Source organism: Novosphingobium sp. BW1 (assembly GCF_008107685.1).
Lineage (GTDB): Bacteria > Pseudomonadota > Alphaproteobacteria > Sphingomonadales > Sphingomonadaceae > Novosphingobium.
In genome coordinates this window covers 115,344-227,277 of record NZ_VIRF01000058.1, presented here as the reverse complement: position 1 = coordinate 227,277, position 111,934 = coordinate 115,344, and the positions used below count along the sequence as shown (strand labels likewise).

At 63.3% G+C, this 111,934-nt stretch carries 108 protein-coding genes, 3 tRNA genes, 2 pseudogenes and 1 riboswitch (1 of these 114 running past the window's edge); of the genes and pseudogenes, 66 read left to right on the top strand and 47 right to left on the bottom strand.

Annotation, left to right across the window (positions count from 1 at the left end; all coding sequences use genetic code 11):
* Positions 1-20 precede the first annotated feature (20 nt).
* The 10 genes from rnr to radA form a co-directional block, all read right to left on the bottom strand.
* Positions 21-2,291: a ribonuclease R gene (gene rnr, locus FMM79_RS06120; protein ID WP_148626632.1), complete on the bottom strand. Its 2,271-nt coding sequence runs from the start codon at positions 2,289-2,291 to the stop codon at positions 21-23.
* A 60-nt stretch (positions 2,292-2,351) separates the two neighbouring features.
* On the bottom strand, positions 2,352-3,683 hold the full coding sequence (locus tag FMM79_RS06115; RefSeq protein ID WP_148626631.1) for a M20/M25/M40 family metallo-hydrolase: 1,332 nt from the start codon (positions 3,681-3,683) through the stop codon (positions 2,352-2,354).
* A gap of 61 nt (positions 3,684-3,744) precedes the next feature.
* On the bottom strand, positions 3,745-4,350 hold the full coding sequence (locus tag FMM79_RS06110) for a DUF805 domain-containing protein (protein ID WP_148626630.1): 606 nt from the start codon (positions 4,348-4,350) through the stop codon (positions 3,745-3,747).
* Between the two features lie 25 nt (positions 4,351-4,375).
* Positions 4,376-5,914: a proline--tRNA ligase gene (proS, locus tag FMM79_RS06105; protein ID WP_148626629.1), complete on the bottom strand. Its 1,539-nt coding sequence runs from the start codon at positions 5,912-5,914 to the stop codon at positions 4,376-4,378.
* Positions 5,915-6,015: 101 nt separating this feature from the next.
* Complete coding sequence (phaR, locus tag FMM79_RS06100) at positions 6,016-6,576, bottom strand: polyhydroxyalkanoate synthesis repressor PhaR (protein ID WP_148626628.1); 561 nt, start codon at positions 6,574-6,576, stop codon at positions 6,016-6,018.
* 96 nt (positions 6,577-6,672) lie between these two features.
* Entirely contained in the window at positions 6,673-7,719 is a 1,047-nt protein-coding gene (locus tag FMM79_RS06095; protein WP_148626627.1) for an alanine racemase, read from the bottom strand.
* A complete protein-coding gene (locus FMM79_RS06090; protein WP_148626626.1) occupies positions 7,709-9,340 on the bottom strand; it encodes an MFS transporter in 1,632 nt (543 codons plus the stop codon). Before FMM79_RS06090 ends, FMM79_RS06095 begins: the two co-directional genes overlap by 11 nt.
* Before the next feature lie 59 nt (positions 9,341-9,399).
* Entirely contained in the window at positions 9,400-9,825 is a 426-nt protein-coding gene (locus FMM79_RS06085) for an iron-sulfur cluster assembly scaffold protein (protein WP_148626625.1), read from the bottom strand.
* On the bottom strand, positions 9,825-10,343 hold the full coding sequence (locus FMM79_RS06080) for a CvpA family protein (protein ID WP_148626624.1): 519 nt from the start codon (positions 10,341-10,343) through the stop codon (positions 9,825-9,827). The genes FMM79_RS06085 and FMM79_RS06080 overlap by 1 nt, the downstream gene beginning before the upstream one ends.
* A 12-nt stretch (positions 10,344-10,355) precedes the next feature.
* Positions 10,356-11,741: a DNA repair protein RadA gene (gene radA, locus FMM79_RS06075; RefSeq protein ID WP_148626623.1), complete on the bottom strand. Its 1,386-nt coding sequence runs from the start codon at positions 11,739-11,741 to the stop codon at positions 10,356-10,358.
* Between the two features lie 71 nt (positions 11,742-11,812).
* Here radA and FMM79_RS06070 point away from each other — a divergent pair, with 71 nt between their 5' ends.
* Complete coding sequence (locus FMM79_RS06070) at positions 11,813-14,131, top strand: patatin-like protein (RefSeq protein WP_148626622.1); 2,319 nt, start codon at positions 11,813-11,815, stop codon at positions 14,129-14,131.
* A gap of 15 nt (positions 14,132-14,146) precedes the next feature.
* On the opposite strand, the gene dnaJ is transcribed toward FMM79_RS06070, so the two are convergent.
* Together dnaJ and dnaK are read right to left on the bottom strand one after the other, a co-directional pair.
* Entirely contained in the window at positions 14,147-15,304 is a 1,158-nt protein-coding gene (gene dnaJ, locus FMM79_RS06065) for a molecular chaperone DnaJ (protein ID WP_148626621.1), read from the bottom strand.
* Positions 15,305-15,386: 82 nt separating this feature from the next.
* Positions 15,387-17,300, bottom strand: coding sequence for a molecular chaperone DnaK (gene dnaK, locus FMM79_RS06060; RefSeq protein ID WP_148626620.1), 1,914 nt, complete (start codon positions 17,298-17,300; stop codon positions 15,387-15,389).
* Positions 17,301-17,493: 193 nt separating this feature from the next.
* Between dnaK and FMM79_RS06055 the strand changes: the two genes are divergently transcribed.
* Positions 17,494-18,057, top strand: a complete 564-nt coding sequence (locus tag FMM79_RS06055; protein WP_240339014.1) for a copper chaperone PCu(A)C — start codon at positions 17,494-17,496, stop codon at positions 18,055-18,057.
* Between the two features lie 26 nt (positions 18,058-18,083).
* Positions 18,084-18,551, top strand: coding sequence for a vgr related protein (locus FMM79_RS06050; RefSeq protein WP_240339013.1), 468 nt, complete (start codon positions 18,084-18,086; stop codon positions 18,549-18,551).
* Between the two features lie 67 nt (positions 18,552-18,618).
* On the opposite strand, the gene FMM79_RS06045 is transcribed toward FMM79_RS06050, so the two are convergent.
* From FMM79_RS06045 to hrcA, 3 genes are all read right to left on the bottom strand, one after another.
* Complete coding sequence (locus FMM79_RS06045; protein ID WP_205466512.1) at positions 18,619-18,885, bottom strand: YMGG-like glycine zipper-containing protein; 267 nt, start codon at positions 18,883-18,885, stop codon at positions 18,619-18,621.
* 176 nt (positions 18,886-19,061) lie between these two features.
* A complete protein-coding gene (gene grpE / locus FMM79_RS06040; RefSeq protein WP_148626618.1) occupies positions 19,062-19,640 on the bottom strand; it encodes a nucleotide exchange factor GrpE in 579 nt (192 codons plus the stop codon).
* Positions 19,641-19,657: 17 nt separating this feature from the next.
* Positions 19,658-20,701: a heat-inducible transcriptional repressor HrcA gene (gene hrcA / locus FMM79_RS06035; RefSeq protein ID WP_148626617.1), complete on the bottom strand. Its 1,044-nt coding sequence runs from the start codon at positions 20,699-20,701 to the stop codon at positions 19,658-19,660.
* A gap of 84 nt (positions 20,702-20,785) precedes the next feature.
* Here hrcA and rph point away from each other — a divergent pair, with 84 nt between their 5' ends.
* The 4 genes from rph to FMM79_RS06015 are packed head-to-tail and all read left to right on the top strand — an operon-like array spanning position 20,786 to position 24,231.
* Positions 20,786-21,502, top strand: a complete 717-nt coding sequence (gene rph, locus FMM79_RS06030; RefSeq protein ID WP_148626616.1) for a ribonuclease PH — start codon at positions 20,786-20,788, stop codon at positions 21,500-21,502.
* 24 nt (positions 21,503-21,526) lie between these two features.
* On the top strand, positions 21,527-22,156 hold the full coding sequence (rdgB, locus tag FMM79_RS06025; protein WP_148626615.1) for an RdgB/HAM1 family non-canonical purine NTP pyrophosphatase: 630 nt from the start codon (positions 21,527-21,529) through the stop codon (positions 22,154-22,156).
* Positions 22,157-22,168: 12 nt separating this feature from the next.
* The gene (gene hemW / locus FMM79_RS06020) at positions 22,169-23,320 is read left to right on the top strand and encodes a radical SAM family heme chaperone HemW (RefSeq protein WP_148626614.1); all 1,152 of its coding nucleotides are present in this window, start codon (positions 22,169-22,171) and stop codon (positions 23,318-23,320) included.
* Positions 23,317-24,231: a tyrosine recombinase XerC gene (locus tag FMM79_RS06015; protein WP_148626613.1), complete on the top strand. Its 915-nt coding sequence runs from the start codon at positions 23,317-23,319 to the stop codon at positions 24,229-24,231. Before hemW ends, FMM79_RS06015 begins: the two co-directional genes overlap by 4 nt.
* On the opposite strand, the gene FMM79_RS06010 is transcribed toward FMM79_RS06015, so the two are convergent.
* Positions 24,228-24,539, bottom strand: coding sequence for a DedA family protein (locus tag FMM79_RS06010; protein WP_240339031.1), 312 nt, complete (start codon positions 24,537-24,539; stop codon positions 24,228-24,230). The two genes, FMM79_RS06015 and FMM79_RS06010, sit on opposite strands and share 4 nt — an antisense overlap.
* A 176-nt stretch (positions 24,540-24,715) precedes the next feature.
* The gene (gene gshB / locus FMM79_RS06005; protein ID WP_148626612.1) at positions 24,716-25,702 is read right to left on the bottom strand and encodes a glutathione synthase; all 987 of its coding nucleotides are present in this window, start codon (positions 25,700-25,702) and stop codon (positions 24,716-24,718) included.
* 109 nt (positions 25,703-25,811) lie between these two features.
* Between gshB and FMM79_RS06000 the strand changes: the two genes are divergently transcribed.
* On the top strand, positions 25,812-26,021 hold the full coding sequence (locus FMM79_RS06000; protein ID WP_148626611.1) for a hypothetical protein: 210 nt from the start codon (positions 25,812-25,814) through the stop codon (positions 26,019-26,021).
* A gap of 37 nt (positions 26,022-26,058) precedes the next feature.
* On the opposite strand, the gene FMM79_RS05995 is transcribed toward FMM79_RS06000, so the two are convergent.
* Both FMM79_RS05995 and rsmI read right to left on the bottom strand, forming a co-directional pair.
* Positions 26,059-26,421 carry a YraN family protein gene (locus FMM79_RS05995; protein WP_148626610.1) on the bottom strand — a complete coding sequence of 121 codons (363 nt, stop codon included), beginning with the start codon at positions 26,419-26,421 and terminating at the stop codon, positions 26,059-26,061.
* Positions 26,418-27,245 carry a 16S rRNA (cytidine(1402)-2'-O)-methyltransferase gene (gene rsmI / locus FMM79_RS05990; protein WP_148626609.1) on the bottom strand — a complete coding sequence of 276 codons (828 nt, stop codon included), beginning with the start codon at positions 27,243-27,245 and terminating at the stop codon, positions 26,418-26,420. The genes FMM79_RS05995 and rsmI overlap by 4 nt, the downstream gene beginning before the upstream one ends.
* A 39-nt stretch (positions 27,246-27,284) precedes the next feature.
* Here rsmI and FMM79_RS05985 point away from each other — a divergent pair, with 39 nt between their 5' ends.
* The 4 genes from FMM79_RS05985 (at position 27,285) to FMM79_RS05970 (ending at position 31,679) form a co-directional block, all read left to right on the top strand.
* On the top strand, positions 27,285-28,454 hold the full coding sequence (locus FMM79_RS05985; RefSeq protein WP_148626608.1) for a penicillin-binding protein activator: 1,170 nt from the start codon (positions 27,285-27,287) through the stop codon (positions 28,452-28,454).
* A gap of 91 nt (positions 28,455-28,545) precedes the next feature.
* Positions 28,546-30,558, top strand: coding sequence for a DNA topoisomerase IV subunit B (parE, locus tag FMM79_RS05980; RefSeq protein ID WP_148626607.1), 2,013 nt, complete (start codon positions 28,546-28,548; stop codon positions 30,556-30,558).
* 248 nt (positions 30,559-30,806) lie between these two features.
* Positions 30,807-31,139 carry a hypothetical protein gene (locus FMM79_RS05975; RefSeq protein ID WP_148626606.1) on the top strand — a complete coding sequence of 111 codons (333 nt, stop codon included), beginning with the start codon at positions 30,807-30,809 and terminating at the stop codon, positions 31,137-31,139.
* A gap of 258 nt (positions 31,140-31,397) precedes the next feature.
* Positions 31,398-31,679: a hypothetical protein gene (locus tag FMM79_RS05970; protein ID WP_148626605.1), complete on the top strand. Its 282-nt coding sequence runs from the start codon at positions 31,398-31,400 to the stop codon at positions 31,677-31,679.
* A 9-nt stretch (positions 31,680-31,688) separates the two neighbouring features.
* Here the strand turns inward: FMM79_RS05970 and FMM79_RS05965 are convergent, their stop codons facing one another.
* Positions 31,689-32,414, bottom strand: coding sequence for an NYN domain-containing protein (locus FMM79_RS05965; protein ID WP_205466509.1), 726 nt, complete (start codon positions 32,412-32,414; stop codon positions 31,689-31,691).
* Between the two features lie 174 nt (positions 32,415-32,588).
* Here FMM79_RS05965 and FMM79_RS05960 point away from each other — a divergent pair, with 174 nt between their 5' ends.
* The 5 genes from FMM79_RS05960 (at position 32,589) to FMM79_RS05940 (ending at position 36,809) form a co-directional block, all read left to right on the top strand.
* Positions 32,589-33,434 carry a MoxR family ATPase gene (locus FMM79_RS05960; protein WP_148626603.1) on the top strand — a complete coding sequence of 282 codons (846 nt, stop codon included), beginning with the start codon at positions 32,589-32,591 and terminating at the stop codon, positions 33,432-33,434.
* Entirely contained in the window at positions 33,431-33,862 is a 432-nt protein-coding gene (locus FMM79_RS05955) for a GFA family protein (RefSeq protein WP_148626602.1), read from the top strand. Before FMM79_RS05960 ends, FMM79_RS05955 begins: the two co-directional genes overlap by 4 nt.
* Positions 33,863-33,866: 4 nt before the next feature.
* Positions 33,867-34,748, top strand: a complete 882-nt coding sequence (locus FMM79_RS05950; protein ID WP_148626601.1) for a DUF817 domain-containing protein — start codon at positions 33,867-33,869, stop codon at positions 34,746-34,748.
* The gene (locus FMM79_RS05945; protein WP_148626600.1) at positions 34,739-35,917 is read left to right on the top strand and encodes a VWA domain-containing protein; all 1,179 of its coding nucleotides are present in this window, start codon (positions 34,739-34,741) and stop codon (positions 35,915-35,917) included. Before FMM79_RS05950 ends, FMM79_RS05945 begins: the two co-directional genes overlap by 10 nt.
* 76 nt (positions 35,918-35,993) lie before the next feature.
* Positions 35,994-36,809, top strand: a complete 816-nt coding sequence (locus tag FMM79_RS05940) for a dioxygenase (protein WP_148626599.1) — start codon at positions 35,994-35,996, stop codon at positions 36,807-36,809.
* Between the two features lie 34 nt (positions 36,810-36,843).
* Here FMM79_RS05940 and FMM79_RS05935 read toward each other — a convergent pair whose 3' ends face one another.
* Both FMM79_RS05935 and FMM79_RS05930 read right to left on the bottom strand, forming a co-directional pair.
* Complete coding sequence (locus FMM79_RS05935) at positions 36,844-38,049, bottom strand: exo-beta-N-acetylmuramidase NamZ domain-containing protein (protein WP_148626598.1); 1,206 nt, start codon at positions 38,047-38,049, stop codon at positions 36,844-36,846.
* Complete coding sequence (locus FMM79_RS05930) at positions 38,046-38,591, bottom strand: DOMON-like domain-containing protein (RefSeq protein ID WP_240339012.1); 546 nt, start codon at positions 38,589-38,591, stop codon at positions 38,046-38,048. Before FMM79_RS05930 ends, FMM79_RS05935 begins: the two co-directional genes overlap by 4 nt.
* Before the next feature lie 139 nt (positions 38,592-38,730).
* Here FMM79_RS05930 and tyrS point away from each other — a divergent pair, with 139 nt between their 5' ends.
* The 6 genes from tyrS (at position 38,731) to FMM79_RS05900 (ending at position 45,726) form a co-directional block, all read left to right on the top strand.
* The gene (gene tyrS / locus FMM79_RS05925) at positions 38,731-39,963 is read left to right on the top strand and encodes a tyrosine--tRNA ligase (RefSeq protein ID WP_148626597.1); all 1,233 of its coding nucleotides are present in this window, start codon (positions 38,731-38,733) and stop codon (positions 39,961-39,963) included.
* 109 nt (positions 39,964-40,072) lie between these two features.
* On the top strand, positions 40,073-40,411 hold the full coding sequence (locus FMM79_RS05920; protein ID WP_148626596.1) for a PilZ domain-containing protein: 339 nt from the start codon (positions 40,073-40,075) through the stop codon (positions 40,409-40,411).
* A gap of 122 nt (positions 40,412-40,533) precedes the next feature.
* The gene (locus tag FMM79_RS05915; protein WP_148626595.1) at positions 40,534-42,750 is read left to right on the top strand and encodes a TonB-dependent receptor; all 2,217 of its coding nucleotides are present in this window, start codon (positions 40,534-40,536) and stop codon (positions 42,748-42,750) included.
* A gap of 43 nt (positions 42,751-42,793) precedes the next feature.
* Complete coding sequence (locus tag FMM79_RS05910; protein WP_148626594.1) at positions 42,794-44,074, top strand: MFS transporter; 1,281 nt, start codon at positions 42,794-42,796, stop codon at positions 44,072-44,074.
* A 15-nt stretch (positions 44,075-44,089) separates the two neighbouring features.
* Positions 44,090-45,007: a cysteine synthase A gene (gene cysK / locus FMM79_RS05905; protein ID WP_148626593.1), complete on the top strand. Its 918-nt coding sequence runs from the start codon at positions 44,090-44,092 to the stop codon at positions 45,005-45,007.
* Positions 45,004-45,726: a dienelactone hydrolase family protein gene (locus FMM79_RS05900; protein ID WP_148626592.1), complete on the top strand. Its 723-nt coding sequence runs from the start codon at positions 45,004-45,006 to the stop codon at positions 45,724-45,726. The genes cysK and FMM79_RS05900 overlap by 4 nt, the downstream gene beginning before the upstream one ends.
* A 27-nt stretch (positions 45,727-45,753) precedes the next feature.
* On the opposite strand, the gene hisI is transcribed toward FMM79_RS05900, so the two are convergent.
* Positions 45,754-46,131, bottom strand: a complete 378-nt coding sequence (gene hisI / locus FMM79_RS05895; protein WP_148626591.1) for a phosphoribosyl-AMP cyclohydrolase — start codon at positions 46,129-46,131, stop codon at positions 45,754-45,756.
* Positions 46,132-46,548: 417 nt separating this feature from the next.
* Positions 46,549-47,289, bottom strand: coding sequence for a ComF family protein (locus tag FMM79_RS05890; protein ID WP_148626590.1), 741 nt, complete (start codon positions 47,287-47,289; stop codon positions 46,549-46,551).
* A gap of 73 nt (positions 47,290-47,362) precedes the next feature.
* Here FMM79_RS05890 and FMM79_RS05885 point away from each other — a divergent pair, with 73 nt between their 5' ends.
* Entirely contained in the window at positions 47,363-48,130 is a 768-nt protein-coding gene (locus tag FMM79_RS05885; RefSeq protein ID WP_148626589.1) for a class I SAM-dependent methyltransferase, read from the top strand.
* Between the two features lie 45 nt (positions 48,131-48,175).
* Here FMM79_RS05885 and ppdK read toward each other — a convergent pair whose 3' ends face one another.
* Genes ppdK through FMM79_RS05870 form a run of 3 tightly spaced genes read right to left on the bottom strand, consistent with a single transcriptional unit; the run spans position 48,176 to position 53,886 of the window.
* On the bottom strand, positions 48,176-50,839 hold the full coding sequence (gene ppdK, locus FMM79_RS05880; protein ID WP_148626588.1) for a pyruvate, phosphate dikinase: 2,664 nt from the start codon (positions 50,837-50,839) through the stop codon (positions 48,176-48,178).
* Between the two features lie 52 nt (positions 50,840-50,891).
* Positions 50,892-52,979, bottom strand: coding sequence for a glycine--tRNA ligase subunit beta (gene glyS, locus FMM79_RS05875; RefSeq protein WP_148626587.1), 2,088 nt, complete (start codon positions 52,977-52,979; stop codon positions 50,892-50,894).
* 1 nt (position 52,980) lies between these two features.
* On the bottom strand, positions 52,981-53,886 hold the full coding sequence (locus FMM79_RS05870) for a glycine--tRNA ligase subunit alpha (protein WP_148626586.1): 906 nt from the start codon (positions 53,884-53,886) through the stop codon (positions 52,981-52,983).
* 263 nt (positions 53,887-54,149) lie between these two features.
* Between FMM79_RS05870 and FMM79_RS05865 the strand changes: the two genes are divergently transcribed.
* From FMM79_RS05865 to FMM79_RS22120, 5 genes are all read left to right on the top strand, one after another.
* Complete coding sequence (locus FMM79_RS05865) at positions 54,150-55,064, top strand: TraB/GumN family protein (RefSeq protein ID WP_148626585.1); 915 nt, start codon at positions 54,150-54,152, stop codon at positions 55,062-55,064.
* Positions 55,065-55,075: 11 nt separating this feature from the next.
* On the top strand, positions 55,076-55,942 hold the full coding sequence (locus tag FMM79_RS05860) for a TraB/GumN family protein (protein WP_240339011.1): 867 nt from the start codon (positions 55,076-55,078) through the stop codon (positions 55,940-55,942).
* A gap of 134 nt (positions 55,943-56,076) precedes the next feature.
* Positions 56,077-56,703, top strand: a complete 627-nt coding sequence (locus FMM79_RS05855) for a 50S ribosomal protein L25/general stress protein Ctc (RefSeq protein ID WP_148626584.1) — start codon at positions 56,077-56,079, stop codon at positions 56,701-56,703.
* A 120-nt stretch (positions 56,704-56,823) separates the two neighbouring features.
* Complete coding sequence (pth, locus tag FMM79_RS05850; RefSeq protein ID WP_148626583.1) at positions 56,824-57,399, top strand: aminoacyl-tRNA hydrolase; 576 nt, start codon at positions 56,824-56,826, stop codon at positions 57,397-57,399.
* Between the two features lie 132 nt (positions 57,400-57,531).
* Complete coding sequence (locus FMM79_RS22120; RefSeq protein WP_148626582.1) at positions 57,532-57,924, top strand: PEP-CTERM sorting domain-containing protein; 393 nt, start codon at positions 57,532-57,534, stop codon at positions 57,922-57,924.
* A gap of 122 nt (positions 57,925-58,046) precedes the next feature.
* On the opposite strand, the gene FMM79_RS05840 is transcribed toward FMM79_RS22120, so the two are convergent.
* A complete protein-coding gene (locus FMM79_RS05840) occupies positions 58,047-59,570 on the bottom strand; it encodes a tetratricopeptide repeat protein (protein WP_148626581.1) in 1,524 nt (507 codons plus the stop codon).
* Between the two features lie 153 nt (positions 59,571-59,723).
* Between FMM79_RS05840 and ychF the strand changes: the two genes are divergently transcribed.
* The 3 genes from ychF to FMM79_RS05825 all read left to right on the top strand — a co-directional run bounded on the left by ychF (position 59,724) and on the right by FMM79_RS05825 (position 62,518).
* Positions 59,724-60,824: a redox-regulated ATPase YchF gene (gene ychF, locus FMM79_RS05835; RefSeq protein ID WP_148626580.1), complete on the top strand. Its 1,101-nt coding sequence runs from the start codon at positions 59,724-59,726 to the stop codon at positions 60,822-60,824.
* Between the two features lie 128 nt (positions 60,825-60,952).
* Positions 60,953-61,759: a DUF1206 domain-containing protein gene (locus tag FMM79_RS05830; RefSeq protein ID WP_148626579.1), complete on the top strand. Its 807-nt coding sequence runs from the start codon at positions 60,953-60,955 to the stop codon at positions 61,757-61,759.
* A gap of 6 nt (positions 61,760-61,765) precedes the next feature.
* Positions 61,766-62,518, top strand: a complete 753-nt coding sequence (locus tag FMM79_RS05825) for a MauE/DoxX family redox-associated membrane protein (RefSeq protein ID WP_148626578.1) — start codon at positions 61,766-61,768, stop codon at positions 62,516-62,518.
* A 7-nt stretch (positions 62,519-62,525) separates the two neighbouring features.
* On the opposite strand, the gene FMM79_RS05820 is transcribed toward FMM79_RS05825, so the two are convergent.
* Together FMM79_RS05820 and mutL are read right to left on the bottom strand one after the other, a co-directional pair.
* Positions 62,526-63,032 carry a hypothetical protein gene (locus tag FMM79_RS05820; RefSeq protein ID WP_240339010.1) on the bottom strand — a complete coding sequence of 169 codons (507 nt, stop codon included), beginning with the start codon at positions 63,030-63,032 and terminating at the stop codon, positions 62,526-62,528.
* On the bottom strand, positions 63,032-64,882 hold the full coding sequence (gene mutL / locus FMM79_RS05815; protein WP_148626577.1) for a DNA mismatch repair endonuclease MutL: 1,851 nt from the start codon (positions 64,880-64,882) through the stop codon (positions 63,032-63,034). The genes FMM79_RS05820 and mutL overlap by 1 nt, the downstream gene beginning before the upstream one ends.
* A gap of 263 nt (positions 64,883-65,145) precedes the next feature.
* On the opposite strand from mutL, the gene FMM79_RS05810 reads away from it, so the two are divergent.
* From FMM79_RS05810 to FMM79_RS05775, 8 genes are all read left to right on the top strand, one after another.
* A complete protein-coding gene (locus FMM79_RS05810; protein WP_039393837.1) occupies positions 65,146-66,192 on the top strand; it encodes a rod shape-determining protein in 1,047 nt (348 codons plus the stop codon).
* A 196-nt stretch (positions 66,193-66,388) separates the two neighbouring features.
* Positions 66,389-67,180 (top strand): rod shape-determining protein MreC, encoded by a 792-nt coding sequence (gene mreC / locus FMM79_RS05805; RefSeq protein WP_226635567.1) that lies wholly within the window; start codon positions 66,389-66,391, stop codon positions 67,178-67,180.
* Complete coding sequence (gene mreD, locus FMM79_RS05800; protein WP_240339009.1) at positions 67,180-67,734, top strand: rod shape-determining protein MreD; 555 nt, start codon at positions 67,180-67,182, stop codon at positions 67,732-67,734. Before mreC ends, mreD begins: the two co-directional genes overlap by 1 nt.
* Positions 67,731-69,836: a penicillin-binding protein 2 gene (mrdA, locus tag FMM79_RS05795; protein WP_148626575.1), complete on the top strand. Its 2,106-nt coding sequence runs from the start codon at positions 67,731-67,733 to the stop codon at positions 69,834-69,836. Before mreD ends, mrdA begins: the two co-directional genes overlap by 4 nt.
* A gap of 5 nt (positions 69,837-69,841) precedes the next feature.
* On the top strand, positions 69,842-70,957 hold the full coding sequence (gene rodA / locus FMM79_RS05790) for a rod shape-determining protein RodA (RefSeq protein WP_148626796.1): 1,116 nt from the start codon (positions 69,842-69,844) through the stop codon (positions 70,955-70,957).
* Positions 70,958-71,072: 115 nt separating this feature from the next.
* Positions 71,073-71,148, top strand: a tRNA-Lys gene (locus FMM79_RS05785).
* 41 nt (positions 71,149-71,189) lie between these two features.
* Positions 71,190-71,265: transfer RNA gene (locus FMM79_RS05780), tRNA-Lys, on the top strand.
* A 41-nt stretch (positions 71,266-71,306) separates the two neighbouring features.
* Positions 71,307-71,382 (top strand) — tRNA-Lys (locus tag FMM79_RS05775).
* 35 nt (positions 71,383-71,417) lie between these two features.
* Here FMM79_RS05775 and FMM79_RS05770 read toward each other — a convergent pair.
* The 4 genes from FMM79_RS05770 to FMM79_RS05755 form a co-directional block, all read right to left on the bottom strand.
* Positions 71,418-71,738 carry a PilZ domain-containing protein gene (locus FMM79_RS05770; protein WP_148626574.1) on the bottom strand — a complete coding sequence of 107 codons (321 nt, stop codon included), beginning with the start codon at positions 71,736-71,738 and terminating at the stop codon, positions 71,418-71,420.
* Between the two features lie 77 nt (positions 71,739-71,815).
* Positions 71,816-72,034, bottom strand: a complete 219-nt coding sequence (locus FMM79_RS05765) for a hypothetical protein (protein ID WP_148626573.1) — start codon at positions 72,032-72,034, stop codon at positions 71,816-71,818.
* Positions 72,034-76,284 (bottom strand): translocation/assembly module TamB domain-containing protein, encoded by a 4,251-nt coding sequence (locus FMM79_RS05760; RefSeq protein WP_148626572.1) that lies wholly within the window; start codon positions 76,282-76,284, stop codon positions 72,034-72,036. The genes FMM79_RS05765 and FMM79_RS05760 overlap by 1 nt, the downstream gene beginning before the upstream one ends.
* On the bottom strand, positions 76,284-78,596 hold the full coding sequence (locus tag FMM79_RS05755; protein WP_148626571.1) for an autotransporter assembly complex family protein: 2,313 nt from the start codon (positions 78,594-78,596) through the stop codon (positions 76,284-76,286). The genes FMM79_RS05760 and FMM79_RS05755 overlap by 1 nt, the downstream gene beginning before the upstream one ends.
* Positions 78,597-78,808: 212 nt before the next feature.
* Here FMM79_RS05755 and FMM79_RS05750 point away from each other — a divergent pair, with 212 nt between their 5' ends.
* From FMM79_RS05750 to FMM79_RS05735, 5 genes are all read left to right on the top strand, one after another.
* A complete protein-coding gene (locus FMM79_RS05750) occupies positions 78,809-79,744 on the top strand; it encodes a YihY/virulence factor BrkB family protein (RefSeq protein WP_148626795.1) in 936 nt (311 codons plus the stop codon).
* Positions 79,745-79,819: 75 nt separating this feature from the next.
* Positions 79,820-81,121, top strand: a complete 1,302-nt coding sequence (gene ribB, locus FMM79_RS05745) for a 3,4-dihydroxy-2-butanone-4-phosphate synthase (protein ID WP_148626570.1) — start codon at positions 79,820-79,822, stop codon at positions 81,119-81,121.
* Positions 81,122-81,134: 13 nt separating this feature from the next.
* Positions 81,135-81,557, top strand: coding sequence for a 6,7-dimethyl-8-ribityllumazine synthase (ribH, locus tag FMM79_RS05740; protein WP_039393850.1), 423 nt, complete (start codon positions 81,135-81,137; stop codon positions 81,555-81,557).
* 305 nt (positions 81,558-81,862) lie between these two features.
* Complete coding sequence (locus FMM79_RS21180; RefSeq protein ID WP_153269314.1) at positions 81,863-82,027, top strand: hypothetical protein; 165 nt, start codon at positions 81,863-81,865, stop codon at positions 82,025-82,027.
* 226 nt (positions 82,028-82,253) lie between these two features.
* Complete coding sequence (locus FMM79_RS05735; protein WP_148626569.1) at positions 82,254-82,859, top strand: MarR family transcriptional regulator; 606 nt, start codon at positions 82,254-82,256, stop codon at positions 82,857-82,859.
* Between the two features lie 94 nt (positions 82,860-82,953).
* Here FMM79_RS05735 and eno read toward each other — a convergent pair whose 3' ends face one another.
* A complete protein-coding gene (gene eno / locus FMM79_RS05730; protein ID WP_148626568.1) occupies positions 82,954-84,240 on the bottom strand; it encodes a phosphopyruvate hydratase in 1,287 nt (428 codons plus the stop codon).
* A gap of 197 nt (positions 84,241-84,437) precedes the next feature.
* Between eno and FMM79_RS05725 the strand changes: the two genes are divergently transcribed.
* From FMM79_RS05725 to FMM79_RS05705, 5 genes are all read left to right on the top strand, one after another.
* The gene (locus FMM79_RS05725) at positions 84,438-84,959 is read left to right on the top strand and encodes a hypothetical protein (RefSeq protein WP_148626567.1); all 522 of its coding nucleotides are present in this window, start codon (positions 84,438-84,440) and stop codon (positions 84,957-84,959) included.
* A 26-nt stretch (positions 84,960-84,985) separates the two neighbouring features.
* Positions 84,986-85,381, top strand: a complete 396-nt coding sequence (locus tag FMM79_RS05720) for a phage holin family protein (protein ID WP_148626566.1) — start codon at positions 84,986-84,988, stop codon at positions 85,379-85,381.
* On the top strand, positions 85,378-85,695 hold the full coding sequence (locus tag FMM79_RS05715; RefSeq protein WP_148626565.1) for a hypothetical protein: 318 nt from the start codon (positions 85,378-85,380) through the stop codon (positions 85,693-85,695). The genes FMM79_RS05720 and FMM79_RS05715 overlap by 4 nt, the downstream gene beginning before the upstream one ends.
* Positions 85,688-86,227, top strand: a complete 540-nt coding sequence (locus FMM79_RS05710) for a hypothetical protein (RefSeq protein ID WP_148626564.1) — start codon at positions 85,688-85,690, stop codon at positions 86,225-86,227. The genes FMM79_RS05715 and FMM79_RS05710 overlap by 8 nt, the downstream gene beginning before the upstream one ends.
* A 126-nt stretch (positions 86,228-86,353) precedes the next feature.
* Complete coding sequence (locus tag FMM79_RS05705) at positions 86,354-86,578, top strand: DUF4170 domain-containing protein (protein WP_148626563.1); 225 nt, start codon at positions 86,354-86,356, stop codon at positions 86,576-86,578.
* Between the two features lie 109 nt (positions 86,579-86,687).
* Here the strand turns inward: FMM79_RS05705 and greA are convergent, their stop codons facing one another.
* The 4 genes from greA to carA all read right to left on the bottom strand — a co-directional run bounded on the left by greA (position 86,688) and on the right by carA (position 92,119).
* The gene (gene greA / locus FMM79_RS05700; protein ID WP_148626562.1) at positions 86,688-87,164 is read right to left on the bottom strand and encodes a transcription elongation factor GreA; all 477 of its coding nucleotides are present in this window, start codon (positions 87,162-87,164) and stop codon (positions 86,688-86,690) included.
* A 139-nt stretch (positions 87,165-87,303) separates the two neighbouring features.
* Entirely contained in the window at positions 87,304-90,627 is a 3,324-nt protein-coding gene (gene carB, locus FMM79_RS05695) for a carbamoyl-phosphate synthase large subunit (RefSeq protein WP_148626561.1), read from the bottom strand.
* A gap of 29 nt (positions 90,628-90,656) precedes the next feature.
* Positions 90,657-90,956 carry a hypothetical protein gene (locus FMM79_RS05690; protein ID WP_148626560.1) on the bottom strand — a complete coding sequence of 100 codons (300 nt, stop codon included), beginning with the start codon at positions 90,954-90,956 and terminating at the stop codon, positions 90,657-90,659.
* Entirely contained in the window at positions 90,953-92,119 is a 1,167-nt protein-coding gene (gene carA / locus FMM79_RS05685) for a glutamine-hydrolyzing carbamoyl-phosphate synthase small subunit (protein ID WP_148626559.1), read from the bottom strand. Before carA ends, FMM79_RS05690 begins: the two co-directional genes overlap by 4 nt.
* Before the next feature lie 160 nt (positions 92,120-92,279).
* Between carA and FMM79_RS05680 the strand changes: the two genes are divergently transcribed.
* From FMM79_RS05680 to FMM79_RS05665, 4 genes are all read left to right on the top strand, one after another.
* Positions 92,280-92,732, top strand: coding sequence for a GatB/YqeY domain-containing protein (locus FMM79_RS05680; protein WP_148626558.1), 453 nt, complete (start codon positions 92,280-92,282; stop codon positions 92,730-92,732).
* Positions 92,733-92,769: 37 nt separating this feature from the next.
* Entirely contained in the window at positions 92,770-94,656 is a 1,887-nt protein-coding gene (gene dnaG, locus FMM79_RS05675; RefSeq protein ID WP_148626557.1) for a DNA primase, read from the top strand.
* Between the two features lie 54 nt (positions 94,657-94,710).
* Positions 94,711-96,720, top strand: coding sequence for an RNA polymerase sigma factor RpoD (gene rpoD, locus FMM79_RS05670; protein WP_148626556.1), 2,010 nt, complete (start codon positions 94,711-94,713; stop codon positions 96,718-96,720).
* 142 nt (positions 96,721-96,862) lie between these two features.
* Complete coding sequence (locus FMM79_RS05665; protein ID WP_148626555.1) at positions 96,863-97,450, top strand: hypothetical protein; 588 nt, start codon at positions 96,863-96,865, stop codon at positions 97,448-97,450.
* 25 nt (positions 97,451-97,475) lie between these two features.
* Here FMM79_RS05665 and FMM79_RS05660 read toward each other — a convergent pair whose 3' ends face one another.
* The gene (locus FMM79_RS05660) at positions 97,476-97,931 is read right to left on the bottom strand and encodes a DUF3237 domain-containing protein (protein WP_148626554.1); all 456 of its coding nucleotides are present in this window, start codon (positions 97,929-97,931) and stop codon (positions 97,476-97,478) included.
* 214 nt (positions 97,932-98,145) lie between these two features.
* Between FMM79_RS05660 and FMM79_RS05655 the strand changes: the two genes are divergently transcribed.
* The 9 genes from FMM79_RS05655 to FMM79_RS05615 all read left to right on the top strand — a co-directional run bounded on the left by FMM79_RS05655 (position 98,146) and on the right by FMM79_RS05615 (position 104,542).
* Positions 98,146-98,517: a hypothetical protein gene (locus FMM79_RS05655; protein ID WP_148626553.1), complete on the top strand. Its 372-nt coding sequence runs from the start codon at positions 98,146-98,148 to the stop codon at positions 98,515-98,517.
* A gap of 369 nt (positions 98,518-98,886) precedes the next feature.
* Complete coding sequence (gene rpiB / locus FMM79_RS05650) at positions 98,887-99,324, top strand: ribose 5-phosphate isomerase B (protein ID WP_148626552.1); 438 nt, start codon at positions 98,887-98,889, stop codon at positions 99,322-99,324.
* Positions 99,325-99,344: 20 nt separating this feature from the next.
* Positions 99,345-100,643, top strand: a complete 1,299-nt coding sequence (glyA, locus tag FMM79_RS05645) for a serine hydroxymethyltransferase (protein WP_148626551.1) — start codon at positions 99,345-99,347, stop codon at positions 100,641-100,643.
* A gap of 3 nt (positions 100,644-100,646) precedes the next feature.
* Positions 100,647-100,874, top strand: coding sequence for a hypothetical protein (locus FMM79_RS05640; protein WP_039393887.1), 228 nt, complete (start codon positions 100,647-100,649; stop codon positions 100,872-100,874).
* A 39-nt stretch (positions 100,875-100,913) separates the two neighbouring features.
* A complete protein-coding gene (gene nrdR / locus FMM79_RS05635) occupies positions 100,914-101,402 on the top strand; it encodes a transcriptional regulator NrdR (RefSeq protein WP_039393889.1) in 489 nt (162 codons plus the stop codon).
* Positions 101,395-102,171, top strand: a complete 777-nt coding sequence (locus FMM79_RS05630) for an RNA methyltransferase (protein WP_148626550.1) — start codon at positions 101,395-101,397, stop codon at positions 102,169-102,171. The genes nrdR and FMM79_RS05630 overlap by 8 nt, the downstream gene beginning before the upstream one ends.
* 108 nt (positions 102,172-102,279) lie before the next feature.
* Positions 102,280-102,385, top strand: a riboswitch (SAM-I-IV-variant riboswitch).
* Between the two features lie 40 nt (positions 102,386-102,425).
* Positions 102,426-103,352 (top strand): homoserine O-succinyltransferase, encoded by a 927-nt coding sequence (gene metA / locus FMM79_RS05625; RefSeq protein WP_148626549.1) that lies wholly within the window; start codon positions 102,426-102,428, stop codon positions 103,350-103,352.
* A 243-nt stretch (positions 103,353-103,595) separates the two neighbouring features.
* A complete protein-coding gene (gene rpsD / locus FMM79_RS05620; RefSeq protein ID WP_148626548.1) occupies positions 103,596-104,207 on the top strand; it encodes a 30S ribosomal protein S4 in 612 nt (203 codons plus the stop codon).
* A gap of 146 nt (positions 104,208-104,353) precedes the next feature.
* Entirely contained in the window at positions 104,354-104,542 is a 189-nt protein-coding gene (locus FMM79_RS05615; RefSeq protein WP_148626547.1) for a hypothetical protein, read from the top strand.
* A 13-nt stretch (positions 104,543-104,555) separates the two neighbouring features.
* Here FMM79_RS05615 and FMM79_RS21845 read toward each other — a convergent pair.
* From FMM79_RS21845 to FMM79_RS05600, 4 genes and pseudogenes are all read right to left on the bottom strand, one after another.
* Positions 104,556-105,218 (bottom strand): annotated as a pseudogene (locus FMM79_RS21845) (alpha/beta hydrolase family protein).
* Positions 105,219-105,878: 660 nt separating this feature from the next.
* Positions 105,879-106,568 (bottom strand): hypothetical protein, encoded by a 690-nt coding sequence (locus FMM79_RS21840; RefSeq protein ID WP_240339006.1) that lies wholly within the window; start codon positions 106,566-106,568, stop codon positions 105,879-105,881.
* A 123-nt stretch (positions 106,569-106,691) separates the two neighbouring features.
* Positions 106,692-107,327: a ParA family protein gene (locus FMM79_RS05605; protein WP_148626546.1), complete on the bottom strand. Its 636-nt coding sequence runs from the start codon at positions 107,325-107,327 to the stop codon at positions 106,692-106,694.
* Positions 107,328-107,436: 109 nt separating this feature from the next.
* The gene (locus tag FMM79_RS05600; RefSeq protein ID WP_148626545.1) at positions 107,437-107,628 is read right to left on the bottom strand and encodes a hypothetical protein; all 192 of its coding nucleotides are present in this window, start codon (positions 107,626-107,628) and stop codon (positions 107,437-107,439) included.
* A gap of 381 nt (positions 107,629-108,009) precedes the next feature.
* Here FMM79_RS05600 and FMM79_RS21835 point away from each other — a divergent pair, with 381 nt between their 5' ends.
* The 3 genes and pseudogenes from FMM79_RS21835 to FMM79_RS21825 all read left to right on the top strand — a co-directional run bounded on the left by FMM79_RS21835 (position 108,010) and on the right by FMM79_RS21825 (position 108,903).
* Positions 108,010-108,222, top strand: a complete 213-nt coding sequence (locus FMM79_RS21835; protein WP_240339005.1) for a murein L,D-transpeptidase catalytic domain-containing protein — start codon at positions 108,010-108,012, stop codon at positions 108,220-108,222.
* Positions 108,165-108,368, top strand: a pseudogene (locus tag FMM79_RS21830) (murein L,D-transpeptidase catalytic domain-containing protein); the annotation flags it as partial. The gene FMM79_RS21835 and the pseudogene FMM79_RS21830, both read left to right, overlap by 58 nt.
* Before the next feature lie 370 nt (positions 108,369-108,738).
* Positions 108,739-108,903, top strand: a complete 165-nt coding sequence (locus FMM79_RS21825) for an SMR family transporter (protein ID WP_240339004.1) — start codon at positions 108,739-108,741, stop codon at positions 108,901-108,903.
* Positions 108,904-108,907: 4 nt separating this feature from the next.
* Here FMM79_RS21825 and tgt read toward each other — a convergent pair whose 3' ends face one another.
* The 3 genes from tgt to FMM79_RS05575 form a co-directional block, all read right to left on the bottom strand.
* Positions 108,908-110,041, bottom strand: coding sequence for a tRNA guanosine(34) transglycosylase Tgt (tgt, locus tag FMM79_RS05585; protein WP_148626544.1), 1,134 nt, complete (start codon positions 110,039-110,041; stop codon positions 108,908-108,910).
* Positions 110,042-110,126: 85 nt separating this feature from the next.
* The gene (locus tag FMM79_RS05580; protein ID WP_240339003.1) at positions 110,127-111,089 is read right to left on the bottom strand and encodes a YdiY family protein; all 963 of its coding nucleotides are present in this window, start codon (positions 111,087-111,089) and stop codon (positions 110,127-110,129) included.
* Positions 111,090-111,199: 110 nt separating this feature from the next.
* Positions 111,200-111,934 carry the 3' portion of an ABC transporter permease gene (locus FMM79_RS05575; RefSeq protein ID WP_148626542.1) on the bottom strand. Its footprint extends 39 nt past the window's final position, so 735 of the gene's 774 nt are visible here — the last part of the coding sequence; its start codon lies off the right edge, out of view — the gene reads right to left on this strand; it ends in the stop codon at positions 111,200-111,202.

Here is a 111,934-nt window from a genome sequence, read left to right as displayed (position 1 = left end):
GATGCCAGTTCGTCTTGGGGTCAGCGTTTCTTGCCGCGCCCTTGATGGCGGATATTGGCGGGACGCCCGCGCTTTCCGACAAGGTGCTTGCCACGGTGCTTAAGCGGCGCGGGCTTTCCGCGCGGTTCGATCCGGCCACCGCCCTCTTCCAGCTCGAACTTGAGCGCGCCGGTCAGCGGGTTCGCCTCGGCGAGGCGCAGCGGCAGGATCTGGCCGATGGCGTAAGTCGTGCCGGTCCGCTCGCCTTCAAGGACCTGCTTCTTCTCGTCGTAATCGAAGCGCTCGTCTCCCAGGGTCGAGACCGGGACCAGCCCATCGCCGCCGAGCGAAATGATCGTCGCGAAGAATCCGAACTTCTGGACCCCGGTGATGCGGGTCTGGAATACCTCGCCCACGCGCGAGGCGAGCCAGGCCGCGACATAGCGGTCTACGGTTTCACGCTCGGCTTCCATCGCGCGGCGCTCGGCCTTGCTGATGGCATCGGTCACACGGCCCAGGTCTTCGCGGTCACGCTCAGACAGGCCACTGGTTGCCGGGATATCGCCTTTTGGAACCGGCTGCTCCAGCCCATAGGCGTCCACGAGCGCGCGGTGGACCAAAAGGTCGGCATAACGGCGGATTGGCGAAGTGAAGTGCGCGTAGGATCCCAGCGCAAGACCGAAGTGCCCGGCGTTGCGCGGCCCATAGTAGGCCTGCGTCTGACTGCGCAGGACCGCTTCCATGATAAGCGCCTTCTCGGCCTCGTCGGCAATGTCCTTGAGCATCCGGTTGAACAGGCCCGGCGTGATGACCTGCCCCATCGCCAGCTTCATATCGAAGGTGGCCAGGTAGTCCTTCAGGGCTACCAGCTTCTCACGGCTCGGCGCTTCGTGAACACGATAGACGACGGGCGCGACTTTGGCTTCCAGCGCCTTGGCCGCCGCGACGTTTGCCGCGATCATGAAGTCCTCGACCACGCGGTGCGCATCGAGACGTTCGCGCGTGGCAATCTCGGTGATACGCCCTTCCGAGTCGAGCTGGACGCGTCGTTCGGGCAGTTCCAATTCGAGTGGGTCGCGTGCCTTGCGGGCTGCGGCAAGCGCCTTCCAGCAGGCCCACAGCCCCTGAAGGTTGGCTCCGTCGCGGTCTTCATCGATGCGAGCCTGAGCTTCCTCATAAGCGATCACTTCGTCGATGCGAACAATCGCGCGGGTAAAGCGCCAGTCGGTCACCTTGCCCTGCGCGTTGATGGTCATATGGCAGGCCATGGCCGCGCGATCCTCGCCCGAACGCAGCGAACAGACGTCGGCGCTCAGGATCTCAGGCAGCATGGGCACGACGCGGTCGGGGAAGTAGACCGAGTTCCCGCGCTTGCGCGCTTCTCTGTCGATACTGCCGCCCGGGCGTACGTAAAACGAGACGTCGGCAATCGCCACGAGCGCGTCGAAGCCCCCGTCCTTGCGCGGCTGCGCCCAGATCGCGTCGTCGTGGTCGCGCGCGTCCGAGGGGTCGATCGCCACGATGGGGAGGTGGCGCAGGTCCTCGCGGTCCTCGTGACTGAGCGGCAACATCGCAGCGACCTCAGCTTCGCCCAACGTCTCTTCCTCGAAATGGTTGGGAATGCCGTGCTTGTGGATCGCGATCAGGCTGAACGCCTTGGGCGCGAGCGGTTCGCCAAGAACCTCAGTGACCTTGACCGCCGCACGCACCGACTTGCCGATGGGTTCGGCCAGCACGAGTTCGCCCGCTTCGGCGCCGCCCAGATCGCTGATCTTCGAGGACTGGCGGATGCGCTTGTCCACTGGCTGCAGCCAGCCCTGCCCTGACTTGTCGATCTCCACCACCCCCAGCATCTGTTCGGAGCGCAGGGCGAGCTTTTTCATCGGATAGCCGCGCCAGCCAGATCCCGTTTCTTCGGTCCGGGAAAGTACGCGGTCACCTTTCTTGAGCGCGCCCATAGGGTTGCGCTTGCCCTTCGCTTCGACGAGGCGAATACGCGGCGGAGGGCTCGCATCCTCGGGGTGCCAGGTATCGGGCACCGCAATCGCCTCGCCCTCATCGATGTCGACCACGCGCAGCACGGTTACCTTAGGTAATCCGCCCATGCGGTGGTACGCGGTGCGCTTGCCGTCGATCAGTCCTTCTTCGGCCATGTCCTTCAGCAGCGCCTTGAGCTGGATCTTCTCCTGCCCTTTCAGCGCGAACGCATGCGCAATCTCCCGCTTTCCGGCAGGGCCGTCCGCGTTCTGGATGAATTCTAGGATCTGCTTGCGCGTCGGCAGCCCCGGTTCGGGCCGTTTCTTGAATGCCATAGCCTTGCCATGGGACACACAGGGCCCGAATGCAATGGGCAGCGACGCCTTGAGGCCGCGTCAGTCCTGCTGGAGCGGGTGGAAGGCGCCGCCCGGCACCGCAGCCGCTATCGGACTTTGAGCACCGCTGGCCGAACTGGCGCTGACGCCCAGGATCCAGTCGTCGCCGCGAAGGCCGTCGAGTTTCACGGCGGTCTCAGAGGTGGCCTTGGTTACGGGCTCGACCTCCCAGTCCGCTGCGTTGGTCGCACGCTTCCAGACTGAATAGGTCGCAGCGCCCGCGACCGGCTCCCAGGTCACGTCGGTCCAGGTCTTCACCGCCGCATCGGCACGGGGCGCGGGCGGCATCGGCGCATTCGCCAGAGCACCGAGCACTGCGATGTTAAGATCGGTGACCTTGGCGAGATAGGGAAAATTCATGTACTCGGCCGTGTCCCCGTAAAAGGTGCCGTCCTCGGTGCGCAGGTCCTGGTGCTGGTGATCGTAGTTCTCCACCGCAGCTGTGAAGCGCACAGCCGGATAACCCAGCTCCAGGAAGGGCGTCTGGTCGCCGCCACGCCCCATGCGGTCCGCTCGCCAGATCTCGCGCACGTCGAAGGCGGCGTCGAGATCCGGTGCAAGTCCGGTAATGAAACGCGAAAGATTGCGGCCCGGACTGTCATTCTCACCGCCAAAACGCCGTGCGGCGCTGCGTGTCTCATCGGTCGCATCGGCACGGGGGCCCTCGGAGAAAAGCCGCACATGGGCATCATCGCAATAGCCGTCCGAGCCACATGAGCCGCCAACGATATCGTTGTTGAGGACCGCCTTCACGGTCCAGCCTTGCGCCCTGGCGTAGTCGGCCAAGACCTTCCCGCCCAGGAGCCCCTGCTCCTCGCCGGAGAGCGCAGCGTAGACGATCGTTGTCGGGAACGTCCTTTGCGAGAGCGCGCGCGCGGCTTCGAGGACAAGCGCCACGCCCGAGGCATCGTCGTTGGCGCCGGGAGCATCGCTGGTTGCGTCCATGACATCGCTTACCCGGCTGTCGATGTGCCCCTGCACGATCACGACTTCATCGGGGCGCTCGGTCCCTCGTTGGATCGCGACCACATCGACGATGCGCGTGGGCTCGGGGACCCGGCGCCCGGTGACAGTCTGTTCTGGCTGAACGATGTCGAGACAGCTCCCGCAGGCAGACCCTATCTTCGCGAACTCACGTGCGGCCCAGGCCCGGGCGGCACCGATCCCGCGCTCCGGATCGCTCGCCGAAGACAGCGTGTGGCGTGTTCCGAAGGAAACGAGGGTCTCCACATCGGCTCGCAGGCGGGCCTCCGACGACGGGTCCGCGCGGGCGGTCATTGGGGATAGGACAGCGCCAAGCGCGAATGCGGGTAGGAAAATTCGAGCGTTCATGACGCGCACTGTTCCGTGCGCCAACGCAGAAAGCAAGCCTTGCTCGCAGTCCCTGCTCCGGTCAGTAGTCGGCGGGTTCCGGGCCGTATCGGTTATGGCCGTCGCTCGATCCCATGATGCCAAAGACCACGACAAGCAGCAGGGACACCATGCCCATAAGCACCGCTGGCGAACTGTTCAGGCTCTGAAGGTCAGCCTGCATGGTTTCCGGATGCGCAAAGTCAAGCTTTTCGAACGCCGCCGTAACAAAGGGGATGCTGGCAATACCGCCCCCGATGCCGACGAGCTTGAGAGCGACGGCAAGGCCTGCAATCCAGCCCGGCTTGCCCGAATCGTGCAGGCGGCGCACGAACGCGGTCACCAGCAATCCGGTTGCTATAAGAGACGCAATCGCGTTCACCCAGATCGTGCCAACTAGCGTAGATGCCATGCGGGTCTTAATCGCGTCGGCCAATGCGGCGTCGTTTGTGCTGCCGGGGTTGGACGAAATGGCGTTGATCCCGTCCAGCACCATCGCACCGCCCACGATCAGGCCGTAAATCCAAGATACGGCGAAATAGAGCACCACGAGAAACGCCGTGTAGATCCAGAAGGTCGTACGCGAATCCCGGCCGGTGAACGTGACGAGGTTCGAAAGGCAATGCCGGATCGGCTCTATCACGTTCATGGCTCTAGTCCTGTTTATGCAGGCTTCAGTACGAGCGCGCGACGTAAATGCGTTCGGCGGCGGGCTCGCCGGTAAAGATGCACGCACCGCTGACGGGCTCTGCGTCCATGGGCGTGTTACGCATGGTAAGCTTGAGCGCCTTCAGGCGCAGCACGATCTCTTCCAGCTGTACGCCGGTGGGGCGCGACCACTGGACTTCGGCCCAGCCCGGGTACTTCTTGCTCGGAGCGAAGAAGGCTTCGAGCTCCTCGAAGGTCGAAACGCGCGAAATATTCGCGTCGCGCTTAGCCTTGGCTTCGGCGAAGAGCGAGGCCTGGAGGTCTTCCAGTTCACCCGCGGCGACACCCAGGAAAGCCTCGCGCGCCATGGCATTGAAATTGACCTTGCCCGCCTCGTTCCAGAGGTTGTCGCGGCGAACCACGGTGATCTGGCCGTTCTCGGCATCGCGCCCGCCGATCTCCAGGATCAGCGGCACGCCCTTCTTGACCCAGCCCCAACGCTTGAGCGCGGCCTTGCCCGGGCGCTTGTCGAGCAGGACGCGGATCTTCTCACCCATGGCCTGGCGTGCACCAAGAGCCTTGCGCAGATCCTCGCAGTAGGCGAGCAGCGCGGCGTCTTCCGGCTTGTCGCGCAGCATCGGCAGAATAACGATCTGGTGCGGTGCGACGGCGGGCGGCACGCGCAGACCATCATCATCACCGTGCGTCATGATCAGGCCGCCGACCATGCGGGTCGAGGTGCCCCACGACGTCGTGTGGCATAGCTGCTGCTGGCCTTCGCGATCCTGGTAGCTGATGCCCGCCGCCTTGGCGAAACCGGTGCCCAGGTAATGCGAGGTGCCCGCTTGGAGCGCCTTGCCGTCCTGCATCATGGCCTCGATCGAATAAGTCGCATCTGCGCCCGGGAAACGCTCATTCTCGGGCTTCTCGCCAGCGATCACAGGCATGGCAAGAACGCCTTCGGCGAACTCACGGTACATCTCGAGTGCGCGCAGCGTCTCTTCCATCGCGCCGACACGGTCGGCGTGGGCGGTGTGCCCTTCCTGCCAAAGGAACTCGCTGGTCCGCAGGAACATGCGGGTGCGCATTTCCCAGCGAACGACGTTGGCCCACTGGTTGGTCATCAACGGCAGGTCGCGCCAGGACTGGATCCAGCGCCCCATGGCCTGCCCGATCACGGTTTCCGAGGTCGGACGCACGATCAGCGGCTCTTCGAGCTTGGCCTCGGGATCGGGAACCAGTCCGCCCTTCCCATCTGATACCAGACGGTGGTGGGTCACGACCGCCATTTCCTTGGCGAAGCCATCCACGTGCTCCGCTTCCTTGGAGAAGTAGGACAGCGGAATGAAAAGCGGGAAATAGCAATTGTCAACGCCGGCATCCTTGATGCGGTCGTCCATCAGGCGCTGCATGCGCTCCCAGATGCCATAGCCCCAGGGTTTAATCACCATGCAACCACGGACACCGGATTCTTCGGCCAGTTCGGCCTCGGCGATCACTTCCTGGTACCACTGCGCGAAGTCTTTTTCACGCTTGGTGTTCAGGGCATGGCGGATAGCGGACACGGGCAATCTTTCTGTATCTGCATTAAAGGCGGCCGAACGGCCGCCCTTGGGTGAAAAATCAGCGTGCCGGAATCACCGGCACCATGCCCATGCGCAGATACTTATTTGCCGAGCGCGTCAAGCCTCTTCTGCATTTCGGCCATCTGATCTCGCAGCGCAGCGAGGTCCTTGTCCCCATCTTCCGATTTGGAAGCGGGCATTTCGGGCTTCTCGGCACCGGGCATGAAGGCGGCCGATGCGGCCCGGAACATGGCCATGTTCTGCTCGGCAAGTTTGGCCAGAGGGTTGTTGCCGAGGCTGTCCTCGAACGTCTTGGCGAGCTTGGACTGGTTGGCCCGGAAGTTTTCCATCGAGGCTTCCAGGTAGTGCGGGATCAGCGACTGCATCGAGTTGCCGTACATTCCGATCAGCTCACGCAGGAAGTTGACCGGAAGCATCTGCTCTCCGTTCGATTCCTCTTCCATGATGATCTGCGTCAGAATGGTGTGGGTGATGTCAGTGCCCGATTTCGCATCGAGTACTTTGTAGTCCACGCCTTCGCGCGTCATCTTCGCAAGATGGTCGAGCGTGATGTAGCTCGATGAGCGGGTGTTGTAGAGACGCCGGTTCGCGTACTTCTTGATGATGACCGTGCCGTCGTCCTTGGATGCCTTGTCAGCCATGCGCAATCCTCAGTTATCTATGAATGAACCGTAACACCCGGATATGTCGCGTTGCAACAGGATTTGCTGCGCAGCAATAGACGGTATTAATCGCTTTTAACGTCCGAAGCGACGGCCCAGCGAGGTCAGCAATTCGTATTGGCTCAGGCCGGAGGCTTCGGCCGCCTCAGGCAAGAAATAGTCGAGCGTCAGCCAGTCGCCCTCACGAACATGGGGTGCCGCGCCCAGATCAACGACGGTCAGGTCCATGCTGACCCGCCCGAGGACCGGCAAAGCAGCGCCTTCGCCATCCCGAAACATGCCCTTGCCCGACCAGCAGCGCAGGAAGCCATCGGCGTAGCCCAGAGCCAGCGTGCCCACCCGCATGGCGCGCGGCGCAGCAAAGGTCGCGTTGTAACCCACGCTCTGCCCGGCTTCGAGGTCCCGCACCTGCAGCACGGCCACCTGCGGGCGCACAACCTGGCGCAAATGCGGTGCCATTTCCGCGCGCGGCAGGCCTCCATAGAGCCCCAGCCCCGGCCGGGTCAGGTCGCCATGATAGGCTTCGCCAAGACCGATCCCGGCGCTGTTGGCAAGGCTGGCACGGCGATACGTGAGGGCGCCTCGTGCCTCCATCCAGCGCATGCGCTGCGTTTCGTTGAGCGGGGTCTCCTCTTCCGAGGCGACAAGGTGGGAAAAGAGGACATCGACATCGAGCCGGGCCAGAGCGGGGTCGCCCAATTCGTCCATGGCAACGCCGAGACGGTTCATGCCCGTGTCGACCATGAGATCGCAGCGACCGCCGCCCGCAGCAAGCCAGCGCCGCGCCTGGGCCAAGGAGTTGATTACCGGCTTCACACCGCACGCCTGCGCAAAGGCCGCGTCAGCTTCTGTCAGGGGGCCATGCAGGACCGAGACCATGCCCGGATCGGCCGCCGGAACCGCGTCGGCCACCTCGCCCCAGTGCGCCACGAAGAAATCGCGGCACCCTGCTTCCAGCAGAAGCGGTACGGCATGGCGCGCGCCGGTACCGTACGCGTTCGCCTTTACGGCTGCGCCCGCCCGCGCAGCGCCGGAGAGCCGGTCAAGAGCCTTCCAGTTTGCAATCAAGGCATCGTCGTCGAAATCGAGGCGCAAGGGCGCCTGGGGCCGTTCAGGGTGCATCGTGTCCAAAGTCGCGCGGAGGCCCGCTAGGCAGGCCCCAAAGGGAAATCAGCAGCGCAAACGCGACCACGGTCCAAGTATACCAGAGACCCTGATACGGATTCCCGCTGCTCGCGACCATGTAGCTGGAAATGAGCGGCAGGAAACCTCCGAAATAGCCTGTCCCGATATGATAGGGAATCGACATCGAGCTGTAGCGGATCTGGGGCGGAAACATCTCAGCCAAGAGTGCTGCGACAGGCCCGTAGGTCGCCCCGGAGAGCGCCATGAGGAGAAGCAGCATGGCGCCCATACGGATGGCATCCCAGGCGCCCGGTCGGACCGTCTCGAAGCTGTAGCCTGCCTCTTCGAGCCAGCCCTTGAGGCGCGTCTTCCGATCGGCAGCCGTGGCCGACGGATGTGCATTCAGGGTGATGGCGCGCTCTCCGATGCGAACTTTCAGCGCGTCACCAGGGACGACCGAATAGGCTACGCCCAGCCCGGTAAGATCACCCAGAAGGCTCGCGCAGAGCGTTGCCTGCTCCTTGGCAAACGGGCTGTAGCGGCATCCCGAGCCTTCGACGTGCACGGGGACCGCCGCGTTGATCTCGACAAGATCGGGGTTGGCACTCTGGCCCATGATCCAGAAGGCCGGAAACAGCAGCACGAGCGTCAGCGCATACCCCCAGACAATCGGCTTCTTGCGCCCGATCCGGTCGGACAGCGCGCCGAAGATGACAAAGAAGGCCATGCCCAGGGCCGCACTTGTACCGATGATGATCTCGGCCATGGTGCTCTCGACCCGCATGGCGCCTTTGAGAAAGCCAAGCGCGGAGAACATCGCGGTGTACCAGATCACCGTCAGCCCGGCTGCGATCCCGAACAGCGCGATGAAGATGCGCTTGCGGTTGCCAGGATACCTAAAACTCTCCTTGAAGGGGTTGCCAGCTATCTCCCCCTCGGCGCGCATGGCCTGGAAGACAGGGCTCTCCGAAAGCTTCAGGCGCATCCACAAGGAAATGCCCAGCAGCACGAGCGAGAGCAGGAAGGGCACGCGCCAGCCCCACTCCAGCCACAGCGCCTCGGGCATGAGCGCCTTGCAACCCAGCACTACGACGAGGCTGAGGACGAAGCCTCCCACCACGCTCGCCTGGATGTAGCCCGTGAAGTACCCACGGCGCTCCGGGGGCGAATGCTCCGAAACGTAGATCGCCGCCCCTCCATACTCACCACCAAGCGCGAGTCCCTGCATCACGCGCAGGCACAGCACGATGGCAGGCGCGGCAAGTCCGATCGAGGCGGCCGAAGGAATCAGGCCCACACCGGCGGTCGCGATGCCCATCAGGGTGACCGTAACGAGAAACGTGTACTTGCGACCGAGCCTGTCGCCAAGGAATCCGAACAGGATGGCGCCCAGCGGCCGAAACCCAAAACCGACCGCAAAACCGGCCCAGACGAGCAGGGTCTCCAGCGTTTCGTTGCCTGAAGGAAAGAACGTCTGCCCGATGATCGCGGCAAGCGTGCCGTAGATAAAGAAATCATACCATTCGAACACCGTCCCCATCGACGATGCGGCAATCACGAGCCGAATATCAGAAGCGCTTGGCTGTGTGTCTGCTGCGCGCAGATGCGTCCCTGCCATGAACCGGACCTCTCCCCCCAGAGCCTGTTCTCAGGCCTCTCTCCGGGCAAAGAGTAGCGTTACTCGGCGAGAGAGGAAAGGGCCTCTTGCGCCGCATCCCAGGGGAGCAGCACCGCGCCATGCCGTCCCGGGTAGTCGGGAACGGCCACGAGCGTATCGAAACCAGGCCAGCTGGGCATCGGACCCTCGCCCGATAGCCAGTTTCGGATCTCGCTGCGGGCCTTGGCCAGTTCGGCCGCGCTCTGTCCTAAGGCTGCCTTAGCAAAAATCGCGGCCGCAGCCTGGCCGATCGCGCAGGCCTGCGCGGATATGCCGACACGGGCAATGCGGTCATCCGGGCCACTGTCGAGGCCTAGTCTGAGCTGGCTGCCGCAGGTTGGGGAACGCGCTTCAGCCACGTGCGACAGGTCGCTTACCAGCGGATAGGCGGCGAGGTCCATGGCAAGTGCGAGCACATCAGGTGTGTAGAGGACCGTTACGGACATCAGGTGCCCTCCCCTTCGTTCAGCATGGCCGTTCGGCGCTCCGAAATCATCTGAACCATCGCTTCGCTGCTGGCGTTGATGAAGGGGTAGGTGCGCGACTGGGTGACCCAATCGGGTCTGCCGGCAACGCCCCAGACAGTGTCGTAGCCCAGCATCAGAACCGAGAAGGCCAGGACAATGATGATGATGCCCTTCATCGCCCCGAAGCCGAATCCGAGCACCCGGTCGATGGGACCCAGCACCGACTTGCGGCTCTGAGATCCGGCCCATTTCGCCACCATCTTGACCACGATGTAGGGCACCAAAAGCAGTAGGGCGAAGGCTAGGATGCTCACGCTCGAGCTGTCGCCAAGGTAGCCCTCGAGCTGGTAGGTAAGCGGCGTGTGCAGAATGCGGATCGCGAAGATCGCAAAGATCCACGCCGAGAGGGCCAGGACTTCCTGGACAAAGCCGCGCACGAATCCCGTCGCCGCGCCAAGACCAACGAAAAGCAGGGCGGCCATGTCGAAACCAGTCATGGGATTATTGTCCTAGGCATCGCTCAGGATGCGGTCAACGAGATTGGGCAACATGCCAAGCCCGGTAAAGGCCAGCCCCTTGCCGCCCTCTCCGCCGGGATCCTGCTCGGCCGCCGAAGACGGGCCGAAGGCCTTGGCAAACCCGAGCTTCGCCGACTCGCGCTGTCGGATCGCTGAATGAGCCACGGGCCGGATTTCGCCAGCGAGCGAGACCTCGCCAAACCACACTGCGTTGCTTGACAGCGGCTTGTCGCCCAGCGCGGAGACCAGCGCGGCGGCCACTGCAAGGTCGGCCGCCGGATCAGAAAGACGATAGCCCCCCGCGACGTTGAGATAGACTTCGGCGCTGGAGAAATTGAGCCCGCAGCGCGCTTCCAGCACCGCCAGCAACATCGCCATGCGTCCGTTGTCCCAACCCACGACGGCGCGGCGCGGCGTTGCCCCGCTCTGAAGCCGCACGATGAGCGCCTGGATCTCGATCAGGACCGGCCGCGTGCCCTCCATCGCCGGGAATACCGCGCTGCCCGCCATCGGCTCTTCCCGGCCTGACAGGAAGAGCATGGAAGGGTTGCCGACCTCGGCAAGCCCTGCACCTTCCATTGCGAAAACACCGATCTCGTCGACCGGACCAAAGCGGTTTTTCAGGCTGCGCAGGATGCGGTACTGGTGACTGCGTTCACCCTCGAAGCTCATCACCACGTCGACCATGTGCTCGAGCACGCGCGGGCCAGCGATGTTGCCGTCCTTGGTGACGTGCCCGACCAGGATCAGCGTCACCCCGTTTTCCTTGGCGTAGCGGATCAACTCGAACGCGCAGCCACGGACCTGGCTGACAGTCCCCGGCGCTCCCTCGATCTGGTCGGAATGCATGGTCTGGATCGAATCGATGACGAGCAGCGAGGGCGTGTCCATGTTACCCAGCGTCGTCAGGATATCGCGCACGGACGTCGCGGAGGCCATCAGGATCGGCGCCTTGGAGAGCCCCAGACGCTCGGCACGAAGGCGCACCTGTCCGGCCGCTTCCTCGCCGCTGACATAGACCGCAGTGCCACCCGAACTCGCGATGTGGGCTGAAACCTGGAGTAGCAAGGTCGACTTGCCGATGCCCGGATCGCCGCCCATCAGGATCGCGGAGCCGGGGACAAGCCCTCCGCCCAGCGCACGGTCGAACTCGGCAAGGCCACTGGCGCGGCGCACGGGCAGTTCGCCCGGAGCATCAAGCGGGGTGAACACGATTGGCCGCCCCCCCGAAGACAGGTCATGCTTGGAGGAAAATACCGTCTGGGGCGCCTCCTCGACCAAGGTGTTCCATTCGCCGCAGTCGGCGCATTGTCCCTGCCAGCGTGTCGCCACGGCCCCACAGGCCTGACAGGCATATCTACGTTTGGGCTTTGCCATGGCTTCGGGCGTAACCGGAACGGAGAGAGAACGCAATTGCCTTTCCAGCGCATCGGGTCCAACCTAAGTCCATGCGCCAGAAAGAACTGCGAATTGCGCTCGTTTGCTATGGAGGGGTCAGCCTCGCCGTCTACATGCACGGGGTCACCAAGGAACTTTGGCATGCCCTGCGTGCAAGCCGTTCATTCTGGTCGGACGATCCGGCCGATCTGGGCACAGGCGACGTCTACCGTCAGATGCTCCAACGGATCGAGGATGCCAGCGGGCTGAAGCTCCGGGTCATGGCGGACGTGATCGCCGGGGCCAGTGCGGGCGGCATCAACAGCGTGTTCCTCGCCCAGGCGATCCATTCAGGCCAGTCGCTCGAACCGCTGACCAACCTGTGGCTGGAATGCGCGGACATCGACCGCCTGCTTCACCCCGATGCCCGCCCACTTACGGCCGCCACCAAGTTCTGGGCACAGCCGCTCGTTGCCTTTCTCCTTAAGCGTCCGGACGGCGCCATCGCTTCCAGCGTCGCGCCGGAAACCCGCGCCGAAGTGCGGGAAAAGCTCTCGCGCCTGATCCGCTCGCGATGGTTCGAGGCACCGTTCTCGGGCGAAGGGCTCTCCAACACGCTTGCAACGGCACTGGAAGCCATGGCCCGCGCACCGGGCGCCCCCCCGCTTCTGCCTAACGGACATCCGCTCGACTTGTTCGTGACGGCAACCGATTTCAAGGGCCACCTTGAAGCACTGAAGCTGCATTCGCCCCCGCTCGTCCTGGAGAGCGAGCATCGCCTCACCATCGACTTTCACGCCCGTACACCCGTGCATCGCGGCATGCCCTTGGCGCCCATTCCCGAACTCGTTTTCGCGGCTAGGGCGACCTCCAGCTTTCCGGGCGCCTTTCCACCTCTTCAGCTCGCCGAAATCGATGAGCTCGCCCGCGAGCGCGAGATCGAATGGGAAGAGCGCGAAACTTTCCTGGCCCGGATCATGCCCGAGCACACACGGCGCGGCGATCTCGCCAATGTCGCGCTGATCGATGGCTCGGTACTCGTCAATGCACCTTTCCGCGACGCCATGAGCGTCCTGCGCACGCGCCCTGCTGCGCGCGAAGTGGACCGCCGCGTTGTCTATATCGAGCCCACCCCCGATGCCTTCGGCGAAGCGGCACGGCGCGAGAACAAACCGCCCGGCTTCTTCCCCGTCATCTTCGGCTCGCTGTCCTCAATCCCGCGCGAGCAGCCGATCCGGGATAACCTCGAAGCTATCCAGCTCGATTCGCGCGAGACGGCAATGCTGCGTGAAATCATCGAGGCCCTGCGCCCCGAGATCGAAGAGACGGTCGAGCACCTGTTCGGACACACCCTCTTTCTTGACCGCCCCACCCCGGCGCGCCTCGCGAGCTGGCGCAGCAAAGCGCACAAGGCCGCGCAGGAGCAATCGGGATTTGCCTACCACAGCTATGCGCAGGTCAAGCTGACAGGTGTCCTTGAAAAGATGGCTGAGCGCATCGTCGAAAGCTCGCCCGGCGCCGAACACGTCACGCTCCGGCGCGTGGCGAAGCACCTTGCGCGCTATCTTGCCGAAACCGGGCTCGACCGGAGCGAGGCGCTGCGCGATGGCAATTCGCCGCGCCTGATCGCTTTCTTCCGCAAATTCGACGTCCCCTACCGCACCCGCCGACTGCGTTTTCTGGCGCGGCGCGTCACGCAGGAACGCGAGCAGGACGAAGGGGTGCGTGAAGTCGACCGCGACCAGGCCCGTGAGGCCATCTACACCGCACTCAATCTCTATCAGGAGGCAAGCACCAGCACCGCACAGGACGGCGACTTTGCGCAGAAGGCGCCGCAGGTCCTCGCCGATCCCGAGGCGGTGCTGGCCGACCTTGAACGCTGCTGGTCGCTCCACGACATCGATAGGAAGGTGGACACGATCCTCGCGCAGGCCCTTTCGCAAATGCCGCGTGTGCTGCGTCGGCGCATGCTTCTCGCGTACCTGGGCTTTCCATTCTACGACGCAGCGACCCTGCCCATGCTGCGCGGGGAAGGTCTGAACGAGTTCGATCCGGTGCAGGTTGATCGCATATCGCCCGAGGACTGCACCGCGATCCGCCCCGAAGGTGCGCCCTCACCCTTGCGCGGGACCGAGTTCTACACCTTCGGCGCCTTCTTCAGCCGCGCTTATCGCGAGAACGACTATCTGTGGGGAAGGCTCCATGGCGCGGAGCGCATGATCGACCTCATCGCCTCCGCCGTGCCCAGAGACCACGCCCTCGCGCGGAGCGAGATCGACGCGATCCGGCGTGACGCGTTTCTGGCCATCCTCGACGAAGAAAGGGACCGGCTTCAAGCCGATCCCTCCCTTGTCGATCAGATCCGCAACGAGGTCCTCGCGCGGCTGTAATGCCTTGCGCCCACCTTAGTCGGTGAGGTCGCTCCAGGCATCCTTTATGCGGTCGAAGAAGCCCTTGGACTGGGGGCATTCGTCACCCGTCTCGGTATCCTGCAATTCGCGCAAGATTTCCTTCTGGCGTGCACTCAGCCGGGTCGGGGTCTCGACAGTGATCTCGATGACGAGATCGCCGCGGCCACGGCCCTGCAGCACGGGCATGCCTGCACCGCGCTTTCGCAACTGCTTGCCCGACTGGATCCCGGCGGGAATGTCGAGCGCGATCATCTCGCCGTCGATGCCCGGGATCTCGATCGAGCCGCCCAGCGCCGCCGTCGTAAAGGTGATTGGCACACGCGTGAGGAGCGTCGTGCCCTCGCGCTCGAACACCTTGTGGCGCTTGACGTGCAGGAAGATATAGAGGTCGCCCGGAGGCGCCCCGAACGGCCCGGCTTCACCCTTGCGGGCAAGGCGGATGCGCGTGCCGTTGTCCACGCCGGGGGGGATATCCACCTCGATCGTCTGGGGCTTGTCGACGCGGCCTTCGCCGCCACACGCCCTGCACGGTTTCTCGATGACTTCGCCGCGGCCATGGCACGTCGGGCAAGTTCGTTCGACGATGAAGAAGCCCTGCTGCGCACGGACCTTGCCGTGCCCGTTGCACATAGAACAGCCACGCTTGCCGGTACCCGGCTCCGCGCCCGAACCTTCGCAGGGCTCGCACGGCTGCGAAACCTCGATGGTGATCTCGGTCTTGCGGCCATTGAAAGCGTCCTCGAGCGAGATCTCCATGTCGAAGGGAAGATCCGCGCCCCGGCGCGCCTGCTGACGGCCGCCTCCGGCGCCGCCGCCAAAGGCGCTGCCGAAAATGGATTCGAAGATATCGCCGATGTCGCCGAATTCAGCGCCCATGCCGCCGCCGCCGTGGCCGCCGCCACCGCCACCGCCCATGCCCTGCTGGAACGCAGCATGGCCGACGCGGTCGTAGGCCGCGCGCTTTTGCGGATCCTTCAGGACATCGTACGCTTCGCTGCACTGCTTGAAGCGCGCCTCGGCCTCGGCATCGCCCGGATTCTTGTCCGGGTGAAAGCGCATCGCCATGCGGCGGTAGGCCGACTTGATCGTCTTGTCGTCGGCATCGCGCGAAACTTCGAGAAGTTCGTAATAGTCGATTTCGGTTGCTGACACTGTGGTCTCACCTCCTTCGATGCTGAAAGGCGCCACCGGTGTGAATCACACCGATGACGCCTTCACAGTTTCATCCGGACTGTCAGCCCTTGTTGTTTTCGTCGACTTCCGAGAATTCGGCATCGACCACGTCATCGTCCGCCTGGGGGGCTTCACCACCCTCGGCGCCGCCGGCGGCCTGCTCCTTCTCGTAGATCGCCTGGCCCATCTTCATGGCGACCTGTGTCAGCGCTTCGGTCTTGGCCGTAATCTCGGCAGCGTCGTCGCTTTCCAGAGCGCTCTTGGCAGCGGCAATCGCGGCTTCGACCTCTTCCTTCAGACCGGCGTCGATCTTGTCACCATTCTCGGAAAGCTGCTGCTCGGTCGCGTGAACGAGACTTTCGCCATTGTTCTTGGCTTCGGCCGATTCACGACGCTTCTTGTCCTCATCCGCGAACTTTTCGGCATCCTTGACCATCTGGTCGATGTCGGCGTCCGAAAGACCGCCCGAAGCCTGAATGCGGATCTGCTGTTCCTTGCCCGTGCCCTTGTCCTTGGCAGACACGTTCACGATGCCGTTAGCGTCGATGTCGAAGGTCACCTCGATCTGCGGGACGCCGCGACGTGCCGGCGGAATGCCGACGAGGTCGAACTGGCCCAGCAGCTTATTGTCCTGCGCCATCTCGCGCTCGCCCTGGAACACACGGATCGTCACAGCCTGCTGGTTGTCCTCGGCGGTCGAGTAGACCTGGCTCTTCTTGGTCGGGATCGTCGTGTTGCGGTCGATCATCTTGGTCATGATGCCGCCCAGCGTTTCGATGCCCAGAGACAGCGGGGTTACGTCGAGCAGGAGTACGTCCTTGACGTCGCCCTGGAGCACGCCCGCCTGGATCGCGGCGCCCATGGCGACCACTTCGTCCGGGTTCACGCCGGTGTGGGGATCCTTGCCGAAGAAGTCCTTTACGACTTCACGGACCTTGGGCATGCGGGTCATACCGCCCACAAGAACGACGTCATCGATTTCCGAAGCCGAGACGCCAGCATCGGCGAGCGCCTTCTTGCAAGGCTCGAGTGTGCGCTTGATGAGGTCGGCGACCATCTTTTCCAGATCCGAACGCGTAACCGTCTCAACCAGGTGGAGCGGGGTCGTCGCGCCGCCCTCCATGCGCGCGGTGATGAAGGGCAGGTTGACTTCGGTCGAGGCAGTCGAGGACAGCTCGATCTTGGCCTTCTCGGCCGCTTCCTTCAGACGCTGCAGGGCCAGCTTGTCGGTGCGGAGATCCATGTTCTCCTTGGCCTTGAACTTGTCGGCCAGCCATTCGACGAGCTTGGTGTCGAAATCTTCACCGCCCAGGAACGTATCGCCGTTGGTCGACTTCACCTCGAATACGCCATCGCCGATTTCGAGGATCGAGACGTCGAAGGTGCCGCCGCCAAGGTCGTACACGGCAATGGTCTTGCCGTCGTTCTTGTCGAGGCCATAGGCGAGCGCAGCTGCGGTCGGCTCGTTGATGATGCGCAGCACTTCAAGGCCAGCGATCTGACCGGCGTCCTTGGTCGCCTGACGCTGCGCGTCATTGAAGTAGGCGGGCACGGTGATCACGGCCTGCGTCACGGTTTCGCCAAGATAGCTCTCGGCGGTTTCCTTCATCTTCTGCAGCGTGAAGGCGGAAACCTGCGACGGGCTGTAGTCTTCGCCGCCAGCCTGAACCCAGGCGTCGCCGTTCTTGCCCTTGACGATGGTGTACGGGACGAGCTCGGTGTCCTTCTTGGTCACCGGATCGTCGAAGCGGCGGCCGATGAGGCGCTTCACCGCGAAAATTGTGTTGTCGCCGTTCGTGACGGCCTGGCGCTTGGCTGGCTGTCCGATCAGGCGTTCGCCGTCCTTGGTGAAGGCGACGATGGACGGCGTCGTGCGCGCGCCCTCGGAGTTTTCAATTACCTTCGGCTTGCCACCGTCCATGACCGCAACGCAGCTGTTGGTGGTGCCAAGGTCGATACCAATTACTTTACCCATTATCCCCATTCCTCACGTCAGTGGTTGACACCGCACGGATCGCCTCCCTGACTTGAGGCAAGGCGGCTTGTGCGGCTCGGTGACGTTCAATCGTCGAAGCGGGATATAGGTGCGGTTTTTCTTGGAACAAGACCAATGCGATGGCATTAGCGCAATCCACGCTATCAGAGCTTTCCGCAAGGACCGGTTTCGCATGTTGACCCGCAAAAACGCCGCCTTTTCCGCCCTGTCGCTGGGCCTGCTCGCACTTGCGGCATGCCAGCAGTCGGCAGAGCCCGACGCGCAAGGCTCGGCCTCTGCGCCCGCCGAGGCACTTGGGCCTGACGCCAAGCCAGGGACCCGCGCCGAGGCGGGACGGATGATCCTGCCCGTCGTCGCGGGCCGTCCCGCGGCGGTCTATTTCACCTTCACCAACGCAAGCGATGCGCCGGTCGAACTGGCCGCGATCCATATTGCGGGGGCCGACAGCGCCGAGATGCACAAGACCGAAGGCGGGCAGATGCGCGCAGTTGAGCGCCTGGCAGTTGATGCGGGCAAGAGCGTCGAGTTCGCGCCCGGCGGCCTGCACGTCATGGCCTTCGATCTCGACGGCAGCCTCAAGAGCGGCGCGACGACCGAAATGACCATCACGTTCGAGGGCGGCGACAAGCTTTCCATGCCTCTTGCCATCGAGAAGATGGGGGCAGGCATGCACGCCGATGCGACCATGGATTACGGCGCGATGGACCATGACGCCATGGACGGGATGGAGCACTGAGCCCAGCCTCGCTCCCGATCTGTCCTGTGGGCGGCGCGCGCGCCCTGACCCGCGGCGAAGTCGCGCTTGCCCGGAGCATCTTCGGCAAGGCGATTTCCTACGACGAAGTGCGGATCAAACGTGCAAAGTGGTTTCCGCTGCAACCCCGCTCAACAGTCATGGCCCCCTGTGGGCATATCCATTTCCATCCGGCATGTGAGATATACCGCGATGATTTCGCCTGCGGAGATCTCAATCTCGAAGGCCTGTTCATCCACGAGATGACCCATGTCTGGCAGGCGCAGACGCATGGGCGTTTTTTCTTACCGACCCGGCGCCACCCTTTTTGTCGCTATCACTATGCCCTGAAACCAGGCTGGACGCTCGAACGGTATGGCCTTGAACAGCAGGCCGAAATCGTGCGGCACGCGTACCTTCTTCAACGCGGTGTGGTGCTGGCCGGGACTCCACCTCTCGCCTCCTACCGGGCTATCCTTCCGTTCGAGCCAGGCTAATACGAAAAGGGCGCGGTGACCGCCTTGTCACCACACCCTTTTCATCCCCCTGCTCAAATAGGATCGATCAGCAGTCGTCGTCCCAGTAGCGGTCGCCCGAACGATCACGGCGGTAGCAACCACGATCCTTGTCGACCTGCGAACCTGCCGCTGCGCCCGCAGCCGCACCAATGGCCGCGCCCGTGCCGACATCGCCGCCCGCAAGAGCGCCAATGCCCGCGCCCACCGCGCCACCCGCAGCAGCCCCTTCACCGGTGTAGTTACTAGCGCAGCCCGCCATCGTGAATGCGCCCGCTGCCATTACCGGCAGAATGAGCTTGCTGTACGCCTGCATACTGAGATCTCCTTGAAATTGCCTGTTTACATTTTCAACGGGACCTACGCACAAGAGTTCCTGAATTTTTATCGGGGCCCCCGCCACCCGCAAACAGCAAAGGCGCAGATGAGCCCTGGCTCGCCTGCGCCTTTGCGTGTTTCAGACCGCAAAAGCGGCCTCGAGGATGATCTCTATCAGTCCGGCTTCTTGGCAACGGCCACCATGGCCGGACGCAGGAGACGGTCCTTGATCATGTACCCGGCCTGGAGTTCCTGCACGACCGTGCCCGGCTCGGCGTCGGCCGAGGGGACCTCGATCATCGCCTGGTGCTGGTTGGGGTCGAGCGGAAGGCCCATTGCCGCGATGCGGGTGATACCGTGGTTGGTGAACACCTTGTCGATCTCGCGGTTAGTCGCCTCGATACCGGTGACGATGTTCTTCATCTTCTCGTCCTCGCGCTGGTCGGCGGGAATCGCCGAAAGCGCACGGGCGAGATTGTCCGAGACCGAGAGGATCTCACGCGCGAAGCTCGTGGCGGAGTAGTTGCGGGCGTCCGTAATGTCCTTCTCGAGACGGCGGCGCACGTTCTGCGTCTCGGCACGCGCGTAGAGCGCTTCCTGCTTGGCTGTCTCCAGCTCTTCACGCAGCTTGGCAAGTTCGTCTTCCACGCCGTCACCGTCCGCTTCGCTGTTGTCGAGCATCTCTTCGGGCACGCCGTCCAGTTCCTTGGCCACTTCCTGGTCAACCGGCGGCTGAGTCTTGTCGTCAGTCATGTCTTCTATGGTTCCAGCTATCCGATAAGCTTGCCCAGACTTCGGGCAGTGAAGTCCACCATGGGGACGACCCGCGCGTAATTCAACCGCGTCGGACCGATAACCCCCACCACGCCGACCACCTTGCCATCGCGATCGCGATAGGGCGAGGCGATTACCGAGGACCCGGAGAGCGCAAAGAGGCGGTTTTCCGAGCCGATGAAGATTCGGGTCGAGCGCGCTTCACGCGCGCTTTCTAGAAGTTCGGCAACCGACTGCTTGTTTTCAAGGTCATCGAGGAGGGAGCGGACACGCTCCAGGTCCAAAAGCGTGCTTTCGTCGAGCAGGTTTGCCTGCCCTCGCACGATCAGGACCGGGCGTTCCAGTGCGTCCTCGCTCCACACCGCGATCCCGCGCTCGACCAGTTCACGGCTGGCCGCATCGAGCTCTGCTTTGCCCGAGGTGATCTCGGCCTGCATAAGCCGGGTTGCCTCTCCGATGGTGCGCCCCTTGAGGTGCGCGCTGATGAAGTTGGAAGCCTGCTCCAGGCTCCCCTGCGTCAGGTCATAGGGAAGGTCGACCACGCGGTTCTCGACCGCACCATCATCTCCCACGACGACCGCCAGCGCCCGGCCCGGCGCCAGCGGCACAAGCTGAAGATGGCTGAGGCGCGGCTCACGGCGCGGAACCATGACCAGCCCAGCACTCGACGTCAGGTTGGAGAGGAGCGAGCTTGTCGCCTCCAGCGCCGCCTCGATGGGACCGGGAGCCGAAAGCCCACGCTCGATCGCCTGGCGTTCTTCGATACTGGGCTCGGCCATCTGCATGATGCCATCGACGAACAGGCGCAGCCCCGCTTCGGTCGGCAGGCGACCGGCACTCGTGTGTGGAGCAGCCAGAAGGCCCAGCGATTCAAGGTCTGCAAGAACCGATCGGATAGAGGCGGGCGAGAGGTTGACGCCCCCTGCCCCGGCCAGAGCCTTGGAGCCCACAGGGGTGCCAGTATCGAGATAGCCCTCCACGACAAGGCGGAAGATTTCGCGGGCGCGGGCGGTCAGTTCGGTGATGGGCGGTGTGGGCATGATGCGTGACAATTTAGGCTCTGCTCTTGCAGCCTCAAGCCCAATGCGCTTAGGGGCGGCTCGAAAATAGAGAAAGGCAAATCCATGCGTCCTTCCGGCCGTGCATCCGACGAGATGCGCACTATCGACATCCAGACCGGTTTCACCAAGCACGCCGAGGGCTCCGTGCTGATTTCGTTCGGCGACACGCGCGTGCTGGTTACCGCCTCGGTCGAGGAAAAGGTCCCGCCGTTTCTGCGCGGCAAGGGTGAAGGCTGGGTCACGGGCGAATACTCGATGCTTCCGCGCGCCACGCACACGCGCGGAAGCCGCGAAGCCGCAAAGGGCAAGCAGTCGGGTCGCACGCAGGAAATCCAGCGCCTGATCGGCCGTTCCTTGCGCGCTGTCGTCGACATGAAGAAGCTGGGCGAGCGTCAGATCGTCCTCGACTGCGACGTGCTCCAGGCCGATGGCGGCACCCGCACCGCCTCGATCTCGGGCGCCTGGGTGGCGCTGCGCCTAGCCGTCGACAAACTGATGGAAGAGGGCAAGATCAAGGAAGATCCCATCGAGGGCCGCGTCGCCGCGATCTCCTGCGGTATCTGCGAGGGCTCCCCGGTACTCGACCTCGACTACATCGAGGACAGCTCGGCCGATGCCGACGCAAACTTCGTGCTAATCGAAGGCGGCAAGATCGCCGAAGTCCAGGCCACGGCCGAAGGGGCTACGTATGACGAGGAAGGCCTCTTGCGCCTTCTGCGCCTCGCCAAGATCGGTTGTGACCAGATCTTTGCCGCGCAAGCCAAGGCCGTCGGCAAGTAAGCTAGAGACACGAGGAGGGACCCCATGACCCGCAAGCTCCAGGGCGGAAAGCTCGTCATTGCCACGCACAATGCGGGCAAGCTGAAGGAAATCAGCGCCCTCCTCGCGCCTTACGGCCTCGAATGCATCTCGGCGGGCCAACTCGGCCTGGACGAGCCGGAAGAGACCGGCTCCACCTTTGCCGAGAACGCGCTCATCAAGGCGCACGCGGCGGCCAAGGCCGCGCAGCTGCCTGCACTTTCGGATGACAGCGGCCTCTCGGTCGCCGCGCTTGATGGTCGCCCCGGCGTCTACACCGCCGACTGGGCCGAACGGCAGTGGTTCGAAGGGGAACCGGGCCGCGACTGGTTCATGGCGATGGGCAAGGTCGAGGGCCTGCTCGCCGAAAAGGGCCCCGATGCCGACCGCTCCTGCTGGTTCTCCTGTACCCTCGCGATCGCCTGGCCCGATGGCGAGGAAGTGGTCTACGAGGGCCGCGTCAACGGCACCTTCTCCTGGCCCCCTCGCGGCCGCGTCGGCTTCGGCTACGATCCTGTTTTCGTGCCCGAGGGCAAGACAATGACTTTCGCCGAGATGGACACCGCCGACAAACAGGCGATGAGCCACCGCGCCGATGCCTTCGCCAAGCTGGTCGCAGAGCAGTTCAGCAGCTAAGCTGAGCAGAGCATGGCGCGCGCACTCTACATCCACTGGCCGTACTGCCTCGCAAAGTGCCCCTATTGCGACTTCAATAGCCATGTCCGCGACCGCGTGGACAATGGTGCGATGGAAGCCGCAATGCTGGCCGACATGCGCCATGAACACGCCCTTGCAGGGAGCGAGCCGCTCCATTCGATCTTCTTTGGCGGCGGCACGCCCTCGCTCATGCCCCCTGCCCTTGTCGAGCGGCTGCTGCGCGAGGCGCAGGACCTGTGGGGCTTTGCACCGGACATCGAGATCACGCTGGAAGGCAATCCCTCCTCAATCGAGGCGGCGAACTACGCCGCGCTGGCCAGTTCCGGGATCAACCGGGTCTCTCTCGGTCTCCAGGCGCTCGACAACGAAACCTTGCGCTTCCTGGGGCGCCTTCACGACGTTTCAGAGGGCCTGAGGGCGCTCGAAGTCGCGCAAGCCAAGTTCGCGCGTGTGAGTTTCGATCTCATTTATGCACGTCCCGGCCAGACACTGAAGCAGTGGGACGCCGAACTGGAGCGTGCTCTTGGCTTCGGGACCGGACACCTCTCGCTCTACCAGCTCACCATCGAGCCAGGCACGAAGTTCGAGACGATGGTCCGAAAGGGCGATTTCACGCCACTGGACGAAGACGCCTGCGCCGACATGTTCGCCCTCACCCGGGCGCGCACGGTGGCGGCGGGCCTCCCTGCCTACGAGATCAGCAACCATGCCCGCCCGGGCGAGGAAAGCCGCCACAACCTGACGTACTGGCGCTACGAAGACTATTGCGGGATTGGCCCGGGCGCACACGGCCGCCGCGCGAACACCGCCACGGTCCGTCATCGCAAGCCCGAGAACTGGCTCAACGCCTTTGTCCGCGCCAATCACGGCATCGTCGAGGAACGTGCACTCGCCGTACCCGAACAGGCCTCCGAAGCCATGTTGATGGGCCTGCGCCTGCGCGAAGGGATTGACCTTGCCCAACTCGCGCTGCGTTTCGGCCTCGCTACAACGTCGCTGTGCCATGCCGACAAGGCCGCGTTTTACGCGCGCCAAGGCCTCGTCTGGCAGCACGGGAGCCGGATGGGGGTGACCGAAGCGGGCATGCCGCTACTCGATGGGCTCCTCGCCGAACTTGTCCCCGAAGACCTGGTGGCGGTGTGACGCGCGCCGACGTGCTCGAGGCCTGGGGAAGCCACCTGGCACAGGCCCGACGCCGCAGCGCCCATACGACCCGTGCCTACCTCGCGACCGCCGCGCGGCTCCTCGATTTCCTGGGCAAAGACATCACCGTAAGCGTTACCTGGGCCGAGCTTGCCCGGTGCACCAGCGAGGACCTGCGCCGTCATCTCGCCGCGCGCCGCGCCGGGGGCATCGGAAACGCCTCGGCCGCGCGCGAACTTTCCGCGCTCAAAGCCTTCCTGACCTTCGCGCGCCAGCAGGCAGGTGACGACGCGGCCGCCCCGCCCCGCGTACGAGGCCCCCGGGTCAAGAAAGGCATACCCCGGCCGGTCACGCCTGATGAAGCGGTGAACCTTGCCAGCATGGCTGACGAACTGGCCACAGATGACTGGATCGGCGCACGGGACCGCGCCGTGCTGGTCCTGCTTTACGGCTCGGGCTTGCGCATATCGGAAGCACTATCGCTGACAGGCGCCGTGATGCCGCTCGGCGACCGGCTCGTCGTGCTGGGCAAGGGCAACAAGGAGCGCGTCGTTCCGATCCTGCCCATCGTGCGGGCCATGATCGAGGACTATCTCGCCAAGTGTCCCTGGCCAGTATCAGCCGACACGGCGCTGTTTCGCGGCGCCAAGGGAGGAGCCCTATCACAGGGCATGGTGCAGAAGGCCATGGCGCGTGCGCGCACGGCGCTGGGCCTACCGCAGACGGCTACGCCCCACGCCTTGCGCCACAGTTTCGCCACCCACCTTCTGGGGGCTGGCGCGGATCTGCGTTCACTCCAGGAACTGCTAGGCCACGCCTCGCTTGGCTCGACGCAGATCTACACGCAGGTCGATGCCGCCACCCTGCTCGACGTATACCGCAACGCCCACCCGCGTGAAAACGACAGCTAGGAGCGCCCCCTCCTCCAGGTCACGATCCGCCAGACGTACCACACCACCGCCATCGCAATGAGCGCGAGCGTGCCCCCGCTCAGCCAATTCTCGGCGTGCTGGAGAGTACGGCCAAGCCAGGCTCCCCCGAGGATGAGGACCACGTTCCACGCGCCAGTGCCAATGGCGGTAAAAGCCACGAAGCGCACATGGCCCATATGCGCAAGGCCCGCCGGAATCGAGATAACGGTTCGGAACATCGGCAGAAGCCGAAGTCCCAGCACGACCCAGTGTCCGTGCCGCTTGAGGAAACGGCTCGAACTCTCGATATCGTTCCAGTCCAGCGTGAGCCAGCGGCCCCAGCGGTCGATGAAGGGATGGGAGGGAAGACATTCTCCAGCGCCATCAACACGAAGACGCCGAAATAGCCACCCTCCCGAATAACGTCGTATATGAAGTCGCTCACGAAGCGGTCTCCGTCCTGCCCCTCCTCCGAGAAGCGGGTTTACATCGCCGCGTGGCGCGCCTCGATGGCATCCCAGATCCTGGCACCAGTGTCGGTGCCGTTGAACTTGTCGATGGCCACAATGCCCGTGGGCGATGTCACGTTGATCTCGGTGAGCCACTTGCCCCCGATCACGTCTATGCCCACGAAAACGAGACCGCGAGCCTTGAGTTCCGGCCCCATCGTTGCACAGATATCTTCCTCGGTCGAACCGAGCGTGCAGGCTTCGGCCGAACCGCCCACAGCCAGGTTAGAGCGGAACTCGCCCTCACCCGGCTTGCGGTTTATCGCGCCCGCTACCTCACCATCGACCAGCACGATGCGCTTGTCGCCCTCGGCAACGCCGGGAAGGAAAGGCTGGACCATGAACGGCTCGACCCAGGCGTTCTGGAACATCTCGACCAGCGCGCCGAGATTGCTGCCGTCTTCGGGCACGCGGAAGATTGCCTTGCCGCCATTACCGTGGAGCGGCTTGACGACGAGGTCGCCGGGAAGCCCCTTGTCTACCATCTGCGCCTGGAAGCGTTTCACATCCTCGATACGGCGGGCGATGAAGGTCGGCGGCATGAAACGCGCATAGTCGAGCACGAAGACCTTCTCGGGCGCGTTGCGCACCGAGGCCGGATCGTTGACGACGAGGGTCTGGCCCTCGAGCCGTTCAAGCAGGTGCGTGGCCGTGATATAGCCCAAGTCAAAGGGCGGATCCTGGCGCATGAGCACCACGTCGATGTCCTTGACGAGGTCGATCAGGCGGTACTCGCCGCGCACGTAATGGGCCCCTTCCACGCGCTGAACGGTAATCGGCGCCCCCCAACAGGTGAGCTTACCGGCCGCACCTTCGTTGGTGTCGTAGGCAAGTGTGCGCACGTCGTAGTGGAACAGTTCATGCCCGCGCGCCTGCGCGCTCAACATCAGTGCGAACGAGGAATCGCCCGCGATGTTGACGCTTTCGATCGGGTCCATCTGTACGGCAATGCGCAAGGTCATATTATCGAGTCCTGAGGGTTCCTACCGGGAGGCCGCTTAAAGCGAATCATGGGGCAAGACGAGTAGTTATCTTTGCGAAGCAACACACTTCTTGGGAGTTTCTGACCACATGAACAAGACCACCCTGACCCTTCTCGCCAGCCTTTTCGCGGTTTCGGGCCTCGCGCCTCTTGCCGTGGCCGCCGAGCCGGATCACCATGAGGAAGGCCACAAGGACGAGGGCCATCACGAGGACGCCGACAAGGGCGACCACCACGAGGAAGGTCATCACGAAGGCGAAAAGGGCGAGCATCACGAAGAGCCCAAGCCCCACTTCTGACAAGAGCCCCCCCCGCGGGTCCGCGTGATCGAAGCCTTCAGGATCCTGGCATCCAGGCATTTTCGATCACGCGCGGCCAGCATCCCGGCGACAGCAAAAGGACATCGATCCGCACGCTGTCGCCGGTTTTTTCGTATCGACTTAGCACCAGGTTCGCCGCGTCGGCCACTCGGCGCAGCCGCCAGGCATCGATAGCATGATCGAGATCAGCGCTGTTCCGACGCCATTTCACCTCGATGAAGCACAAGGTCCGCCCGCGCCGCACCACCAGATCTATTTCGCCACGGCGCGTCTTTACCCGGCGCGCGATGACCCGCCACCCCTTCAGGCGCAGATACCAAGCCGCCCAGGCTTCGCCACGCCGGCCAGCGCGTTCAGCCTGTTCGCGGCGTGCGCTCACTTCAGCTCCAGTGCCCGCGCATAGAGCGTCTTGCGATCCAGTCCGGTCGCCTTGGCCACCTTGGCTGCGGCCTGCGAGGCCTTCGCCCCCTCGAGCTCGGAGCGCAGCAGCGCATCGACATCGGGCGCTTCGTCCGGCGCATCCGAAGGCGGTGCGATCATCAGCACAATCTCGCCCTTGGGAGGATGGGCCGCGTAGTGCGCGGCGATATCTTCCGGCAGACCGGTCCGACACTCCTCAAACTTCTTGGTCAACTCGCGCGCAACCGCAACCTCGCGTCCAGGCAGGTGCCTCGCAATCGCCGTCAGCGCCGCCTCGAGGCGCGGTGCCGTTTCATAAAATATCAGCGTCGCGCGCACGGAACGCAGTTCGGCGAGGACATCCTCACGCGCCTTGGCCTTGTTAGGAAAGAAACCCGCGAACAGGAAACGGTCGTTCGGCAGGCCCGATAACGTCATCCCGACCACCGCAGCACTCGGTCCCGGCAGGCTTGTGACCGCGATGCCGCGTTCGCGCGCCTCGCGCACGAGGCGATAGCCGGGATCGGAAATGAGCGGTGTTCCTGCATCGCTGACAAGCGCCACGGGGTGCTCGGCCATCAGCGCGAACAACCGTTCCCGGTCGCCCTCGCCCGCGTGATCGTCGTAGCGGATGAGCCGGGTCTTGAAACCCAGGTGGTGCATCAACTTGCCCGTAACCCGCGTATCCTCGCACGCGACCGCCTCCACGCCCCGCAGCACGTCGACAGCACGCATCGTGATATCGCCAAGGTTGCCAATCGGGGTTGCCACTATATAGAGGCCGGGTTCTAAAGAATGTTCCATCGCGGGACTCATGCCCAAGCACTACGGGAGCGGCAAGCAATGTTCGACATGCGCCTGAAAAGTTTCACCAATCGGCGCAACCTGCTCGCGGCAGCCGCGATGACCTTGGTGGCGGGCTGTACCGTCGTTCCCAAGACCACGGCGCCTGATCTTCCGCCCGAACCCGAGCCGACCCAGAGCACGCTTCCGACCGACACCGCGCACCACCGCGTGGCTCTCCTGGTTCCCACCAGCGGCAACAACGCCGAGGTAGGTCAGTCAATCGCGAACGCCGCGACGATGGCCCTCCTCGACACCAACGCCTCGAACCTGCGCATCACGACCTATGACACTGCGAGCGATCCCTCGGGCGCCGCGCGCCGTGCCCTGTCAGATGGCAACCAGCTGATCCTGGGCCCGCTCCTCTCGGACAACATCGTATCGGTCAACAACGTGGCACGGCCAGCGGGCGTGCCGCTCATCTCCTTCTCGAACGATGAAAAGATGGCCTCGGACAATGTCTTCGTCATGGGCAACCTACCAGGCCAGTCCGTCACCCGCACCGTCGAGTACGCGCATGCCAAGGGCATCTCGGCTTTCGCCGCGCTGATTCCGCGTGGCGACTACGGCGAGCGCACCAGTTCGGCCCTCATGTCGGCGGTGCGCGCCAATGGCGGCGCCGTCATCGCCATGGAATCCTACGAACGCTCGCCCACCTCGATCCGGGCGGCAGCGGAGCGCATCCAGTCCAAGAAGGGCTATGGCGCCCTCCTCATTGCAGACAGCGGCAGCCTCTCGGCGCAAGCCGCCACTGCTTTCAAGGCCGGTGAAGACACTGGTTCGGTCCGTCTTCTGGGCACTGAGTTGTGGGGCGGCGAAAAGCGCCTCGCCACGACCCCTGCGCTGCAGGGTGCCTGGTTCGCGACCGTTTCCGACCAGCGCTTCTCGCAGTTTGCCTCCAGCTACAAGAGCCGCTTCGGCGCACAGCCCTATCGCATCGCGACGCTGGGCTACGACGCGGTACTCCTGACGCTCCGGGTGGCGCGCGACTGGAAGCAGGGCTCGAAGTTCCCGACCGCCAGACTCGTTTCGGCCGACGGCTTCCTTGGCCTCGACGGTCCGTTCCGCTTCAGCAAGGGCGGTGTCGTCGAGCGCGCCCTGGAAGTGCGGGAAGTCAGTTCGGGTTCGGTCCGTGTCGTAAGCCCTGCCCCGACCCGCTTCGACAAGTAAACCGGCCTGTTTCGCTGACTTGCGCCACAATGGCGGAAAAAGCGGCTATGGCCGCTTGATTGCGGAACAAAACGGGCCCTATACACCGGGCATGTCCGATAACCTGTTCGAGAACATGCCCGGCGCGGGCAGCGGTGAAACCTACGATGGCTCAGCTATCGAGGTTCTGGAGGGGCTTGAGCCAGTCCGCCGGCGCCCCGGCATGTACATCGGCGGCACCGACGAACGCGCGCTGCACCATCTTGCGGCGGAAGTCCTCGACAACGCGATGGACGAAGCGGTGGCCGGCCACGCCAACCGCATCGAAGTCACTCTCGAAGAGGAGCCCGGTACGGCCGGGCGGATCACCATCACCGATAACGGGCGCGGTATTCCGGTCGATGAACATCCCAAGTATCCCGGCAAGTCCGCGCTGGAGGTGATCCTTTCGACACTGCACTCGGGCGGCAAGTTCTCAGGCAAGGCCTATGCCACTTCGGGCGGTCTGCATGGCGTGGGCATCTCGGTCGTCAACGCCCTGTCGACCAAGACCCGGGTGGAGGTCGCGCGCAATAAAGAACTTTACGCGCAAGAGTTTTCCAGGGGCCAGACCCTCGGCCCCATCCAGAAGATCGGTGCCGCACCTAACCGGCGCGGGACGGCTGTCACTTTCACCCCCGATACCGAGATCTTCGGCGAATTGAAGTTCAAGCCGGCGCGCCTGTTCAGGCTGGTGCGATCGAAGGCTTATCTCTTCGCCGGGGTCGAAATTCGCTGGAAATGCTCGCCCGCCCTTGCCTCCGAAGAGGTTCCTGCCGAAGCTACCTTCCAGTTCCCGGGCGGGCTTTCCGATCACCTTGCCGAACAGATCAAGGGGCGTTCCTGCGTCACTGCTGAGTTCTTTTCCGGTTCGCAGGACTTCCCGGAGAACGATGCGGGTCAGGAACAGGGCCGCGTGGAATGGGCGATTGCCTGGCCGCTCTATTCGGACGGCGCCTATTCCTGGTACTGCAACACCATCCCCACGCCCGATGGCGGCACCCACGAACAGGGGCTACGCGCCGCGCTCACCAAGGGCATCCGCGCCTTTGCCGAACTGATAGGCGAAAAGAAGAAGGCCAAAGACATTACGCCCGACGACGTGGTGACGGGCTCGGAAATCATGCTTTCGGTCTTCATTCGCGATCCCCAGTTCCAGAGCCAGACCAAGGACCGCCTCACCAGCACCGAGGCGACGCGCCTAGTCGAAAATGCGGTGCGCGATCACTTTGACTTGTTCCTCTCGCACAACCTCGACCGAGGCAAGGCGCTGCTCGGTGCTATCCTGGAGCGTGTGGAAGAGCGCCTTCGCCGCAAGGCCGAGCGCGAGGTCAAGCGCAAGACCGCGACCAATGCCAAGAAAGTACGCCTTCCCGGCAAGCTGACCGACTGTTCCGGCGAAGGCGCTGGCGATACCGAACTCTTCATCGTCGAAGGCGACAGCGCCGGTGGTTCGGCCAAGCAGGCGCGCGACCGCAAGACGCAGGCCATTCTGCCCATCCGCGGCAAGATCCTCAACGTCGCTTCGGCCAGTGCCGACAAGATCCGCGCCAACCAGGAAATCGCGGACCTCATGCTGGCCATGGGCTGCGGCGTGCGCAAGGACTGCAACGCGGACAACCTGCGCTACGACCGCATCATCATCATGACCGATGCCGACGTCGATGGCGCGCACATCGCCACGCTTCTGATGACGTTCTTCTTCCAGGAGATGCCCGAGATCGTGCGGCGCGGACACCTTTACCTGGCCCAGCCGCCGCTCTACCGCCTGACCCATGGCTCAAACTCGGCCTACGCGCGCGACGATGAGCACCGCGCCGAACTCGAAGCCACCGTCTTCAAAGGCAAAAAGGTCGAGGTCGGCCGCTTCAAGGGACTTGGCGAGATGAACCCGCAGCAGTTGCGCGAGACGACCATGGCGCCGGCCAGCCGCTCGCTGGTGCGCATCACTCTACCCGCTGAATACGAGGACCGTGCCGTGGTCAAGGATCTCGTTGATCGTCTCATGGGCCGCAATCCCGAGCACCGCTTCCAGTTCATCCAGAACCGCGCAGGCGACGTGGATCGCGACCTGATCGACGCCTGATTTCAAGCCTCTCACGGGCAGAAAACGCAAGATCACTGAGGGGATACGCACCTCGCTTAAAAAAATCGGCAAGCTCACCTCACGCTCGCAATGGAGCGAGCGCAAGCTGTGCTTGGCAGTACGCGGGGCCCGAAAGCGATGGCCCGTGAACTGGCCCTTCTGCCTGTAAATCGCTCTTTCTCAATACCCGCCTGATTTTCGCTGGACGCTGCTCCGGAGCATGAAAACGATCATTAGGCCGCAGCGGAATGGATCCGGCCCGCCTGCCGATATGCGATGTTCAGCGTCCGGCACCCGTTGGATCGGAAGTGTTCATAGCATTCGCACGACACGATCTGGACCTTGCTCTCGCCATCGCGATGTCCTTCTGCTATGAAACCGTGATGGATGGGGTTACAACCAGTCCCATGGCACGTGGCGTCACCGAGGAAGCCTTGATGACTCCTGCCGATCCGAACGAGCCGGCCTTTTGCGACGTGGCAGGGCGGCGCCTGACGATGCAAGACTGCGCCGACCTTACCAGCGTCATGGAGCAGGCAAGGCACTACCGCCTTCAACGCGCCCGAACACCTGATGGTTGACGAGACGGTAAACATCCGACTGTTGATCGGGTTTCCTGCGGAAACACGACCGGATGAGCCCCAGGGGGAAATGGCCCTCCGCCCCCGAACGCCGCAGGAAGACCTCGCAGGTCAACCCGGTACGATCGAGACCTATACCCCATCGTCGGGCGGATCATGCGCGCTGAACTCACAGGCCATGGGTTTCACATGGAGCCGATGAACCGGGCCGAATGAACAGTCAGGGATAGGATTGCAAAAACCTCGGAGTGGGCGGTCATGCCCTTGCGGCATGGCGCCCAGGAGCTTGCCTTGCGCACCGTCGTGATGGGCGTGACTGCGGACGGTGCGCGCTATGCGCTCCTGCTTGCAATGCACATCCAGCAGGTCCGGATCAAACGAACTGCGTGGCAAGCGACAATGGATACCTTTCGCGGCCTGCCCGAAGTGTTCAAGGTCCTCACCGGTATGTTGACGGGAACCACTGCCCTCCTGGCCGCCTTCTGGGCTTTCCGCAAAGCGCTGCGAAAGCCCAAGGACGGTCTCGGAAAGAAGTCCTGATCCCGCGCTTCAGTGCATGCGCTTGACGAAGACCCCGTTCGCGCGCTGTTCGATGGCAAATTGCGGCAGGCTCTGCACCAGTTCGGACAGGCGTGAAAAGCCGTAGCTGCGCGCGTCGAAGCTGGACCGGTTGGCCGCCCGCTGGCCGACCTCGGACAGGCTCGCGAATCCTTCATCGTCGCGCTTGCTGGCCTTCCACGCATCGCCCAGAAGTTCGACAAGGGCATCTTCGACTTGCGGCTTTGCGGCCGGAACTTTGGAGTCCGCTGCCGTGGCTCCCTGCTCGGCATTCAAGGCGCCGAGGTCGATGAAGCGCGTGCACGCTTCCCGGAACGCCTCGGGCGTCCGGTCCGTCCCAAAGCCATAGACCGGCGTGCCGTTCTGGCGGATGCGGATGGCAAGTGGCATGAAATCGCTGTCGCTGGTCATGAGCCCGAACCCGTCGACGTGCCCACCATAAAGCAGGTCCATCGCATCGATGGTCATCTTCATGTCGGTGGCGTTCTTGCCCTTGGTCACATCGAACTGCTGCTGCGGTTCCAGCGCATAGCGATGTACCAGTTCGGACCAACCCTTGAGGCCCGGCTTGCTCCAGTTTCCGTAAATGCGCCGGATGTTCACGGTTCCAAGGTCCCCCAGGATCGTAAGAGCGCTTTCCAGCGTGGAGGGCGATGCGTTGTCACCATCGATCAGGAGGGCGATATTGCGACTGCGGCTGTTCGGGCGATGGGCCACGCGTATTCCTCATTCGTTTGCGACCTCTTGCGAAGCCTCCTTTTCTTTTGTTCACAATACCTCGAAGCGCCTCGGGTTGCACGCGATCCGCTCTTTGCTCCCCCTCTTGCCAAGCCCTTGTGCAACGCACAAACTGTCAGCAATAAGTCCGGGCAAGGGAATTGAGGATAGCCGATGCAGCGTTTTGAAGGTACGAGCGATTACGTCGCCACGGATGACCTCAAGGTCGCGGTCAATGCCGCGGTGCTCCTGCGCCGGCCCCTGCTGGTGAAAGGAGAACCCGGTACCGGCAAGACGGTCCTGGCTGAACAGATCGCAGCAGCGCTCGAAGCCCGGCTTATCACCTGGAACGTGAAATCCACGACCAAGGCGCATCAGGGCCTCTATGAGTACGACGCAGTTGCACGCCTGCGTGACGGACAGCTGGGCGACGAGCGGGTTCACGACATCGCCAACTACATCCGCAAGGGCAAGCTGTGGGAGGCCTTCACCAGCGAACGCCTGCCTGTTCTCCTCATCGATGAGATCGACAAGGCCGACATCGAATTCCCCAACGACCTGCTGGCGGAACTCGATCGCATGGCCTTCGATGTCTATGAGACAGGTGAGCACGTGGCCGCGCGCGAGCGGCCCATCGTCGTCATCACCTCGAACAACGAGAAGGACCTGCCCGACGCCTTCCTGCGCCGCTGCTTCTTCCACTACATCAAGTTTCCCGAGCGCGAGACGATGGAAGCCATCATCGACGTGCACTTTCCCGATATTCAGAAGACCCTTGTGCGCCGTGCGATGGAGATCTTCTATGAACTGCGCGAAGTCCCCGGCCTCAAGAAGAAGCCCTCGACCAGCGAGCTGCTCGACTGGCTCAAGCTCCTGATGAACGAGGACATGCCGCTGGAGGTTCTCCAATCTCAGGACAAGGGCAAGGCGATCCCACCCCTGCACGGCGCTCTTCTCAAGAACGAGCAGGACGTGATGCTGTTCGAGAGGCTCGCCTTCATGGCGCGGCGCGGCGAATGAGCGCGCCCTACCACGGCTCCTGCAACTGCGGCGCGGTCACGCTGACAATTGCGAGCGAACCGCTCTGGGTGCGCCAGTGCTGGTGCCGCCAGTGCCAGAAGGCCGCGGCGGGAAATGCGACCTGCAACGGTCTCTTCCGCACGGAAGGTATGACTGTCAGTGGTGCCATTACGTGGTGTGGTTACACGGCGGAGAGCGGCAACACGGTCAAGCACGGATTCTGCCCAACTTGCGGAACCCAGCTTTTTGGCCGCAATCCCACCCGGCAAGGGGCGCAAGTCGTGCGCCTCGGCGCGCTGGATGACGCGCAGGACCTGACGGTTGATGCCACCATCTGGACAAGCGAGGCACCTGACTGGGCCTATTACGATCCGAAAGTCGAACAGTGGTCCGCCCAGCCTCCCGGGCCCGCGCCAAAACCCGCCTGATCGGATGGCCAAGCCCTCTTCCCATACCCGTTTTGCGGCGATTCGCGCACGACTGGAAGCCGTCGCTCCGCCTGCGGGGCCGTTGGCCTCGATCTACGAGTTCTTGCTGTTCGGCTTCAAGCAGGCCTGGGCCTGCCTGTTCGGCGGTCTGCTCCTGGCGGTCCTCCTGGCCACACACCTGTTCTATCCTGTAGACGCTGGATTGGCCCGTTACGACTTCCTGACCCTGTCCGCTCTTGCCATCCAGGTTGGCCTGCTCGCGCTACGCCTTGAAACCTGGGACGAGGCCAAAGTCATCCTCGCTTTCCACGTTGTCGGGACGGTAATGGAACTGTTCAGGACCGCCGCCGGCTCATGGGTCTACCCCGAACCCAGCGTTCTGCGCATAGCCGGTGTGCCGCTCTTTTCGGGTTTTATGTATGCGGCTGTCGGGAGTTATATCGCTCGGGTCTGGCGCATCTTCGACTTTCGTTTCACCTCCTTTCCCTCACGCGCCCTCAGCGCCGTGCTGGCCGTGGCAATCTACATCAATTTCTTCGCGCACCACTGGCTTCCCGACCTGCGCCTAGCGCTATTCGCCGCGCTCGCTCTGCTTTTCGCCCGCACGCGAATTTGGTTTCGCCCTTGGCGGACCCAGCGATGGATGCCGCTTCTTCTGGGCTGGTTGCTGGTGGCGCTTTTCATCTGGCTCGCCGAGAATCTCGCGACTTTCTCGCGCGCCTGGATCTATCCGGATCAGCGCGATGGTTGGGCACTGGTCCATCCGGGCAAAATCGGCGCGTGGTATCTCCTCATGTACATATCCTTCGTCCTCGTCGCGACGGTACATCGCCCCCGCCCGCATACGGTCCCTTCGGTAGAGGGGAGCCTGACTTCGTGTTCCTGAACTTCATCGACGAACTTCGCGCCGCAGGCATCCCGGCATCGCTCAAGGAACACCTCGTTCTTCTCGAAGCGCTCGAACGCGAGGTCATCGAGCAGACGCCGGAGGCGTTCTACTATCTCAGCCGTGCGACTTTCGTGAAGGATGAAGGGCTGATCGACCGCTTCGACCAGGTCTTCCAGAAAGTCTTCAAGGGCATCCTGACGGACAGCGGCCAACAGCCGGTCGAGATCCCGGAGGAGTGGCTCAAACGCCTTGCCGAACGCTATTTCAGCCCCGAGGAGATGGAGCGCATCAAGTCGCTGGGCGACTGGAACGAGATCATGGAGACACTCAAGAAGCGCTTAGAGGAGCAGAAGGACCGCCATCAGGGCGGCAGCAAGTGGATCGGGACTGGCGGGACCTCGCCTTTCGGCCACTCGGGCTACAATCCCGAAGGCGTACGCATCGGCGGCACCAGTCAGCACAAGCGCGCGATCAAGGTCTGGGAAAAGCGCGAGTTCGCCAATCTCGACAGCACCAAGGAACTGGGCACGCGCACGATGAAGGTAGCGCTGCGCCGCCTGCGCCGCTTTGCCCGTGAAGGCGCGGCCGAGGAGCTCGATCTCGACGCGACCATCCGGGGCACGGCCAAGCAGGGCTGGCTGGATATACGGATGCGGCCCGAGCGCCATAACGCCGTGAAGGTGCTGCTCTTCCTTGACGTGGGTGGGTCCATGGATCCCTTCATCGAAATGATGGAGGACCTCTTCAGCGCGGCCACGAGCGAATTCAAGAACATGGAATTCTTCTACTTCCATAATTGCCTGTACGAAGGCGTATGGAAGGACAATCGCCGGCGCTGGTCCCAACGCATTCCGACTTGGGATATCCTCCACAAGTACGGGCACGACTACAAGGTGATCTTCGTGGGCGATGCCGCAATGAGCCCCTTCGAGGTCAGCTATCCTGGCGGCTCGGTCGAGCACATGAACGAGGAGGCGGGTTCGACCTGGATGCGCCGCGTGGTCCAGACCTATCCGGCCACCGTCTGGCTGAACCCGGTGCCCGAACGCCAGTGGGGTTATACGCCCTCTACCCAGATGCTGCGCGAACTGGTGGGCGGCGCCATGTTCCCGCTGACTCTGGACGGACTCGAGGAGGCCATGCGCACCCTCACCCGCAAGAAATGAGCCTGCGCAAAAGCTCATAGGGGGTATGCAAGAGCGCTAGATTGATCGCGGCCGCGCATGGGCCCATCTTGGCGCCATGACACTCACACAGCCTGCCTTCTTCATCGGTCACGGTTCACCCATGACCATGATCACCGAGAACCCGGAACGTCGTTTCCTCGAAGCCCTGGGCCCCTTGCTCGAACGCCCCAAGGCCATCCTGACGATCACGGCGCACTGGGAGAGCCAAGGAACAACCCGTATTTCGGAAGGAGATTTTCCGCTTACAATCAATTACTTCCATGGCTTTCCTCAGGAACTGTACGATATGCAGTACCCGGCCCCACTGGCGACCGAGCTCCATGACAAAGTACTTGAACTTGCCGGCGACATCCCCCTTCGCAGCGACGCCAACTGGGGCTTCGACCATGGCGTCTGGGGTGTCCTGCGCCCACTCTTTCCCGCGGCCGACATTCCCGTCCTTGCAATGAGTGTGAACCACTCGCTCTCACCCGAGCAGCATCTGCAACTGGCGCGCCGCCTTGCCCCCCAGCGACGCGAAGGCGTGATGATCGTGGGCAGTGGCAATGTCGTCCACAACTTGCGCCTATACCACGCAACGCATGGCACGAAGCCCGACTGGGCGGTGGCTTTCCAGCAACGCATCAACGCAGCCGTGATCGCGAACGACCATGGCGCGCTGACACAGTTCACCCGCGATGACCATGCCGCGGCAAATGCGATAAACTCAGGGGAGCATTACCTTCCGCTGCTCTACGCGGTCGGCGCAAGGCTGCCCGAGGACGAGGTCGGGGTGTTCAACAACAGCATCGATGGCGCGCTTTCGATGACCTCGTACATGCTCGGCGACCCGAGTGTCCTGGGCCAGGTAGCCGCGCCCGCCGCCACCTGATCGCCCAGCCCTATCGGGGCTGGGCTGATCCCGTCTAGTCCCGATAGAGCAGGAGGTCTGCCACCTCGGCGTGCCAGGCCTTTTCGTCAAAGGATGCGAGCGCCTCGAGATCGCCCGGCACTGCGGCCGGATCATCGACCCACTCGCGCAGGGCCGGACCGCCGTTGATAACGTCGATTGCGAGCCGATCAAACTCATACTCGTAGGGAAAATCGCGCCAGAGCGGATAGTCGGGATAGATATTACGGATGGCCTTGAAGGCCAGCGCCTGGAGCCGCCAGGGCTTAAACGCCCCATGGTCGTACAAGGTGCCTTCGGCATGGACCATCAGCGCACTGCACAAGGTGCCCTGGTGCTTGTGGAAGGTCGGCTCGAACCAGCATTCGCGTAGCGCGCACCCTTCCAGCCAGTGCGGCGCGAGGCGCTCCATCTCAGCCAGAATCGCCTTGGCATCGAGATCTGGCGCGCCGAACAGCACCTCGAGCGGACGGGTAGTGCCGCGTCCTTCCGAGACCGTCGCGCCCTCAATCATTACCGTACCTGCGTAGGCGCGCGCCATGTTGACGCTGGCGGCATTGGGGCTGGGGTTGATCCAGATGCGATCCTCGGGCCACCCGTACCCAGGCCCCTGCGAGGGACGCCAATCCTCCATCGCAACAACCTTGTAGTCGACATCAATGCGATAGTGGCGCTTGAACCAAAAGCCCATCTCACCCAGCGTAAGGCCATGGCGCATCGGCATGGGACCAGCGCCCACAAAGCTCTCCTGTCCCGGGATCAGCCTGGTCCCCTCGATCGGGCGTCCCGCGGGGTTGGGGCGGTCGAGCACCCAGACCGACTTGCCCTGCGCCGCAGCGGCTTCCAGCAAGTACAGGAGCGTCGTGCAGAAGGTGTAGATGCGGCAGCCCAGATCCTGGAGGTCGAACAGGAACACATCGGCCGTATCCATCATTGCCGCGCTGGGACGACGAACCTCGCCGTAGAGGCTGAAAACAGGGATGCCGTAGACGGGATCGCGCTCGTCCGCACTCTCCACCATATTGTCTTGCTTGTCGCCCTTCAGACCGTGCTGAGGCCCGAAGGCCGAGGTCACGTTGATCCCGGCCGCGATCAGCGCGTCGAGCGAATGGACAAGATCGGCCGTGAGCGATGCGGGATGTGCAACGAGGGCCACGCGCTTGCCCTCGAGGGGCTCGCGCAGTTCGGGGTCTGCGAGGAGACGATCAATACCGAATTTCATGTCGCTTGCGGTGCCGCAACTGCCTGCGTGAAGCAAGCCGGATCATGGAAATCGGGCACTCCACCGGCGTGGGTCAGCGCCCAGTAGCTGTGGTGGCCTCCCTCCTCTTCGATCACGGCACTTATTCCGCAGCGCCAAGGCATCGCCGGCAATGCGGCGCGGGGAATAGCCGCATCGAAGATCGCCATCGTCTCACCCACACGCATCGTGCACACCGGCTCGCGCGGCGTCGCCCGCTCGGTCATACCCTCGCGGCGCGCACTGAAATCATAGGCTGCCCAGCGCTCGGAAGGCGAAAGATTGAACTCTGCGTAAGCCTGCCCAGCCGGATCAGCGACGAAGAGCTCGAAGCAGGTCGTCTGCCACAGGTTGTCTGCCCGCCCCTTGCCCGCGAATGGCGGGACCACCAGATCCTGAGCACCATCGATACGCCAGCGCAGCCGGACCCAATCGGCTTCGGGTGTCAGCCGTCCGGTCACGGCCTCGATCCCTCGCGCGGGCGTGGCGGGGTGGCAGGCCAGCGTAAATGTGTGCGGTCGCATGGGTTTGGCGCTCCTTGTTGGACGAGCCGTCCTAAACCGGGCTGCAGGCCAGGTCGAGACGGCATGGTAGCGCCAGCGCCAGCGCCAGCCCGCCACGCTCTTGCCTCACGCGCAAGCTGTGGCTAAGCGCTCTCCCATCATGACCCAGTACAAATCGGACCTCCTTCGCCTGCTCGACGAGCGCGGCTACATCCATCAGATGACCGACGCCGAGAGCCTCGATGCCCTCGCTGCCAAGGAGGTCGTGCCGGGTTATGTGGGCTTCGATGCCACCGCCTCCTCGCTCCACGTCGGCAACCTCGTCTCGATCATGCTGCTGCGCCGTCTGCAGCAGGCCGGGCACAAGCCGGTCGTACTGATGGGCGGCGGCACCACCCGCATCGGCGATCCGACCGGCAAGGACGAAGTGCGCAAGATGCTCTCGGACGACAAGATCGAGAGCAACATCACCTCGATCCGCACCGCATTCGAGCGCTTCCTGACCTTCGGCGATGGTCCGACCGATGCGATCATGGTCAACAACCACGACTGGCTCGGCCAGCTCGGGTACATCGAAATGCTGCAGAAGGTCGGCACGCACTTCACCGTCAACCGCATGCTGAGCTTCGATTCGGTCAAGCTGCGCCTCGAGCGCGAGCAGCCGATGACCTTCCTCGAATTCAACTACATGATCCTGCAGGGCTATGACTTCCGTCACCTCTCGCAGGACATGGGCGTGCGCCTCCAGATGGGCGGCTCCGACCAGTGGGGCAACATCGTCAACGGCGTCGAACTCTCACGCCGGATGGACGGCACCGACGTGTTTGGCCTGACCACCCCGCTCATCACCAAGGCCGACGGCACGAAGATGGGCAAGTCGGTTTCGGGCGCGGTATGGCTCAACGAGGACATGCTTCCCGCCTACGATTACTGGCAGTTCTGGCGCAATTGTGATGACCGCGACGTCGGTAAGTTTCTGCGCCTGTTCACTGACCTTCCGCTGAACGAGATCACCCGCCTCGAAGCGCTCGAGGGCGGTGCAATCAACGAGGCCAAGGTGATCCTCGCCAATGAAGCCACCAAGCTGTGCCGCGGCGAAGACGCGGCCAAGGCTGCTGAAGAGACGGCGGCACAGACTTTCGCCGGCGGCGGCCTGGGCGAAGATCTGCCGACCCTGGAAGTCGGTACGGACGGCGTCCGCCTTAACGCAGCGTGCACGGCGCTGGGCTTCACCGGCTCCAACGGCGAGGCCAAGCGCAAGGTCGTCGAAGGTGCGGTGCGCCTCGACGATGTGGTGATGGATGATCCCGGCTTCCTCATCGAGGTTCCCGCCGGAGCGTCGATCAAGCTCAGCGTAGGGAAAAAGAAGCACGGCATCCTGAAGGCTATCTAACGCGACTAACGGCAAATTTCCGCCGCCACGCTTGCCAGTCTTAACGCATTATTTGCCATTTGAAGCCAATAGTGCGTTACTGGTCCCCACAAGTAAAGGCAGGCAAGCCATGAGCGCAGGAGCACAGCTCACTGTAACCGACAAGCGGCGCGCTGCGCGCCACCCGGTTGACTACAAGGTGATTGCCGAGCATCGCCAGATGGGTGACGTGCACCTGCACATCGTCAATATCTCTGCACAGGGGTTCATGGCCCAAGGGGACCTCGGTCTTGAGCGCGGGGAACGTCTGGTGATGCGCCTCCCTGTGATCGGACGGATCGAAGCACACCAGATCTGGGCCCACGAGGGGCGTGCCGGTTTCCAGTTCGAGCGTATCATCCGCATCGACGATTTCCTCAAGCTCGTGGATGAACTGCAGCCCAACCCGCGCCTGCGTCCGCGTCGCTGAGAAGGCAGCCCTGTGGCGCCTGCCCTCAACCGCTTAGGGCTTGATACGCGGAAATTGTAACAAATTGTTTCTGCGGTCCGCAGGCCCTTGTTACAGTATAACATCACAAGTAGCGGAACGGCATGAGCACGTACCCGTTCCGATTCGCATTCGCGCCCCGCGCGATGTCCGCCTCCCTTCTTGCCCTCGCTTGCGTCCTCCCCCAGATCGCCCTTGCCGAAACCCCGGACGAACCGGCACAGGCAGGTGCCGGCACTGGGGCCACCACGCCCCACGGCAAGGTTCACGAAGAGACCCCGAAGGAAATTCTCGTCGTCGGACATCCTCCGACGGATTTCGGCCTGCTCGCCGCCACGGCCAGCATTGGCGGAGATGAACTTGTCGCGGCCGACCGTGCGCAGATCGGTGACATTCTCGATGGCCTCCCGGGTGTGGCCTCGACCAGCTTTGCGCCCGGCGCCTCGCGCCCGATCCTGCGCGGCTTCAGCGGTGATCGCATCCGCGTGATGACCGATGGTCTTGGCTCGCTCGATGCCTCCAACGTCTCGGTCGACCACGCAGTGGTGTTCGACGCACTCACCATCGATCACATCGACGTGTTCCACGGCCCCTCGGTCCTGCTCTACGGCGGCAACGCCATTGGCGGTGCGGTCAACGCGATCGACACCCGCATTCCGCGCCAGGTGCCCGAGCGCATCACTGCCACTGGCATGGGCAGCTACGGCACCGCGGCTGACGAGCGCCTGCTCAGCGGCAAGATCGACATACCGCTGGGCGAGCGCTTCGTGGCCCATATCGACGGCTCCTGGCGCAAGAGCGATGACCTACGCATCGGCGGGAATCTCTATTCGCCGACCCTGCGCCACGAGATGGAGCATGCGGCCGAACACCTCGCCGAGGAAGGCGAGACCGACGAGGCGAACGAACTCCTTGCCGATGTAGCCCGTCGGGGCCGCGCTCCCAACACGGCCGCGCGCAGCTACACAATCGGCGCGGGTCTCGCCTTCATCGATGCGGGCGGGAGCCTGGGCATTTCCTACCAGCGCTACGATTCACGCTACGGCATTCCGGGGCGTCCCTTCTTCGAGAACCCGCACGGCGATGACGACCACGATGATCACGGCCATGACGATCATGATCATGAGGAGGACGGCCACCACCACGGCGAAGAGCCGGTCACCATCGACCTCGTCCAGAACCGCTTTGACCTGCGCGGCGAACTGATCCTGGGAGGTCTGTTCCAGAGCCTCCAGCTGCGGGGCGGCTACTCCGACTACACTCACACCGAGTACGAAGGCACCGAAACCGGCACGATCTTCGACAGCCAGGCCATCGAGACCCGTACCGACCTCGTCCAGGCCGAGCGGGGTGGCTGGCGCGGACGCAGCGGCGCGCAGTACTTCTGGCGCAAGATGAACGTGAACGGCCCCGAGGCGGTCGTGCCGGATTACCAAATCGAGCGCTTCGGCCTCTTCACGTTGCAGTCGCTTGCGCTGGGTTCGGGCTTCACCATTGATGGTTCGGGCCGCTACGAGAGCTCGCACGTCTCCTCGCGCTCGATGGACTTCGACAAGCAGTTCCACCTGTGGTCCGGCGCTGCGGGCATGAGCTGGAAGTCGGGCACGGGCCTGACCCTGGGCGCCAACTTGATCCACGGTGAGCGCGCGCCCTCGCCCGAGGAACTGCTGAGCGATGGCATCCACGTCGCGACGCAGGCCTACGAGCTGGGTGACCGCAGGCTCGGCACCGAACGCAGCAATGGCGGCGAAGCCTTTATCCGGTACTCCAGCCCGCGCTTGGAGCTTTCGCTGACCGGCTACATCACCGACTTCGACAACTACATCGCCTCGGTCGCGACCGGCGGCGAGGAAGACGGCCAGCCGATCTACCAGTACGCCGAGGCCGCGGCCCTGTTCAAGGGGTTCGAAGCCCAGGCCAGTTTCCAGGCTGCGCAGTGGAGCGATGGCCAGTGGAGCATCGATGCCACCTCGGACTACACCCACGCGAGCCTCGACGACATCGGCCCGGCACCGCGCATTCCGCCGCTGCGCCTGCGCGGTGGCAGCGACCTGACCTTCGGCGACCTGCACCTTCGCGGCGAAGTGGAATGGAACGCCAAGCAGGACCGTGTCGGGACTTACGAAAACACGACCGACGACTTCACCCTCGTCAACCTACGCGCCGACTGGCACCCCATGGGTGAGCGGGGCCCGGTCACGCTGATGCTAGCAGCCAACAACCTGTTCGACGTCATCGGACGCCGTTCGGCTTCCTACACCAGCGACTTCATGCCCATTTCCGGGCGCGACGTCCGCATCACGGCAAAGATCACCTACTGATGATAAAACGCTGCATGGCTTGGCAACTCCCGGCCTCACTGCCATGCAGCGTCCCGTGACTACGAAAAGCCCCTCCGCCGCACCAACATCTCCACTGCAGATCGCAGACTACCGCCGGTTCTGGCTCGCCCGCTTCTGTGCGGTGCTCGCCTCGACCGGCATGGTCGTCATCATAGGCTACCAACTCTATGACGTGGCCCGCGCCGATTATGGAATGTCGATTGCGCAAGCCTCCTTCCAGCTCGGCCTCCTGGGGCTAGCCCAGTTCATTCCGATATTCCTGCTCACGCCGGTCGCCGGCGTGCTTGCCGACCGCATGGACCGCCGCAAGCTCGCCGGATCGGCCGCTTTCCTCGACTGCCTCGTCGCCATCGGCCTTGCCGTTACTACCGCCATGGAGCTGCGCAACCTGCCCGTGCTCTATGCTTTTGGCGTGCTTCACGGTACCGTGCGCGTCTTCGTGCGACCCGCCATGGGAGCAATTGCCCCCAACATTGTGCCTGCGGCCATGATTCCCAAGGCCATTGCGCTCAATTCGATGGCCATGCAGATCGGGGTCATCTTCGGCCCGGCCGTGGCGGGCTACCTCTTTGCCTGGGACAGGCCCCTCCCCTATACTGTCTCAGCCGTCGCCGAGGTCGTCGCCGCCGTCGCGATCCTCTCGATTCGGAACATGCCTCCACTCCACGCCGACGCACGCAAGGCCCACCCGGTACGCCAGATCATCGACGGCTTTCATTTCATCTGGAACGAACGCTTTCTCTTCGGCTGCATCTCGCTGGATCTCTTCGCCGTGCTCTTGGGCGGAGCCACCGCGCTCCTCCCGGTCTTTGCGCGCGACATTCTCCAGGTCGGGCCGCAAGGCCTTGGTGAGATGCGTGCGGCAACCGCAGCCGGTGCCGCCATCGTCGGCGTGATCCTCTCCTTCCGACCACTCTCGAAGGAGGTGGGCTCGAAGATGCTCTGGTCGGTTGCGGCCTATGGCGTCGCGACGCTGGCTTTCGGGCTTTCACGCAACTTCATGCTGTCGCTAGTGTTCCTGGCTCTTCTGGGTGCAGCCGACATGGTGTCTGTGTTCATCCGTGGCTCCTTGGTCCAACTGCGCACGCCCGATGACAAGCGCGGGCGCGTCTCGGCGATTTCCGGCCTTGCCATTTCAGCCTCCAACGAACTGGGCGAAATGCAGTCAGGCGTGGCCGCGGCGCTGCTGGGTGCAACAGGCGCCGTTGTTTTCGGCGGCGCCGGGGCCATATTCGTTACTGCCGTCTGGGCCGTGCTGTTTCCCGAGATCCGGCGCGCGCGGACATTTGAACAACATTACTAAGAGGGACCCGGAGCCATGAAGGCCAACAGCGTTCTCGATACAATCGGCAACACCCCGCACATCCGCCTCGCGCGGCTGTTCCCCGACCATGAAGTATGGGTGAAGTCGGAGCGCACCAATCCGGGCGGTTCGATCAAGGACCGCATTGCGCTTGCCATGATCGAGGCGGCCGAGGCCGACGGGAGTCTGAAGCCTGGCGGCACCATCGTCGAGCCGACTTCGGGCAATACCGGTATCGGCCTTGCCATGGTGGCCGCCGTCAAGGGCTACAAGCTGATCCTCGTCATGCCCGAATCGATGTCGATCGAGCGCCGCCGCCTGATGCTTGCCTATGGCGCCAGCTTCGACCTGACCCCGCGCGAGAAGGGTATGAAGGGGGCGATCGAGCGCGCCAGCGCAATTGTGGCCGAGACACCCGGCGCCTGGATGCCCCAGCAATTCGACAACGCCGCGAACCCGGCGATCCACGCGCGCACGACCGCACAGGAAATCCTGGCCGACTTCGCGGACAGCCCTATCGACGCGCTCATCACAGGCGTGGGCACCGGCGGGCATCTCACCGGCTGCGCCGAAGCTCTGAAGGCAACCTGGCCCGAAATGAAGGCCTATGCTGTCGAACCCGAACTCTCCCCTGTCATCTCAGGTGGTCAGCCAGGCCCGCATCCGATCCAGGGTATAGGGGCAGGCTTCATCCCCTCCAATCTGCACACCAAAGCCATCGACGGCGCAATCAAGATCGACGGCGCCGAAGCCAAGGCCATGGCGCGCGAATGCGCGACCAGGGAAGGCATGCTGGTGGGCATCAGTTCGGGCGCGACGCTTGCTGCAATCAAGTACAAGCTGGCCGATCTGCCTGCTGGCAGCCGCGTGATGGGCTTCAACTATGACACTGGCGAGCGCTATCTCTCAGTGCCCGACTTCCTGCCCGAATGAGCGACCTCAGCGCGCACAGCTACCATCACGCGGGCACAGAGCTGACTGGATGGATCGCCTGTCCGGTCGGCGCTGCGCGCGCCGCCCTTGTGCTGTACCCGACGATCATGAACATTACCCCGGCCATCGAGCGCCGCGCGGCGATGTACGCGGAACTGGGCTTTCTGGTTTTCGTAGCGGACTTCTACGGCGAACCGGTCACCGACTTCGAAGCTGCTCGCGGGTTGGCCGAGGCCTTGTGCACGAACGTGAAACATTACCGGGGGCGTATTGCCGCAGCCATCGCCGCGCTGCGCGACCTCCCAGAAGCGGAGAATTTGCCGCTATTGGCCGCGGGATATTGCATGGGCGGACAGGCAGTTCTCGAGGCGGCTCGCGATCGCCACCCCCTGCGCGCCGCTGTAAGTTTCCACGGCCTTCTCTCGACCGACAGTCCGGCCCATCACGACAGCATCGCAACTCGCCTGCTCATCTGCCATGGCGATGGCGATCCGATGGTGCCGCGTGACCAGGTCCTCTCGTTCTGGGAGGAAATGGACCACGGCGGCGCGGACTGGCATTTCCATGCCTACAGCCGCGTGTGCCATGGCTTCACCGATCCCGGAAGCGATGCACGCGGCAGCGAGGCCATTGGCTATGACCCCAGCGCGGATCGCCAATCCTGGGCGGCCATGCGCAGCTTCTTCGACGAAGTTCTGGAAACGCCCTCAGCGGCGTGAGGGCGCTCCAACTTTTTCCGGCTGCGCTCAGTCGGCGAAGTGAACCAGTTCGTCGCCCTCAAGGCGGCGGTAGAAACAGCGGCGCGCGCCGGTGTGGCAGGCCGGGCCTTCGGGTTTTACCACCAGGGTGAGCGCATCCTGATCGCAATCGACCTGGATGTCCTGGACACGGAGGAAGTGCCCCGAGGTTTCTCCCTTAAGCCAGAGCTTGCCCCGTGAACGGGAATGGAAATGGGCAAGGCGGGTCTCACGCGTCTTGGCGAGTGCTTCCTCGTCCATGTAGGCGACCATCAGGATATCCTTGGTCTGCGCGTCGACCGCGATTGCAATCAAGAGGCCCTGCGCGTCAAACTTGGGAAGGAACGCGGTGCCCTGTTCCCGATCGGCATTGCAACCGTCTGCCATTTTCCAAAAGTTCCTCTAACACGAGGCCGCGGGTTTCGATTGTTGCAGTATAACAACAGCTGCGACCCAAAATCGTTCCTATTCCCGGAAACCGCTTTCCAATTGCCGCCCAGTGACGGAAAAAGGTGTTGCAGCTGGGGGGCTGCTTCTGACCCATAGGGTGCTGAATGACAAGCGCCACGGTTCAGGGAGAATTTGCGGCAGGCTTCACGAACAAAGGACCTGCCGCCTTGAGGGACGGACCAAGCGACTTAGGGGAAGTTGCTTCGATTCGCAGGGTCCGCATAGTTTCGTCACGAGGACGCCCGGAATGCCAGTCATTCCGGGCGTTTTCGATTCTGTCCCAAAAACTTCCGACCATTGGCCAGACCGCGTAAAGCTTCCTGACACGTGCCTAGTGCACCACCTGGATGACATTCATGTGGCACTAAGCGCTTCGTTGAGGACGCGCGCAAAACACGCGATGACCACCGTCTTCGCGCCCGCCTTCTTGAGCGCCGACACGCACGCATCCGTTGTGGCACCGCTGGTCATCACATCGTCGACCAGCACCACCCGCGCACCTTGGAATCTCGCCATCATCCGAGGATTTACACGAATTGCGCCAGAGAGCGCACGCTTGCGGGCAACTGCCCCAAGCCCGCCCAGCGAGGGCGTCGACTTCGTACGTACGAGCCCCTCGGGCAGGAGCCGTGCCCCGCGTGGTCGGGCGAGCCCCTTCGCAAGCTCAGCGGACTGATTGTAGCCCCTTTGCCACAGGCGCCAGCGGTGCAGTGGCACCGGAACCACAAGCCAATGCTCATCGAGAAAGGGCAGCCGTGCCAGCATCAATTGCGCAAGCAACGGTGCCAGCCCGATGCGGTTACCATGCTTGAGCGCCAGAACCAGCTTGCGCGAGGCCGCATTATAGAGTGTTGCCGAAGCGATCCCGTCGTGCCGTGGAGGGTTTTTCAGACACGGTGCACAGAAACTTCCTTCCGCGACCTGATGCGCGAAAGGACGCCCACAGCTTGCGCAGGCCGGCGTTCCCGGGAGTGCCAGCTGGCTCCAGCAATCCGCGCAGAGACCCGTCTGCGTCGCGATCATGTCCCCACACAAGGGGCATCGCGGCGGAAACACGAGGTCTATAAGCGGAGTGAAGGCCTCGCGGATGCGCATGGATGCAGCCTAGGCACGCGGCCTTGCCGCACAAGCGGTTGCAACCTTTTAACCAACGCGGCAGGGAGCGGTCATGGCCAGCACACCTCCCCGCACCCCGCCCCGCATCTTTTCGCGCAGCCGCCGAACGGCCCTGCGTCAGCGCTTGCGCCACCTGCAGGAGCGCCCAAACGCGGCGCGCTACCTCATCGAGGACATGATCGAGGATGTCCTCGAGCGACTCGGCTTTCTGCGCTTCGAGCCCCGGACAGTGCTCATCGTGGGCGACTACACCGGAGAACTGGGCCGCGTGATGCGCGCGGTAGGCCGCGAGGTCACCGAGATCGATCCGGCCGACGGTTTCGACGAGGAGCAGCCCTATCCCTTCGGCGAATTCGACCTGATCGTGAGCCTGGGCACGCTCGACACCGTCAACGATCTTCCCGGCGCCCTCATCCACATCCGCCGCGCGCTCGTGCAAGGCGGCCTGATGATCGCCAGCTTCCTGTCGCTCGGCAGCCTGCAGAACCTGCGCGAAGCCATGCTGGAAGCCGACGGTGAGCGCCCTGCGCCCCGACTCCACCCGATGGTCGACGTGCGCGCGGGCGGCGAATTGCTCCAGCGCACGCTCTTTGCCGATCCGGTGATCGACCAGCGCCCGCTCAGGGTCGCCTTCCGTAGCCTGGAGGGCCTGGTGACGGACCTGCGTGCCCAAGGCGCCTCGAACGTGCTGAGCGATCCAGGCCCGATCCTCGGCAAGGCCACCCGTAAACGCGCTTCGGCCGCCTTCACCGCGCGGGGTGAAGACGGCCGAACCGTGGAAACTTTCGAGATCCTTACCCTTTCGGGCTGGCGAAAGTAATCGAGAGGCGGCGTCGAGAGCGCCTCGACGCCGCCCTTTTCCTGCTCAACCCAGCGCAGCCTGAGCCGCAGCCAGACGCGCGATGGGCACGCGGTAGGGTGAGGCGCTGACGTAGTCGAGGCCGACCTTCTCGCAGAACGCGATAGATGCCGGATCGCCGCCGTGCTCACCGCAGATGCCCAGCTTCAGGTCCGGGCGGGTCGTGCGGCCACGCTCGGCACCCAGCTCGACCAGCTGGCCAACGCCCTCGACATCGAGGCTCACGAACGGATCGCGCGGGTAGATGCCCTTCTCGACATAGGGGCTGAGAAAGCGACCCGCATCATCGCGGCTGACGCCCAGTGTCGTCTGCGTGAGATCGTTGGTGCCAAACGAGAAAAAGCGTGCTTCCTGCGCGATGTCGCCCGCCATCAGAGCCGCGCGCGGTAGCTCGATCATGGTGCCCACGATGTATTCGAGCGTGCGGCCCTTTTCGGCGAACACGGCCGCAGCGGTCTCGTCAACGAGCTTCTTGAGGATCGCCAATTCCTTCTTGGTCGCCACCAGCGGGATCATCACTTCGGGCACGGGCGCATCGCCCGAAGCCTCCGCCACGTCGCAGGCTGCCTCGAAGATCGCGCGCGCCTGCATCTCGTAGATTTCCGGGAACGTGATACCCAGACGGCAGCCGCGGTGGCCCAGCATCGGGTTCAGCTCGTGCAGTTCGCCCGCACGGCGCTGAAGCGTGTCAACCCCGATACCGATGGCTTCTGACAGTTCGGCGAACTCGGTCTCGCCCTGGGGCAGAAACTCATGCAGCGGCGGATCGAGCAGGCGGATGGTAACCGGGAGGCCGGCCATCACATCGAAAATCGCGTGGAAGTCGGCGCGCTGTTCAGGAAGAAGCTTTTCCAGCGCGGCGCGGCGACCAGCTGCGTCTTCGGCCAGGATCATCTGGCGCACGGCCGAGATGCGGCCTGCATCGAAGAACATGTGCTCGGTGCGGCACAGGCCGACGCCTTCGGCTCCGAACTGACGGGCCATCTTGCAGTCGGTCGGCGTCTCCGCGTTCGCGCGCACTTTCATGCGGCGGTGCTTGTCAGCCCACTCCATGAGCGTTCCGAAGTCACCCGCGAGTTCAGGCTCGATGGTGGGCACTTCACCCGCCATGATCTCGCCCGTCGCACCGTCCAGCGTGAGGACATCGCCTTCCTTGAGCTCACGATGGCCAATGCGCAGGGTGCGGGTCTTCATATCGATGGAGACGCTTGAGGCGCCCGAGACGCAGGGGCGGCCCATGCCGCGTGCCACGACAGCCGCGTGGCTGGTCATGCCGCCGCGCGCGGTCAGGATACCCTTCGCCGCGTGCATGCCGTGGATGTCTTCCGGCGAAGTTTCCACGCGCACCAGGATTACCGCTTCGCCCAATTCGTTGCGCTTTTCGGCCGTATCGGCATCGAGCACGATCTGGCCCGAGGCCGCGCCGGGCGAGGCCGGCAGGCCCTTGGCGAGAATGTCGCGCGGTGCTTCGGGATCGAGCGTGGGGTGCAGCAACTGGTCGAGCGCCATCGGGTCGACACGCTTGATCGCGGTGGCCTCGTCGATGAGTCCCTCGCCCACCATTTCGACTGCCATCTTGAGCGCGGCCTTGGCGGTGCGTTTGCCCGAACGAGTCTGTAGCATCCACAGCTTGCCCTGCTGGACGGTGAACTCGATGTCCTGCATGTCCGCGTAGTGCCTCTCAAGCAACTCGAACACGGCGGCGAGTTCGCCATAGGCCTTGGGCATCGCTTCTTCCATGGAAGGCGCGGTGGCGCCCGAGGCTTCGCGGGCGGCCTTGGTCAGGTACTGCGGCGTGCGGATACCGGCGACGACGTCCTCACCCTGCGCGTTGACGAGGTATTCGCCGTAATAGACCTTCTCGCCGGTCGCGGGGTCGCGCGTGAAGGCAACGCCGGTGGCCGAGGTCTCGCCCATGTTGCCAAAGACCATGGCCTGCACGTTGACGGCCGTACCCCAGTCACCCGGAATGTCGTTGAGACGGCGATAGACCTTCGCGCGGTCGGAATCCCAGCTGTCGAAGACGGCTCGGATCGCGCCCCAGAGCTGTTCATGTACGTCCTGCGGGAACGGCTTGCCCTGTTCCTCAGAGACAATCGCCTTGTACTGCGTGACAATGCCTCGCCAGTCGTCGGCCGACAGCTCGACGTCGTTCATGAAGCCGTTGTCTTCCTTAACGATTTCGAGCGCTTCTTCGAAGCGGCCGTGGTCAAGGCCCAAGACAACGTCCGAGTACATCTGGATGAAGCGGCGATAGGAATCCCAGGCAAAGCGGTCATCGCCCGAAACCTTGGCAAGGCCCTCGACCGTCTCGTCGTTGAGCCCCAGGTTGAGAACCGTGTCCATCATGCCCGGCATCGAAACGCGCGCACCCGAACGAACCGAGACGAGAAGCGGGTCGGCCGCATCGCCAAAGCTCTTGCCCACGGTCTTCTCGATGTGGGTCAGCGCTTCGGCGACGTCAGCGCGCAGCGCGTCCGAAAAGTCACCACCCTCGGCAAGATACTTTACGCATTCCTCAGTCGTGATCGTAAAGCCGGGCGGAACAGGAAGGCCAATGCCCGCCATTTCAGCAAGATTGGATCCCTTACCTCCCGTAATCACCTTGTCTTTTGCACGGGGGTCATCGTGTTTGACACCGCCGCCGAAGGTGTAGACCTGCCTCGTCATTGTATTGGCTTTCCTAATTACGTCCGGCCCTCCTCCAGGCCGAGCAAAAATACTAGCCTTCGATCCGGGAGAAGTCAGCCACTTTGTGCACTGCAGCGCGGAAACGGTCGAGGAGGCCCAACCGTTCCGTGCGCTTCGCCGGATCGCTGTCGTTTACGGTTACATCGTTGAAAAATGCGTCAATCGGAGCCCGCAGCGAGGCGAGCGCGGCCATCGCACCGGCGAAGTCCTCCGCCGCCACGTCGCTTTCCGCCTTCGGCGCTGCAGCGGCCAGCGCGTCCATCAGCGCCTGTTCGGCCGGTTCGGGCGTGTAGGACAGAGCTCCGCGCTGGGCGTAGATCTGCGCCATATCGGGATCGTCGACGTTCTCCATCGGATCCTCGTCGCCCGTGCGCGCGATGCGCTCATCGCCGGCAAACCCTTCCTTCCTGAGGATGTTGTTGGCGCGCTTGTAGCCCGCCAGCAGGTTTGCGCCATCGTCTGTTTGGACAAAGGCCTGGAGCGCGTGGACGCGGGCCAGCAGACGAACGAGATCATCTTCACCACCCAGCGCGAACACCGCGTCGATCAGGTCGTGGCGAACGCCCGCTTCCTTCTGCTGGACCTTGAGACGGTCGGCGAAGAATTCGAGGAGGTCACCTTTAGCAACCCCGAAACGCAGGTTGTTGTCAGTGATCAGGCGAATGACGCCCAGGGCAGAGCGGCGAAGTGCGAAGGGGTCCTTCGAGCCCGTGGGCTTCTCGTCGATTTCGAAGAAGCTGTGCAGCGTATCGAGCTTGTCTGCCAGCGCCACGGCCACCGAAACCGAAGCGGTGGGCACGTCATCGCCTGCGCCAACCGGCTTGTAGTGGTCGCGGATGGCGTCGGCGATTTCATCGCCCAGGCCTTCGGCGCGGGCGTAGTAGCCGCCCATCAGGCCCTGGAGTTCAGGGAACTCGCCGACCATTTCGGTAACGAGGTCGGCCTTGCACAGTTCGGCCGCCTTGCGGGCCAGCACGGGATCGCAGTTGGGTACAATACCCTCAGCGGCCAGCCATTCCGCCAGCTTGGCCACGCGCTCGACTTTGTCGGCAACCGTGCCCAGCTTTTCATGGAAAGTGATGCGGCCCAGCTTTTCGGCCTGCTTCGAAAGCGGCGTCTTGCGGTCCTGCTCCCAGAAGAAGCGTGCGTCGGACAGGCGTGCGGCGAGCACCTTGCGGTTGCCCGCAACGATGCCCTCGCCCCCGTCAACAGCGGCTATGTTCGCGGTGCACACGAAGGCGTCGGCGAGTTTGCCGTCCTTCTCGCACACGAAATACTTCTGATTAACGCGCGCGGTGAGCTGGATGGTTTCGGGCGGCACTTCGAGGAAGTCCTCGTCGAACCGACCCAGCAGCGGCACCGGCCATTCGGTGAGCCCTGCATTCTCGATCACGAGGCCCTCGTCCTCGACCAGCGTGAGGCCTGCGGCGCTAGCAGCTTCGGCGGCCTTGCTGCGGATGAGGTCCTGACGCTCGGCATGGTCGACAAGCACGTAGGCGGCGCGCAGCGTCTCGACGTAGGTGTCCGCGCCCGAAAGCGTGATCTCGCCCGGCGCGAGGAAACGGTGGCCCTTGGTGACGCGGCCCGAGGCGATACCCTCGACTGCGCATTCGACCAGTTCATCGCCCAGGATGGCGACGATGCCCGAGAGCGGGCGCACCCAGCGCAAGGATTCCGGGCTCAGCGAGGCGGCGCCCCAGCGCTGCGACTTGGGCCAGGGGAAGGCGCGGATGATCGCGGGGATGGCGTCGGCCAGCACGTCGGCCACGGCGCGGCCCGGCTTTTCGACGACCGCGAAGTAGGTGTCCTTGCCCTTGATGTCGCGGACTTCAAGCTGGTCTTTGTCCAGCCCCGTCTTGCGCAGGAACCCGGCAAGCGCCTGTTCGGGCGCGCTGGTGGCAGGGCCCTTGGTTTCCTCGCGCACGGCCTGGGTCTGAAGCGGCAGGCCCTTCGCGATCAGGGCAAGGCGACGCGGCGTCGAGTAGACGGTAATGCCGCCCACCGAAACGCCTGCATCCTGCATTTCCTTGCGGAAGAGCTTTTCCAGGTCCGCGCGTGCACCAGCCTGCATGCGGGCGGGAATTTCCTCGGAGCGCAGTTCAAGCAGAAAATCGTTCATCTTACGCACTCCACCCCGGGAAATCCTTTTCCCAGCGTTCCGCATTCACGCCGATGTGCGACGCGCAGGCCCCTTTGGCGAGATCGCGCACGCGGCCGATGTAGCTGGCGCGCTCCTGCACCGAGATCACGCCGCGCGCCTGCAGCAGGTTGAACAGATGGCTGGCCTCGATCGCCTGATCGTAGGCGGCGAGCGGGATCTTCGCCTCGATGCAGCGCTGGCTTTCCGCCTCGGCGGCCTTGAAGCCTGCGAACAAGGCATCGGTGTCGGCGATCTCGAAGTTGTACTTCGACTGCTGCTTTTCATTCTGGAGGAAGACGTCGCCGTAGGTCACGCCTTCGTTGTTGAACTTGAGGTCATAGACCCAGTCAACACCCTGGATGTACATCGCGAGGCGCTCCAGACCATAGGTCAGCTCGCCCGTCACCGGCTTGCAGTCAAATCCGCCGACTTGCTGGAAGTAAGTGAACTGCGTGACTTCCATGCCATCGCACCAGACTTCCCAACCCAGTCCCCAGGCGCCGAGCGTCGGGCTTTCCCAGTCGTCCTCGACGAAGCGGATGTCGTGAGCGAGCGGGTCGATGCCGATCTCGGCCAGACTTGCCAGATAGAGTTCCTGAAGGTTTTCCGGGTTCGGCTTCAGGACCACCTGGTACTGGTAGTAGTGCTGGAGACGGTTGGGGTTCTCTCCATAACGGCCATCGGTCGGACGGCGCGAGGGCTGCACGTAAGCCGCCTTCCAGGGTTCGGGCCCCAGCGAGCGCAGCGTCGTTGCCGGATGGAACGTACCCGCCCCCACGCGCATGTCGTAAGGCTGAAGGATCAGGCAGCCCTGCTTGCTCCAGTAATTGTGAAGCGTGAGGATCATGTCCTGAAAGCTGAGCGGCTCTTTCGCAGGCGTCGGCATGGGTAATCCGTCTTGTTCTTTTCGTGTCGAATGTGACGGCCCGCCTTTGGCGGATGGAGCTTGGCAAATCAACTGCGCTGCGCCCATTTCCTACCCAAGTGCGGGATTTGGGAAACAACCTGCCGTAGTATCCTTGTCGTACCGACACGATCGGACGGCCCCGCTCCTAGGAGGCGACCACACCAAATGCGGCCTTCTTTCGTACGATTATCCGATTTTCACCCTACCCGCGCACGCTGCGGCTCCCTATTCATGAGGCCACCATGCGTACACGTCTTCTTTCGCTCCCCGCCAGCCTTGCCCTTTGCGCGCTCGCCCTGCCCGCCCCGATCCGCGCGGAAGAGCCAGCCCCCCTCCCCGCCGAGACGGAGGTGCGACCGGTGCGTCCGGCGCTCTGGAAGGTCGCGGACGAGGACACTACGATCTGGCTGTTCGGCACGATCCATGTCCTGCCCGAAGCGGTGAATTGGAACAGCGGTGCAGTTGCACATGCCCTTGCCGCGTCGGATACGCTCGTCACCGAGGTTCCCATGGACGCACAGGCAAAGACGCAGGCCATCATGATGCGCCTCAGCCAGCGCGAGGACGGGAAGAACCTGCGCGACACGCTCTCGAGCGAGCACCGCGCGAGCTACGAAGCGACGCTTCGCAAGCTCGGCTTTCCCGTTGGCGCATTTGACCGTACCGACAACTGGTTCGCCGCATTGATGCTCTCGCTGCTCCCGCTCCAGATCGCAGGCTATGACCTCGCGCATGGTATCGACACGCAGATCTCCGAGATTGCCAAGGCGCGCGGCATGAACCACCAGGCGCTCGAAACGCCCGAGTACCAGCTTGGCCAATTCGAGAACCTCTCGCCCGAGACCCAGGAAACCTACCTTGCTGAAGTCATCGAGGGCCTGCCCACCATGGAGGCCGACATTACCGAGATGGTCGGTGCCTGGAAGGCCGGAGAGGCGCAGAAGCTCGCCGATATCCTGAACGAACAGGAAAGCGACCCGGCCATCCGCGAAGCGCTCCTCACCACGCGCAACCGCAACTGGACCGTTTGGCTGGAAGAGCGCCTTGAAACGCCGGGCGAAGTCTTCGTCGCGGTCGGCGCCGGACATCTGGCGGGCAAGGACAGCGTGCAGGAAATTTTGGCCCATGAAGGCATTACGGCCGAGCGCATTCAGTAAGGCGGCTCCAGATGCGCATGCTTCGCGGACTTCTTGCCCCCTGGCTGTTCGGGCTGGCGCTTGCCGCCTGCGGACCCGCCCCCCTTCCCGCAACCCCGGCCTTGTGGGCCGTGCACGATCAAGCCGGCCAGGAGGGCTGGCTGTTCGGTACGATCCACAGCGCGCCCGCACCACTTGATTGGCGCAGCGACACAATCGACGGAGCGCTAACTAAGGCCGGTGCGATCATGGTCGAAGTTGGCAACCTGCGGGACGATGCCGCTGTTGCAGCCACCTTCGCGCGCCTTGCGCGAGGCGAGAACGAACCTCCGCTGAGCACCCGCGCCTCAACCGATGACCGGGAGGCACTGAAGGCGCTCATGGACAAGGCCGGCTATGCCGACGGGCAGTTTCGCAAGGTCGAGACCTGGGCGGCGGCGCTAACGCTGGCGCGCAACTCCGAAGACAGCAGCGATGCCGCAAATGGCGTCGATCGCGCAGTGCTGGAGGCGGCGGGCGGGCGCCCCGTCCTTGAACTGGAGGGGGCCGAGGCGCAGCTTGGGATATTCGACGCCCTTCCCGAACGCGAGCAGCGCGACCTTCTGGGCGCCGTTGCTCATGAAGCCGCCTCCCCGGATGGCGCCGACCTTCTCAAAGGCTGGCGCACGGGCGACATCACGGCGCTTGAAGCCGAGACGCGCCGGGGACTACTCGCTGATCCGGAACTGCGCGAGGCGCTCTTTACAACCCGCAACGCGGTGTGGACCGGCAAGATCGCCGATGCCGTGCGCGAAGGCCGACGCCCGTTCGTCGCCGTGGGAGCTGCGCACATGGTCGGCCCAGACGGACTCGTTGCCCAACTCGAGCACGCAGGGTTCACCGTCAAGCGCCTGCAATAGCACTTGCCTTTCCCCGCCGTTGCGCATAAGGGCCCAGCCTTCTGCCATGGTCATCCCTGGAGGCGTGGCAGACGCGTAGGGTCGATGGTCGGTCTTGCGCTGATATTTTATCCAGTTTTCGAAAGGCACGTACCATGAGCGATACGCTTACCCTGCCGGCCGAGACGCGCGATCGGGCAGGCAAGGGAGCCTCCCGCGCCCTGCGTCGCGAAGGCCGTACTCCCGCCGTGATCTATGGCAACAAGGAAGATCCGATTGCCATCCACGTCGAGGAAAAAGAGCTGATCCGTCAGCTCGGCACCGGTCACTTCTTCAACTCGATCGTCGAGGTCGAGATCAACGGCAAGAAGGTGCGCACGCTCCCCAAGGACGTTGCCCTTGACCCCGTCACGGACTTCCCGCTTCACGCCGACTTCCTGCGTCTCTCGAAGAACGCCACCGTGCATGTCAACGTGCCCGTCGCGTTCGCCAACGAAGAGCTGTCGCCGGGTCTGAAGCGTGGCGGCGTTCTCAACATCGTTCGCCACGAGCTTGAGCTGGTCTGCCTCGCGGACAAGATCCCCGACGAGATCCTGATCGACGTCACCGGCTTCGACGTCGGTGAATCGATCCACGCCAGCCACGTGACGCTGCCCGCTGGTGTCGAGCAGGCGATCACGGACCGCGACTTCACCATCGCGACGATCGCGGCGCCCTCGGCTCTCAAGAGCGAAGAAGGCGACACGACCAAGAGCGAAGGCGAAGGCGAAACCGCCGAGTAATCGCCTCACGACAAGTTCAGGCCCTTTCCGCCCCGGCCACCGGTGCGCGGAAAGGGCCTTTTCTTTTGGACGCTTGCGCGCCACTAAGCGCGCGCCCAGGACAGACCGAAAGGACAGGTAATGGCGACGCAACTGTGGGTGGGCCTTGGCAACCCGGGACCGCAATATGCAATGCAGCGGCACAACGTGGGCTTCATGGCCCTCGACACGATTGCCGACGTACACCGGTTCGGCCCTGTCCAGAAGAAATTTCAGGGCTGGCTCCAGGAAGGTCGGCTAGGGATCGACAAAATCCTGCTGCTGAAGCCTGCCACCTTCATGAACGAGAGCGGCCGCTCGGTGGGAGAGGCGATGCGCTTCTACAAGCTCACCCCCGACGCCCTTACCGTCTTCCATGACGAGCTCGACCTTGCCCCGTTCAAGGTCAAGGTGAAGCAGGGTGGCGGCCATGCCGGGCACAACGGCCTGCGCTCCATCGGCCAGCATCTGGGGCCCGACTACCGCCGCGTGCGCCTGGGCATCGGACATCCCGGCCACAAGGACCGGGTGACCGGGTATGTACTGGGCAACTATGCCAAGGTCGAGATCAACCCGCTCGCCGACATGCTCGGGGCGATTGCCGCCGAGGCAGGTTGGCTTGCCGAAGGAAACGATCCACGCTTCATGAGCGAGATTGCCCTGCGCCAGCAAGCCTGATTTCTGTCGAGTTAGCTTACAGTTGGGTAATTGAGTTAGTTATATTAACCACTAACTTTGGCTGAAAACTGCAATTGGCACAGCAATTGCGAACATTGAGGCACATCTCAAATTTACAGGGGATACGTCAAGATGCTTCGCAAGACTCTCAATACTCTCGCTATTTCCACTGCACTTTCGGTCGCCTTCGCCACCCCTGCGCACGCCACCTTCTTCTGGTGGCCGACATCCTCGGGCGGCACCCACTCGCACTACTGCGATTGCGGTCACTCGGGTGGCTCGACCATGTGCGGTGGCAGCACCTCGACGACCTCCGGTGGCACCACCACCACCTCGGGAGGGACCACGACCACTTCGGGCGGCACCACCACCACGACCTCGGGTGGCACGACCACCACTTCGGGCGGCACGTCCGGCGGCTCGTCGGGCGGCACCGACGTTCCCGAACCCGGCATGCTGGGCATGATGGGCCTCGGCCTCATCGGTCTTGCCTATGCGCGCCGCCGCAAGCGCCGGCTCGCCTGAGCCAGCGCACCATAAACCTGACGCGCGCCCACGCCCATCACGGGCGCGCATGCAGGACATCGGGTAAGCGTGTCGCCATTCCCGTTGGCGGATGAACGCAGCCCCGAAAGGCCGTCGAAGGTTCAGCTTTCGGCGGCCTTTGCCTTCGCTAGCGAACGGGAAACGGCCGTGTTTCCGGGATCGGCTTTCGCAGCTGACCGCAGCAGTTCCCGCGCCTTTTCGAGTTGCGTTCCACCTTCCAGGCGCACAAGCCCGGCCACATAGATGCAATCGGGGTTGTCGGGAGCCTGCGCCATTGCCCGGTCAGCATAGCCAACGGCGCTCTCGACCTGACCCAGGTGCATGTGGGCCAGGGCAAGGCGGCGCAGTACCTCGGCATCTCCTGTACCTGAAAGCATGGGCTGGTAGATCGCGACTGCCCTTGCCCACTCCTGCCGGGCCATGGCCCGTGCGCCGTCCTCGATACGCGCCTGCGCGGCCTTGAGCCGTGCCGGTTCGAGCCGCGCCGCCAGCGCTGCGGCTTCGGGCGCCCCCACCGCGTCGGCCGCCTGGCGTGCGGCATTGATGGCTTGAGGCCCAGCCAGCGGGCTCATCGCAAGCGGTCGCAAGGTTTCCCAGGCATCACCGGGATTGCCGGTCTCGATCTGCGCGATCCCCAGCATGAGCTTCGAATAGGGATTGCCCGGAAGTGCCAGCGAGGCTCTCTGGAATATCACGCGTGCCTGTTCGGCATGGCCAAGGCGCAGCAGCGCCTCCCCATAACTCAGGCTGAGCGGTGAGCCCGGCTCGAGCTGCGCCTCGCGCGCCTGCAAGGTAGTCCGGATCGTCTCCCACTCGCCCTTCTCGGAGAGAAGCTGTATCCGCATCGCCTCGATCTCGGGCGTCGCACCCAGGTGCTTGCGCGCGCTCTCGATCACCTTCATGGCCGCGCCGACATCACCCGCGATGTCGTACTGGTTGGCCAGCGCCACACGCGGTGGCGCGCGGTCGGGATAGGCATCCACCACCTTGCGGAACGCGGTAATGGCGGCCTCGGTCTGGCCTCGCGCAGCCGCGAGATCCCCGGCCAGCACGAGCGTTTCGTAAGCCCCCGCATCGCGCGCGGCCATCCGGTGGCGAATCACCTCAGCCGCGTCGAACTGGCCTTCCTGCAAACGAAAACGCGCATAGGCCTCGGCAAGGCGGATGCCGCTGCCCTGCTCCATTCCGGCTTCAAACGCGGCAATAGCGGCCTCGCGTCGGTCAAGCGCCAGGTTGGCCTCGGCGCGTACGCGGGCGGCATCTTCGCCCTGCGCGGCACCCAGACGCTCGAGTGCCTCGGCAGGCCGTCCACGCAGCAGTGCGATCTCCGCCTTCAGGACAGAGAGACCAGCTCCTCCTCCGACCTGTTCCAGGCGACGAAGCGCACCTTCCGCACCATCGGGATCACCGAGGCCCAGGTAAGCGCGCGCCAGAACTTCGAGCATGGCCGAATTGCCCGGATCCTCCTGCAAGGCCGACGCGACTTCGACACGTGCCTGATCGAAATCCTCCCGTGCCAGGCTATCCTGCGCCTTTCCAAGGAGGGTCTCGGGGCTGTCGCCACACGCGACGAGTAGCGAAAGGACCACGAAGGGCAACGCGAAGCGGGCAAGGGATCGGCTCATGGCATGCTGCCTAGCGAGAAGCCCTGAACTTTCCGTTATGCGCACGTCCATGATCACCTGTTGTGCATTTCCTGACGCGAAATGCACTGCAAAAACTGGCCAAGAGGGCGCTGCGGCGCTATGGGCAGCCAAATTTTCATACCGGAGTAGATAATGGGTTTCCGTTGCGGAATCGTGGGCCTGCCCAATGTCGGCAAGTCAACCTTGTTCAATGCGCTCACCGAGACGCAGGCTGCCCAGGCTGCCAACTATCCCTTCTGCACGATCGAGCCCAACGTGGGGCAGGTCGGCGTTCCCGATCCGCGCCTCGACAAACTGGCCGAAATCGCGGGATCGGCCAAGATCATTCCGACCCAGCTTTCGTTCGTGGACATCGCTGGGCTGGTGCGCGGCGCCTCGAAGGGCGAAGGCCTCGGCAACCAGTTCCTGGGCAATATCCGTGAAGTCGATGCAATTATCCACGTGCTGCGCTGCTTCGAGAACGACGACATCCAGCACGTCGACAATAAGGTCGACCCGATTGCGGATGCCGACACGGTCGAAACCGAGCTCCTGCTCTCCGACCTTGAAAGCCTCGAAAAGCGAGTGCCCGCGGCCCAGAAGCGCGGCGCGAGCGGTGACAAGGAAGCCAAGATCGCCGCCTCGGTCCTGGGCCAAGCGCTTGACCTCCTGCGCGAAGGCAAACCAGCCCGCCTCACCGAACCCAGGGATGAAGAAGAAGCCCGCGTCTTCCGTCAGGCCCAGCTCCTGACCGCGAAGCCCGTCCTTTACGTCTGCAACGTTGAGGAAGAGGCCGCCGCCAAGGGCAACGAATTCTCGCAGCGTGTTTTCGAGAAGGCCGCTGCCGAAGGCGCGACCGCGGTCATCGTCTCGGCCGCCATCGAGGCCGAACTTGTCGGCATGGACAAGGAAGATCGCGGCATCTTCCTTGAGGAAATGGGCCTTGCCGAAGCGGGCCTGGCGCGCATCATCCGCGCTGGCTATGAGCTTCTTGAACTGCTGACCTTCTTCACGGTCGGCCCCAAGGAAGCGCGCGCCTGGACCGTCCACAAGGGCGCTAAGGCTCCAGAGGCCGCAGGCGAAATCCACTCCGACATGCAGCGCGGCTTCATCCGCGCCGAGACCATAGCTTTCGACGATTTCGTCGCACTCGGCGGGGAAGCCGCGGCCAAGGAACAGGGCAAGCTGCGCCAGGAAGGCAAGGAGTACGTTGTCCACGACGGCGACGTCATGCACTTCAAGTTCAACGTCTGATCCAGACCCCACTCCAACTCGCATCCCGCCCCCCTCGTCATGAGGGGGCGGGGCAGGTTCGGCACTAAACGCAGGCCCATGCGTTGCCCTTGTAACCCCCTTAACGAGTTGCGAGGAACACGCTCCCCATGATCGACCGGTCCGAAAAGATCGTCTGGCTCGCCCGCCTGGGCTTCGTGGCGCGCGGCGTAGTCTATGCGCTGCTGGGCTATCTTGCCCTGTCGAGCTCCTCGACGCAGACGGTAAGGTCCGGCCAGTCCGGTGTCCTTGGCTACATCCAGGATATCCCGGGCGGTGTCCCTATTCTCTTCGCGGCCTCTGCCGGACTTCTGGGCTATGCCCTGTTCCGGTTCTCCTCGGCCGTTCTCGACATCGAAAACCGCGGAACCGACGCCAAGGGCATCGCCACGCGCACCGGACACCTTTGCAGCGGCGTGATCCACCTCGGCCTTGCCTGGTCAGCGCTCCAGTTCGCCATCGGCAGCAAGCAAAGCGCAGGCGACCGCACGCACGACATGGCCTCGACCGCACTTGGTTTCGAGCTGGGAGCTCTTGCCCTTGCCATCGCAGGTGTCGCGCTGGTGACCGGGGCCCTCTTCCAGGCGCGCGAAGCGATTACGCTCGGCTTCATGAAGTGGGTTTCCTCCCGCGCGCCCACTTGGACTTGCTGGCTCGGCCGTGCCGGTTATGCCGCCCGCGCGGTGGTCTATCTTCTCATCGGATGGTCGCTGCTGCGCTCGGCTTGGTCCGAAAACAGCTCCGAGGCGCGCTCGGTAGGCGGGGCCATCCTCGACCTGCGCGAAATGGGCGCGGTCCACACAGCAGTAGCCACCGGTCTCCTGCTGTTCGGGCTCTTCAGCCTCATTATCGCGCGCTACCGCATCATTCCCGATCCGGGCCGCAAATTCCAAGCGGCCCGCCAAGCCTTGAGTTGAACCGTCATGCCCCATCCCAACCAAAACGCCGTCCTCTACCGCATGGTGATGGACAAGCACATCTGCCCCTTCGGCCTTAAGGCCAAGCACCTCCTGGAACGTAAGGGCTACAACGTCGAGGACCATTGGCTTCAGACCCGTGAGCAGACGGACGCCTTCCAGCAAAAGCACGATGTCAAGACGACGCCGCAGATCTTCATCGCCGGGCAGCGCATCGGCGGATATACGGACCTGCGTGAATTCCTGGATATGGACGTGCCGGACGCGGACCGAAAAAGCTACACGCCCGTCCTGGCTGTCTTCCTGACCGCCGCGGCACTCGCAATTGCGAGCAGCTGGGCAATCCTTGGCACCGCGATGACCGTCCTGACGGCCGAGTGGTTCGTCTCGATCGCGATGATGCTGCTCGCCATGCTCAAGCTTCAGGACGTTGAGCAGTTCTCGACGATGTTCCTGGGCTACGACCTTCTGGCCCGGCGCTACGTGCCCTACGCCTATGCCTACCCCTTCCTGGAATGGACGGCAGGCGCGCTGATGACAGCGCATGTCCTGCCCGTCATCTCGATCCCCGTGGCGCTCGGCATCGGTAGCGTGGGTGCAGCCTCGGTCTTCTATGCGGTCTACATCCAGAAGCGCAAGCTAAAGTGTGCCTGCGTGGGCGGCTCGGCGAACGTGCCACTGGGCTTCGTCTCGCTCACCGAGAACCTGTTCATGGTCGGCATGGCGATCTGGATGCTGGCAAAGACCACCGCCCTGTAACTCGAAACTAGTCCGATTCCGGCGGCGTGCAGTCTATCATGCCGTCGGCCATGAAGGCTACCCGCTCCTGCGCATCATGAAGCATGATGCGTGCGGGCCAATTGACGGCATCCCCGCCCGTCTCATGGTCGGGCAAGCGGATGATATCCAGCCAATTTTCAAGACCTGTGTACGTCGAATGCGCGCCTCCCGGCAGCTCCGCACTCGTCGTACGCGCGGCATAGCGGTCAAGATCAGGCGGCACGATCATGAAGCCCTCGTCCGGCCCCGCAACAAAAATCGGGTCCTTGTCGCCCTTGGCCGTAAAGCGGCAGCCGCGATGCGACAGGCCATAGCGCTCCATGTCCACGCCAGCTATGGGCTGAGGGATGATTGGCTCGAACGGGGCCTTGCTCATCTCCTTGACCATCGCGATATCCTTGGCCGAATCAGCCCTCTTCTCGGCAACGGTCGCTTCGGAACCGCACCCGGCCAGCACCGCAACCAGCGCCAGCCCCATCCATCTTGCGTGCATCACTTTCGCCCGAACAGTTTCTCGATATCTGCGTGAGCCAGCTTAACCCACGTAGGGCGTCCATGGTTGCATTGGCCCGAGCGCGGCGTGTGCTCCATTTCACGCAGCAGCGCATTCATCTCGGCCACCGAGAGCGTGCGTCCAGCGCGAACCGATCCATGGCAGGCCATCGTCGCGAGCACGAGATCGAGCCGCTCACCCAGTAGCAAGGCATCGCCGTTCTTGGCCAGATCGTCGGCCACATCGCGCACCAGCGCCTCCGCGCTCGACTTGCGCAGGACAGAGGGGATCGCCCGCACCAGCATAGCCCCGGGACCGAAGCGTTCGAGCACGAGGCCGAAACGCGCCAGGTCGTCCAGCTTTTCCTCCAGTGCGTCGCACGCGACTTCTTCCAGTTCGACGACTTCGGGAAGAAGCAGCGCCTGGCTACGGTTCATCGCCTCTTCCGCGCCGGCGGCCTTGAGCCGTTCGAGGACGAGACGTTCGTGCGCAGCGTGCTGATCGACGATGACAAGCCCGTCTTCCGCTTCGGCCACGATGTAGGTGTTCGATATCTGCCCACGCGCAACGCCCAGCGGGTAGCGCAGCGCCTCTTCCTCAGCCGCATCGGGCTCTTGCGATAGGGCTTCGGCCCGGCCCGAGGGCTGCGCCATAACGTCAGCCTCGTAAGCGCGCCAGGCAGCGGCACCCTCAGCCACCCGCCCTGCCCCGCCGCCACTCGGGAAGGAGGGGCGCTGGGGAGCGTATTCGCGCGCAAAGAGCGAACCAATCGAGGGCGCGGGCTCGGCACTGCGGCCTGGTGCTGCCGGCTCGACCTGCCAGCTACCCATAGCGTTCGCCGAGGGCGGCTGCGCGCTCTTCTGGCCCGCCGCTTCAAGGGCGTGGCGCAATGCGCCGACAAGGAAACCGCGGATAAAGGCCGGGTCCCGAAACCGAACTTCGGTCTTGGCCGGATGAACATTGACGTCCACTTCCTCGGGCGGGATCGAGAGGAAAAGGGCCAGTACAGCATGACGATCGCGGGCCAGCATGTCGGCGTACGCGCCGCGCACGGCGCCTGTCAGCAGACGATCCTTTACGGGGCGGCCGTTGACGAAAAGGTACTGGTGATCGGCAACACCGCGGTTGTAGGTCGGCAGCCCTGCAACGCCCGTCAGGTGGGCGTTACCCCGCTCGGAGTCAATGAGGACGCCGTCCTCGGCGAGCTCGCGCGCCGCGAGGCGAGCCACGCGCGAGGCAAGCTCTTCGTCGGGCTGAACCGCGATAACCCGGCGCCCGTCGTGTTCGAGGACGAAACCGATGTCGGGCCGCGCCATCGCGAGGCGGCGCACCACGTCCTGGCAGGCGGCGTATTCGGAGCGCGGCGTGCGCAGGAACTTGCGGCGGGCAGGCACCTTGCCGAACAGGTCCTCCACCCGAATACGGGTTCCGGGCGGGAGCGCCGCAGGACCATCCTCGGTCACCACGCCATGATCGGTCACCCGCTTCCAACCCTCGTCCGCACCGCGCGGGCGGCTCTCGATGGTGAGGCGCGCGACCGAGCCGATGGAAGGTAGCGCCTCGCCGCGGAAGCCCAGTGTGGAGACCATCTCGATGTGTTCGTCGGGAAGCTTGGAGGTCGCGTGGCGCTCCAGCGCCAGCGCCATTTCGTCGGGATGCATGCCGCAGCCATCGTCGGTGACCTCAATCATGTCGAGCCCGCCCGAGGCGATGCGCACGGTGACCTGCGTGGCACCTGCGTCCACAGCATTCTCGACCAGCTCCTTGAGCGCCGAGGCCGGGCGCTCGACAACCTCACCGGCGGCAATGCGGTTGACGAGATGTTCGGGCAAACGGCGAATCGTGGGCATGGAATTCCTGAATTTCCGGAGAATTTACGGTGACTGCACGCGCATAATCAGAAGACTTGCGCACAAGGGCACCCCCAGGCCTTGAAACTAACGACGAAGCGCCGGGATTTCGAGACGGATCCCGGAGGAAACCCACCGAAAATTGACACAAATTTTTGGCCTTTCGCGAATCGATGGTTTAAGGGAGCCTTTCTCTTGCAAAACAGACTTTCGCAGGCACGCTTCTGGCAACGCCCCGCGACTGGAAATCATACGGATAATAGATGGCTGGCCCCTTCTCGCGATTCTTCAAACTCGGCTCTCAGGACATGGCGATCGACCTGGGTACCGCGAACACGCTCGTTTACGTGCAGGACCGCGGCATCGTTCTGAACGAGCCCTCGGTCGTGGCGATCGAGACCATGAACGGCGTGAAGAAGGTCAAGGCGGTCGGCGACGACGCCAAGCTGATGATGGGCAAGACGCCCGACAACATCGAGGCCATCCGCCCGCTTCGCGACGGCGTCATCGCCGACATCGAAATCGCCGAAGAGATGATCAAGCACTTCATCCGTAAGGTGCATGGCAAGTCCAATCTCTTCCGCTACCCCAAGATCGTGATCTGCGTGCCCTCGGGTTCGACCTCGGTTGAGCGCCGCGCCATCCGCGATGCCGCCAGCAACGCTGGCGCGCGTGAAGTCTTCCTGATCCTGGAGCCCATGGCCGCCGCAATCGGGGCCGACATGCCTGTAACCGAACCGGTCGGTTCGATGGTCGTCGACATCGGCGGAGGCACCACAGAGGTCGCCGTACTCTCGCTGCGCGGCCTTGCCTACACCACCTCCGTGCGCGTGGGCGGCGACAAGATGGACGAGGCGATTGTCTCCTACGTACGCCGTCACCACAATCTTCTGATCGGCGACGCCACGGCGGAACGCATCAAAAAGGACTACGGCATCGCCGTCATGCCCGAGGATGGCGCGGGTGAGACGATCCACATCAAGGGCCGCGACCTCGTCAACGGTGTACCCAAGGAAATCTCGATCACGCAGGCCAATGTCGCCGAAGCGCTGGCCGAACCCATCGGGGCGATCATCGAAGGTGTGCGCATCGCGCTTGAGAACACCGCGCCCGAACTAGCGGCCGACATCGTCGACCAGGGCATCGTCCTGACCGGCGGCGGGGCGCTCATTCGTGGCCTCGACGATTACCTGCGCGAGGAAACCGGCCTTCCCGTCAGCGTTGCCGAGGACCCGCTGTCCTGCGTCGCGCTCGGCACCGGCCGCGCGATGGAAGATTCTGTGTACCAGGGCGTGCTGATGTCCGCCTGATCCACCGCCGGGGCGAAGGGTGTACAGAGCGCCCCTCGCCCGTTGATTAATGCAATACCCGGAGCCTCTCCCCCGGGAGAGGCCCGGCTCGACTTGGAGTGCAGGGCGCATGGCGCCGCCGGCAAGCAAGCGCTCCGGATATTCCCGCAGAGCGCAATTTTCTTCGTTTCTCAGCCATACCGCAGGCGTGGTGGGCGTGGTCATCGGGCTTGTCCTGATCGTGATCTCGGCCGTTAATCCTAGCAGTTTCCAGAGCTTGCGCGCGATTGCCGCCGATGCGACCGACCCGGCCGCCGAAGCGACCGCAAAGGGGCGCAGCTTCGGTGACAACGTGCTGAACAGCGTTACCGGCTTCTTCAAGATGGGAAGCCGCCACGCGAAGCTCGAAAAAGAGCTCGCGATCGCGAAGTCGCGCTTGGTCGAGGCCGAAGCCATTGAGGCCGAGAACGCGCGCCTCAAGGACATGCTCAAGCTCACCCGCACGCGCAAGGACGTGGTTGCGGTTGCCACCCTGACCGCTTCAACCCCGTCGAGCACGCGCCGCTTCGCGACGCTCGGTGTCGGGCGCAACAAGGGCCTGGAAAAGGGCATGCCGGTTCGCTCCGCGCGCGGACTCATTGGCCGCGTGCTCGAAGTGGGACAGACCAGCGCCCGCGTCCTTCTCATCACCGACACCGAAAGCCTTGTTCCGATCCGCCGCACCAAGGATGGCGTGGCAGGCTTTGCGCAAGGCCAGGGCGATGGCACCTTGCGGGTGCGCTTGGTGAATCTGGGCATCAACCCGCTCAAGAAGGGCGATGTCATCGTCTCCTCGGGCGCTGGCGGGCTCTACCGCCCAGGCACGCCGATGGCCGTCCTCACCGAAATCCTGCGCGACGGCGCCATTGCCCGCGTGATCAGCAACCCGACCGATGCCGACTATGTGCTCGTCGAAAGGGCCTGGGCCCCCGAGGCACCGCCGGTTGAAGCCCCTGCGGAGAAGCCCTAGTGCTCGAAGGCCCCACGACGCGCCGCGACGATGGGCCGCGTCCAAAGATCAACCGGGCCCCCTCCCCGATCCTGGCCCAGGTCGTGCCCTGGCTATCGGTGGTGCTAGCCACGATCGTGCCGACCTGGTTCGTGATCGCCTCGGCTCCGATGTTCCCCCCATTCGGGTTCCTGACCTTCCTCGCGTGGCGCCAGCTGCGCCCAGGGCTCCTGCCACTGTGGGCGGGCCTGCCGCTCGGCCTTGTCGACGACCTGTTTTCGGGCCAACCCTTCGGTTCCGCCGTTCTTCTGTGGTCGCTCGCGGCCATCGCTATCGACAATCTGGAAGAGCGCTTCCCCTGGCGCAATTTCGCCACTGAATGGCTGGTAGCCACCAGTCTCATCACCCTTTACATTCTGGGCAGCTATCTCCTCTCTAATTTGGTCGCCGCCAATGCCCCCATTCATGTCGTGGTGCCTCAACTCGTGATCTCGATCTTCGCCTACCCCCTCATCGGACGCCTGGTTGCCGCTCTTGACCGCCTGCGCCTGACAGCGGTGCGGATCTCCCGATGAAATTCCGTTTTCGCCGCGCCAAGCCCAAGCCCCACATTTCCAACGGCATCCTGCGCAACAGTTTCGACCGGCGCACCATCGTGCTCGGCTCGGTTCAGGGCGGGGTGGCCTGCCTTCTGGCCGCACGCTTGGGCTACCTCGCCATATTCGAGAACGAGAAGTACCAGCTCGAAGCCGAGAGCAACCGCGTCAACCTGTCGCTGATCGCGCCGCGTCGGGGCTGGATCCTCGACCGCCACGGCACTCCGCTCGCCTCCAACCGCGCCGATTTTCGCGTCGACGTGATCCCCGAGCGCATGCACGACAAGGCGGAGACCGTCACGATGCTGGGAGATCTGCTCGACCTCACGCCGGTCGCGCGCCAGGATCTACAGGACAAGCTCGAGGACGCCCGTGGCTTTGCCCCGGTGCAGGTCGCAAGCGGCCTCGACCTCGACCGCTTCTCGGCTGTCAGCGTACGACTGCCCGAGCTGCCCGGCGTAGTTACCCAACGTGGTTACTCGCGCTATTACCCCGACGGCGTGAACGTGGGCCACCTTATCGGTTATGTCGGCGCAGCCTCGGCCGAGGAGTACGAGAAGGACCGAGATCCGCTACTCCTGACGCCGGGCTACAAGGTCGGCAAGGACGGCCTGGAGAAGGTATTTGAGAAGGAATTGCGCGGAAAACCGGGCGCCCGGCGCACCGAAGTCACCGCGCGCGGACGCATCATCCGCGACCTCGAGACCCGCGACGACATTCCCGGTGACACTGTCAAGCTGACCATCGATGCGGGCCTGCAGTCCTATGCCGCGCGGCGCATCGGCACCGAGTCCGGCTCGGTCGTTGTCATGGACTGCCGCAACGGCGACATCCTGACGATGGCCTCGATGCCCAGCTTTGATCCTAACAGCTTTTCCGACGGCATCGGCCGTCTGGAATGGAAGATGCTGTCGGACGATGACCATGTGCCGTTGCGCAACAAAGCCCTTCGCGGACTCTACCCGCCGGGCTCCACCGTCAAGCCGATGGTCAGCCTGGCCTTCCGCGAAGCAGGCCTGGACCCGAACGAAACCGTATATTGCGGCGGTGGTCTGCGCGTGGGCAACCGCGTGTTCCACTGCTGGAACCGGCGTGGCCACGGCCAGGTCGACATGGCCAAGGGCATCTACCAGAGTTGCGACGTCTATTTCTACGCGATGGTACAGCGCATGGGCATGGACGTTATTGCCGCGATGGCACGCAAGCTGGGCTTGGGCCAGGAGTTTGACCTGCCCGTCGTCGGCCAGTCCTACGGGACGGTGCCGGACCCGGCCTGGAAGCTGCGCAAGTACGAGCGCGAGTGGCAGACCTTCGATTCGGTGAACGCCACCATCGGCCAAGGCTACTTCCTCGTGAACCCGCTTCAGCAAGCGGTCATGGCCTCGCGCATTGCGAGCGGCCTCAACCTGCAGCCGCGTCTGATCCATACTGGAAAGCCCCAGCACGCCGAATCGCTGGGGATCCCACAGGACCACCTCGACTACGTCCACAAGGCCATGTCGGACGTGGTCAACGGACCGGGTACCGCGCACCGCGCCGCCCTGCCGATGAAGGACGTGCTTCTGGCCGGCAAGACGGGCACCGCCCAGGTCGTCAGTCTCAGCGTTTCGAACGGCAAGACGGGTCCGTTCAAGTACCGCGACCATGGCCACTTCATTTGCTTCGCGCCCTGGGACAAGCCCCGCTACGCCTGCGCCGTAGCCATCGAGCACGGCGGCGGTTCCGGAGCCGCCTACCCCATCGCGCGCGACGTGATGACCTACTTGTGGGACAAGGAGGCCGCGATGGAGCGCCTCACCGAATATGAGAGCCAGTGGGGCGGCACGGCACAGGAGCGCGCCGATTCGCGCTACGCCTCCTATGTCCAACAGTACGGCGTTTCGGCTCCCAAGGTCTCGACCGAACAGGAAGCTGAGGCCGTGCGCGACGCTGAAAACACGCAGAACCAGCCCCAGCCCATCATGAGCGAAGCCCAGAGCCCCCGCCCCGAACCGGTTGCTTCGTCTAGCGCGAACGCGTCGCCGGATACGACTGACGCCGCGTCTGGCAGCGCGACCAGTACCGGGCAGTCCACGCAATGAACCTGATGAACCTGCCTGCGGTCTTTGCACGCCAGCCATGGATCGTGCTCATACCGCTCTTCGCGCTCGTGGGCCTGGGCGGCGCCGTACTCTATTCGGCGGCAGGGGGCAGCCTGCACCCCTATGCGCAAAGCCATGTCCTGCGTTTCGGCCTGTTCCTGGTGATGGCCTTCGTCATCTCGATGTTTAGCCGCAATTTCTTCCGGATCATGGCCTACCCGACCTACGCCCTGATAATGATGCTGCTTGTGCTGGTGGAATTGGTCGGGGCTGTTGGCATCGGCGTCGGTAGCGGCAGCCAGCGCTGGCTAGACCTCGGCTTCATGACGCTGCAGCCGTCCGAGCTGATGAAGCCGGGTATCGTCCTCGTCCTGGCCAAGTTCTACGAGACCCTACCCGCGCCCCTAACCCGCAGCTGGCGCGGCCTCGTCCCGGCCTGCATCCTGATCGGCATTCCAGCTCTTTTCGTGCTGATCCAGCCCGATCTGGGTACGGCGCTCGCGATCTGCTTTGGCGGCGTCGTCATCATGTTTCTCGCAGGGCTCCCTATCAGCTGGTTCATCGGCGCAACGGTTCCGCTGATCGCTATCGTCCCCGCCGCCTTCTTCTTCGTGCTCCATGACTACCAGAGGAAGCGCGTCCTGACGCTGTTCGACCCCGAGGCAGATCCGCAAGGCGATGGATACCACATCATCCAGTCCAAGATTGCGATCGGATCGGGCGGCGTGTTAGGCAAGGGATTCGGCAACGGTTCGCAGAGTCATCTGCAATATCTCCCCGAGGCCCATACCGACTTCGTCTTCGCAACCATGGCCGAGGAATGGGGGATGGTGGGGGGGCTCTTCGTGATTGCGGTCTTCGCTATCATCCTGGGCTGGGGGCTTCGCGTGGCAGCCAAGGCTCCGGACCGCTTCTCCAGCCTGCTCGCAGCCGGAATGAGCACGACGATCTTCTTTTATGTAGCCATCAATCTGATGATGGTGATGGGGATGGCACCCGTCGTTGGCATCCCGCTCCCGTGGATGAGCCATGGCGGGACCTCGATGCTCACCAACATGATCTGCCTGGGCGTTCTGCTCGCCGTAAACCGCTGGAACCGTGGGCCTTCGTCGCTCAGTTGAAAAAATTTTGAGTTTTCTCTTCCCTTCCTCGAATGAGCCTGTATAGGAGCCACTCCGCCGCCGAATCGGCGAAGCCAAGCGGCTTCCGACCGGCTCACGGCAGAAGGCTAAAAGTGGACGCATAGCTCAGTTGGTAGAGCAGCTGACTCTTAATCAGCGGGTCCTTGGTTCGAGCCCAAGTGCGTCCACCAAGCCTTATTACCAGCCACTCTTCGGGGTGGCCCCTTCGTGGGGACGCATAGCTCAGTTGGTAGAGCAGCTGACTCTTAATCAGCGGGTCCTTGGTTCGAGCCCAAGTGCGTCCACCACACCTTTACCAACCATCCTTCGAAGGATGGCCCTCTCATGGGGACGCATAGCTCAGTTGGTAGAGCAGCTGACTCTTAATCAGCGGGTCCTTGGTTCGAGCCCAAGTGCGTCCACCACCCCCTTTCCCTGACATAGACAACTGCGCTGGACCCTATGGCATCGCCATGGACAGTCCGTAGTGGCCATTGAGTTCGGTTATCGTGGTCGGCGTAAGTGCCTTCACGAATTCGATGCCGACAACGTCTTGGCGCACCCAGCATACCCGCGCCTTGCACGGCTTGAGGTGGGCAAACCGCAAAGTGAGCTCCTCACCTTGTGCAAAGCTCTCCCTGCTCTGCAGGATAGAGCAGCCGCCGGCTCCCAAATTGCCGATCTCGACATCAAAGACCTCCCAGGGTGACTTGCGGCAGCGCGCGCGCAGCAGCACCTCGTGGCGACCGGACAGCCGATCTCCGGGATTTCCGGCGTACATTCCCAAACCTTTCGTGATGCGCGACCTTGTTCTGCAATCGATAGCAAGGGCATGTTAAACACGATGTTGCCTCAGGCCTACCTGATTGGCGCCGTGGCAAGGCCCTTGCTATGCTCAGGGGCGACCGTAGGTGCCGAACCGGCCAGCTGCGAATCAATGGCCTTGCTGCTCGCTTCAATGCGCTTCGTGGCGTACTCGTACCGTTCCTCGAACGCGGGCTCCTGCTGGCAGGCGCCGAGCAAGCCCGCCCCTGCCGCCAGTGCCAAGGTGCGCCAGACAAAAGCACATCGCGGCATCAGTAATCCTTCCGGATGCGCACATTGACGCTGTTGACGCCCGAACCACCCGCCTGGCTCAGTACCGAAAGCCAGTTGGTCACGCTGACCTCCAGCTGCGTGGCGGTGAACCCACGAGCATCGGTAATGAGTTCGACGTAAATGTCATCGGTCAGGTACTGACCAGCGGCAAGCGCCGTTCCGCGCCCGCTGTCCTCATCCGCACCCAAGATCCGAAGCCGGTCTACGCCGGTCGCCGAGCGCAGCGATCCGAGCGGGTTCAGACCGCCCCCTGAAGCCCGCAGCGAGTTAAGCGAGGAGGCCAGTTGCACGGCCTGGATGGCCGACAGGTTCGCCACGGAACTGCCGAACAGAATGCGCGAGACGATTTCATCATCGGGCAGACTGGGCGAGGAATTGAAGTCGAACTGCGGATCGTAAGCCTGGCCCGAGACAATCACGCTCACCTGGACATCCTCGATCGATTCGGTCGCAGTAATGGCAACCGTGGGGTCGATAGTCCGGCCGCCATTGAAGGTGACGAGACCTTCACTAAGATCGAAGGAGCGTCCCGCGAAGCCTAGGGTACCGCGGACAAGCTCGACTTGGCCAGCCATTGTCGGCTCGCTGCTGGTGCCATTGATGGTGAAGTCGGCCGACCACTCCGATTCCAGGCCCATGCCGGAAACATAGAGCTTCTCGGGCGCGACCAGATGAAGGTCGAGACGAATGTTGCCGAAGGCGCCCGCCATGCTTTCCGCTTCCTCGTCGCCCGTCACGCGAACCGGACCACGACGCGGCTTAAAGCGCACGCCGGTCAACTTGGGCACTTCGGAAACGCTGTCCATCACGATCTGATAGCGCGTTTCGGGAAGCCGGATTTCACCCGACAGGAGCGGCGTTTCGCTCGGCTTCTTCTGGAAGCGCAGCGAACCGCTGGCGCTGGCGGACAGCGAACTGCTCTTGGCCAGGCGCGCGTCGTCGAGTTCGACCTGGATATCCATCGGATAGCCGCCTTCCGCCGACAGGCTGATAAAGCCGCTTGCCTGGATCGTGCCATCTCCAGCCTTGCCACTCAGCGAGCGCAGAGCAAAGCGGTCCCCCGTAAAGGCACCTTCCAGATCCATCTCCGAAAGGCGTGTACCGTAGGCCTGGTTCTCATAGGTGAGCCCCCGGCCCTTCACCACGCCTTTCAGACAGGGGGCCATGAGCTTGCAGGAAAAGTCCGCAGCCAGACCCACCGAGCCCGTCAGCGACTGACCAGGCTGGCCTGCAAAGGAAAACAGCGTCGCAGCAGGCCCGTTATAGCGGATTCCACCGCTCAGGGGCGCATCGACAAGCCGCGTCATCCACGGACCTTCGCTCGCCGGAAGCGGGCGCAGATTGGCGGCCATACGGCCAATCACGCTGCCCCGGCGACGTACGACCGAACGCACTTCCGCGCCGTCGGCAAGCAGCTTGCCGACCAGATTCATGTTGACCGGCTCGCTGACAGTGCTCGAGCTGGTTCGCGTGAAGTTCGCAAGCGTCAGGCGTGCGTCGGCCTGCGGGAAGGCTGCGGCATTCTCCTGCTCAAAATCGACGCTGCCATTGACCGTGCCCCCAAGACCGAGGCCGGGCATGAAGGCATTGGCCATGGCGACATCAAGCCCTTCGAGCCGCGCCTTGAGAGACATGCCCGCGCCATAATCACCTGAGAGGCGCAACGTGCCTCCACCAATCGAGACGGCGCTGGGAAGAAGCTCGTAGCCATCCTCCTTGATCGCAATGCGGGCCGGGTTGATCGTCTTGACGGTTTGCCCACGCATACGACCGCGCAGGGCCACACGCCACAATTCGGGCTGCATCTCGGCGTTGAAGCCAAGCCGGAAGGGAATGCCGCTCACGCCCTCGATCAACCCCTTCGCCTTGCCGGCACCGTCGCGGTAATCGATCAGCACGCGGCCTGCGGCCAGGTTGTAATCGCCCATGCTGACGCCCGACACCTGCGCATCGGCGACAAGGAGCGGCTGATCGTAGAGCACCGCACGCCCATCAATGATAGCCGATCCGATGGTGAGGTTTGCAGGCCCTTGGAACACCGTATCCTTGGCGCGCAGGTTGAACTTCGCTGCCTGATATTCGCCGTCCGCCGCAAGGTCGACCTTGCCGCCGACCCCGTTGCCTGAGGCGCTCAGCTGACCGGCAAAAGGTCCACTGGCGGTCTGGACAAGGCGCCCGGCGAAATCGATTCCTGAAAGCGTGGCGGAATTGATCTGGACCGCCATGGCCTTGGCCATTTCCAGTGTGACGTCGGCCCTAAGCGGTCCATAATCGGTATCGCTCGCCATATCGAGACGATAGCCGCCCTTCGCCCCGGTCACGCGCGCATCGACATTGGCAAGACCGATGCCCAGCCCCGGCCGTTCGGCCGTGAGGCGCGCGTCCGGATCGGTCATGGTGCCCTTTACCCGTACCGCAATTGCGCCGTACTGCTCGGACGTGCCATCCGCGTTGAACGCAATACGACCATCAGGCGACCACAGGCCCGATCCGCCACGCACTTTGAGATAGGGCGCGGTCAGATTGACATTGGAAAAGCGCGCCACACCATCGGCGCCGTAGCGCACGCGCGAGGACACCGCGAAATCGCCGCCAAGGTAGGTCGCGACGTTCTCGTTCAGAAGCTTGGTCGAACGCGCCTTGACCGTACCGTCGAGGCCATAATTCGCGCCCTCCCCCTTCAGCTCCATGTCGGCATTGATCGTGAAGATGCCAACGCTGGAAAGCTCGTAATTGTCGATCCGTCCATCGAGCGCGCCGGTATAGAAGCCCTCGCCCATATCGGCCGCCAGAAGCAGCCCGGCATCAATGCGGTCAGAACGCAGGCGCATGTTGTCCGAGAGGATGCGCGTTCCCTTGATCGCGACATCGCCATCAAGGCGCACCTGCTCAAGGGTCCCGCCGGCGACCGCGTCGAGCCCCGTGATGCGGGCGACGCGCGCCGAGACAGGAATGAGTATCCGCTCGGCATCGACCGTCGCCGCGCCGCGGGCGGCGAAGCCCTGCAGGCCCATGTCGTTCATGACCAGGCGCGCGGCGGTGATTTCATAGTCCACCGAGGGCGTCGCAAAGGCGCCATTCAGCGCGAGATGGGCATCGACCCCCGAACCGTGCAGGTTCTCGGCCAGCACCGAAGGGCTGAGCAAGGTGAAGTCCAGCGTGAAATCCTCGAAGGTATTGTCGGACAGGTCAATCCGGCCCGCAGGCACGAGACGGAAAGCATCACTGCTGACCTGCCCCTGGAGCGCCATGCTGCCCTCGGCCAGCGCCGCGGTCACATCGAACCGGGTGATCGGCCCCAGCAGTGCCGCCGTCGGACCTTCGAAGAGACGTGCGACCTGCGTGTTGCCACGGACCTGAAAAGTGCCTTTGCGCGCGCGAAGGGCGAGATCCGCAAGAGGTGCGCCGCCATAGGTGCCCTCAAGCGCCCCATCCCAGCTCACCCAGTCACCCTTGCCGGTCAACGCCAGGTCCATGGGCTGCGTGAAACCGGCAAGCGCGGCAATGACGCCCTGCGTGGGTGCTTTCAAATCCAGATCAATACCAAGGCGGTTCTTCGCAGGCTGAGCGTCAAGTTTCACGAGGAAACTATCGCCCCCCTCCTTACCCTCTATCGGGATCGTCGCGCCCTTGGCATCGACGATGGCCCGGCCATCGGAAATATGCGTCTTACCCGAAAGCGCCATGATCCGCCGTTCGCCCGATACCGGCGCCTCGGCAATGAAACGGTCGATCCGCAGCTCACCGATGTCGATATCGAGATCGGGGAGCAGCGGCCCTTCGCTCGGCGGGGTTTCCTTGAACACCGGCACGCGGCGCAGAACCATCTGCTGCGCCGTCGCGCTGCGCACATCGACGTGGCTCTGGAGATAGGCAAAGGGCCGCCAGTCGACATGGATCTCGGGCGAGAAGAGGAATTCGCCCTTCGTATCGCGCACCGAGAGGTCATGCAGGGTCATCTCGCCGTAGAGGGAGCCCTCGATGCGGCCCACGCGAAGCCGCATGCCGTTCTCGAAGGTAAGGCCGGCGATCTGCTCGGCCACGAAGCGATGCCCGGGCCCCGTGTCGATGCCGAAGATCACGGCCGCGACAAGCGCCACGATGCCCAGAACTGCGGCCACGACCGTCTTCACGAGGCGTAGGCGCGTGCGATGCCAAAGGCTCGGCTTCGTCGGGGAGGTGTCCACGATGTCGGTTTCGCCGGTGTCGGGAAGTTCGTCCTGGGCCATCAGAAGGCCTGCCCGATGGAGACATAGACGTTGATGGAAGATTCTCCTGGACGGCGGTTGATGGGCGTCGCCACATCAAAACGCATCGGCCCGAAATTGGTGTAGAAGCGACCGCCGATACCCACGCCGTAACGGATATCGTTGAACTGGGGCATGGTCTCGCGATAGGCCTGGCCCGCATCGACAAAGGCAACGACGCCGTAGTTGCCGAAGCGGTAGCGCGCCTCGATGGAGCCCTCATTGAGGCTGCGGCCACCGACCGGACGGTCATCAGGGGCCTGTTCGCCAAGTCCCTGATAGCTGAAACCGCGCACCGAACCGCCGCCGCCGGCATAGAGGCGCCGCGAGGGCGCGAGATCGAACAGACCGACCCCCTGGATCGTGCCGAACCGCACGCGCCCGGCGATCACCAGGCTGTCCGTCACCGGGTAGTAGGCCGAGCCATCGATGCGCGCGCGAAGGTAGGGATTGAACCCCTTGTTGAGGGTCGCCTCGGGCTGGATCAGGGTCGTCAGTCGGAAGCCTTTGGTCGGATCGAGGAGGCTGTCGGAAGTGTCCCATCCCAGCTGCCCGTTGACGCCCGCGATATAGTAGGTGCGGCGGCTGCGATCGCCCGTTTCCGGGCGATAGTCGGTCTCGGCCGTACCGATCAGCTCGACACCGGCGCCATAGGTCAGCCGCTTCTGCCACAAGGGCGTGGAATCGCGACTGATGCGCGCGGCCAGACGTCCGGTGTAGGCATCGTAGGCGTCGTAATCGTTATAAAAGCCCTCGGCTGTGAGTTCGAGCGTGCGGTCGCGTTGCCCCGCATTGGAGCGGCGGAAGGTACTGCCAAGCCCCATCTGCTGCGTGCCGAGGATTGCGTTGAAGCTGACAGCGCCTTCGGGCGGAAACATGTTGCGATGGGTCCAGGCCGCCTGCGCGGTGATGCCTTCACCGGCCGCATACCCGAGCGAACCGGCGATCGTGCGCGCAGGCCCCTTCTCCTGCTTGACGTGGAGGCGCACCGCTTCGGTGCCGTCCTCCAGCACCTCTCCGGTCTGCTCGGGTTCAACCGCGACGGTCGAGAACAGGCTCGTACCAATGAGTGCCTTGCGCAGGTCATCTACCATGCGGCTGTCGTAGAGATCGCCCTCTTCGAAACGCGCCAGCACACCCACGTGCTCGGCATCGAAGGCCGTGTCGCCATCGGTCGTAATACCCCCGAAGCGTCCGCGCGGACCGATCGTGACGGGCAGCGTGTAAACGCCATCTCCCGTATCGCGATCGAGCAGAATGTCACGCTGGCCAACCTTCGCAAAAGGATAACCGTTCTGCGGCAGGGCGACCGCCACGCGCGCTTCAGCGCCCTGCACGCGTTGCGCAACAATCGGCTCTCCGAGCTTGAGCGGCATGTTGTCCGCGATCAGACCTTGCGGCTCGGTCGGATCGGCCTTGATCACGATATCCGAGAATGTGAAGCGCTGCCCTGGGACCACCGAAATGCGCGCGGTGAGATCGCCCTCGTCGCTGTCACGCGCAGGGGCAAGTCGCGTACGGATGCGCGGGGTATACCAGCCCTCAGCCTCGAGCAGGGTCTGGAGAAGCTGCGCATCCTCCTCGAGGCGCGCTGAGACCATGGCCGTATTATTCGCCTTGCCATCGCCCTTCTCAAGGACGGAGAGCGAGTTGAACATGCTCTTGATCGCCGTGGGGCTTTCAGCGTCCGCGCTTTCAAGCCCATCGAGCTCGACGCGGTAGCGCACTTCGCCCTGCTCCTCGTCACTTCCTTCCTCGGCAAATTCGACCGGGGTCACCTCAAACTGGTCAAGCGGAGGCAAGGGCTCGCTGAGCTCGGAATCGCGAATGGGCGCGCCTTCGATCTGGCTGACAGTCTGCGCATCCTCTGGAAGCGACTGCACGGTCTGCCCGGGAACCTCTGACGCAAACGCTCCCTCACTCTCGGCTTCTCCGGCCATGCGACGCTCGAAATCAGCGATCGATTCAAGCGGCTTGTCGAGTTCAGGATCCTTGCTCGCGCTCAGATCGGGCACGCGGGAATTGAATTCCTCGTCATCGATGACGGGTTCGACCTCGGGCAGACCAGACGCGTCCGGCAGAGCGGGCACATCCATGGCCCCCGCCTTCAGCGAGGACGGCGCCTCGGCACGTTCCTGAGTGGCCGCATCGTTCGGCGCCTGCCCTTCCTGCGCCAGAACGGGCGCGGCGTAGGCCAAGCCGATCGAAAGTGACAGAAGTGCGCAGCCGCAGCGGATAACACGTCCCCCCCTGGTTCGGGTACGGAGGCAAGGTGTATCGCTTAGTCCATTCATAAACAACGCTGTTTCTGTCCCCATGCGCACCAAGGCCGTGTCCACACTGCCGATAACCCTTATCGCATTGCAACCACAATGGTTCCCGTTCAGTTTGTTAGCGCATGACTGAGGACTATCTCCCCCCCGACGCCCCGCCCGGTGCGGATTCCAACTGGCCCTTGCAAATGCCGCCCCGCGCCTGGCTGCGAATTCTACGCAGGGTGTGGATCATGGCGGGCTTCCATGAGTTGGGGCTTTTGGCAGGAGGACTGGCGTTCTACTGCTTCCTCGCGCTAACCCCGCTGATCGCCGCGACGGTGATGATCTACGGTCTCGTCGGCGATGCCGACACCGTGCGCAAGCAGATGCAGAGCATCGTCGATGTCGTTCCACCCGAAGTCGCGCAGGTCCTTCAGGCCCAGCTCATCCAGATCGTCTCGACCAGTTCCGGCGTTACCGGCCTTGCACTCGTCATCGCCCTGTTTTTCGCCATTTTCGGTGGTATGCGCGCGGCGAACGGCATGATCAGCGCGCTCAATATCGTCAACGAGGAGCACGAGACGCGCGGCACCATCGCGGTTTCCTTCCGGGCCGCGAGCCTGACCTTGGCCGCAGTATTCATCGCACTGACCGGCGTCCTGGCGGGCGGCGTCTTCACCTGGCTGCAACGCCAGGCCTCGTTCTACCTTGGCACCTCGACCGCAACCTTGTTCACTTGGCTGACATGGCTCGCCGCGCTGATCCTTGGCACCTGCGGCTTTGCCCTCATCATGCGCTTTGGGCCCGACCGACGCCCGGCCAAGTGGCGCTGGCTCGCGCCCGGCGCGATGCTGGCGACCTTCCTGTGGCTGGCAATCTCCTTCGGCTTCTCGTTCTACGTCGCCTATATCAGCGACTACAACGCCACATACGGATCGCTTTCCGCCATCGTTGTCTTCCTGATGTGGCTTTACCTCTCGGCCTACGGGGTCCTATTGGGTGCCCTGCTCAACGCCGAGATCGAGCGGCAGGTATTCCGCGACACGACCGCGGGCCGCGCACGCCCTCCCGGCAAGCGCGGCGCGGTTCTGGCCGACATTCTCGATGACACGATCCCCACGCTTGAAGATCTTGAGCAGCACAAGGTTCGTCGCGCGCGACGGGCACGCCAACGCCTCGATATCTGAACATCGGATATTCACCTCTTGCATTGCGATGTGACAAAGGCTTAACAGCCACACATCGTAATGTGAGAAAGACCAATGCCCTCCAAAGTCATCGACCAGGTCCGCAAGCTCATCATCGAAGGCGGCATGAGCCGCGCCGGACTTGCCCGCGCCGCTGGTCTCCACGCCAATACCCTGCGCGACTGCACCGAGGATAGCTGGAACCCCACCACCGAAACCCTCGCAAAACTCGAACACGTGCTCTTCTCGAACGACGAGACCCCCGTCCTCGTCCCCATCGAGGAGATCATCGACGAGGCGCGCAACGGCCGCATGTTCATCCTCGTTGACGACGAGGACCGCGAGAACGAGGGAGACCTCGTCATCCCGGCCCAGATGGCAACGCCCGCCGCGATCAACTTCATGGCCACCCACGGCCGCGGCCTCATCTGCCTGTCGCTGACAAACCAGCGCGTCGACGAACTCGGCCTCGATCTGATGAGCCAGCACAACGGCACCCGGCACGAGACCGCCTTCACCACTTCGATCGAGGCGCGCGAAGGCGTGACCACGGGCATTTCCGCAGGCGACCGTGCCCGCACTGTGTCGGTTGCCATCGACGGCACCAAGTCCAAGGCCGACATCGTCACCCCGGGCCACGTCTTCCCGCTGCGCGCGCGTGATGGCGGCGTTCTCGTGCGCACAGGCCATACCGAGGCCGCAGTCGACATCTCGCGCCTGGCCGGCCTCAATCCCTCGGGCGTGATCTGCGAGATCATGAAGGACGACGGGACAATGGCCCGCATGGACGACCTCGTCAGCTTCGCGCGCCTCCACGACCTCAAGATCGGCACCATTCGCGATCTCATCGCCTACCGTCGCAAGCACGACCGCATGGTCGAGAAGACCAACGAACTCACCTTCACGAGCCGCTACGGCGGCCTGTGGACGGCGTGCTGCTACCACAACCGGGCGACCGGAGATGAGACCATCGCGCTGGTCAAGGGACGCATCGACCCCGCGCAACCGACGCTGGTGCGCATGCACACCCTCTCCACCTTCGTGGACATCTTTGGCGAGGAATCGCAGGATCGCTCCGACCTCCTGCAGCGCTCGATGAAGATCATCGCGGAGGAAGGCTCGGGAGTCATCGTCGTCATCAACGGCCCGATGTCGCAATCTTTCTCCGAAGTGATGGACCTCAAGCGCCAGTTCCGCGATGGAAAGAATCCGGACCTGGAGGAATTGCGCGATTACGGCGTAGGCGCGCAGATCCTGGCCGAACTGGGAATCCACGACATGATCCTCCTGACCAACACCCGCCATTCGCTTGTCGCGCTCGAAGGCTATGGCCTCGATATCGTCGGCGAACGCCCCATCACGTCCAGCGAAAGCTAAGGAAGCTACCACCATGGCTCGTTTTCTAATCGTCGAAGCCCGCTTCTACGACCACCTCAACGACATGCTCGTCGCAGGCGCCCGCAAGGCGCTGGAGGCCGAAGGGCACTCGGTCGATGTCATCACCGTACCCGGCGCACTCGAAATCCCGGGCGCGCTCGCACTCGCGGACGGCGCCGGTGAATACGATGGCTATGTCGCCATAGGCGTTGTGATCCGCGGTGAGACCTACCACTTCGAGATCGTCGCAGGCGAAAGCGCGCGCGGCATCATGGCGCTGACCATGGACGGCATCGCCATCGGCAACGGCATCCTGACCGTCGAGAACGAAGAACAGGCCCTCGTCCGCGCCGATCCGGCGCAGAAGGACAAGGGCGGCGAAGCGGCCAAGGCGGCACTGGCCCTGCTCAAGCTGCAAGACAAGTTCGGTCGCTAAGATAAGGCATCTCCTCTGCCTTGCGAAGGGCGCCGTGGCCTTGGCCCGGCGCCTTTTTTCATGCATGCGCCGCGCGCTGAAGCGCGGTAGCTTTCACCCTCACACCAGTCCCGAAACGCAACAGTGCGCAAACCCCGATTGCCCCGCCCTCGAATGGTCCTAAGAGAAGGGCATATGGCGTTTTAGAGCCATAACGGATGTTAATGTGACATCTGGCTCGGAACGCTCGATGCAAGAGGCGTTCACAAGAAGCCAAACCCGGGGTCGCAGCCGGTACACCAACAGCCGACAGGAGAAACGGCACCATGAATGACCGGGCTCAATTGCAGGAATTGCGCGATGATCTCTACGACCGCCTCGCCCAGCTCGACATTGCGGGTGAAAGCGTCGCCGCCGCCCACCTCGATGCGGCCGTGACGCTGCTCAACCGATCAATCGAACTGCTGCCAACTGCAACCGAAATGGAATAACCTCGTAAAGACGCGGTCCCGTAAGCGCGCTTAAGGTTGTTGGGCCATGTCAGACGATCGGGGCAAGAATTCGTCAAGACGGGACTTCAAGGCCGCATGGAGGTATGGCGCGGCTCAGTCAGGATTTGTACGCACGATTGCTCCGACGTCGATGTGGATCTCGGCTCCCGGTTGGCCATCCGGCCCATCGGACCACCCACTCCTTGTGCGACGGTGATCCGGACTGATGGAAAATACAGACCAGAGGATGCGAAACCGAAACAAGGCGATCCGCCTGATCGGCATCGCCAATGAACTCCTGGCCATGGCGCGCCAGCTCGAACTTGACGACGACGTGCCAGAAGGCGCCTCGCCCTTCGATGTCCTGCCCGATCTTGCCGCGGCAGATGGCCATACCCGACGCCTGCGGGCCGCCACGTCCGCCAACGACACAGGCCGCAAAGACCACCCCATCTGGGTGGAACTCGCTCGACAGACGTACGAGGACCGGCGGCGGCGCTCCAAGATCTTCCAGTCCGATGACCTGTTTGGTGAGCCGGCCTGGGATATCCTGCTGGACCTGTTCATTGCCGCCAAGGAACGGCGCGGCGTGTCGGTGACGAGCGCGTGCATAGGTTCTGCCGTGCCTTCCACCACCGCGCTGCGCTGGATCACGATCCTGGAAAAACAGGGACTTCTCCTGCGCGAAGCCGACCCCGGCGATGCCCGCCGCGTCTATGTGAAATTGAGCGCGCGTGGCTACGGAGCTATGCTTGAGTACTTCACTGCCGCCTCGCGTTCGGTGGTGCTGCTCGAAGAAGGCGGCACGAGCGCAGCCCTAAAGGCGCAATAAAAAAGCCCCGATACCAATGCAGTACCGGGGCTTCTTCAACTCACGAGGACGAGCGCGGCCCCAGCATGCGGCGCGCGCCTGCCACGCCGGTCTGTCAGCCGAGCGAAACCTTGAAGGCTTCGGCACCGGCGTAGTGCGCCGCGCCGCCCAGCTCTTCCTCGATGCGGATAAGCTGGTTGTACTTGGCAAGCCGGTCCGAACGCGCGAGCGAGCCGGTCTTGATCTGGCCGCAGTTGGTGGCAACAGCGAGGTCGGCGATGGTCGCGTCCTCGGTTTCGCCCGAACGGTGTGACATAACCGCGGTGTAGCCTGCACGGTTCGCGATCGAGACGGCCTCAAGGGTTTCGGTCAGCGTGCCGATCTGATTGACCTTCACAAGGAGCGAGTTGGCGAGACCCTGCTCGATGCCCATGGTCAAGCGCTTGGGGTTGGTCACGAAGAGGTCGTCACCCACCAGTTGCACCGTGTCCCCGACCTTCTCGGTCAGCGCCTTCCAGCCCTCGAAGTCGTCCTCAGCCATGCCGTCCTCAACCGAGATGATCGGGTAGGCCGCGCAAAGGTCGGCAAGGTAGTCGGCGAAAGCGGCCGGTGCGAGCGAAAGCCCCTCACCGCTGATCTCGTACTTGCCCTCGCGGAAGAATTCGGTCGAGGCGCAGTCAAGGGCCAGCTGGATGTCGGTTCCGGGCTTGAAGCCGGCCTTTTCGATGGAGGCCATCACGAAGTCGAGCGCATCGCGCGTGCTGGCAAGGTTGGGAGCGAAGCCGCCTTCGTCACCGACCGCTGTGGCCAGGCCCTTCTCCGACAGACCCTTCTTGAGCGTGTGGAAGATCTCGGCGCCCCAGCGAACCGCCTCGGTGATCGAACCGGCGCCCACCGGCATGATCATGAATTCCTGGAAGTCGATCGGGTTGTCGGCGTGCTCGCCGCCATTGATGATATTCATCATCGGCACCGGCAGTACATGCGCCGAGACACCGCCAATGTACGAATAGAGCGGCAGACCACGGGCATTCGCGGCCGCCTTGGCAAGTGCCAGACTGGTTCCCAGAATCGCGTTGGCCCCAAGGCGGCTCTTGTTCTCGGTCCCGTCAAGATCGATCATCGCCAAGTCGAGGTCGCGCTGGTCTTCGGCATCGAGGCCGATCAGGCACTCGGCAATATCGTTGTTGACCGCGTCCACGGCCTTGAGCACGCCCTTGCCCAGGTACCGGTCCTTGTCCCCGTCCCGAAGTTCGACCGCTTCATGCGCCCCCGTCGACGCGCCCGAAGGCACGGCGGCGCGGCCGAAGCTGCCGTCTTCCAGCAGCACGTCAACCTCCACGGTGGGGTTGCCACGGCTATCCAGAATTTCACGGCCATGAATATCGATGATCGCGGTCATTTTCGAAACCTCCTCTGTCGCCACGTTCCAGTGACTCTGGTTGGCGCTCTAAGCAGCGGAACAACATGTGACAAGTTGCGTTGCAGCATTATTGAGTAGCTTGTGTTACCCTGAGTGCACACCATATCATTCAGACGCCGCACGCGATGCCGGGGCAAAGGCAGACTGCGGCGATTGGGCAAAGGAAGGAAACCTCGATGGTCGAATCCACCGTAGACGACACGACGACCGCTGGCGCCGATGCCGCCAAGAGCCACTTCACCAAGGCGGTCGATGAAGCCAAGGCTGGCGCCCACGCCCTTGCGGACGAATATCGCGCCAAGTTCTCCCAGAAGAAGGAGAGCCTGAACGAGGAAGCGAAGCATTGCTCGGACGAGGCGCGCGGAAAGGCGGATGCCTTTGCCGCAGACGCCAAAGCCAAGGCGGGGGAATACGCCGTGGAAGGCAAGGCACAGACGAGCAAGGCGATCGTGCGCATCTCCAAGGTCATCGACGACAACATCGCCTACATTGATGACAAGGCAGGCGTGAAATACGGCGACTATGCCCGCTCCGCGTCCAAGTCGATGCAGGACGCCGCAGCCCGCCTCGATGAAAAGTCCTTCGAGGAACTGGGCAAGGACACCCGCGCTTTCGTCCGCTCCAATCCGACCCTCTCCGTCGGCATGGCCGTGGCGGCAGGCTACGTGCTGGGCCGCCTGTTTTCGAAAAGCAGCTGAATTCCTCTGACGACCGAGTCTGATTGATGCTTCACCAACCCCCGCCGGGGACCGAGCCAGGCCCGGGAACCGACGACGTTTCCCTTGCTGAGGATCTGCGCCTTCTCGCCGATGAGGCCAAGATCCTTGCCAAGGCCGAACTCGGCTTTCAAAAAGCGCGCGCGACCTATGCCGGGCAGCAGGTCAAGAAGATCCTGGCCCTACTCGTCATCGGGCTCGTGCTGTTTTTCTTCGCAGCCATGGCTGCCGTGGTCGGCCTTCTCGTCGCACTTGGTCAGGTAATCGGCGCCTGGGGCGCAATGGTCGTTGTCACGCTTGGACTTGCCGTCCTTGCGGGGCTGTGCGCAATGAATGCCAAACGCAAGCTTGGCGCCATGAAGCGCATTATCGCGAACACGACCAGCGAAGAGGCGCGACTATGAAGAGTTCGGCCCAAGAGGTCATGGCACAGCGTGAGATGCGCAACGCGGCCAAGGAGGCGTTCGATGCGCGCTACGGCGCAATCCGCGCCGACATGGAGGAACGCGGCATTGCAGGGCGCATCCTCGACGAAACCGTCGAGGCCGCGCGCGGCGCTTTCGACGAGGCCGTGGCCGTCGTTGAAGACAACCCAGCCGTTGTGGGCGGAACCCTCGCCGCGCTGGCGCTTTGGATATTCAGAAATCCGCTAATCTCCTGGGTCGAGACGCTGCTGCGGCTTGATCACGACCATGAAGAGGACACCGACAATGGCTGACAGCGATCGCACCACCCCCGCCACATCGGCAACAAGTGCCAATACAGGGAAAATCGTCGCCCTGCACTCCGCGAGCAAGGACGAGCGTCCTTCCGAGAAGGTGATTGGCTTCGTAAAGCGCCATCCGGTCATCACCGTGGCTGGCGGCCTAGCGGTTGGCGCGGCGGTTGCCGCACTCCTGCCGCGCCGTATGACGCGCAGCGCGGCTTCGCGCGCAGTCAGCATTGCCCAGACGGCGGGCACCACCACTCTTCTGTTCGGCAAGCGCGCCGGCGACGAAATCCGCTTCCTGGGCCACCGCGCAAGCGATGAGACGCACGCGGCCCTCGAAGGACTCGAGGAACGCGCCGAGCACGCGGGTGACTACGCTGCGGGCAAGCTTGAAAAATTGGCTACTGCGGCGCTGGGATTTGCATCCGCCATCGCCCGCAAAAGCGGCAAGCGGATCGAACAGGCAGGCGAGGCAACCAGCGAAGGCACGCACAAACTCGCGAATTTCGCCGAAGATCTGCGCAAAAAAGTGGGCCGCTAAGCCACTATGATAATGATTTGCAGGAGCTGAAATAGCCCGATTTCCGGGAAGATCCGGCCTTGCCCCCAGCCCAGTCGGAAATTATAGGGCCAAGGCGTCTCCCAACAGGAAAAAGTGGCACATCACATGCAGCAGAAACTTCACCTCGTGATGGGCGGCCGGGTCAAGGATCCGACCGGTCTCGAATTCGTCGACCTCAACGACATGGACATCGTGGGCGTGTTCCCGAACATGGCAACCGCGAAGGACGCCTGGAAGTCGGCCGCACAGCGCACCGTCGACGATGCCGAGATGAAGTACGTGATCGTGCACCTGCACCGCCTGCTTGACCCCGAGAACAACGACGTCTGATACAGACTTCGGCACACACGAAAAGAGCCGGGAAGGTTAGCCCTTCCCGGCTCTTTTCGTGTGTGGATGGCATTCCGGGCGAACGGGTCGGCCCGGAATGCCCGCCAGATCAGATAAAGTCGATCTTCTCGACAAGGTAGAACTTGTCACCCGAAGGTACGGTCACCTCGATCTCTTCGTTCACCTTCTTGCCGATCAGCGCTTTGCCGAGCGGCGAGTTGTAGCTGATGCGCCCAGCCTTCGCGTCGGCCTCGTAGGGACCCACGATCTGATACTTTACCGGCTTTTCGTCATCGTCCAGCAGGGTCACTGTTGCCCCGAAGATGATCTTGTCACCCGACAGTGTTGCGGGATCGACGATATGCGCGCGGCTGATCTTGTCCTCAAGATCGCCGATCGTGGCTTCGATCTGCCCCTGGCGTTCTTTCGCCGCGTGATATTCCGCATTTTCCGAAAGGTCGCCGTGCGCGCGCGCTTCCTCGATCGCATCCACGACCCGAGGACGCTCTTCGCGCAGCGCCTTGATCTCTGCCATGAGCCGTTCGTAGCCCTCGGCGAGCATCGGCAGCTTTTCAACACTTGCCATCTAAATCTTCCTCCTGTTGCCGTCCCATGCTCGCCTCGCTGCGCCGCTCACCAGCGACGAATGACCTGCCCGGCCCCCGGCGCATGCGCCAGGGAGGGACCGGTCCGATCTGCAGCGATGTGGGAAGGCAAGATCGATTTTAGCTATAATAATCTTGCAACGAACGGACTTCAAGCTGGCTCCCGCGAATCGTCGCGATTGCTTCGCTTGCCGCCACGCTCGCGGCCGCGGTGGTGAAGATCGAGACCTTGGCGGTCAACGCCGAGGCGCGGATCGACTGTGAATCCTTGAGGCTCTGCCACCCCTCTGTCGTGTTGAAGATCAGCGAGACCTCACCATCCTCGATCTTGTCGACGATGTGCGGACGGCCCTCGGCCACCTTGTTCACGAGTTCGACCGCGATCCCGGCCTCCGCCAGAAACCGCTGCGTGCCCGAAGTTGCGATGATGCGGAAGCCCTCGTCGGCAAGCTTCTGGACCGCAGGAAGGATGTAATCCTTGTCGCTGTCCTTGACCGAGACGAAGACCGTGCCTTCCACCGGCAGGCGCATGCCTGCACCCAGTTGGGCCTTGGCGAAGGCGCGCGGATAGTCGCGGTCGATCCCCATGACCTCGCCGGTCGACTTCATTTCCGGGCTCAGCACCGGGTCCGTACCCGGGAAGCGCGCGAAGGGGAATACCGCTTCCTTAACGGCAAAGTAGTCAAGTTCGCGCTTGATCGGCGGGAAGGTCGACAGCTTTTCCCCCGCCATGACGCGCGCGGCGATCTTGGCGATGGGCTGACCGATTGCCTTGGCAACGAAGGGCACCGTACGCGAAGCGCGCGGGTTGACCTCGATGAGGTAGACCTCGCCATCCTTAACCGCAAACTGCACATTCATCAGGCCGCGCACACCAAGGCCAAGCGCAAGCGCGTGCGACTGGCGTTCCATTTCCTCGATGATCTCGGCGGGCAGGCTGTAGGCGGGAATGGTGCAGGCGCTGTCGCCCGAGTGTACGCCCGCTTCCTCGATGTGCTGCATGACACCGGCAACCACGACCTGGTCGCCGTCGCACAGCACGTCGACGTCGCATTCGACCGCATCGCGCAGATACTGGTCGATCAGGACCGGGCTGTCACCCGAGACCTGGACCGCGGTCGCGATGTAGTCATCGAGTTGCTGCTCGCTGTCGACGATTTCCATGGCGCGGCCACCCAGCACGTAGCTGGGACGCGTAAGTACGGGATAGCCGATGCGGTTGGCGACGGCGACGGCCTCGTCACGGCTGCGCGCCATGCCGTTGGCGGGCTGCTTGAGCTTGAGCTTGTCGACCAGAGCAGCGAAGCGCTCACGGTCCTCAGCAAGATCGATGGCGTCGGGCGAGGTACCCAGGATCGGGATACCGGCCTTCTCAAGTGCGCCAGCCAGCTTGAGCGGGGTCTGGCCACCAAACTGGACGATCACACCGACGAGTTCGCCCTTCGACTGCTCGACGCGCAGGATTTCCAGCACGTCTTCGGCGGTCAGCGGCTCGAAGTAGAGGCGGTCTGAGGTGTCGTAGTCGGTCGAAACCGTTTCCGGGTTGCAGTTGACCATGATGGTTTCGAACCCGGCCTCTTCAAGCGCGAAGCAGGCATGGACGCAGCAGTAGTCGAACTCAATGCCCTGGCCGATGCGGTTGGGACCACCGCCCAGAATGACGACCTTCTTGCGCTCGGAGGGCATGGCCTCATCTTCAGGCTCACCAAAGAGCGGCGCCTCATAGGTCGAATACATGTAGGGCGTGATCGCCTCAAACTCGGCGGCACAGCTATCGATGCGCTTGAAGACCGGGCGCACGCCCAGCTTGTTGCGAAGGGCGCGCACTTCCTCCTCACTGGTGGCACCTGCCATCGCGCGGATCGTGTCGTGCAGAAGCCCCGAGCTCTTGGCCTGGGTTTCGCCCAGACCGCCCGCGACGTGGACCGAACGCACGGCGAGCGTGGCCAGACGCTTGTCGGAGAAGCCCATGGCCTTCACCCGGCGCAGGCCCGCAGCATCGATGGGGAGACCATGCTCCATGATCTTGGCTTCCTCGGCGATGATCTCTTCGATGTGGCGCAGGAACCACAGGTCGTAAAAAGTGATCGCGTGGATTTCCTCGATCGTGAAGCCCTCACGCATGGCCTGGGCCACGTTGAGGAGACGCGTCGGGGTGCGCCGCGAAAGCGCGGCAGTAATGGTATCGCGGCTCGCGCCTTCCAGTTCGACCACACGGTTAAAGCCGTCAAGCCCTGTCTCAAGGCCGCGCAGGGCCTTCTGCATCGATTCCTTGACGTTACGGCCAATCGCCATGACTTCACCGACCGATTTCATCGCGGTCGAAAGCTCGGGCTTGGAGCCCTTGAACTTCTCGAAAGTGAAGCGCGGGATCTTGGTGACGACATAGTCGATGGTCGGCTCGAACGAGGCGGGCGTGGCGCCGGTGATCTCGTTGGTGACCTCGTCGAGGGTGTAGCCCACGGCCAGCTTTGCCGCCACGCGCGCGATAGGGAAGCCGGTGGCCTTCGAGGCCAGCGCCGAGGAACGCGAGACGCGCGGGTTCATCTCGATGACGATGAGACGTCCGTCCTGGGGGTTTACCGCGAACTGCACGTTCGAACCGCCGGTTTCGACGCCGATCTCGCGCAGCACCTCAAGCGAGGCGGTGCGCATGATCTGGTATTCCTTGTCCGTCAGCGTGAGCGCGGGAGCCACGGTGATCGAGTCGCCGGTGTGGACACCCATCGGGTCGACGTTCTCGATCGAGCAGATGATGATGCAGTTGTCCTTGCGGTCGCGGACAACCTCCATCTCGTACTCTTTCCAGCCCAGCAGCGATTCCTCAATGAGGACCTCGGTGGTGGGGGACGCGTCGAGCCCCGACTTCACAATCGCCTCGAACTCGGCCTTGTTGTAGGCAATGCCGCCGCCGGTGCCGCCGAGCGTGAAGGAAGGACGGATGATCGAGGGCAGACCCGTGCGCTCAAGGACGGTAAGAGCTTCATCCAGGGTATGAGCGACGCCCGAGCGGGCGCTCTCAAGGCCGATCTTGTCCATCGCCTCACGGAACCGCTGGCGGTCTTCGGCCTTGTCGATGGCGTCGGCGTCCGCGCCGATCATCTTGACGCCCCACTTCTCCAGCGTGCCGTCATTGAACAGCGCGAGCGCGCAGTTGAGTGCAGTCTGGCCGCCCATCGTGGGAAGCACCGCATCGGGGCGCTCCTTCTCAATGATCTTGGCCACGACTTCAGGCGTGATCGGCTCGACATAGGTCGCATCGGCCATGTCCGGATCGGTCATGATCGTCGCGGGGTTCGAGTTGACGAGGATGACCCGGTAGCCCTCTTCCTTGAGGGCCTTGATCGCCTGGGTGCCCGAATAGTCGAATTCGCAGGCCTGGCCGATAATGATGGGTCCCGCGCCGATGACGAGGATCGAGGAGATGTCTGTGCGTTTGGGCATGGTTCAATCCTGCCTTGAAATTATGCGGGTCAAAGGGGAGACGAAGCGGTCGGTGCCGGAGTTCCCGGCGCGTCGGCTTCGATAATGCGGGCCTGAGGGAGGGAGCGGCGCACCTCCCGAAGGGTGCAGGCCAGCTCCGGCGCGCTCAGATCGGGAGAGAGAGTAACCACCGGAGCGCCCTTCCCGCCCGAGAACATCGTCTCGGGCACACCGCAGATTTCCGCGATGGCTTTCCCGTCCGTCGTCACCACCTGGGCCTTGGGCGGCGGTTCGCCGCAGGCCGCCAGCGCGAAGGCGGGAAGGAGAAAGGAAAGGCGCCAGGACATCATCCCAGCATCCCGACGAACTTCTCGAACAGGTAGAAGCTGTCCTGCGGGCCCGGCGAGGCTTCGGGGTGGTACTGCACGCCGAAGGCCTTTTTGCCCTTGATCGCGATGCCGCAGTTGGAGCCGTCGAAGAGCGAGACGTGGGTTTCCTCGATGGTGTCGGGGAGCGTCGCGTTGTCGACCGCGAAGCCATGGTTCATCGAGGTAATCTCGACCACGCCGTCCTCGTGGCGCTTGACCGGGTGGTTGGCGCCGCGGTGGCCCTGGAACATCTTGGCGGTCTTGGCGCCCGCCGCGATGGCAAGCATCTGGTGGCCAAGACAGATGCCAAAGATCGGCACGTCGCGCTCCAGAAGACCTTTGATGACGGGAACGGCGTAGCTGCCGGTGGCCGCCGGGTCGCCCGGGCCGTTGGAGAGAAACACACCGTCAGGCTTGAGTTCGAGAACCTTGTCGAGGCTCGTCTCGGCCGGAACCACGGTCACGCGTGCGCCCGCCTTCACCAGATTGCGGAAGATGTTGTCCTTCGCGCCGTAGTCGAGCGCGACGACGTGTGGGCGATCATCGCCTTCAGAGACCGCGTAACCGCTGCCCAGCGTCCAGGTGGAACCTTCCCAGCTCTCATCCGCGGTGCGGGTCACGACCTTGGCAAGGTCCATGCCTTCAAGGCCCGGCCAGGCCTTTGCCTGCGCAATGAGTGAGGGCACATCGAAGTTGCCTTCCGGGTCATGCGCGATGACCGCGTTGGGGGCGCCGGCCTTGCGGATGCGGCGGGTCAGTGCGCGGGTGTCGATGCCCGAAAGGCCGATCTTGCCCTTGGCCGCGAGCCAGTCGCCGAACTCACCGCCCGAGCGGAAGTTCGAGGCGAGCGTCACGTCCTCACGCACGACGCAGCCAACCGCGCCGTCGACCTTGGATTCCAGATCCTCGTCGTTCACGCCGACATTGCCGATATGGGGGAAGGTGAAGGTGACGATCTGGCCCGAGTAGGACGGGTCGGTCATCACTTCCTGGTAGCCGGTCATGGCCGTGTTGAAGCAGACTTCGCCTTCTGCCACACCCACAGCGCCAAAGCCGCGGCCCCACAGAACCTCGCCTGTGCTGAGTACAAGAGCGCCCGTGGCTCCTTCCGGTTTAGGCGCAGGCGAAGATGCGGCGTCGGCCATAATGGGTCGCTCCGTTGAGGGTGTTTCTGACATGTGTGCTAAGGCGCTCCCGCTAGAGAGGGTTGTACATCACGTCAAGGCGGCTAGATGCAATTTTCGCGCTGCCTTGCTACTTATGCAATCCCAGCACGTCCCACATCCATACACCGACAGGAAAACAATGCTTCGTGATTCGATCAAGGCCGCCCAGATCGCAGCCATGAAGGCCGGCGACAAACCGCGCCTTGCAACCGTTCGGCTGATTCTCGCCAAGCTCAAGGACCGCGACATCGAGCTGCGCACCAGCGAAGCGCCCGCCGATGACGACGCCATGGTGATCGAGGTCCTGCAGAAGATGGTCAAGCAGCGCCGCGAATCGATCAAGCTGTTCGAGGAAGGTGGCCGCCCCGAACGCGCCGCCGAGGAACAGGCCGAAGTCGAGGTCATCGAGACCTTCCTCCCCGCCCAGATGAGCGAAGAGGAAACCAAGGCCAAGATCGAGGAAATCAAGGCCGAAGTCGGCGCAAGCGGCATGAAGGACATGGGCAAGGTCATGGGCCTGCTCAAGGAGCGCCACGCGAGCGAACTCGACATGGGCAAGGCCGGCGGCTGGGTGAAGGCCGCGCTCTCCTGATCGCCCTTCCCTTCCCGTTTTAAGGCAGGCTTTTTCCGTGCTCACGCCCCAATGGCTCGACCAGCTCCGTTCCCGCACCACGCTGTCGGCGCTGGTGGGCCGTTCGGTGCGCCTCCAGAAGGCGGGGCGTGAGCACAAGGCCTGCTGCCCCTTCCACGACGAGAAGTCGCCCAGCTTCTATGTCAACGACGAGAAGGGGTTCTACCACTGCTTTGGCTGCGGCGCGCACGGCGATGCGATCCGCTGGATGACCGACCACCAGGGCCTCGCTTTCATGGACGCAGTCAAGGAGCTTGCGGGCGAGGCCGGGATGGACGTCCCGGAGCCTGACCCGCGCGCCGCCAAGGCCGCGCAGAAGCGCGATACGCTCAACGACGTGACAACCGCCGCGCAGGAGTGGTTCCGTCACAACCTGACCACGCCCGAGGGCGCCGAGGCGCGAGCCTATCTCCAGACGCGCGGGTTCGATCCGCGCATCGTCGCGCGCTTCGGCTTCGGCTTCGCGCCCGACGAGCGGCAGGCTCTCAAGCAGGCCCTCGTGCGTTTTCCCGAAGCGATGCTGATCGAGGCGGGCCTGCGCATCGAGGTCGAGGACCGCGATCCCTACGACCGTTTCCGCGGCCGCCTGATGCTCCCGATTGAGGACGCCCGCGGCCGGGTCATCGCCTTTGGTGGACGCATTCTCTCAAAAGAGAAGACCAAGGCCCCGAAATACCTCAATTCTCCCGACACCCCGCTCTTCGACAAGGGCCGCACGCTCTACAACCTGCACCGCGCCGCGCCCGCCGCCCGCCAGTCGGGTCGGATCGTGGTGGTCGAGGGGTACATGGATGTGATCGCGCTCGCCACTGCGGGCATCGACGAGGCCGTCGCTCCGCTTGGCACCGCGCTCACCGAGCACCAGATCGAGATGCTCTGGCGTCATGTCGAGGCGCCGATCCTGTGCTTCGATGGCGATGCCGCCGGCCAGCGCGCGGCGCTGCGCGCGATCACCCGCGCCCTCCCCCTACTGCGCCCGGCGCACACCTTGCGCATCGTGCGCCTGCCCGAAGGGCTCGACCCCGACGATCTCATCAAGGCGCGCGGGCCTGCGGCGATGGAGGGGGTGCTTGGCGAGGCACGAAGCCTGCTCGACGTGCTGTGGGAGGTGGAAAAGGACGCACACCCCCTCAACACACCCGAGGACAAGGCGGGACTCAAGGCCCGCCTCATCCAGCATGTCGAGACGATTCAGCACCCCGACATCGCCAGTCTCTACAAGCGCGAACTGCTCGACCGATATGGCGAGTTCGCTTTTCCGCGCCGCGAGAATCGCTGGCAGGGCGCACAGGGCGGCGGTGATTCGCGCCGTCCGTTCACGCCGCGAGGTCCCGGCCAGGGGCGTTGGAACGGGCGCCCAGCAACGCCCCCCTCCCTCCCCGAATCAATCGAGAAGCTGAAAAAGGCGCTTTCGGGTGGATCGCGCGACGGTCTCGCCGCCGCCGTCATTGCCGGACTGATGCGTTGGCCCGAACTCGTGCCCCGGCACGCCGAGGCCCTGGCGCGTACGCCGGGCCTTGATTCGCGCTTCGATGCCCTGCTCGAATGTTGCGACGCCATGGCACCGCTTGAAAAAGACGCGCTATCCACCATATTGTCGGAAAATGGTCTGGAAGTTCCAAGAACCGCTGAATATTCGGGGTTTCGCTTCGGCTTTCTGGCCCCGGGCGCGAATGCAGAGCATGCGGCAGCGGAACTTGCTCAGGCCATCGATCTCTTGGTGGAACGTCCGGTCCTGGAGGCGGCATTGGCACAGGCGACAGCCCGGTTCGAAAGCGAGGTTTCGGACGAAACTTTTGCCGAGCAGCAACGTCTCCTCAAGAGAAAGCTGGAATTTGATAAACGCCTCAGGCAAATGGCGACAAGACATGCGTCTTCGTCCTGATTGTATAATTATACGCTCACAGGGTGTCGGGCAGCACGGGATAACGGCGGAAGAATGAGCAAGAACGAGACCAACGGCGGCGAAAACGACGGTACCGACGCGCCGCTGATCGACCTCAATGAGGCTTCGGTCAAAAAGCTGATCGCGCGCGCCAAGCGCAAGGGCTACATCACGATCGACGAACTCAACGAGGCCCTGCCCCAGGACCAGATGAATTCGGATCAGATCGAAGATATCTACGCCGCGATCAACGAGATGGGCGTCAACATCGTCGAGAACGACGAGGACGGCCAGAACGAGGATGAGGAAGAAGTCGAGGAAGTCGATTCCTCCGACGATACCTCTCCCAAGCCGGCTGTCGAAACCAAGAAGAAGGAAACGGTCGAGCGCACCGATGACCCGGTGCGCATGTACCTGCGCGAAATGGGCGCGGTCGAACTGCTCAGCCGCGAGGGCGAAATCGCCATCGCCAAGCGCATCGAAGCTGGCCGCGACATGATGATTCTGGGCCTGTGCGAGAGCCCGATCACCTTCCACGCCATCATCCAGTGGTCCGAAGCCCTCAACAACGAGGAAATGCAGCTGCGCGAGATCCTCGATCTCGACGCCATGCTGTCCAAGGAGCCCGCCCCCGAAAGCCTCAACGAGGACGGTGAGAGCGAGGACGACGGCGAGATCTCCGAAGCCACCGCCGGCCCGTCCTATAAGGACGACGACGAAGAGGAATCTTCCGAGGAAGGCGAAGAAGGCGAGGACGGCGAAGGCGGCCGCAAGGAAGAGGAAGAGGAAGAGGACAACACCCTCAGCCTCGCCCAGATGGAAGCGGCTCTCAAGCCCGAGGCGCTCGAGAAGTTCGCCACCATCACCGAGTTGTTCCAGGCTTTCGAGAAGCTTCAGTCGGAACGCCTTGAAGCGCTCGCGCTGGGCATCGATTTCCCGGCCGCCAAGGAAGACCGTTACAACGAACTGCGCGAGGAACTCACTGCGCAGGTCGAATCGGTCCAGTTCCACGCGACCAAGATCGAATACCTCGTTGATAACCTGTACACCTTCAACCGTCGCCTCACGACGCTGGGTGGCCAGATGCTGCGCCTTGCCGAGCGTCACAAGGTGAAGCGCGTCGACTTCCTCAACAGCTACGTCGGCCGCGAGCTCGATGACACCTGGCTGCCGGAAGTGGGCAAGAAGGACAAGAAGTGGGCGGCTTTTGCCGAGAACGAGGCCGATGCCGTCGAGCGTATCCGCCAGGAAGTCTCGGACATCGCGGCTGCCACCGGCATGGCGCTCCCCGAGTTCCGCCGCATCGTCAACATGGTACAGAAGGGTGAGCGCGAGGCGCGCATCGCCAAGAAGGAAATGGTCGAGGCGAACCTGCGCCTGGTGATCTCGATCGCCAAGAAGTACACGAACCGTGGCCTCCAGTTCCTCGATCTCATTCAGGAAGGCAACATCGGTCTGATGAAGGCCGTCGACAAGTTCGAGTACCGCCGCGGCTACAAGTTCTCGACTTACGCAACGTGGTGGATCCGTCAGGCCATCACCCGCTCGATTGCGGACCAGGCACGCACGATCCGCATCCCGGTCCACATGATCGAGACGATCAACAAGCTCGTGCGCACAAGCCGCCAGTTCCTCCACGAGCAGGGTCGCGAGCCGACCCCTGAGGAAATGGCCGAGCGTCTCTCGATGCCACTTGAGAAGGTGCGCAAGGTGATGAAGATCGCCAAGGAGCCGATCTCCCTTGAAACGCCGATCGGCGATGAGGAAGATTCGCACTTGGGTGACTTCATCGAGGACAAGAACGCGATCATCCCGGTCGATGCCGCAATCCAGTCCAACCTCAAGGAAACGGTCACCCGCGTCCTTGCCAGCCTCACCCCGCGTGAGGAGCGCGTGCTGCGTATGCGTTTCGGCATTGGCATGAACACTGATCACACGCTGGAAGAGGTCGGTCAGCAGTTCTCAGTGACCCGCGAACGTATCCGTCAAATCGAGGCGAAGGCGCTCAGGAAGCTCAAGCACCCGAGCCGCAGCCGCAAGATGCGCTCGTTCCTCGATCAGTAAAAGACGATATTTAAATCACTTACGAATCGCCCGCGGATCTGTCCCGCGGGCGTTTTCGTTTATCCGGGCACATATAGCCATCTAGACCATAGCCCATTCCCTGCGCTCCCGAGCGCCGCCCTGGCACGGAAGACACGACGATATGAAGCCCTTCGCGACGACGCTCGCCTTTGCTCTTTCCTGTACAGCCATCTCCGTTCCTGCATCCGCACAGGACACCTCCGCTCCAACCATTGCCGCGGTCGAGCCCGAACGGCTCGCGATTGCGGAGCGCATCGTTGCCGTTTCGCTTCCACCCGCCGAACGCGAGGAGAAAATGCACGAGATGCTACAGGCGGTTACCGGGCAAATTACTGCGGCCATTCCGCTTGACGACGTCGAGGACGAAGGCCTGCGCGCAATCCTCCGCGAATACCTCGCAGACATTCCCGAAGCGCTGCGACCGACCGTGAGCGCTTTCCTGCCCAAGCAGATGAACGCGATGACCCACGCCTATGCGCGCCTTTTCACCAAGGCCGAACTCGAGGACACGCTCGCCTTCGCCCGCAGGCCGAGTGGCAGTGCGTTCCTATCGAAGTCGATCGACATCATGTCCGATCCCGAAGTGGCCGCTGCCAACACCGGCTACATGCGCGACGTCATGGCTCTCAATCAGGAGATGGCCGGAAACCTGCAGGCACGGATCGCGCAATACATGGCCAAAAATACCGACGCGATGTCGCGGCCCTGAAGAGCGGCCTTGCGCCCGGCGGTACTCAGGCGACGCGGTGGACCGAGAGGTAGACGGTCGATCCCGACTTGCCGCCGGCCGCGACAAACAGCGAGCGATTGACCCAAGTGTAGTCCGGGTGGCCGGTATCGAGGCGGATTGCAGTGCGCATGTAGTATTCCGAAAACTCGAGCGTTTCGCCCGCTGCGATGCGCTCGGCCGCTTCGGGTGGCATATGACGCAGGCCCTGGCTGATGACCTCGATCACCGCGCCGTCATCGGTCTCGATGGCGTAGCGCGCATCGAGATAGGCCACATTGTCGGTGCGCACGGTCTGCCAGTCAGCCCCGATGGACAGCAACTTTCCATTAATCGCCTTGCCCGTCACGCGCCCGCCGATAATGGGAATGATGCGCCGGGTGCCTTGAGCGTTTTGGCCCATCTCGTGCGGGGGCGAAAGCTCGACCTCGAATTCGCAGATATGCTCCAGCGTGGGGGTCACGACAGTTTCTCCTCGTTCTTGTGGGTACCCTCAACGCGCGCGCTGCGCGCTGGTAGGCGCTCATGAATTCCTCGCGCTCGGCCTTGGGAATCACATCCTCGATATCTTCGAAATGCCACCGCAGCGCTCCTCCACCATGTTGAGGAGCCCGAAGGGCACGGCCTCCCGATTGCACAGCGCCACTGGCCCGTCGACCCAGGTCGGGATCGGATAGATGACGACGCAGTGGCGCGCCGTGCGCCTCGACCTCGGTGCCATCGTCAAGGCGGCACAGCGCAGTGACCGAGCCATCGGGCTCCTTGCGGTACCCCGTGACGCATTGGCCCCGGCGCACCTTCTCCGCGCCCAGCCTGTCAATCGGAGTTTCGTGCAGAAGCATGTGGAAGCGCCCGCGATGCACCGCGCACTGGTCCCAATGGAAACCAGCCAGACGTCCGCGCGGTCCACTGCAGATTTCGCGCCGGTTGAGGCCGACCAGCGCCCATTCTTTCGCCGGAATGCTGCTGGTGTCCATTTTTGCCTGATCAATGCCAAGGTCGGCTCGTTCGCGCACCGCGTTAGGCTGCAGGTTGATCCCCACGCCTAGCGGCCGGGGTCCGCGCACGCTTTCCAGCACCAGGCAATCGACGCCGATCTGGTCAAGCGTCAGGGCGAGGCAAGGGCCTCCGATACCGCCTCCAGCGATGAGTATGCGTGGTTGCCCCCTGACTTTCCTTCTTCCGCTGCGCATCATCTGTCTTTCACAGCAAGTTTCTTGCGCGATCAGGTGGGGCGCGCGTACATTGAGCCATACCACAACGCAACTGGATGAGGGGCGCACACCGGGCCCCTCTCTCCGGCACGCAGCCATTCTTGCCCAACAATCAAAGATAAGCGCTCAGGGACTCGCAAAACGACACCGTGATGACTAAGGGGGCGCTATCAAATTCTCTCTCTGTCAAAAGATCCATTCGCCATGCGTATTGCCATTGCTTCCGATCATGCCGCCGTGGACCTCAAGGCCACGCTGCGCGACCATCTCATCGAACTGGGCCACGAAGTGGCCGACCTCGGCCCCGAAACCGCCGACCGCGTCGACTATCCCGACTACGGCTACCTGCTGGGTTCGGTCATTGCCGACGGCACGGCGGACTATGGCGTGGCGCTGTGCGGCTCGGGCATCGGCATTTCGATCGCGGTAAATCGCAATCCGGCGTGCCGCTGCGCGCTCGTCTCCGAGCCGCTGTCGGCCGCGCTGGCGCGTGAGCACAACAACGCGAACTGCATCGCGATGGGCGCGCGCCTGACCGGGATCGACATGGCCAAGGCCTGCCTCGACGCTTTCCTTTCGACCGAGTTCGGTGGCGGACGCCACGCCGGACGCGTCGAGAAGCTCTCCAACCCTCCCGCCTGAACCCAAGGGGCCCTTCGAACATGACCGTTGAAACCGCAATCCGTTCCCCCGGCTTCTTCACCGACAGCGTGGCCGACAGCGATCCCGCCATCGCCGCTGCCATCGGCAAGGAGCTGAAGCGCGAACGCAAGCAGATCGAACTGATCGCGTCGGAAAACATCGTCTCCAAGGCCGTCCTCGAGGCGCAGGGCTCGGTGCTCACCAACAAGTACGCCGAAGGCTACCCGGGCAAGCGCTACTACCAGGGCTGTGAACCCTCGGACGTGGTCGAGAGCCTCGCCATCGAGCGCGCCAAGGAACTTTTCGGCTGCGAATTCGCCAACGTCCAGCCGCACTCGGGTGCGCAGGCCAACGGTGCGGTCCTCCTCGCCACGGTTAAGCCTGGCGACACGATCCTGGGCATGAGCCTCGATGCCGGTGGCCACCTCACCCACGGCGCCCGCGCGGCGCTGTCGGGCAAGTGGTTCAACGCGGTCCAGTATGGCGTGACCAAGGACACCCACCTCATCGACTACGACGAGGTCCAGAAGCTGGCGAGCGAGCACCAGCCCAAGCTCATCATCGCAGGCGGCTCAGCCTATCCGCGCGTGATCGACTTCAAGCGCATGCGCGAAATCGCCGACAGCGTGGGTGCCATCTTCCAGGTAGACATGGCCCACTTCGCAGGTCTGGTCGCAGCAGGTCTGCACCCCTCGCCCTTCCCCTACGCGCACATCGCCACCACCACCACGCACAAGACCCTGCGCGGTCCGCGCGGCGGCATGATCCTCACCAACGACGAGAAGCTCGCCAAGAAGATCAACTCGGCGGTCTTCCCCGGTCTCCAGGGTGGCCCGCTGATGCACGTCATCGCCGCCAAGGCGGTGGCCTTCGGTGAAGCTCTGCGCCCTGAGTTCAAGGACTACGCGGCCAAGGTGATCGAGAACGCGAAGGTCCTCGCCGACACGCTCAAGGAGCGCGGCGCAGCGATCGTCTCGGGCGGCACCGACACCCACGTGGCTCTCGTCGACCTCTCGCCGCTTGGCGTGACCGGCAAGGACGCGGACGAAGCGCTCGAGCGTGCGGGCATCACCTGCAACAAGAACGGCATCCCCTTCGACCCGCTGCCGCCGATGAAGACCAGCGGCATCCGCGTTGGCACGCCGGCGGGCACGACCCGTGGTTTCGGCCCGGATGAATTCCGTGAAATCGGCAACATGGTCGCAGATGTCCTCGACGGTCTCGCCAAGTGCGGCGAAGAAGGCGACGCGCAGGTGGAACAGAACGTGCGCGCGCGCGTAGAAGCCTTGTGTGACCGCTTCCCGATCTACGAGGACTAAAACATGACCGACCCCCAGCGCCCCAACGACACCGGCGACTTCGTGACCGATGCACGCCTTGAACTTTCCGGAATGCTGCGCGATGGCCTCGACCATCCCTCAACCCGGCCGGTTCTTGTCTGGGGGGCGCTGGGCGCGGTGGCAGGCGCGGCCCTGCCCTTTGTCTCGGTGGGCCTCGGGCTTGCCGCAGGCGCCGGATACAAGTTCTACAAGCGTGTGCGGCCCGACTGAGGCCGCGCCCTCTCCCCTTTTTTGAAACGATAGGCTCGAATGCGCTGCCCTTTCTGCGCCCATGACGATTCCCAGGTAAAGGACAGCCGTCCGGCCGAGGACAACGCCGCGATCCGCCGCCGCCGCCAGTGCTCCAGCTGCGGCGCGCGCTTCACCACGTTCGAGCGGGTGCAGCTGCGTGAGATCACGGTGCTCAAGTCCGGTGAGGAAGGCGAGGAACGGCGCGAGCCCTTCGACCGCCTCAAGATCGAGAAATCGGTCTCGCTCGCCTGCCGCAAGCGCAGGATAGACCGCGAGCGGATCGACCAGCTCGTCTCGGGCGTCCAGCGCCAGATCGAAACCACCGGCGACGCCGAAATCCACTCGCGCGAAATCGGCGAGATGGTGATGGACGGCCTGCGCCAGCTCGACTCGGTCGCCTACATCCGCTTTGCGTCTGTGTACCGCGCCTTCAACGAGGCCCGCGACTTCGAGGAGTTCGCTGGGACCGTGCGCGACGTGGCGACAGGCGACACCCAGAATGACTGATACCCCCTCCTTTTCCACGCCGACGTTCGGCACCGTCCCAGAGGACCGCAAGCCCATCGTCGTGCTTGTCCGCCCGCAGCTGGGCGAAAACATCGGCAAGGCCGCGCGCGCCATGCTGAATTTCGGGCTCACCGAAATGCGCCTCGTTTCGCCCCGCGACGGCTGGCCCAACCCTTCAGCGGGCCCCGCTGCGGCGGGCGCCAACGTCATCCTCGAAGATGCGCACGTCTACGAGACGCTGGCCGACGCGGTGACCGACTGCACCAATGTCTATGCCACCACCGTGCGCAAGCGCGGGGTGACCAAACGCGTGGTGACGCCCGAAGAAGCCGCGGGCGAAATCTACGCCGAACCGGGCCGTTCGGCCTTCGTGTTCGGCCCGGAACGTTCCGGGCTGGAAACCGAGGACGTAGCGCTCGCCCGCTCGATCCTGACCGTCCCGATCAATCCGGAATTTGCCTCGCTTAACCTCGCGCAGGCCGTAATTCTATGCGCCTATGAATGGTCGAAGGGCGCAGGCCTCACCCAGCCCACGCAGGAAGAGGTCCTGCCCCCTGCCCCGCAGAACGAACTGGAAGGGCTCATCGGCCACTTCGAGAAGCTGCTCGAGCCCAAAAATTACTTCTGGCCGGAAACCCGCGCCGAAGCCAACCGCCTCACCTTGCGCAACCTCCTCACCAAGCCCGCGTGGAACCACCTGGAAGTGCGTACCATGCGTGGTGTCCTCTCCTCGCTCGAGAAGGCCCGGCGGCCACGCGGCGAAGGCTGACAAGCCCCTTCGGGCGTTGCGCCCTATCCTGCATCGCCCGCTCACCCATATTCAACCGGCTTCGCGCAAAATCCCGTTTTGCTTTTGCGCGGCTGGGTGTATGGGCACATCCAGCATCAAGAGTTGGGGCGACGCCCAACGCCAACCTGCCGTTCCGGGCAAGGTGGTACTCCGCAAGGAGGATGTGGCCGTCCCGGCAAGCAAACGGACACGCCACATTTCGCGTCGCTCCTGCCCAGGAGTACGACGTTAAAATGCCGATCAAGATCCCCGACGACCTGCCCGCAAGACAGACCCTTGAAGCCGAGGGCGTGACGGTCATGGGCGAGGCTGACGCGGTGCGTCAGGACATTCGCCCACTGCAGATCGGGCTGCTCAACCTCATGCCCGACAAGGTACGCACCGAGACCCAGCTCGCGCGCCTTTTGGGCGCCACCCCGCTGCAGATCGAACTGACGCTGGTGCGCATGACCGACCATGTCTCGCGCAACACCGCCCAGAACCACATGGAAGCCTTCTACCGGCCCTGGGAGGACGTGCGCGAGGAACGCTTCGACGGCTTCATCATCACCGGCGCCCCGGTCGAGCGCATGCCCTACGAAGAGGTGAACTACTGGGAGGAGCTGCGCCAGATCCTCGCCTGGACCCAGACCAACGTTCACCGCACGCTGACCATCTGCTGGGCAGCTCAAGCCGCGCTCTACCATTTCCATGGCATCCCCAAGCGCGTGCTCGACGCCAAGGCCTACGGCCTTTACCCGCACGAAGTCCACGCCCCCGCCTCGCCCTTCCTGCGTGGCTTTGCCGATGTCTTCAACGTGCCCGTCTCGCGCTGGACCGAAGTCTGCCCCGACGCGCTGAACGCCGCCGAGCGGCTTGAGGTGCTAGCCTCAAACCCGGTCACGGGTCCGTGCCTTGTCGATGACCCCGCCCACCGCATGCTCCATATGTTCAACCATCTGGAGTACGATACCGAGACGCTTGCCAACGAGTTCTTCCGCGACGGCGGCGCGCAGCTGCCGCACCGCTACTTCCCGGAAGACAACCCGAGCCGCCGTCCCCTCAATTCGTGGCGGGCCCACGGGCACCTCTTGGTCGGCAACTGGATCAACGCGATCTACCAGACCACCCCCTTTGATCTGGCCACGATGGGCATGGCTGGCTCGCTCGAGGCACTGTAGGGCGCACAGGACAAGTCTCCGCATACCTTGGCGGGCGTTTGCGCTTGACTTTGCGCCTGTATCGCGTAAGGGCCAGCGCTTCACGGGACGCCTTCCCTTTCGAGAGTTGGCGCCTCCTTCGGCCCCGCACCCCGGTGAAGCGGCGGCCGCATCCGGCATTTCATGGCCGGATGGTGCGCTCCGGGAAACTAGGGATCGCCTTGCCACGGTGGCACAGGCGGCAGCAGAACGGAAAGAAACGTTATGTCGAAGCGTAAGAGCGCTAAGTACAAACTCGATCGCCGCATGGGCGAGAACATCTGGGGCCGTCCCAAGAGCTCGGTCAACCGCCGCAGCTACGGCCCGGGCCAGCACGGTCAGCGCCGCAAGGGCAAGCTGTCGGACTACGGTCTTCAGCTGCGCGCCAAGCAGAAGCTCAAGGGCTACTACGGCGACGTAACCGAGAAGCAGTTCAAGCGCACCTACCAGGAAGCGTCCTCGATGAAGGGCGACACCGGCATGAACCTGATCGGTCTTCTGGAGCAGCGCCTGGACATGGTCGTCTACCGCGCCAAGTTCGCGCCGACCATCTTCGCGGCTCGCCAGATCGTCTCGCACGGCCACATCCGCGTCAACGGTGTGAAGTGCAACATCGCTTCGCGTCGTATCCGCGTGGGTGACGTGATCTCGCTCGGTGAGAAGGCCAAGGAAATGGCTCTCGTCATCGAAGCTCAGGCTCTGCCCGAGCGCGAGATTCCCGACTATGTTGCTTCGGAAGGCGACAAGGTGACCTTCGTCCGCGTGCCCACGCTCGACGAAGTCCCCTACCCGGTGAAGATGGAACCGAACCTCGTCGTCGAGTTCTACTCGCGCTAAGAGTTCGGCTCCTTCGGGAACGAAATTCTTTCGGAAAGGGCGGTCCTTCGGGGCCGCCCTTTTTTCGTAGCAACCCACGGAAAAGCTGCGTCATTTCATCGCGAAATAGCGGAACCTTCACAGGCCTCGTGTATTGCGCAGAAGCTATGACCCGCTTTCGCTACATCACCCCGCACCGCACCGGCAAATGGTACCCCGATCTCGAGACCGCGCAGCGCCATGCCTGCGATATCGGCGCGGGGTTTCGGGATGAACTGACCGGCCGCTTCGTCGCCTACATCGACACGTACCTTGAAGAAGACGAGGCCGAACTCGCGCTCGGCTCCGCTCCCTGAGGGAAACCATCGCTCAGTCGAGCTTCAGCTCCTTGTGCAGGAAGGCATCGCTGGCGGCCAAAAGCTGCGTGCGCGCTTCGCTGCTGAAAAGGTAGTGATCGAGGCCATCGATCTCGACATAGTGAACAGACTTGCCCGCCTGCTCCAGCTTCTTCGCCATGACCTGGCTTTCGCGCACACCCACATTCTGGTCGAGTGTTCCGTGGAACATCAGGACCGGGGCCTTGATCTTCCCCACGTTCTGAGCGGGTGAGCCTTCGCGGATGTGCGGACCACTACCAATGTACTGACGCACCAGCGCCGCGTTGGTAAAGCCTTCGGACTCGTTACTGAGCATCGCGAAATCCGTCACCGGCGCGACGGCTACAACGGCCTTGAACAGATCCGGGTCGAGCACAACGCTCTGAAGCGCGGCATAGCCACCATAAGACCACCCGAAGATCGCCAGCTTGTCCGGCGCGGCGATACCCTGGGCGACCAGCCAGCGCCCGGCGTCGTTGACATCGCCAATGGCCGTCTTCCACTACTTGAACCCATTTTCCTTGTACCAATCCGAACCGTAACCGGCGGAACCGCGGTAATTGGGTTGGAGAACGGCGAAGCCGCGTGCGGCAAAGAACTGGACCATCCAGTCGAAACCCCACTCGTCGCGCGCGCTCGGCCCGCCGTGCGGCATGACGATCGCGGGCAGATTTCGGCCCGTGCTGCCGGGCGGAAGGGTCAGATAGCCGGGGATCTGCACCCCGTCGCCGGCCGGAAACATGACGGGCTTCATCGCGGCCAGTTCCAGATCGGCCAACTTGGGCCGCACCGGGAGGACCTCTTCGAGGCGGCGCTCAGCCTTGTTGAAGAGGTAGAGCATGCCGGGTTCGGTGTCCCCGGTCACGCCCAGCAGCAGATTCTTCTCCTCACGGTCGGCATCGATGACACCAACGGCCACTTCTCCGGGCAAGGCCGAGGCCAATGCCTTTGACAGCGCCTCCATCTCGGGATCGAAATAGACCTGCTCGCGTCGTTCGCGCGCATAAGTGAGACCGACAACTCGTTTGTCGCGACCGATGCGGATGAGGCCGTCAATGTCGACGTCATCCGCTGCAAAGAGCTTTTCGCGTGCCAGCGAACCATCGAGCGCGACCGCGTAGAGGCCGCGATGCCCGTTCTCCCACGCAAATCCGAAGGCGCGGTTGCTCTTGCCATCAACCGCCAGCGGCTCGAAGCGCAGGCCCCCCTCCTCTTCCGGTCCGCCCCAACTTGAAAGCCACTGCCATTCCCAGTCGCCCGGCGTGCGGTAGAAAAAATCCTCGCTCGGCTTGAGCAGCCCCGTTGCTCCCGATTGCTAGCGGCTTTTGACGCGAATTGTTCCATGACCATCGGTCATGTACCCCGTCGCAAATTCGTCGGGCTTCTCGACCCGGCGGCGGCGCCCCTTGATCGTGTCGACCATTTCGACACCAAGGCCCGCTTCCTCGTTCGCAAGGCGGGTGCCGATGGTATTTTCCGGCACGAATACCTTGGTCATCAGAACGCGCCCAGGCTCATCGTCAACATCCCAATCAATCACGCTTCCCCCGTTCTGGAAGAACGTACGCGCCCGCAGGGATTTCGTGTTCGACAAAAGCATCGCATTCGTGCCGTCATCGTCCAGCCCAAAGATCCGGGTGAAACCCGCAAGCTGCCCGGCATAGTCCACGATGTAGTGCACTTGGCAGACCAGGCGCACGTTGGTGGACCATTTGCAGAAACGCAGTTCCCCTTCATCGCTCGGGACACTGGTGATCGCAGTCGGGAAACCGCCCTCGGCAAGGTTCGCGACTTCAAGTACACGGCCACCCTTGCGCGGAGAGATGAAGGCGATCTTGGTTCCGTCCGGTGACAGGCTGATCTGGATTATATCCTCCAGTGCCCCGAACCGCGCGGCAAGATCTTCTGCACTCTCCCCGGACTGCGCCTGTGCCTGCAGCGGCACGGCCGCCGCCATCGCCGAGCTCAAAAACAGCCCGGACACGAGCGCACGTAAACCTCTCATGACCACGCCGGAACCCCTCATTTTCCTATGACGGAGAGGGACTATGCGAGCGTCCAATGAGGCGGTCAAGTTGCCGAGATTTAATACAAAGTAATTTCAGGGAAGAGTTGCGCAGATAGCGCACTATTCGCCCGGTGGCATGCCCACCTGTTCACAGATCCAGCCCCACAAGGCATCGACTTCCCGCGCCGCCTTGCCTTCAGGTTCGATCTCCCGCGCGACTTCGCCGCTTCCGGCGCTGCGGTGAAAGGCGGCGCGTTCGCCGAAGTGGTGGGGACTGACCGAAAGCCCGAGGTTACGCGCGGCCTCGGCCGCCTCCTCAAGCATCCGGGTCGCGCGCGCGGGCACGGCGTTGAAGACAACATGGGCCGGCTTGGAGGCATAGGCCATGAGCCCTGCCGTGGCCTCCAGCGCATGCAGATCAAAAGCCCGCGCCTTGGAGGGAACAAGCACGATGTCGGCCACGCGCACGGCCTCGCGCGAAGCGGTGTCGCCATGGGGCGGTGTGTCGATCACGATCACCTCGGCGCCGCCACGCTTGGCCCGCTCGATCGTGCTGAAAAGGCGAACCGGCGGACAGGTGATGACTTCCGGCAGGAACTCGCCGCGCCAGTCTCCCCAGGCGGCGGCAGTCGCCTGGGGATCGGTGTCGATCACCTGGACCTGGTTGCCCGCGTAAACCGCGCTGGCGGCAATGTGGAGAGCGAGCGTCGTCTTGCCCGACCCGCCTTTCTGGCTGACAATGGCTATCGTGGTCATCCGGGCTGTCTCTCCTCATCCCGCTGGAGAACGTGTCCGGACCTGCGAATCGCGGGACGGAACCAAGCGAATGTCCGGGCACGGCCCCGCCTTGTCCAGCAAAAGACCTTTAACCGCTTTGGGCGCGCTCGGTCTCCGGCAATGTAACCTGCGGATGAATCCACGGCGGCCTCCATTCGCGCATCGCGTCGATCTCAGAACGCGTGGCTGCGCCCTCCAATAAGGTCGCCGCAAAGACGAGCGCATCCCCGGTGCGGATGCAGCCTTGGCTGAAGGCGCGCACCTCGCGCTCGAACCGCACCTCGCGCTCGAACCGCGCCTGCCTGGCGGGTCGTGCATGTAGACGCTGTAGGGGTTGGCATGTCGAGCTTCATCTGGCCCGGCGCGTTGTTCGGCCCCGGCTTCTGGTGCCAGCGACCGCCCGTGTGGATATAGCCCTTGCTGGCCGGGAACCGCCCGGTGTTCTCGCGCAGGATGCTCTGCGGAATGTTCCACCAGGGATTGAAAATGACCCCGCGCACCTCGGCCCGGGAGACGGGGACGAGACCTTGCCCGCGATGACAGGCCTGCGCGTAGTCGGTATGGTCTGGCCTCGCCCATCTCTTTTGCAGCCACTCCCAGCCGCCGGATGTCGCGCGAACTTGGCCAAGCAAAGGCCGCGTTCGACACCCATGGAGCGCGCGTGCGCCAACGCGACATCGTGGAGCTTGCGGATTTCAGCGCCCTCTCCGGTAATACGCGCTTCAGCCTTGTCGATATCGGCAATGGCCGCGTCATCGCGGATTTTCACGTCGCGCACGGCCAGGGCTCAGGCCCGGCTAATGCCGGCATGCTCCAGTGCTTCTCGAACCCAACCGGCCAGGATCGAACGCATCGTGCGAGGGCAGCTTCCTGATCGGGGAAACCTACTCTCACAAGCATGGCCGCTCGCGCCGGGTCCACGGGATCGACCCCGAGAATTCGATGGCCTATCCCCGCGCCATCGTTATCCACGGCGCTTCCTGCGTCTTGACGGACATGGCCCGCCACACCGGACGCATGGGGCACAGCCTCGGGTGCTTTACCGTCTCCCAGCGCGACATCGGCCCGGCGCTTAGCACGCTGGCCGGCTGCTGGTCGCGCACCAGTAAGAGCAAGGTCGCCTGCCATCAACGCCAGGCCGGACAGACATTAGCCAAAGCCCTGCAAGTACGACCTTCACCCCGCATAAGCAGGGCGCGACAAAACCGGGACGGCCCGGCAGCACACAGGAGGCTGCCGCATGGCATGGATTTGCGTTGTACTCACCGATCTGCTCGGGACTGTCTGAATCTATTTTCTCAAAAGCACCGAAGACGGGATCAGCACATGGGACGTCTCTCCGTGCTCGGCAGCTTCTGGCTGCTGGCCCTTCCCATGCGCGCAATCCCGCTTGCCGCGGCCTTATGCCGCCTGGACCGGGACCGGAACGCTCGGCGCGTTCCTGCTTGGCCTTCTGATCTTCGGGGAGCGGCTAAGCCCGGCGGCGATCTCCGGGCTCGATCTCATCGTATGGGGCGCCGTACTGCGGCGCGTGGCAACAGGCAGGGGCGCCTGAGGCGCTATTTGCGATTGGCGAAGTAATCGCGCCGGAAATCGGCGGCGAAAATATCGAAGCGCTGCTCTGCAATCGCATCGCGCATGCCCTGCATGAGCTGCTGGTAGAACCAGATGTTGTGCTCGGTCAGTAGCATCGCGCCAAGCATCTCGCCCGAGCGGATGAGGTGGTGCAGGTAGGCCCGGGAATAGGTGTGGCATACCGGGCAACCGCAGCGTTCATCGACAGGCCCGGTGTCCTCAGCATGGCGCGCATTGCGCATGTTGAGGGGACCGTTCCAGGTGAACGCCTGGCCATTGCGTCCCGAGCGGGTGGGCAGCACACAATCGAACATGTCGACCCCACGTTCGACCGCGCCAACCAGATCGTCGGGCTTGCCGACGCCCATGAGGTAACGTGGACGATCCTCGGGCAGTTGCTGCGGCGCGAATTCAAGCGTTGCGAACATCGCTTCCTGCCCCTCGCCTACGGCAAGGCCGCCAATTGCGTAGCCATCGAAGCCGATGTCGACGAGCGCATCGGCGCTGGCCTTGCGCAGCCCCTCATCGAGCGCGCCCTGCTGGATGCCAAAGAGCGCCGAACGCTCCGCGTGCTCCTCGCCGCTGTCGAAGCCATCCCGGCTGCGCTTGGCCCAGCGCATCGACATTTCCATCGAGCGCGCGATGACATCGCGCGGTTGATCGATCTTGGGGCATTCGTCAAAGGCCATAACGATGTCGGAACCGAGCAGGCGCTGGATCTCCATCGAGCGCTCGGGGCTGAGCATGTGGCGCGAACCGTCAAGGTGGCTGGCGAAGGTCACGCCTTCCTCGGTGATCTTGCGCAGGTCCGAGAGGCTCATCACCTGATAACCGCCGCTATCGGTCAGGATCGGGCGGTCCCAGTTCATGAACTTGTGAAGCCCCCCCAGGCGCGCCATGCGCTCCGCCCCGGGCCGGAGCATGAGGTGGTAGGTGTTGCCAAGGATGATGTCGGCCCCGGCCGCACGCACGTCCTGCGGCTTCATCGCCTTGACCGTGGCAGCGGTGCCCACAGGCATGAAGGCGGGCGTGCGGATCTCGCCCCGACGCATCTGGATGACGCCGGTACGGGCCCGACCGTCGCGGGCGTGGATCGAAAACTGGAAACGCGGTTTCATACCCCGCCCGTTAGAGCATTTTCCCGCCAGATGGAATTATCTGATGGTGCGGAAAAACCACGGCGAACCAACCGCTCCGTGCCCATCAGAAACCGTAGACCAGTGAAAAGCTCGAGGTCGTATCGGTCTTGAGCGTTCCGGTCGCAGGTGCGGTCTCGTGCTCGAAATTGTAGGAAAGCTTAAGCTTGATGTGATCGGTCATTGCGGTTTCAAGCGCGGTGAGCGAAGTGAAGGTATTGTTTTCCGTGCTCACATATCCGCTGGCAACCTGCGAGAGCTTGACCGTATCATTGAGCTTCCAAGCGAAATCCAGCGACATGAGAGCCGAATACTGGGTTTCGCTAGGCTGATCGACATAGTCGATCAGACGCATCGCCGGGCCTGCTTCGACCGACAGCGTCATGGTGCCGGAATTGATCAGTCGTCGACCGAGACCGCCCGAGAGCGAGAAACGGTTGTCAAAACCCGAAATCGGGTCCTTTTCATACTGCGCGCGCGAATAAATGAAGTAGCCTTCATGCAACGTGTAGCGCGGCTGGTAGGCAAGGAGATACTTGTTGTTCGTAGCTCGGCCTTCGGTCTCCTGATAATTCGCGCTCGCGGTGATCGTGTGCTGCCACTCGATCCCTTGACGGTCGATCTTCATACCCCCCGTCACACCGAAGTTGTCAGTATTGCCGGTATTGCGAAAACCGCCGAGTTCGATTTGCCCTTGCCAGAGCTGGAGAATACCAGCCTGCCGGATGCGGCGCTGCTTTGCCTCGAACTTGGCGCGTTCCTCGGCCGCACGGCGATCGCGGTAACTCTTATGCATGCCCCGGATCTCGTCCCTGAACCAGGGTTGCACCTTGATCGCGAACTTTACGACCGCATCTACCTCGGCGTCCTCGTCTCCCTTCATCGATTCCTCAAGCATGGCGCGCACGTTGCGCGGCAAGCTCGGTCGGTCGGCATCGACGAAGGGGATCGGCTCCACGAAGGTCGGAAGCGAAACGAAAACAGGCCGGGGGGGGATGGGATCGGGCATTGCGATGACGTCCCAGTCCACGGCGCTGCCCTCCGGGGGCTCATCTTGCGCGAAGGCCGGAGCGCTAAGCAGGACAACGGGAAGGACGATGCTTGACCGGAAGCGAAAAGGCATTGGCGATGGTTACGTAATCAAGAACGCAAACGCCAGCCCGTTGCAAAGATTCGTGCAATAATTGCAATGCAAAGAGCCAGGAAGCCGAGCGCCATGAGAAGCGAAACGATCACCGGGAAATCCGCCTGGCCATAAAAGCACCAGCGCAGGCCGTTCACGAGATAGACCATAGGATTGAACAAAGCCACCGAACGCCAGGGCTCAGGCAGGAGGTTGATTGAATAGAAGGTTCCCCCCAGGAACGTCAGCGGCATCACGAACAGCGAAGGCACCATGCCCACCTGCTCGAAGCTCTTGGCCCAGATCCCGAGGATGAACCCGAAGAGCGAGAACGAGGCCGAGACGAGCAGGACAAAACAGAGCACCAGCACAGGATGGACGATCGTATAGTCAACGAAGAAGCGCGCAGTCCCCACGATGATGGCGGCAAGAACCAGCGACTTGGTCGCCGCCGCGCCGACGAAACCAACAAGGGTCTCGGCAAAGCCGACGGGGGCCGAGAGCAGCTCGTAGATCGCGCCGGTAAAACGCGGCATGTAGATACCAAAAGCGCCGTTTGCCGTGCTCTCGCTCAGGAGTGTGAGCATGAGCAGGCCGGGTACGATGAAAGCACCGTAGTCGACACCCTCAAGGCCGGACTCCATGCGGCCACCAATGGCCGCTCCGAAGACGACGAAGTAGAGCATCGTCGAGAGCAGCGGCGCGATGATCGACTGGAGCGCGGTGCGCAAGGCGCGCGCGAGTTCATGCTT

Excerpts from the sequence above, each read along its gene's own strand:
- rnr (WP_148626632.1), bottom strand. The coding sequence starts at position 2,291 with ATGGCATTCAAGAAACGGCCCGAACCGGGGCTGCCGACGCGCAAGCAG.
- FMM79_RS06115 (WP_148626631.1), bottom strand. The coding sequence starts at position 3,683 with ATGAACGCTCGAATTTTCCTACCCGCATTCGCGCTTGGCGCTGTCCTA.
- FMM79_RS06110 (WP_148626630.1), bottom strand. The coding sequence starts at position 4,350 with ATGAACGTGATAGAGCCGATCCGGCATTGCCTTTCGAACCTCGTCACG.
- phaR (WP_148626628.1), bottom strand. The coding sequence starts at position 6,576 with ATGGCTGACAAGGCATCCAAGGACGACGGCACGGTCATCATCAAGAAG.
- FMM79_RS06095 (WP_148626627.1), bottom strand. The coding sequence starts at position 7,719 with ATGCACCCTGAACGGCCCCAGGCGCCCTTGCGCCTCGATTTCGACGAC.
- FMM79_RS06090 (WP_148626626.1), bottom strand. The coding sequence starts at position 9,340 with ATGGCAGGGACGCATCTGCGCGCAGCAGACACACAGCCAAGCGCTTCT.
- FMM79_RS06085 (WP_148626625.1), bottom strand. The coding sequence starts at position 9,825 with ATGTCCGTAACGGTCCTCTACACACCTGATGTGCTCGCACTTGCCATG.
- FMM79_RS06080 (WP_148626624.1), bottom strand. The coding sequence starts at position 10,343 with ATGACTGGTTTCGACATGGCCGCCCTGCTTTTCGTTGGTCTTGGCGCG.
- radA (WP_148626623.1), bottom strand. The coding sequence starts at position 11,741 with ATGGCAAAGCCCAAACGTAGATATGCCTGTCAGGCCTGTGGGGCCGTG.
- FMM79_RS06070 (WP_148626622.1), top strand. The coding sequence starts at position 11,813 with ATGCGCCAGAAAGAACTGCGAATTGCGCTCGTTTGCTATGGAGGGGTC.
- dnaK (WP_148626620.1), bottom strand. The coding sequence starts at position 17,300 with ATGGGTAAAGTAATTGGTATCGACCTTGGCACCACCAACAGCTGCGTT.
- FMM79_RS06055 (WP_240339014.1), top strand. The coding sequence starts at position 17,494 with ATGTTGACCCGCAAAAACGCCGCCTTTTCCGCCCTGTCGCTGGGCCTG.
- FMM79_RS06045 (WP_205466512.1), bottom strand. The coding sequence starts at position 18,885 with ATGCAGGCGTACAGCAAGCTCATTCTGCCGGTAATGGCAGCGGGCGCA.
- grpE (WP_148626618.1), bottom strand. The coding sequence starts at position 19,640 with ATGACTGACGACAAGACTCAGCCGCCGGTTGACCAGGAAGTGGCCAAG.
- hrcA (WP_148626617.1), bottom strand. The coding sequence starts at position 20,701 with ATGCCCACACCGCCCATCACCGAACTGACCGCCCGCGCCCGCGAAATC.
- rph (WP_148626616.1), top strand. The coding sequence starts at position 20,786 with ATGCGTCCTTCCGGCCGTGCATCCGACGAGATGCGCACTATCGACATC.
- rdgB (WP_148626615.1), top strand. The coding sequence starts at position 21,527 with ATGACCCGCAAGCTCCAGGGCGGAAAGCTCGTCATTGCCACGCACAAT.
- hemW (WP_148626614.1), top strand. The coding sequence starts at position 22,169 with ATGGCGCGCGCACTCTACATCCACTGGCCGTACTGCCTCGCAAAGTGC.
- gshB (WP_148626612.1), bottom strand. The coding sequence starts at position 25,702 with ATGACCTTGCGCATTGCCGTACAGATGGACCCGATCGAAAGCGTCAAC.
- FMM79_RS06000 (WP_148626611.1), top strand. The coding sequence starts at position 25,812 with ATGAACAAGACCACCCTGACCCTTCTCGCCAGCCTTTTCGCGGTTTCG.
- rsmI (WP_148626609.1), bottom strand. The coding sequence starts at position 27,245 with ATGGAACATTCTTTAGAACCCGGCCTCTATATAGTGGCAACCCCGATT.
- FMM79_RS05985 (WP_148626608.1), top strand. The coding sequence starts at position 27,285 with ATGTTCGACATGCGCCTGAAAAGTTTCACCAATCGGCGCAACCTGCTC.
- parE (WP_148626607.1), top strand. The coding sequence starts at position 28,546 with ATGTCCGATAACCTGTTCGAGAACATGCCCGGCGCGGGCAGCGGTGAA.
- FMM79_RS05975 (WP_148626606.1), top strand. The coding sequence starts at position 30,807 with ATGGATCCGGCCCGCCTGCCGATATGCGATGTTCAGCGTCCGGCACCC.
- FMM79_RS05970 (WP_148626605.1), top strand. The coding sequence starts at position 31,398 with ATGCCCTTGCGGCATGGCGCCCAGGAGCTTGCCTTGCGCACCGTCGTG.
- FMM79_RS05960 (WP_148626603.1), top strand. The coding sequence starts at position 32,589 with ATGCAGCGTTTTGAAGGTACGAGCGATTACGTCGCCACGGATGACCTC.
- FMM79_RS05955 (WP_148626602.1), top strand. The coding sequence starts at position 33,431 with ATGAGCGCGCCCTACCACGGCTCCTGCAACTGCGGCGCGGTCACGCTG.
- FMM79_RS05950 (WP_148626601.1), top strand. The coding sequence starts at position 33,867 with ATGGCCAAGCCCTCTTCCCATACCCGTTTTGCGGCGATTCGCGCACGA.
- FMM79_RS05940 (WP_148626599.1), top strand. The coding sequence starts at position 35,994 with ATGACACTCACACAGCCTGCCTTCTTCATCGGTCACGGTTCACCCATG.
- FMM79_RS05935 (WP_148626598.1), bottom strand. The coding sequence starts at position 38,049 with ATGAAATTCGGTATTGATCGTCTCCTCGCAGACCCCGAACTGCGCGAG.
- FMM79_RS05930 (WP_240339012.1), bottom strand. The coding sequence starts at position 38,591 with ATGCGACCGCACACATTTACGCTGGCCTGCCACCCCGCCACGCCCGCG.
- tyrS (WP_148626597.1), top strand. The coding sequence starts at position 38,731 with ATGACCCAGTACAAATCGGACCTCCTTCGCCTGCTCGACGAGCGCGGC.
- FMM79_RS05920 (WP_148626596.1), top strand. The coding sequence starts at position 40,073 with ATGAGCGCAGGAGCACAGCTCACTGTAACCGACAAGCGGCGCGCTGCG.
- FMM79_RS05915 (WP_148626595.1), top strand. The coding sequence starts at position 40,534 with ATGAGCACGTACCCGTTCCGATTCGCATTCGCGCCCCGCGCGATGTCC.
- FMM79_RS05910 (WP_148626594.1), top strand. The coding sequence starts at position 42,794 with ATGCAGCGTCCCGTGACTACGAAAAGCCCCTCCGCCGCACCAACATCT.
- cysK (WP_148626593.1), top strand. The coding sequence starts at position 44,090 with ATGAAGGCCAACAGCGTTCTCGATACAATCGGCAACACCCCGCACATC.
- FMM79_RS05900 (WP_148626592.1), top strand. The coding sequence starts at position 45,004 with ATGAGCGACCTCAGCGCGCACAGCTACCATCACGCGGGCACAGAGCTG.
- hisI (WP_148626591.1), bottom strand. The coding sequence starts at position 46,131 with ATGGCAGACGGTTGCAATGCCGATCGGGAACAGGGCACCGCGTTCCTT.
- FMM79_RS05890 (WP_148626590.1), bottom strand. The coding sequence starts at position 47,289 with ATGCGCATCCGCGAGGCCTTCACTCCGCTTATAGACCTCGTGTTTCCG.
- FMM79_RS05885 (WP_148626589.1), top strand. The coding sequence starts at position 47,363 with ATGGCCAGCACACCTCCCCGCACCCCGCCCCGCATCTTTTCGCGCAGC.
- ppdK (WP_148626588.1), bottom strand. The coding sequence starts at position 50,839 with ATGACGAGGCAGGTCTACACCTTCGGCGGCGGTGTCAAACACGATGAC.
- glyS (WP_148626587.1), bottom strand. The coding sequence starts at position 52,979 with ATGAACGATTTTCTGCTTGAACTGCGCTCCGAGGAAATTCCCGCCCGC.
- FMM79_RS05870 (WP_148626586.1), bottom strand. The coding sequence starts at position 53,886 with ATGCCGACGCCTGCGAAAGAGCCGCTCAGCTTTCAGGACATGATCCTC.
- FMM79_RS05865 (WP_148626585.1), top strand. The coding sequence starts at position 54,150 with ATGCGTACACGTCTTCTTTCGCTCCCCGCCAGCCTTGCCCTTTGCGCG.
- FMM79_RS05860 (WP_240339011.1), top strand. The coding sequence starts at position 55,076 with ATGCGCATGCTTCGCGGACTTCTTGCCCCCTGGCTGTTCGGGCTGGCG.
- FMM79_RS05855 (WP_148626584.1), top strand. The coding sequence starts at position 56,077 with ATGAGCGATACGCTTACCCTGCCGGCCGAGACGCGCGATCGGGCAGGC.
- pth (WP_148626583.1), top strand. The coding sequence starts at position 56,824 with ATGGCGACGCAACTGTGGGTGGGCCTTGGCAACCCGGGACCGCAATAT.
- FMM79_RS22120 (WP_148626582.1), top strand. The coding sequence starts at position 57,532 with ATGCTTCGCAAGACTCTCAATACTCTCGCTATTTCCACTGCACTTTCG.
- FMM79_RS05840 (WP_148626581.1), bottom strand. The coding sequence starts at position 59,570 with ATGAGCCGATCCCTTGCCCGCTTCGCGTTGCCCTTCGTGGTCCTTTCG.
- ychF (WP_148626580.1), top strand. The coding sequence starts at position 59,724 with ATGGGTTTCCGTTGCGGAATCGTGGGCCTGCCCAATGTCGGCAAGTCA.
- FMM79_RS05830 (WP_148626579.1), top strand. The coding sequence starts at position 60,953 with ATGATCGACCGGTCCGAAAAGATCGTCTGGCTCGCCCGCCTGGGCTTC.
- FMM79_RS05825 (WP_148626578.1), top strand. The coding sequence starts at position 61,766 with ATGCCCCATCCCAACCAAAACGCCGTCCTCTACCGCATGGTGATGGAC.
- FMM79_RS05820 (WP_240339010.1), bottom strand. The coding sequence starts at position 63,032 with ATGCACGCAAGATGGATGGGGCTGGCGCTGGTTGCGGTGCTGGCCGGG.
- mutL (WP_148626577.1), bottom strand. The coding sequence starts at position 64,882 with ATGCCCACGATTCGCCGTTTGCCCGAACATCTCGTCAACCGCATTGCC.
- FMM79_RS05810 (WP_039393837.1), top strand. The coding sequence starts at position 65,146 with ATGGCTGGCCCCTTCTCGCGATTCTTCAAACTCGGCTCTCAGGACATG.
- mrdA (WP_148626575.1), top strand. The coding sequence starts at position 67,731 with ATGAAATTCCGTTTTCGCCGCGCCAAGCCCAAGCCCCACATTTCCAAC.
- rodA (WP_148626796.1), top strand. The coding sequence starts at position 69,842 with ATGAACCTGCCTGCGGTCTTTGCACGCCAGCCATGGATCGTGCTCATA.
- FMM79_RS05770 (WP_148626574.1), bottom strand. The coding sequence starts at position 71,738 with ATGTACGCCGGAAATCCCGGAGATCGGCTGTCCGGTCGCCACGAGGTG.
- FMM79_RS05765 (WP_148626573.1), bottom strand. The coding sequence starts at position 72,034 with ATGCCGCGATGTGCTTTTGTCTGGCGCACCTTGGCACTGGCGGCAGGG.
- FMM79_RS05760 (WP_148626572.1), bottom strand. The coding sequence starts at position 76,284 with ATGGCCCAGGACGAACTTCCCGACACCGGCGAAACCGACATCGTGGAC.
- FMM79_RS05755 (WP_148626571.1), bottom strand. The coding sequence starts at position 78,596 with ATGAATGGACTAAGCGATACACCTTGCCTCCGTACCCGAACCAGGGGG.
- FMM79_RS05750 (WP_148626795.1), top strand. The coding sequence starts at position 78,809 with ATGGCGGGCTTCCATGAGTTGGGGCTTTTGGCAGGAGGACTGGCGTTC.
- ribB (WP_148626570.1), top strand. The coding sequence starts at position 79,820 with ATGCCCTCCAAAGTCATCGACCAGGTCCGCAAGCTCATCATCGAAGGC.
- ribH (WP_039393850.1), top strand. The coding sequence starts at position 81,135 with ATGGCTCGTTTTCTAATCGTCGAAGCCCGCTTCTACGACCACCTCAAC.
- FMM79_RS21180 (WP_153269314.1), top strand. The coding sequence starts at position 81,863 with ATGAATGACCGGGCTCAATTGCAGGAATTGCGCGATGATCTCTACGAC.
- FMM79_RS05735 (WP_148626569.1), top strand. The coding sequence starts at position 82,254 with ATGGAAAATACAGACCAGAGGATGCGAAACCGAAACAAGGCGATCCGC.
- eno (WP_148626568.1), bottom strand. The coding sequence starts at position 84,240 with ATGACCGCGATCATCGATATTCATGGCCGTGAAATTCTGGATAGCCGT.
- FMM79_RS05725 (WP_148626567.1), top strand. The coding sequence starts at position 84,438 with ATGGTCGAATCCACCGTAGACGACACGACGACCGCTGGCGCCGATGCC.
- FMM79_RS05720 (WP_148626566.1), top strand. The coding sequence starts at position 84,986 with ATGCTTCACCAACCCCCGCCGGGGACCGAGCCAGGCCCGGGAACCGAC.
- FMM79_RS05715 (WP_148626565.1), top strand. The coding sequence starts at position 85,378 with ATGAAGAGTTCGGCCCAAGAGGTCATGGCACAGCGTGAGATGCGCAAC.
- FMM79_RS05710 (WP_148626564.1), top strand. The coding sequence starts at position 85,688 with ATGGCTGACAGCGATCGCACCACCCCCGCCACATCGGCAACAAGTGCC.
- FMM79_RS05705 (WP_148626563.1), top strand. The coding sequence starts at position 86,354 with ATGCAGCAGAAACTTCACCTCGTGATGGGCGGCCGGGTCAAGGATCCG.
- greA (WP_148626562.1), bottom strand. The coding sequence starts at position 87,164 with ATGGCAAGTGTTGAAAAGCTGCCGATGCTCGCCGAGGGCTACGAACGG.
- carB (WP_148626561.1), bottom strand. The coding sequence starts at position 90,627 with ATGCCCAAACGCACAGACATCTCCTCGATCCTCGTCATCGGCGCGGGA.
- FMM79_RS05690 (WP_148626560.1), bottom strand. The coding sequence starts at position 90,956 with ATGATGTCCTGGCGCCTTTCCTTTCTCCTTCCCGCCTTCGCGCTGGCG.
- carA (WP_148626559.1), bottom strand. The coding sequence starts at position 92,119 with ATGGCCGACGCCGCATCTTCGCCTGCGCCTAAACCGGAAGGAGCCACG.
- FMM79_RS05680 (WP_148626558.1), top strand. The coding sequence starts at position 92,280 with ATGCTTCGTGATTCGATCAAGGCCGCCCAGATCGCAGCCATGAAGGCC.
- rpoD (WP_148626556.1), top strand. The coding sequence starts at position 94,711 with ATGAGCAAGAACGAGACCAACGGCGGCGAAAACGACGGTACCGACGCG.
- FMM79_RS05665 (WP_148626555.1), top strand. The coding sequence starts at position 96,863 with ATGAAGCCCTTCGCGACGACGCTCGCCTTTGCTCTTTCCTGTACAGCC.
- FMM79_RS05655 (WP_148626553.1), top strand. The coding sequence starts at position 98,146 with ATGACGACGCAGTGGCGCGCCGTGCGCCTCGACCTCGGTGCCATCGTC.
- rpiB (WP_148626552.1), top strand. The coding sequence starts at position 98,887 with ATGCGTATTGCCATTGCTTCCGATCATGCCGCCGTGGACCTCAAGGCC.
- glyA (WP_148626551.1), top strand. The coding sequence starts at position 99,345 with ATGACCGTTGAAACCGCAATCCGTTCCCCCGGCTTCTTCACCGACAGC.
- FMM79_RS05640 (WP_039393887.1), top strand. The coding sequence starts at position 100,647 with ATGACCGACCCCCAGCGCCCCAACGACACCGGCGACTTCGTGACCGAT.
- nrdR (WP_039393889.1), top strand. The coding sequence starts at position 100,914 with ATGCGCTGCCCTTTCTGCGCCCATGACGATTCCCAGGTAAAGGACAGC.
- FMM79_RS05630 (WP_148626550.1), top strand. The coding sequence starts at position 101,395 with ATGACTGATACCCCCTCCTTTTCCACGCCGACGTTCGGCACCGTCCCA.
- metA (WP_148626549.1), top strand. The coding sequence starts at position 102,426 with ATGCCGATCAAGATCCCCGACGACCTGCCCGCAAGACAGACCCTTGAA.
- rpsD (WP_148626548.1), top strand. The coding sequence starts at position 103,596 with ATGTCGAAGCGTAAGAGCGCTAAGTACAAACTCGATCGCCGCATGGGC.
- FMM79_RS05615 (WP_148626547.1), top strand. The coding sequence starts at position 104,354 with ATGACCCGCTTTCGCTACATCACCCCGCACCGCACCGGCAAATGGTAC.
- FMM79_RS21840 (WP_240339006.1), bottom strand. The coding sequence starts at position 106,568 with ATGAGAGGTTTACGTGCGCTCGTGTCCGGGCTGTTTTTGAGCTCGGCG.
- FMM79_RS05605 (WP_148626546.1), bottom strand. The coding sequence starts at position 107,327 with ATGACCACGATAGCCATTGTCAGCCAGAAAGGCGGGTCGGGCAAGACG.
- tgt (WP_148626544.1), bottom strand. The coding sequence starts at position 110,041 with ATGAAACCGCGTTTCCAGTTTTCGATCCACGCCCGCGACGGTCGGGCC.